Consider the following 115,343-nt stretch of genomic DNA (forward strand, 5'->3'; position numbering starts at 1 on the left):
CCAGCGTGGCGCTGTCATTGACGGTCACTTGAGATGCCAACGAACCGTTGACCGACAGCAGACCGCCATTAACCGTGGTCGGCCCGCGATAAGTGCTGTTGCCGGTCAGCATCAGGCGTCCGGCACCAGACTTGATCAGGCTGCCTTCGTAGACTCGAGTGGAGGCTGCGAGATCGCGTGCCGAGCCCACCGCATAGTCGGTCTGATCCTGCTGGCTGGCACCGACCGGTACACCGTTCTCCCAACCTTTGGTCTTCAGTGTCTGTTGCCAGGCGCTGTGTTCCGTCGCGTCTTCGCTCTGACGCTGGACCAACGCCTTGTCGGTGATGTTGTTGCTCCAGACATCGCTCTGCCCTGCCCCCAGATTGGCGTCGAAACGTCCAAGTAATTGCCCCGGCCCGTGCATCGCCCGTTCGAGGCTGGCCACGCCCCAGCCGACGCGGGTATTGGGCGCCTCGGTGATCGAACCGTCGAGTTGGGTGGCGGTGGTCAGCAGGGTTTCCAGCGCCTGCTGGTTGTTCATGTACGGATAGCGTTCCATCACCAGCGCCAAGGCACCGGTGGCATGCGGCGCGGACATGGAAGTACCGGACTTGATCGCATAGCCTGCGCCGGGAATGGTGCTGTCGATCTTCGCGCCGGGGGTGGTGATGCACCAATACTTGGCGATCCCGCACTGGTTGTATTTCTGTTGGTTGCCTTGATCCAGCCCCGACACCGCCAGCCAGTGGCCTTCCAGGTCCGGCTCAAAATACGGCAAGGCTGAACGCACGCTGGCGTTGGGGTAACCGCTGTTACCGGCGCTGAACACGTTGATCACGCCGCGTCGGGAAACGTCTGCGGCCTCATCGAGCCAGGTGCCGTTGTTCCAGTGCTGGGCGTAGGCCGCATGCAGATCGTCGAGGGTCCGATAGCTGACATCCGGTGGCTGACTGCCCCAGCTGTTGTTGATCGCTCGCACACCGGCATCCGCCAACGCGTTATAGACCGCTTTGAAGTAGCGTGGATCAGGGTTGGGGCCGAACAGGAAGCTGTCGTTCTTGTTGGTGTTGCCGACGTAGACCTGCGCGTTGTAGGCCACGCCGTGCATGCCGGTGCCGTCGCGGGAAGCGCCGATGGTGCCGGCGACGTGCGTGCCGTGGGAGTCGTTGTTGGCGTTGAGTGTGCCGTCGACATTGAACCGGGAGCCGTCAACGTAACTGCCGCTGGCGGTCACCCCGTGGTAACGGTCGGTGGCGAATTCGGGATGGGCAGCATCGAAGCCTGAATCGAGTTCGCCGATTTTCACGCCTTTGCCAGTGATGCCGGCGGCGTAGGCTTGATCGGCTTGCATGCGGGCAAGTCCCCAGTCGCGCTGGAACTCCGCCGAGCGCCAACTGGCGGCATCGCCGGGTGTGCCGGTTTCCAGGTAAGCGGCTTGCACCGAAACGGGCATTGCTGACACCAGGAGTAATAGCGTGCCGACCGATATCGGCTTGATCTTTACGTCCGTGTTCATGACTTCTCGCTTTTTTTTTTGTTTTTTGTAGGAGCTGTCGAGTGAAACGAGGCTGCGATCTTTTAACGTTCTTGAAAGCGTTGAAGATCAAAAGATCGCAGCCTCGTTTCACTCGACAGCTCCTACAGGGGGGGCATCTATTGGGTTCTTGGGCCTTGGCCGAACGCCTCGTCAACCTTGGCCAAATCCTGCTCATTCAACGTCCCGGCGTAGTAGTGCAACTTGGTCCAGGCCATCAAGTAGTCGTAGCGTGCCTGTGCCAAATCCCGGCGGGTGGTAAATAGTTGTTGTTCGGCGTTCAGCGCATCGAGGTTGACGCGCTCACCGCCCAAGATGCTTTGCTTGGTCGAAACCACCAGCGCTTCGGCAGACTTCAGGGCTTTCTGATAAGCGCGCAGTTTGTTCACACCGGACAAGCAGGCGCTGAACTGCCGACGCAGCTCGATCAGGGTTTCCCGGGTCTTGCCGTCCAGTTCGTATTCGGCCTGCTCCATGGTGCGGCTGGCCTGACGGGTCGATGCGGAAACCCCGCCGCCGGCATACAGCGGTACGTTGACTTCGATGCCGATGGTGTTGGTGTCGTAACGCTGGTTGTAGGTGTTGCCGCTTTCCGACTCGTTCTGGCGCACCGAGGCGTAGGCACTGACTTTGGGCAGGTGTCCGGCGCGGTTGCGTTCGACTTCATAACGCGCGACTTCCACGGCATGGCGCTGCGAAGCCAGGTTCGGGTTGTTGGCCACGGCCATCTCGTGCCAGGTATCGAAGTTGGCCGGCTGCAGGGTGAACGTCTGGAAACTCTGATCCAGCGGCGCCAAATCCCCGATGTTGATCGCCGGCACACCAATCAGCGCGCCCAGCTCTCGTAACGACGCGTCCTGCTCATCACGGGCTTCGATTTCCTCGGCCGTGGCCAGTTCATAGCGGGACTCGGCCTCAAGGATGTCGGTGCGCGTGCCCTCGCCCTGACGGAACATCTGTTCGTTCTGCTGGAACTGTTGCTCGAAAGCCTTTTTCTTAGCCTGCGCGATGTCGATCTGATCCTGAGCGAACAGCGCCTGGGTGTAATTCTCCAGCACCCGAACGAGCAATTCCTGGCTCTTGCCGCGAAAGGCTTCGTCGGCAAACAGCGATTGCGCCACGCCTTTGCGGTACGACGCGTAAGCCTCGTAGTCGAGCAGCGGTTGTTGCAGGGTCAGGGTCGAGCCGTAACTGCTGTAGTTGCGGTCATCGGTGCGGTTCTGCCCGCGCTCATTGAGGGCGGTGGCCTTGGAAGAGTTGCGCCCCTTGTTGTAGTTGTAACCGATCCTGGGCAACAGCCCGGCGCGGCCAATGACGCGGTTTTCGAGGCCGGCATCGCGTTCCTTGATGGCGCCGAGGAACACCGGATCATTGCGCAATGCTTGTTCGTAGATGTCGAACGGTCCCATCGCCAGCACACTGTTGCAAGTCAGCAACGCCAGGGTCGCTGCGAGCATGGAAAGCTTATTCATACAGCGGAACATCCTTATTCCTCAGTCAACGCGGAACCTGCCCGGTCGAGCAGCGGTTTGAACAAATAGTTGAGGAGTGAACGCTCACCGGTGCGCACGAACATTTCCGCCGGCATGCCAGGCTTGATCACCAGACCGTTGAGTTTTTCCATGGCCTGATCGCTGACGCTGCTGCGCAGCACGTAATACGGCGCACCGGTTTTCTCGTCGATCATCTGGTCGGCGGAGATCAGGCTGACTTCACCGGGCACGCGAGGCGTGCGGCTCTGGTTGAACGCCGTGAACAAGATGTCCACCGGCAAGTGCGTGCCGACCTTGTCGACCAGGTTGACCGGCAGGTGCCCTTCCACCTCAAGACTCGTCCCCTGAGGCACGATCTCCAGCAGGGTTTCGCCCTGACGCACCACCGCGCCCACGGTGTGAACCCCGAGGTTGACCGCAATGCCGTCGGCGGTGGCGATGATCTCGCTGTGTTGCAGATCGAACCCGGCGGAGGTCAGTTGCTCTTCCAGCGTCACGCTTTTCAATTGCGCATCGGCCAGTTGGGTGCGGACTTCTTTCTGGTATTCCTCGATGTGCTGTTGCAGTTTCAGCCGCGATTCGAGGATGCCCTGCTCCACACGGCCGCTGTCGCCGGTGTTTTCTGCCAGTTGTTGCTGAACCTGCGACAGCTGACGCTGGTACTCCATCAACCGATTGCGCGGGATGTAGCCGTTATCCGCCAGAGGCTGAAGGTTGCTCAGCTGTTGTTGCAGAGAGCTGGCCTGGGCAGTCAAGTCCGTGCGGGCGCGGCGCATGCCGGCCAGTTGCGCGCTGGCGCCTTCGATGCTGGCGCGCAAGGCAGCCTGCTCGCGGGAAAACGCTTCACGGCGGCTGCTGAACAACTGCCGTTGACCTTCCAGCACCAAGGCCAGACGCGGATCAGGATTGTTGCTCAGTTCGGCGGGGAAACTCACTTGCTTGAGGTTGTCCCGTTCACTCTGCCACCGCGCCAGACTGGCCCAGGCCATGCGGTATTGCGCTTGCAGCGATTGCACGTCCGCGGCGATTTGCGTCTGGTCGAGCTGGAACAATGGCTGGCCCTGCTTCACCACTTGCCCCTCACGCACCAAAATCTGGCTGACCACGCCACTGCTCATCGATTGCACGGCTTTGCGTTTGCCCGACACCACGACCGTGCCTTGCACGGGAATGCCTTGGTCGAGAGGCGCGAGACTGGCCCAGGTGAAGAAACTGCCGGCGCCGACGATCGCCAGAATCCAGCCCATGCGGACGAAGAAACGCGCGTCGCGCTCAGGGCGCTCTGCGATGTAGTCGTGTTCCATGGTGGCTTCGCTGATGTTGCTCATACGCCCGAATTCCTTGTCGAGGGCTGATACTGCCGGCTCATACTGAGCCCGCCCGGTGCTTGCGCGGTTTTCTCCCGCTGCTGCTCCTGATTGGCTGCGAGTGCCTTGAGCACGTCCTGGCTCGCACCGAAGGCTTGCAAGCGCCCTTCGTTGAGCACCAGCAATTTGTCGGCCTGGGCCAGTGCCGAGGAGCGATGGGTCACCAGAATCACGCTGGTGCCTTGGGCTTTCATTTGCGCAATGGCGCTGGCCAATGCGGCTTCGCCCACGGTGTCGAGGTTGGAATTGGGTTCATCCAGCACCACCAGGCGCGGGTTGCCGTATAACGCGCGGGCCAGTGCCACACGCTGCTTCTGCCCCCCGGACAAGCCGCTGCCGTCCTCGCCGAGTACGGTGTCGTAGCCTTGCGGCATGCGCAGAATCAGTTCGTGAACGCCGGCCTGTTGCGCGGCTTCAACGACTTTTTGCGGGTCCGCCTCGCTGAACCGGGCGATGTTTTCGGCGATGCTGCCGCTGAACAGCTCGATGTCCTGTGGCAGATAGCCGATGTAGGGGCCAAGATCGTCGCGGTTCCAGCGATGAATGTCCGCGCCGTCGAGCCGCACCGTACCGCCCAGCGTCGGCCAGACGCCAACGAGCACCCGGGCCAATGTCGATTTGCCGGAACCGGATGCCCCGAGTACGCCCAGCACTTCCCCGGCACCGAGGCTGAAATTGACCAAATGCAGCGTGGCGGCCCGTTGCCCCGGCGGCGCGGCGCTGACCTGTTCGAAGCTGATCTGGCCTTTCGGCGCCGGCAGCGCCATGGCTTCGTCACTCGGTGGAAAGGCTTGCAGCAACGAATCAAGACGACGGTAAGCGAGCTTGGCGCCGCTCCACTGCTTCCACACGGCGATCAACTGATCGATGGGGCTCAGGACGCGGCCCATCAGAATGGAGCCGGCGATCATCATCCCGGCCGTCATATCACCCTTGATCACCAGCAATGCACCAAGGCCCAGCACCAGCGATTGCAGGCACAGGCGCAGGGTTTTACTCAGAGAGCTGATGACGGCACCGGTGTCGCTGGCCTGGTTCTGCAAGCCGAGGAAACGTGAATGGACCTGGAACCAACGTGTACGCAACGCCCCGAGCATGCCCATGGCCTGAATGGTTTCGGCGTTGTGCAGGTGACTGGTGGCCAGTTGGCTGGATTTCTGGGAAAACCCTGCGGCTTCGCCCAAGGGCTTTTTGGTCATTGTTTCGTTGAGGCAAGCAAGGCCGATCAACAGCACCGTGCCCACCGTCGCAAACACGCCGAGCCAGACATTGAACAGGTAGATCACGAACAGATAGACCGGAAACCACGGTGCATCGAAGAAGGCAAACAGCGCAGGACCGGTGACGAATTGGCGAATTTGCGTCAGGTCCCCCAAGGCTTGCCCGGCGTTGCCCTCGCCCCGAAACAGGTTGCGCTCGAATGCGGCCTGATAGACCCGAAGGTTGAAGCGGCGCTCCAGTTGGCTGCCGATGCGGATGACGATGAAGCTGCGCACGATCTCAAGCAGACCGATGAAGGCAAAGAACCCGACCACCATCAACGACAGCATCGCCAGGGTGGTTTCATTTTGCGAGGACAATACGCGGTCATAGACCTGGAGCATGTAAATCGACGGGACCAGCATCAGCACGTTAATTAACGCGGTAAAACAACCGACGCTGATCAGGATGCTCTTGTAGTCGCCCAGCGCTTTGAATAATGGTGCGGTGGCCGGGCTATTTGCCATCTTCATGGGTTATTCCTGAGGTGTTATTCCTCGCCCTGGCTGGCGAAGTTTCCATTAACTGTCCGCGCAGGGGCGGATATAGGCTTTGCGGAAGCGCTTACAAACTAATAACAACTTTTCGTGGGCGACAGAGCGTTTCCACTAGTTGTGTTGTGCTTATGTCGGCAATGACGAGCGTTATATTCGAATCGTGTTATTGCACCTGGCGCACAAGTGTTATGACCAGATCGGACTTCAATGTGGCTTTATACGATCCGTCGCGTTGGCGGCTGAGAAATAGAACCTTCGAACCTTCTTTGCCGGTGATCGCCAGGCCATCCGGCTCAGGGAACCAACCAATCGCAGATTCACCGCCCAGCCAGGCGCTGAGACAATCGGCGCCCTCACCCAGCGTCTGTTTCGGTTGAAAGTCGATGACGCAGACGTTGGACGGTTTGTCCTGCAACGCCTGGGATTCTGGCGAGTCATCTTTGGCGATCAGGGTCGCCTGCCATTTGCCGGCCAGTTCCGAGGGGTCTGCTAATTTCAGGCTGCTCGCCATGGCTACATCTCCAAAAAACATCATGAACGTCGCCAATAGCCACGCGGTTGTTCTGTAGGTGAAGCTGTTATGGATCATAAGGCGCTTTACTCATTTCAAGGGGCAGAGAGCAGCGCGTCTGCGCCGCCCTCCTTGTCACCTCACATTACGCAGCGATGTCGGAGTAAGCCGCCTGGCCCACGGTGCTGACCAGGAAATCAGCCACGCCATGCCCGGAGAAGTCCACCGACAACAGGCTGTTGCCACCCGAAGAGGTCAACACCGCATCGCCTGCCGCACCGGTGAACGAGTTCACGAAATGCAGGCCTGCGCCGTTGGTGATACCAGTCAGGTCAATCTTGTCCAGGCCGCTGACAAAATCGAGGATCTGGTCGACAGCACCGGGTTTGGAATCGCTGCTGGCCGCGAACACGAAGGTATCCGAACCGGCGCCACCCCACAGTTTGTCCGCACCGCCCGCGCCGAAGAGGATGTCGTTGCCGGCACCGCCCTTCAGTTCGTTGGACACGCTGTTGCCGATCAGCAGGTCGCTGCCCGAACCACCGATAGCGTTCTCGACAGTGACGCCCTTGGCGATGGACACGTTACCCACCAGGCCGCCAACGTCGGAGAACGAGGCCTCATTGAGGTTGATCTTCTGGTTTTGGGTAAAACCGGAGAAGTCCAGGGTGTCCTTGCCGCCCGCATCCCATACCGAAAACACAACCTTGTCCGACGACGAAGTCGCGCTCAGGAAGTCGCGCCCGGCGTTGGAGTTGAAGCCGTAAGTGGTGTCGCCGGTTCGGGTAGTGGTGTTGGCGCCGTAGAGCTTTTGTATGGCTGCGATATCGTCCATCAGCGGACCGGACGAATAGGCTTCGACGCCGGCCTTGCTGAAGTCCTGGCTGGTATTGCTTTCACTCCAGTAGCTCATGACGCTGTAACCGCGGGTGTCTTGCCCGTAGGAAGCGTCGTTGTAGGTCGGAGCGCCCTCGCCGGCGTTGTAGTCGCCAGGGTGGGCCAGGCCCAGGGAGTGACCGATTTCGTGGGTCAGGGTTTGCCGGCCGTAATTGTTCAGGTCCGGTGTCTTGTTTACGTTATAGCCACTGCCCGTCAGATACCACGAAGTACCGTCATAACCAGCGCCGGTGCCCGGCAGATAAGCGAATGCCGCTGCGCCATCCTGGCCACCGCTGTAGTTGCCGAAGGTCATATGAGCGTCGCCGCCCGTGGCCTTGTCGGTGAACGTGACATTGGCCACATCGGCCCAGGATTGCATGGCAAGCACGGCCTGGCCTTTCTGCTGAGCGCTGAACTGGCTGAACCCGGTGATCCCGTGTTTGTTCATGGTGCTCGACGACGCCGAGGTCAGGAACGTGTAGGTGAGTTCGATTTTGCCGCTGCCGTCCTTGTCCTGGTAGGCAGCGCCATCGCGCAGCAATTGGGTAGCTGCCTGGTCGACGGAAAAGGAGGGTTTGCCATTGACCATGAGGTTACCGCCCCGATCATACTGATGGCTGAAGCTATTGATCTGGTTGAACGCAGAACTGGATGCAGCCAATGCTTGCAGTGGCTGGAACGCCTGTACGGCGGTATCAATAGCGTTGTCTTTTACTTTCGACATAAACACACTTCCTTGTTTAGCTATGGAACAGTTTTTTGTCAGACAGCGACAATCTCTGGCGAGATCGTCCTATCACTCGCCCAATGAAGGCGAAAGAAAACTGACACAATTTGAAATCAACCGTCTACATTTTTTTTGACGTCAAATTGAGTTGTTCCTGCAAGTACCCGGAAACAATGCCTGTGCTGTCGAAATATTGTTTGTTAGATGGCCGTTTGCGCAAGTTGTCTGACGATTGGCTATTTAATTATTAAATATCCGTAAGTTGGTTTTTGTCGATGGGGTCTCACTTTGAGTGAGTTATTAATATGAGTGCCAGCGTATTGATATCAGTTGGAGATTTGTTGGGTTTTAGATTTTTACGACTGCTGCGCAGCCGAACGCAGCCTTCGGCAGCTGCTACAAGGATTGCGGTGTACGCGAAACCTGTAGCAGCTGGCGCAGCCTGCGTTCGGCTGCGAAGCAGCCGCCAAACCATCACAACCAACACGCATCCCAAAGTGGGTAGTCATGAACGCGTGTCACTAGTCCCGCTCGAACCGGGTTGGCCACGACATAGCGAGCAAGCTCCTTCACGTCCTCCTCCCGCCGAACCGCACGATCGTGGTAACCCTTCTGCCACAACCGCCCTCGCCGGCCCAAAGCTTGATTAACCGCCAAACCGCTCCGGGATTTGATACGGCACATCAGCTGCACCAGCGTCTTGTCATGCAGCTGCACCAGGCAATGCATATGATCCGGCATCACAACCCACGTCAGAAAGTCGCCCCAACCCTCCTCCTGCGCCTGACGCAACTCCTGAACGACCAGCCTCCCCAGTCGCCAATCAACAAAAAACGGCTGCCGTTGGTCAACGACAGCCGTTATCAAATAAATACGTCCTGGCTCAGAGAAGCGACCAATACGCAGATGACCAGCATTCAAGCAGACAGGCATTCCATTGCCTCCTAACCATTGAAAAGAGGCCAGGAATCTACCTCAACTCCCGGTACGAATCTTGTTCCACACACGCGTCCGAACCCGATCGATGTTCAGCGGCATCGCCTCCAGCGCAAACAATTTCCCCATCATGTCCGGGCTCGGGTAGACCTTAGTGTCATTTTTGATCGCCGGGTCGATCAGGCTGTCGGCCTGTTCGTTACCGTTGGCGTAGTGCACGTAGTTGCTGATGCTGGCCATGACGTCCGGGCGCAGCAGGTAGTTCATGAAGGCGTAGCCGGCCTTTTCATCCGGGGCGTCTACCGGCATGGCGACCATGTCGAACCAGATGGCGGCGCCTTCCTTGGGAATCGCATAGCCGATGTCGACGCCGTTCTTGGCTTCTTTCGCGCGGTTTTCGGCTTGCAGAATGTCACCGGAGAAGCCGACGGCCACACAGATGTCGCCGTTGGCCAGGTCGCTGGTGTACTTGGACGAGTGGAAATAGCTGACATACGGGCGCACTTTCATCAGCAGCGCTTCAGCCTTTTTGTAGTCTTCCGGGTTCTTGCTGTGATGCGGCAGACCCAGGTAGTTCAGTGCCGCTGGCAACAGTTCGGGGCCGTTGTCGAGGATGGCCACGCCGCACTTCTGCAACTTTTGCATGTTTTCGGGTTTGAAGATCAGGTCCCAGGAGTCCACTGGCGCGTTATCACCCAACACGGCCTTGACCTTGGCGATGTTGTAACCGATGCCGGTGCTGCCCCAGAGGTACGGGAAGCCGTGTTCGTTGCCCGGATCGTTGGTTTGCAAGGCCTTGAGCAGCGCCGGGTTGAGGTTTTTCCAATTCGGCAGTTGGCTCTTGTCGAGTTTCTTCAGCGCCACGCCTTGAATCTGCCGCGCCATGAAGTGGTTGGACGGGAAGACCACATCGTAACCGGATTTGCCGGTCATCAATTTGCCGTCGAGGGTTTCATTGCTGTCGAAGACGTCGTAGCTGAACGCGATGCCGGTTTCTTTCTGGAAGTTTTTGGTGGTGTCCGGGGCGATGTATTCCGACCAGTTGTAGATCTTGACGGTCTCGGCCGCGTGGCCGAGGGACGCGAAGAGCGCAAGTGGAGCCAGAGTCAGTGTCTTTCGGATCATGAGTCGATTCCTGTTTGGTTTTTTTATTGGAGAGCTGGCAGGCAATCAGAGGATCAAAAAATCAGAACGTAGGTCTTGCGCACGGTTTCCTGGATATCCCAGATACCGAGGCTGTTGGCTGGCAACATCAGTGCATCGCCGGCTTCTATGTGCAGGGTTTCACCGTCATCCGGGGTAAACGTGCAGCGCCCCTGGATGAAGTGACAGAACTCCTGGGCAACGATCTGCCGCCGCCAGCGGCCGGGCGTGCATTCCCAGACGCCAGTTTCGACGCCATCGTCGCGTTCAACGCTGGTGGTCGAGGCCACTGCCACGGGCATGCCCAGTGGTACGGCGACCGGATTCGACTCTTCCAGCTTCAGGGTTGCGGTGTTCTTGAATTGCGTGATGCTCATGGGAGTACCTGTCGATTGAGCCTGTAGATGAAGAGCGCGCCGTTTACTGCATGAAACCTTCCATGAAGCCGGCAATACCAGTGGCCAGTTTGCGACGCCAGGGTGCGGTGGCCGGGTTGGCCAGGGTCTGGTCTTCGTGGGCGAAGCTGCGGATGATCGCGTTGTATCCAAGCCAGCGGCAGGGCTCCGGTTCCCAGGCCCTGAGTGCCTCGAGCCCGCCATGAATGACCCACGGCTGGCGAACCAGCTCGGTGTCGCGCTGCAGAATCAGGTCGGCCAGGGTCCGGCCGCCCAGGTTGCTGGCACCGACACCCTCCCCGCCATAGCCACCCGACAAGGCGATGCCACTGGCCTGATCGCACAGCATGTGCGGCTTGAAACGCCGGGACATCCCCAGGTTGCCGCCCCAGGCATGGGTAATCCGCACGTTCTTGAGCTGCGGGAAGAGTTCGCCAAACAGATAACGCCGCAGCTCCACTTCGCTGTTGGTCAAGTCGAAGTCATGGCGCAACTTGGCAGCAAACTGATAACCGCCCCGCGCGCCAAACACCAACCGGTTATCAGCCGTGCGCTGACCGTAAGTGACCTGGCGACTGTTTTCGCTGAAGGCCTGGCCGCGACTCAGGCCGATTTCATCCCACGTGGCAGCGGATAGCGGCTCGGTGGCCACGATCAAGCTTTGCACCGGCAGCTGATAACGCCCCAACGGGGGCAAGGTGACCGAGTAACCTTCGACCGCCGGCACGATCCAACGGCTGCGGACTGAGGCTTTCGCCGTGCGCAGGCCACCCGATTGCCATTGAGTGACCGGGCTGTTCTCGTAAATCCTGACGCCCATTTTCTCCACCGTCCGAGCCAGACCTCGCACCAACTTTGCCGGGTGAATGGTCGCGACGTGCGGTGCATAGATACCGCCATAAGGTTTGGCGACTCTGATCTGTTGCGCCAACTGCTCGGGGCTGAGCCAGCGGTAATCGCTTTCGGTCAATCCCTGGCGATAGAGCGTGTCGAGATAGTGCCGAAGACTGGCTTCCTGTTCCGGATAGCGGGCAGCGCAATACAGCGCCCCGCCTTTGCGGTAATCGCAGTCGATGTCTTCACGTTCAAGGACAATCCCGACTTCATCCGGAATACCGTGCAGCAAATCGAAAGAAGCTCGGCGCTGTTCGGGCGGCAAGTCGGCGAGCAAGCGGTCTTCGCCCAGCACATTGCCCATCAGCCAACCGCCGTTACGCCCCGAGGCGCCAAAACCGGCGGTTTGCGCTTCAAGGATGGCGATGCTCAGGTCAGGCGCCTGGCGCTTGAGGTAGTAAGCGGTCCAAAGCCCGGTGTACCCCGCGCCAATGATGGCGACGTCGACATCCAGGTCCTGTTCCAGCGAGGGACGCGCCAATAATGGCTCGTCGAGTTGATCCATCCACAAACTGATAGTGCGCCACGCCGGCATGCAAGACTCCGCCACTCAAACTTCGATAGCGTCGATCCTAGTGCGTGTACTTAGAGGCTGTCTTGCGCGCGTGCACGCAAAGAAATTTGTTTTACGTAGGCCTTGGGCGACTGACCGGTGTGCTGACGGAAGCAGCTATAAAACGCCGACAGCGAATTGAACCCGGCGGCGAACGCCAGTTCGTCGATACGCAGTGGCGGCGTGGCGGTATCCAGGGCTGCGAACAAATGCTGCAGGCGCGCCTGGTTGACGTATCGGTAGAAGCTCTGGCCAAGCACCTGATTCAGCAGATAGGAAATCTGATTGCGGCTGTACCCGCATTCCTTCGCCACCCGTTGCAGGTCGAGTTCGGGATCGAGGTAAGGTTGTTGGCGCTGAAAATACTGCTGTAAATCTTCAGCCATGAAGCTCAGCTGGCGTGCAGACAGCCCGAGTCGACTGACCGCCGGGCGTTGGCTGCTGGCGGCTTTACTGACGGGCTGCTCATGCACCAGCGAGGCATATTCGTTGACCCGCCAGATCAGTCCGTCACGGACAGTAATCGCCTCACTGGCCCGGAATGACACCAGACCGTCACCGCCGCGAAGGGTTATACGGTACTGAATGAACGCCGTGTTGCCATCCAGACGAATACGGTCCGAGTGTTCCAGGGCTTCATCGGGATCGCGGGGCATGCTGCTGCGCACGTATTCGCGTAATTCGGACAGCCCCATCACACGATTCTGGAAAAAATCGCTGTACTGAATCTCCGGGTGATAGAGCGCCATCACCCCGTCCAGGTCCCGGTGTTTCCAGCGCAAGTGATAACGCATCACCGTGTCGCCCGTGGCCTGGGTTTGCAGCGGACCATCATCATCGGCGTGCATAAAGGACTCGGCGAGAAAAAGCCGAGCTTGCCGAAATTCCGTCTCGGCATCAATGACCAACCAGTGGTGGCCAACTGCCGAACACTGACCGTTCCCGTGACCTGCATCAAAAAAACTGAACCAATCGCTAAACGGCCTGAAAAATCCACATTAATTTCACATCTGGATGCTACTTTTAAAGGCAGTCACCGGTTGAGCCATTGAAGGCTCTTCCCTCCTAACATGAGCTAAAGGAAGCGCTCGATGAATAAGGCGGGCAACATATGAATAAAGGGTTCAGTAAAGTCACCTTTCCAAACGCCTGCCAGCTGATGCGCTGGCATTTTCATCCCATGGGTTTCGAGGCGAGCATGGATGCGCCGGGCAGCATGATTGCCCGTCTATTTGACCGTGCCAGTGGCGAGACCATGATCGCCATCGCCGGCATTCCTTGCGCGACGGTAATGAATGCTGCGGATGTAGAACGAATAATCGAAGCGGTGGAGGACGAGCTTGAGGCTTTCATTCCACCCGCCGCCTTCAGGAGCTATGCCTGAAGGCTGAACACTCAACAACAAGCCCACGTTATGTGGGCTTTTTTGTGGGCAGGATCAAAAGATCGCAGCCTTCGGCAGCTCCTACAGGTATATGGATTCCCATGTAGGAGCTGCCGAAGGCTGCGATCTTTTAAGGTTCACGCCGATGTCTTGCCCTGTCGGTGATCGGCAAAGAACGCCTTGCCTTTGCCGATCCGATCGGAAGCTTTAGGCAGGTTGGCCGCTTGGGTGTCTTGCCCATCGACATACCAGTAGCAATGACTCACCGCCCGTGTGATGCCGACATAAGCCAGTCGCAAGATCTCGTCTTTCTGTGCGCTGTCGTACGCTTCGCTGTCGCCAGCCTTACCCAGACCGGCCATGCGGTAGACCTGGTTCTTGTACGGTGAACTGGTCAGGTGCTGACAATCACCCAGCAGGAACACCGCATCAGCCTGAAGTCCCTTGGCGCTGTGATACGTCAGTTGCTTGAGCCTTCGCGCTTCGTACGGCAAGCTAGAATCCACATTAACTACAGACTGAATATGCTCTTCTATCAATAACTTATCGCTGCTTTTTCGATAAAGCATCAAGATTGAATCGCCCTTTCTATAGTGCTCCATCAGGCGCTTGGCCATGCCTTGATCGTCGCGATCGAGAACGTTAACCGGCAGCAATGCCTTCGGCTCGCCACTGGCCTTGGCCTTCTTGCCTGCGATCGCTGGCGCCGCACGAACGATATGTTCGGCGGCATCGATGATGTGCTGATGGCTGCGATAGTTGTCGCTCAGCATCACCTTGGTCGTGCTCGGCGAAGGGAATTCCTTGTTGAATTCCATGAAGTACGTCGGTGAACTGCCCCGCCAGCCATAAATGGACTGCCAGTCATCACCGACACAGAGCAAGGACGAACGTTGTGCGCCGCGCCCCACGTGCATGGCCGGGCCGCGACTGCGGATTTCCGTCAGGCTCGCGCGGATCCAGGAAACGATCTGTGGCGATACGTCCTGAAATTCGTCGATCATCAAGTGCGACATCGGCCTGAGCAGCTCATCGCTCAGCAGCTTCAGGTTTTCCGGCGAATGTTCGCTGAACAAGGCGAACATCCGGTTGTAGGTCATCACCGGTGGTTTCTGATCGAGCAGGTGATCTTCCAGTGCTCGCCAGTACAGGCTCAAGGCCTCGAAGAAAAACCGGTCAGGGTCGTCCTTGGCAAAACTCATCTGGCCCACGGCATTGGGAACATCCAGGCCGAGGTTCTCGATAAATCCGGCGGCAGCGACAAAACAGTCCAGTAACGGCGCAGAGCTGAGCTCGCCCTTGACCTTGTAATCGAAGCCTGGCCCGGCACTGGCATCGCCTCCAAGGGACGCCAATACACGCTTTGATGACTCGTAACTATCCAGCCATATCAATGACTTACGACAGAAAGCTTGAAACAGGGTGCGCTTGACCGCCCATTCCGCGCGCACGCTCAATTTGGCATTGGGGCGGCTGACCTGCGGGTTTTCCCGGGGATCGAACCCCAGCACCACCCAAGCGTCCAGGCTTGGAATATAGCCATGACAATGAAATGTAGAGCCGTTGATATCGAACGTCTGGCGCTTCGGCTCGATGCCTTTGATCGGCCAGGCACCCGCGCGAAACCACAAATCTTCGATAGCGTCGCAGAGCTCTTCGTCGCGCTTGGCGGCCAGTTCGGTCACGGCCATGCGCTTTTGCACGTCCGGGTGATCGCGCTCCAGCTCCTTGAGTTGCAGCGCGTGACGGGACAATGGCTGGATCAATTCGCGAAAGCGCTCATTGCGAGTGTGCAGGCTGTGATAACAAGCGTTGAGTTGCTGGCGCTGGGCGTCGTTGATGCGCAGGTCGAAAGGATTGCTGTCGACCTCCTCATCGCCGTTTTGCGCACGGTGACTGAGGTTTTCGAACGCTTGCAGCCGCTCAAACCCCGGCAGGCTGCGAACCATCGGCAGGATTCGCGAATGAAAGGTGCGCACCAGATCACGCGCCTCTTTGAAACTGAGCGACCGGCCCCAGAGTGCAAACAGCTCGATCAGTTTGTTGATGAAATCTTTGCGCGATTCACGGGTAAAGGTCACCACCGTCATCGAACTCAGCTCGAACCCCAGATAATGGGTCAGCAGCAAAATTCGCAACACCAACGTGGTCGACTTGCCCGCACCCGCGCCGGCAATCACCGAGGTCGAGGGTGTGTCACTGAAGATCATTTTCCACTGCGCGGCGCTGGGCTGGGCGTGCGGTGGCAGCAGTCGAGCGACATCCGTCTTCATGCGCTTCTTCAACTCGGCGTTCAACGGCAGACGCCAATCGTCGAACAGATTCTCGTCAACGTTGGGCGGCCGGTGTTCGGTCGAGCGCGAGTCGCGGATCAGCAATACCTGCCGGCCTTCTTCCAACCCTTCAAGTTTGCCTTCCTTATAGCCGTAATCCACCCCGGCACTGTGCCCACTGCGAAAGCCGTCAGCCTGGCCGTGCAGCCAGGATGCCCGGTGTTGTGCGCGCAGACGCGTCAGGCCGTGACCAAAGAAGCGGGCGGCAAGACGCTTGAGCAGCGGCATCTCGGCCAAGGGACGAAGTTCAGGAGGAAGATCGGGGGTGTGTTGCGGCACGCGGGCTGACTCCAGGGTGTGAGGCTGTTGAGGGCTATGGTGTCTGCATTTGCCGTTCAGTTCTAGTGAAATGCTTACAGGTCATTGGCTTATGCGATGAAGTGAAGGTTGGGTGAGAATCTTTCGAGGTGATTTGATATCAAATTATTCGATTGTATTGAGGCATTTTTTACGCTTTTTATCGATTGGTGCTTGATAGATGATGCTCGCCATCAACCACCGGTTCGCGTTTCGTGGCTCAGGCGCTCTGCCCCATGACGAACCTTTTCAGGAGACGATCATGCTTGAACTCAGACCCTTCAAATCCCTGGGCGGCGCCAACCATGGCTGGTTGGATGCTCATCACCACTTTTCGTTCGCCGAATACCATGACCCAAAACGCATGAACTGGGGCAACCTGCGGGTGTGGAACGACGACGTGATTGCCTCTGGCACCGGGTTCCCGAAACACCCGCACCGGGACATGGAAATCATCACTTATGTCCGTGAAGGCGCAATCACTCACGAAGACAACCTGGGCAACAAGGGTCGTACCGAAGCGGGCGACGTTCAGGTCATGAGCGCCGGCACCGGGATCGCCCACAGTGAATACAACCTGGAAGCGACCGCGACCAAGATCTTCCAGATCTGGATCATCCCGAACGAAACCGGTTTGGCACCGTCCTGGGGCGCCAAGCCCTTCCCCAAAGGTCAGCGCGAAGGTTTCGTGACACTGGCAAGCGGCAAGGCCGGCGACGATCAAAGCCTGCGGATTCGAGCCGATGCCCGATTGGTGGCCGCGAACCTGAAGGCCGGTGAATCCGCCGAGTATCGCCTGGACAATGGCCGTCGTGCCTATCTGGTTCCGGCTACCGGTGTCATTGAAGTCAATGGCTTGCGTGCACAAGCTCGAGACGGTATTGCGGTTGCCGATGAGCAAGTGTTGCGGGTGACCGCCATCGAAGACAGTGAAATCGTCCTGGTGGACCTGGCTTAATCGTCAAACGCAAGGCAAAAAAAGGGGCGACCATCATGGCCGCCCCTTTTTACATTCTGGGTTACTTCGCAGAGATCGCGCCGTCCACCAGTGTTTGCGCTTCTGCCACCAATTGCTTGAGGTGTTCGTCACTGACGAAGCTTTCAGCGTAGATCTTGTAGATGTCTTCAGTGCCCGACGGACGCGCCGCGAACCAGCCGTTCTCGGTCATGACTTTCAGACCACCGATCGCCTGGTCGTTACCCGGTGCGTGACTGAGGATGCTCTGGATCGCTTCGCCCGCCAGTTGGGTCGAGGTGACCTGATCCGGCGACAACTTGCTCAGCAGGGCCTTCTGCTCAGGATTGGCCTTGGCATCGACGCGCACCGAGAACGGTTCGCCCAGCTCATCGGTCAAGGCGCGATAGGCCTGACTTGGGTCGCGGCCGGTGCGGGCGGTCATTTCTGCCGCCAGCAATGCCGGGATCAAGCCGTCCTTGTCGGTGCACCAGACGCTGCCATCCTTGCGCAGGAACGAAGCACCGGCACTTTCTTCGCCGCCAAAGCCCAGAGAGCCGTCGAACAGCCCGTCAGCAAACCACTTGAAGCCGACCGGCACTTCGTACAGGCGACGCCCCAGACGTTTTGCCACGCGATCGATCAAGCCGCTGCTGACCACGGTTTTACCCACGGCCGCATCGGCGCGCCATTGCGGACGATTCTGGAACAGATAGTCGATCGTTACGGCGAGGTAGCTGTTCGGCGCGAGCAAACCACCGGACGGGGTCACGATGCCATGGCGGTCGTGGTCCGGGTCGCACGCGAATGCTACGTCGAAACGCTCTTTCAGACCGATAAGGCCCTGCATGGCGTGAGTGGACGATGGGTCCATGCGGATCTGACCATCCCAGTCGACCGTCATGAAGCGGAAGGTCGGATCGACCTGTTTGTTGACCACTTCCAGATCCAGACGGTAATGCTCGGCAATTGCCGACCAGTAGCGCACCCCTGCTCCGCCCAGCGGATCGACACCCAGATGCAGCTTGGCATCACGGATGGCGTCGAAGTCGATCACGTTGATCAGGTCGGCGACGTAGGTATTGAGATAATCGTGACGATGGGTCGTGCTGGCCTTCAGCGCCTGCTCGTAGCTGATGCGCTTGACGCCGGCGAGCTTGTTGCTCAGCAGTTCGTTGGCCTTGGCTTCGATCCACTTGGTGATGTGGGTATCGGCCGGGCCACCGTTGGTAGGGTTGTATTTGTAGCCACCGCTTTGCGGCGGATTGTGCGACGGCGTGATGACGATGCCGTCCGCCAGGCCCGACGTACGTCCACGGTTGTAGCAGAGAATGGCGTGGGAAATGGCCGGTGTCGGGGTGTATTCGTCACCCTCGGCGATCATTACCGTCACGCCGTTGGCGGCCAGCACTTCAAGGGCACTGGCGCCGGCCGGGGTGGACAGCGCGTGGGTGTCGATGCCGACGAACAGCGGGCCGTCGATGCCTTGGGCTTCGCGGTACAGGCAGATCGCCTGGCTGATCGCCAGGACGTGCCATTCGTTGAAACTCAAGTCGAACGAGCTGCCTCGGTGCCCGGACGTGCCAAAAGCTACGCGCTGGGTCGAGATGGCGGCATCGGGCTGGCCGGTGTAATAGGCCGTTACCAGTCGCGGGATGTCGACCAACAGTTCTACCGGTGCCGGTTTGCCCGCAAAAGGACTGAGTGTCATGCAAAACCTCTGAAGTCGAGTGGTTCAGGAATAGGAACGCAGTTTACTGGCAGTTTGACCGCAACGCGATGGGATCGATCCATGAGTGTCACGCAGCGTGTGTGGCCCCGTTCAATCGATCGATTCCAGACGCAAAGCGTCCCCTAACAAGCCCATCGCCGCGGCAAGGTCGTGATCACCGCCGAAGGTGTGACTCAGGCGCAAGTGTTGCGCGTGCAAGCCCTGGAGACTGAACAGCTCTCCCGGTGCGATCACCACCTGGTGCTTGAGCAGGCGGTGGAACACCCGACGTACATCGACCTGGCGCAGCGAACGAACCCAGATGGTTGCACCACCCTGGGGTTCGACAAAGTGCAAGGCATCGCCCAGACGCTCCTGCAACAGCTGCGTCATCTGCACCTTGCGGTCCTTGAGCATCCGCCGTAATACCTGAAGATGCTGATCGACACGTCCGTTGCCGTACAAGCGAGCGATGGCTTTCTGGCGAATCGGTGACAAGCGGAACGAACGCAGCAGAACGTACCGTTGCAGTTCAGCACTGAAATGCCGCGACAGCAGATAGCCGTATGGCGCCTCCGGCCCGATGATTTTCTCAAAGGTGGAAAACACGATCAGCCGATCGGGGTCCAGCAAGTCGCGAAACCGCTGGCCGTCCGGTTCGAATCCGAGTTCGCCGTAACAGTCGTTTTCCAACACCCAACTGCCATGTCGCTCCAGCAACTGCGCGACGACTTGTCGATTGTCGTCGGGTGCCAGGCTGCCTCGCGGCATGTTCAGCCCGGATGAAACCATCACCAGCCGCACCGGCTCGGTCTCCAGCAGCTCCTCGAGCCATTCGACGTCCAGGCCACCGCTGGATTGCACCGCCAGCTCGATCACTCGCACCTGCGCAGCCTGCAGCAACCGCAGAATCACCCAGTCGCACGGCGACTCGACCAACACCGTGGCGTCCTTGAGATTCAACACCGCGATCAGTATTTCCAGCACACCACGCAGGTCGGCGCCAATATAGACATCGTCGGCATGCCAGCAGCGCAGCGGCGAGGTGGTGTAGCGCGCTGCCAGGGCAATGCGCAATTCCAGCTCGCCGCAAGGTTGCGATGTCGGTTGCGGCTGACGCGGATACTGGCGCAGCAGTTCTCGCTCCAGCAGTAACAACGGACTGTCGAGGGGCTGCAACAACGCCGGCTCATCGGCGCTCAAAACCAGCATTCCGGGACGTCTGGCATTGACATAAACGGTTTCGAGCAGGTCTTTGCCACTGCTGAGCGTGCTGATGGAGGACACCGGTAACGCGTAATAGCCGGACTTGGCCACCGAATAAACGCGCCCTTCCTTCTCCAGAAGCGAATAAGCGTACTGAATAGTCGAGATCGATACGTTCAGGCGCTCCGCCAGCTGTCGCAACGAAGGCAGACGGACTCGCGTGTCACTGACCGGTTCGTTGATCAGGTTAGTCAGATATCGGTACACCGCCTGATATGCGAAGTCAGTTTCTCGTGGCCCTTTCATGGGCGAGGGCCGAATGCCATGTGAACGTCATCACACATCGTCAAGAAGTCCGTCAAACCAGACACTTTCAGCGCCCCGCTGACCATTCATCCGCCACCGCCGTGTCGTCGTCATAGTCGGCTGCTTCGGCTTGCAAACCCGCGCCGCCGAATTCCGGAGCGCCTGCCCTACCCTCATCCGCAAACACCGGGGCCATGCGGTAAAGCTTGCCGATCAAGCTGACAGGCAACCCGCTGACGTCAGTCATCCATTGCAGAACCTGCTCCGGCACCGGATTGCCCTGCATTGCCCGGTGCAAATCAGGCATCGCCACGAGCATGCCGGGGTGACACTGGCGCAGAAAACGCTCAAGCGCCGCGCCATGCTCGACGAAAGGCGAAAAGAGCAGACACACCAGTTGAGCCTCGCTCAGGCCAAGGTTTTTTTGAGCCTCGGCCGCTGCCAGCACGCGCTGCTCGGCCAACGTTGCCGGATTGCCGAACGCCTCTACCGCTTGTTCGCACAACCTTTCCGCCAGTTGTTTGCGCCGCATCATCACCAACGCCCGTTGCAGGTATTCGGCGACACCCGTCTCGTAGCCGCGCTCGTGCACGAAGCACGACTGCAAACCCCGCATGTGTGCAGAGATAGAAAGGCTGACGTACTCGTTGTCGCTGAGCTGAGCCACCAGTTCGTCAGGTTGAAAACCGAGAAACTCTGTGAGCAGCGGCCAACGCTCTTCCAGGTTGCTGACCAGCATGTCGTGAATGTCGATGTACGTTGCGCGACGACAGGCCTCAAATCGTTCGGCCGGACGCCACGCAACCTGACCATGCTCAGCATAAAAAGCGCGGTAGCAGTCGCTGCCCAGTTCATCGAGCAGCGCAAATAGCTCCTCATAGCCGGTTTCGTGGTGATTCGAGGTCTTGAGCCCGGCCTTGGCGGCAGCACGTTTCAACCCGTCGAGAAACTGCTTCTGCTGACGAGGTGAATCGCTGCTGATCAATGCATCGACACCGCTGTCCCAACGAGCTATTTGCCCATAGAACTCGCCGGTGGCCAGATACCCGTCGTCCCACAAATCAAGCGGCCCATTCCAGGCGCGACGATGGCCCACCATCAAAAAATTGAGCCGATTCGACTCACGGCCGCCTTCGGAAATCGGCGTCATGTGGCTGAACGGCAGGACTTCCCGGTTATCAACCATCAACACTTCAACCCGAGGATCGTCGTAGAGGAACAAGGCGCTGTAGCTGCGATGAATGTTTTCCAGGGCCGTCGGGCTTGCGCCGTTCAAGCGCAAGGATGCCACTCGCAACTGGAATGTCGCTGGTGCCCGGCCGGCGATACTCAGCTGTGCAGCGCGCAGCAGCGCCAGGGTGTAGCAACTGTCACGGGACCCGGACTGAATCGCCAAGACCTTGTAATCGCCAATACGCTCCATGCCCCCGGCGGCCACCACCAGTCGCTGAATCATCAGCTGCAATGCCGTGCGTTCGGCGCGCGAGAAGAAACTCAGCAATCGCTGCAGCACTTGCTGATAGACATAGTTCATCGCTTGGTCATGGATATTGGTCATCTTTATTTACCTGATGCTTGTAAGTTCGATATCGCGCCAACAACGACACGCATTGCGCAATGGGTTGCTTGCCACGATTGAAGTACTGGACGCTATTGTCAAATGCTAGCACTTAAGCTTTTAGTAATTATTTGAAATACCTAGAAGTCTCCCCTGCCCCCTCCAGAGACAGGTGGCCGCGAACCCCCGTAGAACCGGCCTCTTGCAGTTGCGAGCGACATCCTAGGAAATGTCCGACAGCGTCCCACAGACAATTAGCACAAGAAATAGAGAAAGAAGTCACCCATGTTTTTTTGGCAACTGCGCAACGACGAACTATTGGTCGGATATCTATTAACAGTGTGTATTGAAAAGTATCAACCTGATACCCAGCCATGACTCATTCCTTGAGATGAAAGTAATCATTCAATTATCAAGGCTTATATGATGATTAGAAGATACAGATTGAGAGCAAAAACCAGTTCAGTTGCTGAACTGACCCATTGATGGGGCAATGGGACGTCTCATTTTGGCAGGTGCTGAAAACAGAAGAGTCCGTGGGCACGGACTCTTGCAGAGGGGGTTTATTTGAAGGGCTTATGCAGGTTCGACCTGGAGGGCGACCCGTTCGCGGCATGGGCATTCGTCCATGTAGCGGTGTGCTTCGACAAACTCGGCAAACGGGAAGACCCGAGTCTTGAGCGGCAGCAGCACGCGGTCGGCGGTCATCTGGTTGATGTCGCGCAAGGCACGTTGCAGTGCGACCTGGTCCTGGATGATGCCCAGTTCAGGCTTGCCGGTGAAGTTGCCGATGCAGTGCACAAAGAACTGGATGTTCTTCTGGAACGCTGCGCAGGCCGGGAATGGCGTCTGGTTGCCACCTTGCAACCCGTACAGCACCAGGCTGCCACGAGGTGCAAGCACATCGCCAAGCAACGACATCTGTGGACCGCCGAGACCGTCGAACACAACGTCCACGCCACGGTTGTCGGTGATCTTGTTGATCTGCATCAGCAGATCCTGTTCTTCGGTGACGATGACTTTCTCGGCACCCAGGGACAGCAGATTCTCACGCTCTTCCGCCGTTTTGGTCGCGGCAATGACCCGGATACCCAGAGCCTTGCCCAGTTGTACAAAGGACGGACCGGCACAGTGACTGGCGTCGGTCACCAAGGCGAATTGACCGGGTTTGACCCGTGCCAGATCGACATAAGCGAAGTAAGCGATCAGCAGCGGCGTGTAATGCACGCTGGCTTCGATCGGGCTGAGCACGTCCGGGTAACGGGTAAGTGCCGAGCGCGGCAGAACGATCTGTTCGCCGTAGACCGGATAATCGTTGGGGCTTTCAGCCGGGAAGCTGGCGACCTTGTCGCCGACTGCCAGATCATCGACGCCCTCGCCGACCGCCGTCACGACGCCGGACATTTCATGGCCAAGGCCTGAAGGCAGACGAGCGTGGGACGAGGCCAGGTTCTGGCGCCAGAGAATATCGTACCAGCTGATGCCAATCGCCTCGACGCGCACCTGCACTTCGCCCGGCGCAGGGAGAGCGGCCGCATGCTCTTCGCATTTGAGCACCTCGGCTGGACCAAACTTGTGAAAACGGATCGTGCGGGACATCGCAAACCTCGTCAAAGAAACCTCTAATGCCCTGAACTCTATCTGGGCTTTCTACCCAAGACTATCAGTGGCTATTAATAGTCGACATGCCTGTCATTGATTCCGCAGCGCCGGTGACATCATCAAATGCCGTGAAAACCGAAGCAGCCATTTCAGGAAAACTGAATTACTCGGTGCAGAGTAGCAGCCTTTCCCCTTAATATTCATGCCGGCCATTGTTCTCATATGGCCGCTCTCGTCAAGCTTGATGACTCTGCCAGGACTCCAGATGAATCGTAATGACCTGCGTCGTGTCGACCTGAACCTGTTGATCGTTTTCGAAACATTGATGCATGAACGCAGTGTGACCCGCGCTGCGGAGAAATTGTTCCTCGGTCAGCCGGCCATCAGCGCGGCACTCTCGCGCCTGCGCGGGCTGTTCGATGATCCGTTGTTCGTGCGTACCGGCCGCAGCATGGAACCGTCCGCCCGGGCGGTGGAAATCTTCGCCCTGCTCTCGCCTGCATTGGACTCGATTTCCACCGCGGTCAGTCGTGCGGCGGAATTCGACCCGGCCACCAGCACCGCGGTGTTTCGCATCGGGCTGTCGGACGATGTCGAGTTCGCGCTGCTGCCGATGCTGCTCAAGCGCCTGCGCGCCGAATCACCGGGGATCGTGCTGGTGGTGCGTCGGGCCAACTACATCCTGATGCCGAGCCTGTTGGCCTCGGGCGAAATTTCCATCGGCGTCAGCTACACCGCCGACCTGCCGGCCAACGCCAAGCGCAAAGTACTGCGTCGCAGCATGCCGAAGCTGTTGCGGGCCGACACGGTGCCGGGGCCGTTGAGCCTGGATGATTTCTGTGCACGGCCTCATGCGCTGGTGTCGTTCGCCGGCGACCTGAGCGGCTTTATAGATGAAGAGCTGGAAAAGCTCGGACGCAAACGACATGTGGTGCTCGCAGTGCCGCAGTTCAATGGACTCAGCACACTCATCAGCGGGACCGATATCGTCGCGACCGTGCCGGATTACACGGCTGAAGCGTTGACGGCGGCCGGTGGTGTGCGGGCTGAAGATCCGCCGTTGCCGGTGCGCAGTTTTGAATTGCACATGGCCTGGCGCGGGTCGCAGGATAATGATCCGGGCGAGCGTTGGTTAAGGTCGCGGATTCAAATGTTCTTTGGCGACCCTGAAAGCCTTTGAAAGGGGCTGGCACATCTCTCGTCCATGATTTACCACCTTGAGACATTACAAGACGAAAGCTTCGGTGATGCTCGAGTCGGCTGCTTGGCGATCTCACGGTCAGCGAAAGATCGCCATTCGCAGCTGTAACCTATCTACTGCAAGCGCATTCGTTTTATGTCCCGCTGCGGCGGCTCTCCGAACAGACGGCTATACTCGCGACTGAACTGCGACGAGCTCTCATACCCCACCAACCCTCCCGCACTGCTTGCGTCGACATTCTGACTTAGCATCAACTGTCGAGCCGCTTGCAGCCGCAATTGTTTCTGATACTGCAGCGGACTCATGCCCGTTACGGTGCGGAAATGCTGGCGAAAGGTAGACGGACTCATGTGTGCATTCGCCGCCAAGTCGTCCATGCGTAGTGCAAGGCGAAAGTTAAGTTTCAGCCAGGCAAGCGTCTTGGCGATGTGTTGGCTCGGCGAGCCCGCGGCGACGACATGTAGCAACTGCGAACCATGAGCACCGCTTAACAGGCGAGCTATGATCTCTTCCTTGATCAGCGGCGCGAGTGTTTCAAGCAGTTCAGGCTCGCTGAGTAGTCCGACCAAACGCTCCAGTGCATCAAGCACCGCGGCGTCCAGCGCCTGTACCGTGATTGGCCGGAACCCTTCATCCTTCATGCGCTGTGACAACCGCATGCGCTCGGCGAGCTGTATCACCGTGGCGCTGTCAAACGTAAGCATCATGCCCAGAAACGGTTGTGCGACGCTCGCTTGGGTCACATGTGAAATGACCGGTAGGTCAACGCTGGTAACCATGGACTGACCGGGCGCGTAACTCAGCACTTCCTCCCCCACCATGACCTGCTTGCAGCCTTGCAAAGTCACCCCAATCCCCAGTCCGTAAATACAGTGCACAGGCGCAGTGGAAGACTTGCGTCGATGCAGGCTCAGACCGGGAACGGCGGTGAGCAGGTCGCAATCACTGCGCACAATCTGGCTGACGACGCCGGCGAGACGACTTGTGTTGGTGGCAATTTGGTGACTTTTGGTAGCAGGCTGCACAGTGCTCTCCTTGAAAACATGAAGTCTATAGCTGCTCACGAACGATGCCGTTGCTCACACGAACAATGTCTGCCATGACCGCCAGGGCAATCTCCGCCGGGGTCTTGCTCCCCAGCCTCAAGCCGATAGGTGCATGAATCCGCTCAAGTGCCCGATCTTTCGGCATACCGATGCGTTTGATCCGCTCCAGGCGCCTTGCGCTGGTGCGCTGGGAGCCCATGGCGCCGATGTAGAATGCTGGGGTTCTGAGCGCTTCAAGCAAGGTTAGATCGTCCAGGCGGGGATCATGGGTCAAGGCCACGATGGCCGTCGCCGCGTGGCAACCGACTTGGGAAATGTATTTAGCTGGCAACATCTCGACCAACGTCACCCCTGCCATGCTGAACCCCGAGGTCAGTTCTGTGCGCGGATCACAGACGATCACCTCATAACCCAGTGCAACCGCGAAACCGGCGCAAAACTCTGCCACCGGCGACAGCCCAGCCACCAGTAACCGATGAGCGGCCCCCACGCGAATGCGCACCTGATCGACTTCCACGCAGACGGCTGCGCTAACCGCCGTCTCGATTTCAATGCATCGAGTTTCGGACCTCAATGAAACCCGGCGTTCCACCCGATCCTGGCCCTGCAACGCACGTAGTAACACGGCGAAGTGCTCCCGCGCCTGGGAATTCGGCTCAAAACGCTCTACCAGCACATCAAGCACACCGCCACAGGGCAACTCCAGCGAGGGTGCAAGTCCACCCTCGCCATAGCGCACAATCTGGTTGTGGCCGGCGAATTCGTCACGGCCCAATCGGTCCAGGAAATCCTCCTCTACACAACCTCCCGACAGCGAGCCGCAGAAGCGTCCCGTCGGCAAGGCTACCAGCATCGATCCAGGCCCCCGTGGCGCGGAGCCGAATGTCGCAAGAACCGTGCACAGCCACACGCAATGGCGCTGATCGAGCCAACTCAGGGCTTGCTGAATGACCTGAAGATCAAGGTTTTTCATAGGCGTCTACGTGAGCCATCAGGCTGTCGGTTGAAACACGCACTTCAGCCACTGCGTGATACGTACTGAACAACAGAGCGCTGGCATGATGTTGGCGAGCCAGATGTAACAAATCCGGTTCTACCGTTTGCGCCAATTCAAGTGCGTGCTCGCCGTCGGCTCTGGAGGACCACAGAAACTTCATGAGCACCCGTTCGCCCTCATCACTGACATGTACTTGCGCACTGATGAAGCCAGGATAGAAGCAAGTAAATTGCTTCGAGCGAGTGATCAATGCCGTCACCAGCCCCTGCACATGGAACGGATCGACGGTGAATTCAACGAACTGGCTAAACCCGGAATCGCGGGCTGATTCATTCATGAGCACTCTCCAAAAAACAGGTTCAGGTCGTGGGCCTTGCTCAGCAGCCCGATCATGGCGAAACAGGCATTCATGGAGCAGCGCCTGCCAGCAGGGGCGAACTCAACTCGCCCAGTTCTGCAGCCAATATGCATAAGGGGTTGGCAGCACCCCCGAAGGGTTCTGAATGTTCAGGGCTCGTGCCGCCTGAAACGGCCAATGCGGATTCGCCAGTAAACTACGAGCGAAACACACCAGGTCGAGTTGCCCATTACGCACGAAATCATCCGCTCGCCTGGCATCGGTGATCATCCAACTGGTGCCCACCGGCAGGCCTGTTTCAGCGCGAACCTTCTCGGCATAAGGCACCATGAAGTTCGCTGTCCAAGGCACGGGTTCACCTGCGGTAGAGAGCGCCAAGGAGACGTCGACAAAGTCGACCCCTACCCCTTTAAGCCAATCCAGCACCTGAATCGACTCGTACAAAGACCGCTCAGCCTCCTGACCAAACTCCACCACGCCCAGGCGCACGGCCAGAGGTAAATGAGCCGGCCAGACTCGCTTGACCGCGGCCACAGTTTCAATCAGGAACCGTGCCCGGTTCTCCAGGTCTCCCCCGTAGCGGTCAGTGCGAAGGTTAGCGTGCCGAGACAAAAAGCTCTGACCGAGAAAGCCGTGCGCGAAATGCAGCTCCAGCCATTCAAACCCCGCCTCCAACGCCCGGACTGCAGCCCTGGCGAAATCGTGTTGCGTGCGCTGAATGTCTTCGTGTGTCATCTCCCCGGGGATATGCGGGGTACCGGGTATAAAGGGCAATGCGCTAGGTGCGATCGGCTGCCAGGCCTGAGGATCGGATTCCGGCAGCGGCGCCCCGCCTTGCCAAGGCGCTGTGCAACCGGCTTTACGTCCAGCATGCCCCAGCTGAATACCTGCCACTGCCCCAGCCGCCTTGATGACATGGCAAAAACAGGTATTTGTGAATCACTCCAGAGCCCGGCATCACCCAAGGTTATCCGCCCCCTCGGTGAGACGGCCGTGGCCTCGACCACCACCAGACCAACTCCACCCTTGGCCAGGGTTTCATAGTGGGTCTGGTGCCATTCATTCAACAGCCCGTCACGTGCCTGGTACTGACACATCGGCGAAGCAACGATACGGTTGCGCAGAGTGACGTCTTTCAGGGTATAGGGCGTGAAAAGAGAGGTCATCGTGCGGTCCTACCTCGTTGATCAGGATGGCCACAGTATGATGCGGTCCCGGCATCGGCCGATTGCCTGATTAGCGCAGTTGTTTGCACGATTCAACGGAGTTTTATAACGTCGACTTGCCATACCCATATATTACAAACTATTTCAAACCGTCTTAATGCCTAATCCAATGATGCCGCTCTACAATCGATGAAAGATGTAGTCGACGTGCGGCCGATCATCCAGAGCAACACCCGCCGCCTGCAGTTGCTGCTGTAACTCAGGGGTATCGACTCGTATCTTCCAGTCTTGGCTTGTCGGTGCCCTCATCCCGATGTCGTAATGATGAATGGCCTCAAGTAGATACGTTCGATCAGGTAAATACACCGCAAGGGCATTGCTCTTCCAGGCGGCAACGCTTAGCCCCATGGCTTCACACACGACAATCTTGGCCTGTGCATCGTCCCTGTCGGCCTGACGGGAGCGTTCGACTTGATCGGCCAGTACCGGGTCGACGATCCGGTCGGAGAACAAGACCTCGCCCTGCTCCCAGACCTCTGCCGGGCAGGCCTTGTTTTCCGGGTTCAGGGCAATAAACGGATTGATTTCCATCGGATAGATGCGGCAAACCAGCGGCCGCTCTTCATAGATACCGCAGCGATTGTCTTCGCCCAGGCTTGGGCATTGCTGCAGCGCATTACCTGCGAGCACCGCGACCACCCGAATCCGTGCATCACCGCTCGCGACCTCCACCGCCCGTTGCGCGCTGTGGGCATACTGCCGAGGATCCGACTGCCAGGTCGATTCATCGAATGCCTCCAATATCACCGCCACCTCATGCCCGCGTTGCAGCCACTGCCTCGTCTCGTTCAATGTCAGTGGGATCAGACGCCCTTTGCAACAAACCCCGCAGCCATTGCAGGCAAACCGGATTGCGTTGTTTTCCATATCGAGCACTCACAGCAGTTTTCGAATGCCCATGGAGTGCTTGCCACGCCGTTAGCTGCGTGCCAGGTCTCGATGGCTCACGCGGAGTATGTGAAGCCCCGTGTGGATCGGGTTGCCGGATCCGGGTACTTGCTTACCTGATTCAAGCAGATTGCTGAGCGACCAACGCCCAGCACAGGTGCCAGGCGCTGGAAGTGTGCCAGACATCCGCCAGGTGATTGCCGGTGCGTGGCGTCGGATTACTGCGGTGCAGGCACATAGCCTTCGGTAATCACAACGGAGCCTTCGGTAGCGGCTATTCGAAGTTTTTTAGCTACGGTGTATTCGGGCGAGTTGTAGAACCGCTGTGCGTCGGCAAGGCTTGGAAACTCGGCAATGGCCATGACCGACTTGGGCTTTCCTTCAATAGCTGTGGCATTGAGATTGAAAACAATCACCTTGCCACCGTACTTCGGTGCCAGCGGCCCTGCGGCTTCCATGTAGCATTGGAAGGTTGCCTGATCGTTGATCTGGTAGTTGGCGATCATGTAGCCGTGCGGCGTTGAATCCTGCGCCAGACAGATACCGGCAAACGCGAACGTGATTGCAGCGACAGCAGCTGTGACCAATCTTTTCATCGTATGAACTCCCATGAATTTGAATAACAGACAGAACGAAACCCCAGATGAGCCGGATCGGTCATCGATGGGCCATCATGGTTTTCAAAATATGTGAGGGTGTGCCTGGAGGGAGTTGCCGGTTCTGCTGCTTCTACTGCCTGATCCAGTGAATTGACGCTCAAGGTTAAAACAGGTGACCGTTTACGGATGCATGGACACCTGAGGCCGCCGTCCTGCATGGGCCACGGGTGCCAATTACCCATGGCGACCATGCACTGAGTCCGACCGTGGACCTATAGCGGTACCGCACCGATCTGCTGAAGTAGACCCAGCAGGTCAGGCTGACCATGCTCTTCAACTATTTGACCATCGGCGAACCGATAGAAATTTACCGCCTTGACCTCGATTGTCTTTCCGGAGGGTGGAACACCCAGGAAGCTTCCATGATGCGTACCGCGCATCGTGAAACGCGCGGCCACCCTGTCGCCCTCAATAATCAGTTCCTCAAGCGTCCACTGAATATCTGGAAAGCCTGCGCGCATCATCGCAATGATCTCCTGATAGCCGTCCGGCCCCTGCAAAGGCTCAGAACGGCCCGGGACGAAAAATATCGCCTGCGGAGAGATCAGCTCCCCGGCCAACTCATCGCTCGCGGTGTTTATGAAATCAGTGAAGCGCTTCATCAGAAGCTTTTTTGATCCCGTTTCCATGATGGTTTCTCTTTCTATGTGAGTCGCTTGTAAAACAACGCCTCGACCTCGTTAGAGGGGCTGCTCATTGAGATCCCCCTCGCTGAAGAACCCTTAAACCTGGTCAGTGGGCATGATCCACAGTTCGCTGATGGCGGCATGGCGTGGCCGGGTGACCATGTAAACCACGCCATCGGCGATGTCCTCGGCCTGCAGCACCTCGGTGCTCTCGTAGAAAGCATCGATGCTGTCGCGCATCGTTCCGCTGTTATGCGAGCCCAACTCCGTGTCGACACCGCCAGGCTCCAGCACACCCACGCGGACATGCTTCTTGGTGATTTCCTGACGCAGGGATTCGGTGAATCCGTTCACGCCAAATTTGGTCATGTTGTAGACGCCATAGTTGGCCCAGGCTACACGGCCAGCGATCGATGAGATGTTGACGATATCGGCGACCCGGCGAGGCCCGTCTTCGGCTGCAGCCAGCAAGTGCGGCAAAGCCGCATTGGTCATGTACAACAGGCCTTTCTGGTTGATCGCAATCATCCGCTCCCATTCCTCGGGATCGGCGCCGACGATAGGGCCAAGCAGCATCAGCCCTGCGTTGTTGACCAGAATGTCCAGCCGCCCGAACCGTTCGACGACCGCTTGAACAGCCGCCTCGGATTGGGCGCGGTCGGTAATATCGGCAAGCACCGCGAGGGCGCTGCCGCCCGCCTCCTGGATTTGCGCCGCGAGAGCATCCAATCGGTCCTGGCGGCGAGCAATCAGGGCGACGCTGGCGCCCCGTGCAGCGAGCCCCAGCGCCGTGGCGCGGCCAATTCCGCTACTGGCTCCGGTGACAATGGCGACGGCGCCCGAGAGTGTTGATGTCATGAATGTGTCCTTTGCGAACCAAGGAGAAAACTGAGCGTCAGGCGTCATCGTGTGCAAGAGAGGACGACAGCTGACGGTAGGCGTCGGCCTGTGCCAGTAGCGCATTGGCCTTGGCCTCGAAGGTCTGCACCGCATCGGAGCCCGCGGCGAAACGAACCGGCGGCTCGTCGAGCCCTGCCAGCTGCACAATCGCATCGGCGAGCTTGGCAGGGTCACCGCCCTGTTTGCCGTCCATGCCATTCCAGACCGTGACGGTCTCTCGCGTCCGCTGGGCATAGTCGTCGATGGAGGGTAGCGCGTAGGTGGTGGAATCGACCGTCAGCAGTTCTGTGCGGAAGAAACCGGGCTCGACCAACATCGTGCGAATACCGAAGGGTTCGATCTCTGGCGCGAGCGACTCGATCCATCCTTCGAGGCCAAATTTCGCTGCCGCATAGGCCGTACAGAACATGCCGCCAGCGATGCCCGCCGTAGAGGAAATGGTCAGCAACAGACCAGAGCGGTGCTTACGCATCACCGGCAGTGCTGCACGAGCGACGTTCATCGGACCGAACAGCAGCGTCTCGATCTGGCTGCGAACCTGTTCCGGACTTAGCTCTTCGAAGAAGCCCGCATAGAAGTTACCCGCGTTGTTCACCAGTACATCAATCCGTCCGAACTTGCCGATAGCGGCCTCGACGGCGTCTTGGGCGTCATCGGGACGGGTGACATCAAGCTTGATGGCCAGCAAGTCTTCATGCTCACCGATTGCCGCCAGCACTTTCCCTGCATCACGGCCGGTGGCAACGACGGCATGACCGGCAGCGAGTGCCGCTTTGGCGATGTCTACACCCAGTCCACGGCCAGCACCGGTGATGAACCAGACTTTTTTCTCAGTCATGTGATTGTTCCTTTTCTAACGAGTGCCTATTGTGTCGAGGATCTCCTTTTGGTTGCTGCATCAATCGGCGTATTCATTGCCTAAAATGACGAATATTGCGCCAGCTCAACCCTCTTCGCTCTGACCTCTCGCAACAGCTCTTCACGGCGCGTGAAGGGGTTCAGGCGATAAGCTTTCATGGCACCGTTCACTCCGCCTCATCGACAACGCGCATCTGCATTTCATTCATTCGACCGCCGTGCACCTTGAGCCTGGATAGCGCCGTTTGGATCTCACTCAGGTCTGCGGACGTCAATTGAACGCTGACGGATGCCAGGTTCTCTTCCAGGTGATCCAGTCTGCGCGTACCTGGAATCGGAACAATCCAGGGCTTCTGGGCCAGCAGCCATGCCAGCGAGATCTGCGCGGGAGTGGCGCCCTTGCGTTTCGCAAACGCCTTGAGGAAATCAATGATAGGGGTGTTGGCTGTCAGGTTCTCAGGGCTGAAACGGTCGAATCCAGCTCGCAGGTCCGTCTTCGGATCGAGCCGGGTTCGACCATTCAGGGTGCCAGGCAAATAGCCCATTCCTAGCGGCCCCCATGGCACGAAACCGATCCCGAGCTGCTCGCACGCTGCAAGCACGCCGTTTCGTTCCACGTCTCGTTCCATTAGCGAGTACTCGGTTTGAACAGCCGTCACCGGCTGGACTGCGTGCGCCCGACGAATCGTGCTGGCGCTCGCTTCGGATAGGCCGAAATGCAACACCTTGCCCTCCTTGATCAGATCCCGGATCACACCCGCGACCTCTTCGATCGGGACTGACGGGTCGACTCGGTGCTGGTAGTAGAGATCAATGTGATCCGTGCGCAGGCGTTTGAGCGAACCTTCAATCACTGCCCTGATATGTTCAGGACGGCTATTGAGACCGCCAGCTTCGATATCGAAACCAAACTTGGTGGCGATGACCACTTGATCACGAAAAGGGGCAAGCGCCTCGCCGACCAGATCTTCGTTGGTATACGGGCCATAGACTTCAGCCGTATCAAAGAAGGTGACACCCTTTTCATGGGCGCTGCGAATCAGCTTGATGCCTTCAGCTCTGTCTGCCGGCGGGCCATAATTGGCGCTGATGCTCATGCATCCCGAGCCCAACTCAGAGACAACCAGGTTGCCAAGTTTGCGCTGCTGCATGACATGTCCTCCATCAAAGGTGCCATTGATGCTATGGCTGCGGTCCGATGAGGTTGCCCACGACAAGGGACTGACGGCCAATCCAGTGCCAACGATGGCCGAGTTGATCAGCACGTCACGACGACTGAGGGTTCGTAGATCCTGGGAGCTGGATCCATGAATCTTTCTATCCTTTTCCATGGTGGGTCCTATTCGGTAGATCCAATGTTTGAAGTATGCGTCGACCAATAGCTCAAAGAGTTGCCCGATCTACCTCTTTCATTGCCTGATTCAATCACCGCTTCAGGAATTTCAAGCGTCGTGAGTCGCGCGCTTTGAACGCTCAGTTCATTCATCAAATTGGGCAATCATTGAAGCAGATCGCGCAATCGATCCAGGCAGTACGGCGCTACAGTTGGCGAATGCCCGGAACACTGATTCCACTCATTCATGGAGAGCTGTCCCACTATGAGCGCCCTCAACATCAATGGCCGTGACTACACGGTTGACGTAGACCCTGGCACCCCGATCCTCTGGACTTTGCGCGACGCGCTGGGCATGACCGGCACCAAGTTTGGCTGCGGGGCAGCACTTTGCGGCGCTTGTACTGTTCACCTTGATGGACAGGCCATTCGTTCCTGTGTCACGCCTGTCGCGGCCGCCGAGGGCAGGAAGATCACCACCATCGAAGCAGCAACCAATGGCAGTGACCCAGTTGGCACAGCCGTGCACGAGGCATGGGTCAAACATGACGTTGCGCAATGCGGCTATTGCCAGAGTGGCCAGATCATGAGCGCAACGGCTTTCCTCAAGGCTCAACCCAAGGGCAAGCAGCCCACAGCGGCCGAGATCGACTCGGCCATGGCGGGCAACATCTGCCGCTGCGGCACTTACGCTCGTATCCGTGCGGCGGTGGCCGACGCCGCCAAAGCCCTCGCCTGACTGGAGCTTGCCATGTTCAACGACATCTACCCGGACGAGCTCCCCCGCGCGTTGCAACACATGCTCGAACGCAACCAGATCGACGGCCCCACCACGCTCCCCCGCCGCAGTTTCCTGAAAATCCTTGGTGTCGGTGGCCTGGCGTTGGGGGCATTTCCTCACCTGGCCCTGGCGCAACAGCCTGGCGACAACCGCGCAGAAACTCTCAAGCCGCATCAGCAACCCTCGGCATTCGTACAGATAGCGCCGAATGGGGAAGTAACAGTAACCATCAACCGATTGGAGTTCGGTCAGGGCGTGCAGACTGGCCTACCGATGATCCTTGCAGAAGAGCTTGATGCTGATTGGAGCCTCGTGCGCAGTCGCAATGGTACAAGCGACATCGCCTACCAGGATCCACTCTTTGGCATGCACCTTACTGGCGGTTCCAATTCGATCAAGAACAGCTATACCCAGTACCGCGAACTGGGTGCCCGCGCTCGCGCCATGCTGCTCGCCGCGGCGGCCACGCGCTGGAATGTGGATGTGGCCAGCCTAAGCACGCAATCTGGAATGGTGCTCGGCCCCGCGGGCCGCAAAGCGAGCTATGGCGAACTGTCGGAGGCCGCGATGGCGCTGCCCGTGCCCGATACGATCACGCTCAAGGATCCCAAAGACTTCCGAATCATTGGCCATGCCACCACCCGCATCGATGCCAAAGCCAAGAGCAGTGGCCAGCAGGATTTCGGCATCGACATGAAACTGCCGGGGCAGCTAACTGCCGTGGTGGCCCGACCACCGGTATTCGGCGCCAAAATTTCCTCTTTAGATGACAGCGATGCACGCGCCATCACCGGCGTGAAGGCAGTGCTGCGCGTCCCACTTGATGGGGGGGCCGAAGGAGTGACCGTCGTCGCTGACGGTTACTGGCAAGCCAAACAAGGGCGTGATGCACTGAAACTGCAATGGGATACGACGACTGTCGAAAAGGTCGATAGCGACAAGCAGTTGGCCGACTACCGAGAGCTGGCGGGTCGTCCTGGTCCCCGGCTCTTCGAGGCGGACATGGCGCCACTGGAAACAGCACCGCATCGGTTGGAAGCCGAGTTCGTGTTTCCTTATCTGGCTCATGCGCCAATGGAACCGTTGAATTGCACAGTCAAACTGTCAGAAGAACGCTGCGAGTTATGGGTAGGCACCCAGTTTGCCGGGGCCGACAGCGCCGCGGCCGCACGTGTGCTGAACCTCAAGCCCGAGCAAGTTCAAATTAATGTGCAGGCGGCTGGAGGCGGCTTTGGTCGGCGTGGCATAGCCACCAGCGACATTGTGGTGCTGGCATGCGAGGTGGCCAAGGCCGCGCGAATGGCCGGTTTGAATGTACCGGTGCGCACGCTTTGGAGCCGTGAGGACGATATCAAAGGCGGCTACTACCGCCCCATGCACCTGCACCGTGCTCGTATCGGTTTTGACGATACCGGCAAGGTGCTGGCCTGGGACCACGTTGTGGTAGGACAGTCCATCATCAGTGGCACCATGTTCGGGGGGCGGGTGAAAAACGGCATAGACCCCACGGCAACAGAAGGTATGCGCGATCCCTATCCTCTGCCGATGCGTCTGACGGTGCATCACCCAAAACTCAATGTACCGGTGTTGTGGTGGCGTAGTGTGGGCTCCACCCACACAGCCTTTGTGATGGAGACGGTGATCGATGAGATCGCCCGAACAACCAAACAAGATCCAGTGGCTTACAGGATGAAACTTTTTGCCGATCAAAGTCCGCGCCATCGCGCTGCATTGCAACTGGCGGTGGATAAGAGCGAGTACGGCAAACGCGAGCTGCCTGCTGGTCGAGCCTGGGGCGTTGCGGTACATGAGTCGTTCAGTTCGGTAGTGGCTTACGTCGTGGAAGCTTCGGTGCAGAACGGCCGTCCGGTACTGCACCATGTGACCGCCGGCGTCCACTGCAACCTGGTCGTCAACCCGCGCAGCGTTGAGGCCCAAGTACAAGGTGCCGCCCTTATGGGGCTGTCAATGTGCTTGCCGGGCGGCGCCATCACCTTGAAAGACGGCGTCGTACAACAGAGTAATTTTGCAGACTTCAGCGTTCCACGCATCACCGATATGCCGGAATTTTCCATACATGTCGTGCCAAGCGCCGAGCCTCCCACAGGGATGGGTGAACCCGGCCTTCCACCGTTGGCCCCCGCCTTTGCAAACGCGGTCGCACGTCTCACGGGTAAGTCGGTACGTGAGCTGCCCTTCAAGCTGACGTGACAGAGCCGGGGGGAGCAACGAGTCCGGACATACGGACTCGTGGTCCTCTCGGCTAACAAGAATCTAGGTGCGAGCGGGGGCAATATTGGGGGCAACACCAGGCTTTTTGCCTTGAGAGCGCTGACCTAGAGCCAAGTCAAAATGTTTTTCGGGGATCCGGACAGTCTGGCTTGATCCTGATTTTGCATGAGGGCTGCTGGCCCTATCGCGAGCAAGCTCGCTCCCACATTGGAATGCATTACCCTGTGGGAGCGAGCTTGCTCGCGATGGCAGCGACTCGATCCAACGCCTTATCTTTGCATTCCCCGCAACACTGAATTGTCATCAATCTAATTGATAGCCGCCTAACGAAAGGTGCACGCTAGAGAGCTTGCATCGAACTTATATCATTCCGAATGATAGTTACCTTTGCCTCATTCGATTCGTGCGATACATCCTCGCCGAGCATCATCCGTCCATTCTCAATACATTGGCGGATGCATCCATGGAACAATCACTCAAACATTTACGCTTCCCGTTGGCCCTGTTGGCCGTACTGGTGATGAGCGCCTGCGGCAAGACTCCGGACACGGCCGCCACTATGCCCGCAGCCAAGGTCAGCGTGGCCAAGGTGCTGGAACAACCGGTTAATGAGTGGGACGAATTCACCGGGCGCCTCGAAGCGCCGGAAACCGTAGAAATTCGTCCACGGGTCTCTGGTCAGATCGATGAAGTGGCCTTCACTGAAGGCGCGTTGGTCAAGAAAGGCGACCTGTTGTTCCAGATCGATCCGCGTCCATTCCAGGCCGAGGTTCGCCGCCTCGAAGCCCTGGTTGCCCAGTCCCGCGCCAACGCCACCCGCAGCGAAAACGAATCCCAGCGTGGTGAACGTCTGCGCACCAGCAACGCGATCTCCGCCGAGCTGGCCGATTCGCGCACCAGCGCTGCTCAAGAAGCCCGCGCCGCCGTCGGCGCCCTCCAGGCGCAACTGGACCTGGCCAAACTGAACCTGAGCTTCACCCGTGTCACTGCACCGATCAGTGGCCGCGTCAGCCGCGCGGAAATCACCGCCGGCAACCTGGTGACCGCCGATACCACCGCGCTGACCAGTGTGGTTTCCACTGACAAGGTCTACGCCTACTTCGACGCCGACGAGCGTGTGTTCCTCAAATACACCCAGCTCGCTCGCCAGGGCAAACGCGGTGCAACCACGCCGGTTTACCTCGGACTCTCCAACGAAGACGGCAACCCACACCAGGGCGTGATGAACTTCGTCGACAACCAGGTCAACCCGAAAACCGGCACCATCCGCGGTCGTGCCGTGTTCGACAACAGCGACGGCGCCTACACCCCAGGCCTGTATGCCCGTCTGAAACTGGTCGGCAGCGGCACCTATTCCGCCGTGCTGATCAACGACGAAGCGGTCGGTACCGATCTGGGTAAAAAGTTCGTGCTGGTGATGGATGCCGACAACAAGACGGTTTACCGCTCGGTCGAGCTGGGTCCGAAGATCGAAGGTTTGCGCATCGTGCGCAGCGGCCTGAACAAGGACGACACCGTCATCGTCAAGGGTCTGCAACGAGTTCGCCCTGGTTCGCCGGTCACCCCTGAAGTGATCCCGATGGCCAGTGAACAAACCCTCGCGGCACTCGCACAACAACGACAAGCGCTGGAAGCCAGCAACCTGCCCCAAGTCGCACCTGCCAAGGTCGCGCCGGGTTCGGTTGTGAAACTGGCTGCTGCGACACCACGCGGTTAAGGGATCTCTACGATGAATTTTTCCCAATTCTTCATTTCACGGCCGATCTTTGCAGCGGTACTTTCGCTGCTGATCCTGATCGCCGGCGCCATCTCGCTGTTCCAGCTGCCGATCAGTGAATACCCGGAAGTGGTTCCGCCGACCGTTGTGGTCCGCGCCAACTTCCCGGGTGCCAACCCAAAAGTCATCGGTGAAACCGTGGCCGCGCCACTGGAGCAAGCCATCACCGGCGTCGAGAACATGCTGTACATGTCCTCGCAGTCCACCGCTGACGGCAAGATCACCCTGACCATCACCTTTGCGCTGGGCACTGACCTGGACAACGCACAGGTACAGGTGCAGAACCGCGTGACCCGGACCGAGCCGAAGCTTCCCGAGGAAGTGACCCGTATTGGTATCACCGTGGACAAGGCTTCGCCCGACCTGACCATGGTTGTGCACTTGACCTCGCCGGACAAACGCTACGACATGCTCTACCTGTCCAACTACGCCTTACTCAATATCAAGGATGAGCTGGCGCGTCTGGGCGGTGTCGGTGACGTGCAGCTGTTCGGTATGGGCGATTACTCGCTGCGTGTGTGGCTCGATCCGAACAAGACTGCTTCGCGTAACCTGACCGCCACCGACGTCGTGACCGCAATCCGTGAACAAAACCGTCAGGTGGCTGCCGGTGCACTGGGTGCGCCACCCGCGCCGAATGCCACGGCGTTCCAGCTGTCGGTCAACACCCAAGGTCGTCTGGTTTCTGAAGAAGAGTTCGAGAACATCATCATTCGCTCCGGCGAAAACGGTGAAATCACTCGCCTGAAAGACATCGCTCGCATTGAGTTGGGTTCCAGCCAATACGCGTTGCGTTCGTTGCTGAACAACCAGCCGGCGGTAGCGATCCCGATCTTCCAGCGTCCTGGTTCCAACGCGATCGAAATCTCCAACGAAGTACGCGACAAGATGGCGGAGCTGAAAAAGAGCTTTCCGGAAGGCATGGACTTCAGCATCGTCTATGACCCGACGATCTTCGTGCGCGGCTCCATCGAGGCGGTGGTTCACACCCTCTTCGAAGCGCTGATCCTCGTTGTATTGGTGGTGATCCTGTTCCTGCAAACCTGGCGCGCCTCGATCATTCCGTTGGTGGCGGTGCCGGTTTCGCTGATTGGTACGTTTGCCGTGATGCACCTGTTCGGCTTCTCGCTGAACGCCCTGTCACTGTTCGGCCTGGTACTGGCCATCGGTATCGTGGTGGACGACGCCATCGTGGTGGTGGAGAACGTCGAGCGAAACATCGGACTGGGATTGACGCCGGTCGAAGCAACCAAACGGGCAATGCGTGAAGTGACCGGCCCGATCATCGCAACGGCACTGGTGCTGTGTGCGGTGTTTATCCCGGCGGCCTTCATCTCCGGGCTCACCGGGCAGTTCTACAAGCAGTTCGCCCTGACCATTGCGATCTCGACTGTGATCTCGGCGTTCAACTCGCTGACCCTGTCGCCTGCACTGGCCGCAGTGTTGCTCAAAAGCCATGACGCGCCGAAGGACGGTTTCTCCAAGGTCCTCGACAAGATTTTTGGTGGCTGGCTGTTCCGTCCGTTCAACCGCTTCTTCGACAAGGCCAGCCATGGTTATGTCGGCACCGTGGGCCGGGTTATCCGCAGCAGCGGTATCGCCCTGCTGCTGTACGCAGGTCTGATGGTGCTGACCTTCTTCGGTTTCGCCAACACCCCGACCGGTTTCGTCCCCGGCCAGGACAAGCAATACCTGGTGGCCTTCGCGCAACTGCCGGATGCCTCGAGCCTGGACCGTACCGAAGATGTGATCAAACGCATGTCCGACCTCGCCCTGAAACAGCCTGGCGTGGAAAGTGCGGTGGCCTTCCCTGGCCTGTCGATCAACGGTTTCACCAACAGCCCTAACGCCGGCATCGTGTTCGTGACCCTGAAACCGTTCGACGAGCGTAAAGACCCGAGCATGTCCGCCGGTGCGATTGCCGGTGCATTGAACGGCCAGTTCGCCGGAATTCAGGAAGCCTACATGGCGATCTTCCCGCCGCCGCCGGTACAAGGCCTGGGCACCATCGGTGGTTTCCGCCTGCAGATCGAAGACCGGGGCAACCTGGGTTATGACGAGCTGTACAAAGAAACCATGAACATCATCAACAAAAGCCACAACGTCCCGGAACTGGCCGCCCTGTTCACCAGCTACACCGTGAACGTGCCACAGGTCGATGCGGCTATCGACCGGGAAAAAGCCAAGACCCACGGCGTGGCTGTCAGCGACATCTTCGACACCCTGCAGATCTATCTGGGATCGCTGTATGCCAACGACTTCAACCGTTTTGGTCGTACCTATCAGGTCAACGTTCAGGCTGAACAGCAGTTCCGTCTCGAACCGGACCAGATCGGTCAGCTGAAAGTGCGTAACAACAAAGGCGAGATGATCCCGCTGGCGACCTTCATCAAGGTCAGCGACACCTCGGGCCCGGATCGCGTGATGCACTACAACGGCTTCATCACCGCTGAAATCAACGGTGCAGCAGCCCCCGGCTACAGCTCTGGCCAGGCGGAAAAAGCCATCGAGAAACTGCTCAAGGAAGAACTTCCGAACGGCATGACCTACGAATGGACCGACCTGACCTACCAGCAGATTCTGTCCGGTAACACCGCACTGTTCGTCTTCCCGCTCTGCGTACTGCTGGCGTTCCTGGTACTCGCGGCACAGTACGAAAGCTGGAGCCTGCCACTGGCGGTGATCCTGATCGTACCGATGACCTTGCTGTCGGCCATCACCGGTGTGATTGCTTCGGGAGGCGACAACAACATCTTCACCCAGATCGGCTTGATCGTACTGGTGGGGCTTGCCTGTAAGAACGCGATTCTGATCGTCGAGTTCGCCAAGGACAAACAGCAGGACGAAGGCCTCAGCCCGCTCGCCGCGGTACTGGAAGCTTGCCGTCTGCGTCTGCGGCCGATCCTGATGACTTCCTTCGCGTTCATCATGGGTGTTGTTCCTCTGGTGTTCTCCAGCGGTGCCGGTGCCGAAATGCGTCATGCCATGGGTGTGGCGGTGTTCTCCGGGATGCTCGGGGTGACCTTCTTCGGTCTGTTGCTGACGCCAGTGTTCTACGTACTGATTCGTAACTTTGTGGAGCGCGGTGAAAAACGCAAAGCGGCCAAGGCCCTGAAACTGGAGGCGCAACAATGAGCCTGAAAGCCTTCCTGCCGAGCCTTCTGGTACTGGCCCTGAGTGCCTGTGCCGTCGGCCCGGACTACAAGACCCCAGCCACTGAGCCGGCCAACATCACCACCGCCACCGATGGCAGCGCCGGTCAGAAGAACTACGACCGCTCGCGTTTCGAAGGCATCTGGTGGCAGCAGTTCGAAGATCCGACCCTCAACCAGTTGGTGACTCAATCGCTGCAAGGCAACCGTGATTTGCGCGTAGCCTTCGCTCGCTGGAAAGCAGCCCGGGCAATTCGCGATGACGTCAGCAATGACGCCATGCCAACCATCACCAGCCGGGTCAGCAGTGACCTGGCCAAGGGTCAAATCCCGGGCCAGACCACCAAGCGGGTCAGTAGCGAACGCTACGACCTGGGCCTGGACATGGCGTGGGAGATCGACCTGTTTGGCCGTATCCAGCGCAACCTGGAATCTGCCGACGCCGAACAGCAAGCGCTCGAAGCCGATCTGTACCAACTGCAAGTCTCGATGATTGCCGAACTGGTGGATGCCTACGGACAACTGCGCGGTGCGCAGCTGCGGGAAAAGATCGCCCTGGCCAACCTGAACAACCAGCAGGAATCGAGCAAGATCACCGTCAGTCTGCGTGATGCCGGCGTCGGCGATCAGCTCGATGTGGTTCGCGCCGATGCGCGCCTGGCGTCCGTCGAAGCCAGCGTTCCGCAATTGCAGGCCGAACAGGTTCGGCAGAAAAACCGCATCGCTACCCTGTTGGGTGAGCGGCCGGACAAGCTGACCGTCGACCTGAGTCCAAAAGACTTGCCGGCGATCGCCAAGGCCCTGCCGATCGGTGATCCGGGTGAACTGCTGCAACGTCGCCCGGACATTCTCAGCGCTGAGCGCAAACTGGCTTCCGCTACCGCCCGTATCGGCGTGGCCAAGGCTGATTTGTTCCCTCGGGTCAGCCTCAGCGGTTTCCTTGGCTTCACCGCCGGGCGCGGTTCGCAAATCGGTTCCTCGGCGGCCAACGCCTGGGCACTGGGCCCAAGCATTACCTGGGCGGCGTTCGACCTTGGCAGCGTGCGCGCCCGTCTACGTGGCGCCGATGCTGATGCCGAAGGCGCCCTGGCGACCTACGAGCAGCAAGTACTGTTGGCGTTGGAAGAATCGGAAAACGCCTTTAGCGACTACGGCAAACGTCAACAGCGCTTGATCTCACTGATTCGTCAGAGTGAATCCAGCCGCGCCGCGGCTGACCTGGCCGAAATTCGCTACCGCGAAGGCACTGCGGACTTCCTCGTCCTGCTCGACGCCCAGCGTGAGCGCCTGGCAGCTGAAGACACTCAGGCCCAGGCCGAAGTCGATCTGTATCGCGGCATTGTCGCGATTTACAAAGCGCTGGGCGGTGGCTGGCAACCAGAGACGGTCGCCAGCAAGTAATGTTTTAACAAGCTCCTTTGGTTGGCCGCAACCAACCAATTCCTTTGCCCCGCGCCTCATTCGGTCGCGGGGCTTTTTTTTGCCTGAGGAAAACACCTTACCCCTGTAGGAGCCGAGCTTGCTCGCGATGGCGGCTTAACATTCAACATTGATGTCGACTGACACGCCGCCATCGCGAGCAAGCTCGGCTCCTACATGGTCAAGGTGTGGATTGGTGATCGTGGTTTTCCATGATGGTTACGGTGGCCGTGGTCCCGGCACGCAGTCGGTTTTTGGCCGCGTAATCGGGGTCGATCTGTATCCGCACCGGCACCCGTTGCGCCAGTTTGACCCAGGTGTAACTGGGGTTGATGTTGGCCAGCAATCGACCGCCGGGCAGGTTCTCCCGGTCGGAAATGGCGAAGGCAATGCTTTGCACAGTGCCGCCGAAGGTTTCGCCGCTCATCAATTCAATCCTGACCCGGTCGCCCTCCTCGATTCGTGGCAGCTTGGTTTCTTCAAAATAGCCACTGACATAAAACGAGTCGCTGTCCACCAGCGCCAACAACGCGCCACCGGCCGCGGCATAGTCACCCTGACGGGTCAGCAGGTTGGTGACGTAACCCGTCACGGGCGCTTCGACCCGGGTGCGCTGCAAGTCCAGTTCGGCCTGGGTCAATGCGGCGATGGCCAATTGCACGTTAGCGTGAGCCAGACCGAGGTTGGCCTGGTTACGCAGCAATTCGGCCTGCGCCACCGCCACTTCCGTGCTGGACTTTTCCCATTCTTCGCCAGAAATTGCCAACCGCTGCTTGAGCGTGCGCCGTCGGCGCTCTTCACTCTGACGCTGGCGGAGCAACGCTTCACTGGCGACAATCGTTGCCTCGGACTGACCAAGGGTGGCTTTCGCCACTTCCACCGAGCGCTTGGCATGCTCAACCGCCAGGACATAGCGTGCCGGGTCGATCTCCAGCAGCAACTGGCCTTTCTCCACATGCTGGTTGTCCTGCACGCCCAGGCCAACGATGCGCCCCGAGACATCGGCGGACAACGTCACCACATCGGCACGCACCCGTGCATCGCGGGTCCAGGGGGCGCGGGTGTAATGTTCCCAGGCAAACCAGCCGAGAACAAAGGCCAGCAACACCACCGCCACCGTAACGAGTCGGGCAAGGATCTTCTTCAACGCATCAAGCTCCCATCACCAGAATCAGCGTTGCGCAAACGCAGGCGTACAGCGCACCTTCGAACAAGGCTTCATGCCAGACGAACCGCAGCACGCCAAGGCGGCGCAAGATCCAGTCCAGCACCAGGTAAATCGGTAGCGCCAGCAGTAATGCCTGGGCAATCGGCGGCAAGTAGACGCCACCCAATTCAAAATCAATGGGCAAGGGCTGGCACTCCTTCGGTTTGTGCGGGTTGAAAGTATTTACGATGTCGCTCCAGAAACGACACCACGATCAACAACGCCACGCGCATCCTGAAGACCGACCACAGGTGTTCATGAACGTCTAAATGCAAGTCGTCCATTTCATCGCCCAAGACACGCAAGTTGCCGAGTAGCTGCTCAAGATCAATTCCGGGCCGCCCGGCGATCAATCGTCCTGTCTCACGGACCGCAGCGAGCAAACGGTTTTGCTGTTCAGTACTGAGCAACGTGTTGCTCTGTCCCTGTTGCCTGAGCTGGTTCAAGGCAACACCCAGCGCCATGCACCCGAGACTGACTTCGAACAGCTCGCTGGATTGCTTGTCGTTGGTAGCCGGCAATAATCCCAACATCATGGTCAGGCGATCGACCATGCGGCTTTCAAACGCGAATTGCTGCTCATCGGTGGCCGGCGTCTTCAGCAAAGCGTAGACCTGCTCACAGTTCTCATTGAACAGCCGGCGAATCCGCAAAACGGGCCTGAACGGGAAGATCAAGGCGTAGACACTGAGCGCCAGTGCGGCTGCGCAGATATAGGAACCGGCGAACTCGAACCACTGAATGGCACTGTTTTGGCCGATTTCTGTGTTTTGCGGGCCCAGCAACAGCATTGTCGTGAGCCCAAGACCAATGCCTGTGCCCGTGGTTGGCGGGCTCGACAACCCCACCGCGACGGCATACAGCAAGGGGGTGAGCAACAAGGCGAGTAACTCGAAGTCACTGATCATTGGTATCAGCAGGAACAGATACAGCGCCGACACCACCAAGGCCAGACCCAACCCCCTGGCAAAGCTTTGGCTGGCCAGCAACGGCCGGGGGAAAGTCGCCATCAGAGAACAGAGAATTCCGGCCACGATCATCCCGCCACGTGCCCCGTCCCAACCGGTCTCGATCCAGATCAGACCGGCCACCACCAATGCGGTAAATGCCCGGATCGCGTTCATCGCCGCCAGGGTGAAGTCCAGATGCAAGGGGTTGTCCTGGCCGCGGAACATGCTACTGGCCGCACGCCCGTCCTGGATCGCGTCGCTCAGTTCGAGAATCTGGCCGAGCTGCTCCAGCATCCGCGCCTGTTCCCAGCGCAGTGCCCAGGCCAGTGAACGCAGGGTGGCTGGCATCGTCTCGGTGAGTTGTTCGGCCTTGTAGGCCTGGTCATCGAAACGCTGTTGCAGTGCCGAGAAGCGCTGCCGGGCCTTGGTCGACAATGATCGCCCCTGCAAGGCCAGTTCATCGAGAAAGACCAGTTCTTCGGCGCGCAAACGCTGTATCTCCTCCGGCAACGCGCCTTTCCAGCGCTCGGCAAGTAGCTCCCGCTGGTGACGCAAAGCTGTCAGCCGCGACGTCAACAACACCAGCTGATTGCCCAGCAACTGCACCAACTCATTGGAGCTGCGCAACCGTGGCGCATCGAAATACAAATGCCGACGTACCCCCTCCAGGGCGCTGATCGCGCCGAGCAGCTGCATCTGCCGTCGATGGAAATCGGCTTCGCTTTCCTCGGTTCGAATGACCGCAGCGGCGTGGGTCGCAAGCAGCTTGATGACCTGATCGATTTTGGCGAAGTAATCCCGGGCCACAGCTTCCGGTCGCGCCGTGAGCAGGCTGACCACGCACACGCAAGCCACCGCCAATAGCGTCTCGGTCACGCGGGTGACGGCGAGAAGGAATGTACCGTCCTGATCGGGCACCGCCAGCAGTGCCACGACCACCGCCGTGTACCCGCTCAAAACAAACGCCTGGGAACTGGTGTAGCGCAACAAGGTGCCGCCGGCGGTACACAGCGCCAGCCACAAGGCCAGGGTGAGGATGAAAGGCAGGGGCGCCTGGGGAAAGATCGCCATGATCAACACCGCCACGACCGCCCCGAACGTGGTGCCGATGACCTGGCCGAAACTCCGGGCCAGGGCCATGCCGCCCAATGGCTGGCTGACGATGACCACCGCCATGATTGACCACTTGGGCTGCTCAAGGTCGAACAGGAACGCCAGATACAACGTCAGCAGCCCGGCCGCGATGGTCCGCAGGGCGAACAGCGCCACTCCGGGCCCGGGGTTGAGTATCGCTTTGAAGTACTGAAGCAGCGGTTGCATGGGAACGCTCATCGAGTCATCTCCAGCAAGCGTAGTCACTGCCAAGGCGCCTCGACGGGTTTCAATGTCGACGCAACCTGTAGGCAAAATCATTGAAAAGCCAGACTGCCTTGAATCGACTGACTAACGTAATGAACCAAGTCTGGGTTTGACTCACAGCCTTGCCTGACCGAAGCTGGCATCTTTGCAACAGCTTGCCAGCTCCCGGATTCCTGCATGCCCCAGTCCCGCCGCTACTTGCTCATCAGCCTCTGCGTCCTGTTTGCCATCGGCCTTGCCTGGTTTTTCCTGCGCAGCACAACCCCCGCCGTGCCGGAGGCGATCAAGCGTGGCTACAGCGAGGCGCTGAACCAGGCGCGCGCAGGCCAGCCGGGCGCAGCGCGGGTGCTCTACCAGCAATTGGCCCGCTCTGATATATCGCCCAAACGCCGCGTCTGGTTGCATGCCGAACTGCCCAACTACCCCAGCTCCGTGGCCCTGAAACTGGCGGATGCGGACTTGCAGCATGAATCGCCAGACGTGCGCATCGCGGCGATCAAAAGCATCAGCGGTCTGGTGCCCAGCGGTCAGCGCAGCCTGCTGCTGGGCCCGTTACTCGATGACAGCGAACAGCGCGTCCGCTATGCCGCCGTGAATGCCTTGCTGGGGCTGTCGCCGGACGATCTCGGTTTGTACTTCGGGCCGCTGGAGCAAGCCATCGATGCCTGGGAACAGGACCTGAAGAGTCAACCGGAAAGCGCCGACAACCAATATCAACTGGCTCGGCTGCATCTGCACAATGCCGAATGGAAAGAGGCGCAGCAGGCGCTGCAGAACACCTTGCGTCTTGCGCCCGGCAACCTGCCCGCGCTGGTGATGCAAATCGACGTGCTGGATCGCCTGGGCCAAAACGATGCTGCCCGGCAACTGTTGGCCAAGCAGCTGAAGGCTCAGCCCGACTCGGCCTACCTGCAACATGCCCTGGGGCTCTGGCTGCTGCATCACGGGCAAAGTGAGTTCGCCCTGCTCGGCCTTTCCAAAGCCGTGGAGCTGGAGCCGGACAACAAGGATTACCGCTACGACCTGGCCACCACACTTCACGATGAACAGGAACTGGAAGCGGCGCAGAAACAGTTGCAGGAGATCGTCCAGCGGCACCCGGCCGACCGGAGAGCCCGGGTATTGTTGATCAACTACTGGAAAGAAAGCGGCCAGCTGCAGAACGTGCAGATTCTGTTGGCGCAACTTGAACAACTCAATCCCGACGACCCGGCCTTGCAGCAAGGGCTTTAACAACAGCAAAAATTTCGTTGAACTCGTCGTCTCGGCCAAGGGTCAAGAGAACAGGCAGTCCATTCAGGCACTTACGGCCTGCTGCCTCGTTTCCCCTAGTCATGAGAGGGCATTTTTTGTCTACATCAAACGAGTTGATCAGTGCAAAAGCCGCCACCGGCATCGAAGGTCTGGATGACATCCTGGCCGGTGGTTTGTCCCGCGGGCATGTGTTTTTACTGGAGGGTGAACCCGGTACCGGCAAAACCACCGTCGCTTTGCATTTCCTGTTGGCCGGCGCTCGTGCCGGTGAACGCTCGTTGTACATCACGTTGTCGGAAACCGAGCGAGAACTGCGACAGGGAGCGTTGTCCCACGGCTGGGAGTTGGATGAGAACATCCACATTTTCGAGCTGACGCCCCCTGAAAGCCTGCTCAATGCCGAGCATCAGCAGAGCTTGTTGTATTCCTCGGATCTTGAACTGGGCGAAGCCACCAAGCAGATTTTCGAAGTGGTCGAACGGGTCAAACCGACCCGCGTGGTGCTCGACAGCCTTTCCGAGATCCGTCTGCTGGCCCAAAGCTCATTACGCTACCGTCGCCAGATCCTTGCGATCAAACATTACTTCGTGCGCTATGACGCCACAGTGGTGTTGCTGGACGACCTGACCACCGAATCCCTCGATAAAACCGTGCACAGTGTGGCCCACGGAGTTGTACGCCTTGAAGAACTGACCCCCAACTATGGCGCCGAGCGTCGACGCATCCGCGTGGTGAAATATCGCGGTCAGAAGTACCGTGGCGGTTATCACGACTTCACCATCATGGGCGACGGCGTGCATGTTTTTCCGCGCCTGGTGGCCGCCGAGCACCGCGGTCGCTATGTCCGCCAGCAATTGTCCAGCGGCATCAAGGCCATGGACGCTCTGCTCGGCGGCGGTATCGAGACCGGCTCCAGCACGCTGATCCTCGGCCCGGCCGGTACTGGCAAATCGCTGATCTCGATGATCTTCGCCGCTGCCGCCGTGGCTCGGGGCGAAAAAGCCGCACTGTTTATTTTCGACGAAGAGCTCGGGTTGCTGCTCGAACGCATGAAGAACATCGGCATCGACCTCAAGGCACTGCAAGACACTGGCAACCTGCTGATCGAGCAAGTGGACGCGGCCGAGTTGTCCCCCGGAGAGTTTTCCTACCGGGTTCGTCGCTGCGTCGATGAGGGCAATATCAAGACCGTGGTGATCGACAGCATCAATGGCTATCAGGCGGCAATGCCAGAGGAAAACGCGCTGGTACTGCACATGCACGAGTTGCTGCTGTACCTCAACCGCCAGGGTGCCGCGACCTTCATGACCGTCGCCCAGCATGGACTGGTCGGTGACATGCAGGCCCCCGTGGACATCACCTATCTGGCCGATACGGTCATCCTGCTGCGTTACTTCGAGGCAGTGGGCAAGGTTCGCCGGGCGATCTCGATCATCAAGAAACGCACGGGCAGCCATGAGTCAACCATTCGGGAATACCGCATCAGCGACCAAGGGATGACCATTGGTGAACCGCTGGATGCATTTCAAGGGGTATTGCGCGGCGTCCCCACTTATCTGGGAGCCAGCAAACCCTTGCTTGAGGAAGGCAGCCCGTGATTGCCCAGGAAGCGATGTCCGAGCGCGCGATCATTCTCGCGCCGCTGGGTCGCGACAGCCAGATTGCGCTGATGATGCTCAATGAGGCGGGTTACGACGGGATAATTACTCGGGACCTGGTGGCGTTGTGCAGCGAGCTGGAGCAAGGGGCAGGTTTGCTGCTGATCTCTTCCGAGGCCTTGTTGGGCGGTGATCTTGAACCGTTGCTCGGTCTGATTGAGCAACAACCGGCCTGGTCGGACCTTCCGATTGTATTGATGACCTACCATGGCGGCCCGGAACAAAACCCGGCGTCGCGCTACGGCCCACAACTGGGGAACGTGACCTTTCTTGAGCGCCCTTTTCACCCGGTCACGTTGATCAGCCTGGTGACCACCGCATTGCGCGGACGTCGACGACAGTACGAAGCCAGGGACCGGCTGATCGATCTGAGTCAAAGCGAACTGCGGTTGCAAAACACCCTCGAAACGCTTGAACAGCAGGTCGAGGAACGCACCGCCCAGCTGCGACACAATGAAGAAGCCCTGCGCCAATCGCAGAAGATGGAAGCGGTCGGCCAGCTCACCGGCGGCATTGCCCACGACTTCAATAACATGCTGACCGGCATCATCGGCAGCCTGGAACTGCTGCGCCGACGTCTGGCCCGTGGGCGCACCGACGATCTGGACAGTCTTATCGACCTGGGCGTGACCTCAGCCAACCGCGCGGCAGGCCTGACCCACCGTCTGCTGGCGTTCTCCCGGCGTCAGTCGCTGGACTCCAAACCCGTGGAGATGAACACCCTGGTGGTGTCCATGGGCGAGCTGCTTCAGCGCAGCATCAACGAAACCATTCAGCTGGACATGCAGCTGGACGAGCAACTCTGGGTGGCCGAAGCCGATCCGAACCAATTGGAAAGCGCCCTGCTCAATCTGGTGATCAATGCGCGGGATGCGATGCCCGATGGCGGCAAACTGGTGGTGAAAACCAGCAATCAGCATCTGGACATTGGCTTCACCGAGACCCAGAGCAACCTGCAACCGGGTGATTACGTGGTGCTGAGCGTCACGGACACTGGGTGCGGCATGCCGCAAAGCACCATCAACCGGGCCTTTGATCCGTTTTTTACCACCAAGCCAATCGGTCAGGGCACAGGCCTTGGATTGTCGATGATCTATGGCTTCAGCAAGCAATCACGCGGCCACGTCGCCATTCACAGTGAAGTGGGCGAAGGCACCACGGTGAGTCTGTTTCTCCCGCGATTCGGCGGTGACGTGCCTCAGGACAGCCCGGTGGAGGTCCAGCACGCTCCGTTCGCACAGAATGGCGAAACGGTGCTGATCGTCGAGGACGATCCGGCGGTGCGGGTGTTGGTCAGTACGGTGTTGAGCGATCTGGGTTATGCCTTCGTCGAGGCTGACGATGCCGACAGCGCGGTGCCGATTCTCGATTCCGGGCAGCGTATCGATCTGTTGATCAGCGACGTTGGATTGCCCGGCATGAATGGCCGGCAACTGGCGGAAATCGGCCGGCAATACCGGCCTGACCTCAAGGTATTGTTCATCACCGGCTACGCCGAACACGCAGCGGTGCGCGGTGGCTTCCTTGATCCCGGCATGCAGATGATCACCAAACCGTTCACCTTCGACCTATTGACGGCGAAGGTGCGGGAGATGATCCGGATTTGACGCATCCCCTGTAGGAGCTGCCGAAGGCTGCGATCTTTTGATCTTGCTTTTATAAGATCAAAAGATCGCAGCCTTCGGCAGCTCCTACGATAGTACGTGGGCTCTCAGGAAAGCATTTCCTGCATAAGCTCTTGCAGTACATCCAGATCGAACGGCTTGGCCAGGATCGGTGCTTTACGGGTAATCGGGCTGTCCGTCTCGCGGATCTCCTGCGGGTAACCGCTGATAAAGATCACCTTGAGTTCCGGTCGCAGCTTCACCGCAGGTTCGGCAATCTGGACGCCAGAGATTCCGCCCGGCAGGCGGAAATCGGTGATCATCATGTCCAGGTGCGGTTTGCTCGACAGAATTTCGAAGGCTTGCTCGCCGTTTTCGGCCTGCAACACCCGGTAGCCCTCACCCGACAGATAGGCCGAGAGCACCATCAGAATCGAGGGGTCATCTTCGACGATCAATACGACGTCTTGTGCATCTTCACTCATGGGAAGCCTTTGTTCGGTCAATAGCTGCTGATACGACCGTGAGGTCGATCAGAGGTTGCGTTTTTCTGGCTGTTTTCCTACAGCGGCAGACAAACGCGAAACAAGGCGCCTTCGCCAATCCGGCTTTCGACGGTAATGGAACCGCCATGGGCGGCCACAATCTGTTCGGAAATAAACAACCCCAGGCCCAACCCCGCGACAGCGTGTTTGGCCGTGACGCGTTCGAACTGCTGGAAAATACGCTTCTGGTTCTCTTCGCCGATTCCGATCCCGAGATCGCGCACTTCCACCCGAGCCTGACCGCTCTCACTGTACACCTTAACGGTGATCGGACTCTTGGCGCCGTAGCGCAAAGCATTGGTCAGCAGGTTGGAAATCACCTGTTCAACACGAAATTCGTCCCAGCTGCCCACCACCGGTTGCTCGGCCTCCAGGGTGACCGAGGACTCGGCAGCATCGATCTGCGGTGCAAAGTTCTGCAACAAGCCGCGAACCAGCGCCGACAGATCGAAGCGCGTCGGTCGGATCGACAACTTGCCGGTGCGAATTCGCGACACATCAAGCATGTCTTCGATCAGGCGGATCAGGCTTTTGATCTGCCGCTCGTCGCGATCGACCATCGCGTGCATCTTATCCATGGTGAACGCCGCGGCGTTATCCCGGGCCAGATGCATCTTGCGCAACTGGGTTTCGAGGATCAGACCATTGAGCGGCGTGCGGACTTCGTGCGCAACGATGGACATGAAGTCATCACGCATGCGCACCGCTTGCTCCAGTTCCAGCTGGGCACTCTGTAACTGCTTGAGCAGCGCTTCCTGCTCGCGGCGGCTTTGCTCCAGCTCTTCGACCTGCTGTTTCATCGCCTTGCTTTGGCGATACAGTTCGACGAACACGTTGACCTTGCTCTTGACCGCATGAATATCCAGCGGCTTATAGAGAAAATCCACGGCGCCGCTTTCGTAGCCCTTGAACGCGTAGTTCAGCTCACGACCGGCGGCACTGACGAACACGATCGGGATGTTCTTGGTCTTTTCCGTCCCGCGCATCAGTTCGGCCAATTCGAAGCCGTTCATGCCGGGCATCTGCACGTCGAGAATGGCCATGGCGAACTCGTGTTGCAGCAACAGCGACAAGGCCTCGTCGGCGGACAAGGCTTTATAGACGATACGGTCTTCGCGCCTGATCAACGCTTCGAGCGCCAACAAGTTCTCCGGCAGATCGTCGACGATCAGCAGTTTGGCCTGGATAGTACTTAGCATGCGATTCGTTCCAGCTCGACAAGCAGACGGCCGATGCCGCGTATAGGGAGGATGTGGTCTGGCTGGTGTAAATCAAGTGCAGCCTGAGGCATGGTCGCGACCTGGGCTTCGTCCGGGTCCTGAACGACGGTCATGCCGCCACGGCGTTTGACCTGGGCCAGGCCGCGAGCGCCATCGCGGTTGGCGCCGGTCAACAACACGGCGGCCAAGGCTGAACCGTAGGCATCGGCGGCCGACTCGAACAGGTAGTCGATGGCCGGTCGCGAATAATGCACGCGGGCTTCCAGGCTCAAGGAAAAACTGCGGTCCTGCTCCACCGACAAGTGATAACCCGGTGTCGCGAAATACAGCGTTCCGGCTTCGACCAGCGTCTTGTCGCGGGCTTCCAGCACAGGCATGGCTACTCGCCGTGCGAACACCTCGGCCAAATGGCTGCGACGGTCGTCCGGCAGGTGCAAAACCACGATGATCGGCAGCTTGAAGCCTTCTCGCAATGGGCTGAGGATGTTCAGCAACGCCTCCACACCGCCGGCCGAGGCGCCGATCACGATAGCTTCAATAGAAGGAAAATCCGCTGCACTGTTCATGATTTGCGGTAAATCCGTTCTTGTTTGACCAACGGTTCGAACTGGTTACTGTAGGCCGAAAAATCCAGGGTTTCCTTGCTGCCCAGCACCAAAAATCCTCGATGGCAAAGGGATTCATGGAACAAGCCGAACGCACGATCCTGAAGCTTTTTATTGAAATAAATCAAAACATTACGACACGAAATTAATTGAGTTTCTGAAAAGACACTGTCGGTCGCCAGGCTGTGATCGGCGAAGGTCACGTTCTCACACAGCGTCTTGTCGAAAATGGCGTAACCGTAGGCCGCCGTGTAGTAGTCGGCGAACGAACGCTGGCCACCTGCCTGCTGGTAGTTATGAGTGTAGGCGCGGACATTCTCCATGGAGAAAATCCCTTGCTTGGCTTTGTCCAGCGAGCGCGGATTGATGTCGGTGGCGTAGATGATGGTGCGATCGAGCAAGCCTTCTTCGCGCAGCAGAATGGCCATCGAATAGACCTCTTCTCCCGTGCTGCAACCAGCGATCCAGATCTTGATCGAGGGGTAGGTCTTGAGCAGCGGCACCACTTCCTGCCGGATCGCGAGGAAGTGCGAAGGGTCGCGGAACATTTCGCTGACCGGAATCGTCAGCAGTTGCAGCAACTGCATGAACGCCGTCGGGTCGTGCAAGACCTTTTCCTGCAGCGCTGAAATGGTCGTGCACTCGAACTGGCTCAAGGCGTGATTGACCCGGCGCTTGATCGAAGCGCCGGAGTAGTCACGAAAGTCATAGCTGTATTTGAGATAGATCGCTTCGATCAACAAGCGAATTTCGATTTCGCTATTTCGCTCCACTGAAAAATTGCGTTCCACTAAATGCGTTCCATTTTTGGTAACCACACGCGAATCAGCGAGAACAGGCGATCCAGGTCAATGGGCTTGGCCAGGTAATCATTGGAGCCCGCTTGCAAGCAGCGCTCCTGATCGTCCTTCATGGCCTTGGCCGTCACCGCAATGATCGGCAGCTTGCGCCAGCGCGGGTCCTTGCGGATCTCGATGGTGGCTTCGTAGCCATCCATCTCCGGCATCATCACGTCCATCAACACCAGATCGATGTCCTCGACTTCATTCAGCCTTTCAATCGCTTCACGGCCGTTCCGGCCGATGACCACGACTGCCCCCTTTTGCTCCAGAGCACTGGTGAGGGCGAAGATGTTGCGTACATCGTCGTCCACCAACAGCACCTTGCGACCCTCGAAAACCTTGTCGCGGCTGCGCGCGGTCTTGAGCATCCTCTGGCGTTCATGGGACAACCTGGATTCGACTTTGTGCAAAAAGAGTGTGACCTCATCGAGCAAACGCTCTGGCGAGCGCGCGCCCTTGATGATGATCGAGCGCGAATACTTGCGCAGCTCGGCCTCTTCGTCCCGGGTCAGGTTGCGCCCGGTGTAGACGATCACTGGCGGGAACGAGCAGATATCTTCCGTGGACATGCGCTTGAGCAGGTCATTGCCGAGCATGTCCGGCAACTTCAGGTCGATGATCATGCAATCGAAAACCGTCGTGCGCAGCAGGTTCAGCGCGTCCTGCGCCAGGCCAACGGCAGTGATCTCGATGTCATCGTCGCCGATCAGTCGGGCAATGCTGTCGCGCTGCAAATCATCGTCTTCGACCAACAGGACCCGTTTGACCTTTTGGGTCAGCTTGGCCTCAAGGCGGGCAAACACGTCCTTGAGTTCTTCGCGGGTAGTCGGTTTGACCGCATAACCGATAGCGCCCATGTGCATCGCGGCTTCGACCCGGTCTTCCACGGAAATCACATGCACCGGAATGTGCCGGGTTTCAGCGTGCTCCTTCAGGCGTTGCAACACAGTCAACCCGGAATGATCCGGCAGACGCATGTCCAGCAGAATGGCGTCCGGGATGAACTCCCTGGCCAGGTCGTACCCCTCGTCCGCCCCGTGCGCCACCAGGCACTGATAACCCAGCTCATGCGCCAGGTCGTAAAGGATATTGGCAAAGTTCGGCTCGTCTTCCACCACCAGAATGCAACGAGTGGCGAATGGCGCCTTGGTACGATCGTCGTCGAAACGCGGAATATCGACATCAGCAATCAACGGCACCAGCGCGGCGGGCGTCACTCTCGGTGTAATGGCCACCGGCGTGGCTCTCATCGGTTCGACAAGATCCTCGCCCTGTTCAACGTATTGCTGCGGCAAAACCAGCGTGAACACACTGCCCTGCCCCGGCTCGCTGGTGACACTGATGGAACCGCCGAGCAAGGCGGCCAGATCGCGGGAAATCGACAAGCCCAGGCCGGTGCCGCCGTAACGGCGATTGGTGGTGCCATCGGCCTGGCGGAAGGCTTCGAAAATGCTGTCCTGCTGATCCGCGGCAATGCCAATCCCCGAGTCGCGAATAATAAAGGCGATACCGTCGCTGGGCTGGCTGGCGACCGTCAGGCTGACCGTGCCTTTTTCGGTGAATTTCACCGCGTTGGACAGCAGGTTCTTGATGACCTGCTCCAGACGTTGGCGGTCGGTGAAGATCATCATCGGCGCACCGGCCTGCACCTCGACGTGGAAATCCAGCTTCTTGTCTGCAGCCAATGGCTCAAACATCCCGCGCAAGCCATCCACCAGACGGGCGACACTGGTGTTCTCCGGTCGCATCTCAAGCTTGCCGGCCTCGACCTTGGAAATGTCGAGAATGTCGTTGATCAAGTTGAGCAAATCATTGCCGGCGGAGTAGATCGACTCGGCGAACTTGACCTGCTCGGCGCTGAGGTTTTCCTGAGGGTTTTCCGCCAGCAACTTGGCCAGGATCAACGAGCTGTTCAGCGGCGTGCGCAACTCGTGGGACATGTTGGCGAGGAATTCAGACTTGTACTTGCTCGAGCGCTGCAACTCTTCGGCGCGTTCTTCGAGCTGGGCCTGGGCCTGATTGAGCTCGGTGTTCTTCAGGTCCATGGCGTCGCGCTGCTCGGCCAGAATCTGCGCTTGCTCGGCGAGTTGCTCATTGGTTTGTTCAAGCTCGACCTGCTGGGTTTCCAGATGCGCCTGGGACTCCTTGAGAATCCGCGACTGCTCTTCCAGTTCTTCGTTGGCGGTCTTGAGTTCTTCTTGCTGAACCTGCAGCTCTTCGTTGAGCTGTTGAGTTTCGGCCAGCACTTCCTGCAAGCGCTGGCGATAGCGAGCGGCCTCGATGGACGTGCCGATGTTGCCGGCAATCAACTCAAGCAATTCGACATCGCGGTCCGTCAGCGGGCGCAGGAAGCCCAGTTCGATCACACCGTTGACGCGTTCGTCGTCACTGGTCGGCACCACCAGCACGCTATGGGGCAGACCTTCGCCCAGACCGGAGCTGACCTTGAAGTAATCGCTCGGTACGTCCTCAAGACGAATCAAGCGAGCCTGGTTCGCTACCTGGCCGACAATGCCTTCATCGCTGTAAATATGCTGTTCGCGCGCTTCCTGCTCGCGGGAGAAACCGTAAGAAGCAATGCGCTTGAGACCGCCGTGCTCTTCACGAACATAAATAGCCGCCACTGCAGTGCCCAGGTACTGCGCGCAGAACTGCAGAATGTTGCGGCCCAGCAAATTAAGCGACAGTTGCCCCAGCACTTGTTCGGCCAGTTCGGTCTGGCCATTGCGCAACCAGGCCTGTTGTTCCAGACGCTGGGCGCTGGCCTGTTGCGAGGCGAGGTTGGCGCTGTAGTTTTGTGAAAGGTTGAGCAAATCCCGACGGCCAACGTAGGCCAGCAATCCGCTGATACCGGCGATGAACAACAGGTAAAGGCTGATGCTCCAGATCGTGGTACGGCGCACTTGCTCGTTGCGCGTGGTGCGCAACTGTTGCTCCATGTCGATCACGTCTTCGAATTGCTTGCGGATCTCATCGGTCAGCCGCTTGCCGCGCCCTGCCTTGACCACGCTGCGGTAATCGCCGCTCGCGCGCTGCAAATCGATCATTGTCTGTGCGTAAGTGGCCCACTCATTCTGCATGGCCTGGAGCCGGTGCAGGCGGTCGGTCTGCACCGGGTTGTCCGCAGTCAGTTCGAGCAAGGTATTGAGGGCGACAGTGATTCGTGGCTTGGCCGTTTCGTAGGGTTCAAGGAAGTGCTCGTCGCCAGTGAGCAGGAAGCCGCGCATACCGGTTTCCAGATCGACGGTCAGCTTGATCGATTCATTGGCGTTATTGATCACCCGGTCGGTGTGCTCGACCCATTGGATCACCGACAGCAGATAAGTAATCAGCGAAACAAAGAACACTGCACTGAGCACGCCGACACCCAACGGCAGGCTGACGTTGCGGCTCAGGAGTTTACGGAATCGTTGCTCATCAACCGAAGACGCGGATGTCATGGGGGAAACCTTGTCGAACTGTTGAAAACCAAGGAGTTTGCCCCAAAAGCGCCGGTTTGATCCAATTTTCTGACACCTTTTCGCGGAAAATCCCACATTCCACTGCTCCATCGTAAAGGAGCGGTTATCCTTGCCAGCACTTGTGCGGCTATTCTTTTTTCTACCGCGTGGGAACTTGTCGGGTTCCGTCACTTACTCAAGCAAGAGCCCGGCGATTTCGATCGACCGACAACCGCGAATTCAACCTCTGAGACCCCCACTATGTCCGCCAACGCGTCCATCATCCTTGTAGTCGAAGACGACGCCATCGTGCGCATGCTGATTGTCGATGTGCTGGAGGAGCTCGAGTTCAAGGTGCTCGAGGCGGATGGCAGTGAAAAGGCGCTGGAGTTTCTCAACGATGAAGATCAGTACATCGATTTGATGATGACCGACGTTGGCTTGCCGGTGATGGACGGCCGTGAACTGGCCACCCAGGCTCGGATGCTGCGCCCTGAGTTGCCGATCCTGTTTGCCAGCGGCTATGCCGAAAGCATTGATGTGCCCGCAGGCATGTCAGTGATTGGCAAGCCGTTTTCTATTGACCAGTTGCGCGACAAGGTCAAAGGCATTCTCGCGAACGCCTGATATCGACCAGGGCGGGCATCGGGATCGCCTTCGCCTGTGGTTTAATTGCGCCCCGCTTTTGTCCCCTGCCTTCTGCTCGCATCAAGGAATGTCCGTTCATGACTCAGCCCCACGCAACCAAAGTCCTGGTCATTGGTTACGTCTGGCCCGAGCCCCGTTCTTCGGCGGCCGGCGGGCACATGATGCAAATTCTCGAGACCTTCTTGCAGCAAGGCTGGGACATTACGTTCAGTAGCCCGGCCGGCACCGGTGAACACCGGGCAGACCTTACGGTCTTGGGCATTCGCGAAGTCCCGATCGAATTGAACAACAGCAGCTTCGACACGTTCATCAGCGAACTGGCCCCGGATATCGTTCTGTTCGATCGGTTCATGATGGAAGAACAGTTCGGCTGGCGAGTTGAGAAGCACTGCCCCGATGCCTTGCGCGTGCTTGAGACCTCCGACTTGCAAAGTCTGCGGGATGCCCGCCATCAACGCCTCAAGGAGCGTTTGAAGGCCAGTGACGACGCCAATGACTTCAATGAACTGTTCGCGCCGGCGTTACGTGAAGAGTTTGAGCTCATGGCCGAGACCGATCTGGCCAAAAGGGAAATCGCTGCGATTTATCGTTGCGACTTGAATCTGATGATTTCCGAAGTAGAGATCGAGTTGCTGGTCGAGCAATTCAAGCTGCCGCGCCACTTGCTGCACTGGTGCCCACTGATGGTCGATCTACCGAGCGAGCCACCGGTTTCTTTTGAAGACCGTGCGCACTTTCTCAGTATCGGCAACTTCCGTCATGCGCCCAACTGGGATGCGGTGCTCTGGATGAAAACCACTATCTGGCCGCTGATCCGCGAACAACTGCCAAAGGCTCAATTGCACATTTACGGTGCTTACACACCGCCCAAAGCGACTGCGCTGCACAACCCCGGCCAGGGTTTTCATGTAATGAACTGGGCGGAAGATGCGTTAAAAGTCATGTCTGGCGCACGGATTTGTCTGGCCCCCCTACGCTTCGGTGCCGGAATCAAAGGCAAAATTGTCGACGCCATGTTGTGTGGCACGCCTACGATCACAACGCCAATCGGCGCAGAAGCGATGCATGGCGAACATCTTTGGCCGGGGGCCGTGACCCGCACAGCACAGGCGTTCGCCGATTGCGCAGTTCAGCTGTACAAGGACGAGGCTCTGTGGACGGACGCCCAATCCCAAGGGAAGACATTGCTGGCCGATCGTTATCGACAATCGGAACATGGCCCGGCATTGATCGAAAAATTATTGTATTGCCAACAACACTTGGCACAACTTAGAATCGATAACTTTACGGGAAGTATGTTGCGTCACCACCACCATAAAAGTACGCAATACATGGCGCAATGGATTGAAGCGAAGAATCGAAATCCATTATAGAACTCACACTAACAACAAACATCTTGCATAACCACTGCCATTGACCAAACTCAATCCTTTCCTTATAAATAATCAACCGAACTTACACTTTACCATTTAAGTTCGGCGTTATTAACTTTCCTTATAAACCAATGCATGGATGCATTAAATGAGTAACTACACCAATAATAACTGGATGGCCGCCACGCCGGCCATTGACACTTTATCGCTCTGCGAACTGACTCTGCCTGGCACTCATAATGCTGGCTGCGACTGGCAAGCGCCCTGGCCGCGTTTTGGCCCTCCTGCCCACTGGGTGGCCTGTCAGCATAAGTCGTTCTACAGCCAACTGTGTCATGGGTCTCGAGCACTTGATGTTCGATTGATCTATGACGGCACTGCCCCAGGGTTAGGAAAATTCATATTTGTACATGACCGTCACCGTTCTAACCGCACGTTGGGACACCTGGTAACCGATCTAAATAGATTCCTTATGGAAAACCCTGATGAATTTGTCATTCTGGATTTTCACCAACTCAATGACGGCAAGCAACCATTTGACTTCAGATACTTCAACGACATGATGTTGAGGTTTATCGGCGATCGAATGATTCCTGCCCAAAACCAGGGCCTGAGCCTTAATAGACTCAAGCAAATCAGTCCACTGCAAAGGATAGTGGTCGCGACCCCATGGCACAGTGCTCTTGATCGAAACGTATTTCACGAGCAGATCGAGCACAAATGGTCTGGCAGCGGTATCACCAATGCCGCGGATTTGGAAAAGCACATTATTAATGTGCTGAAAAACCCGCCAGGCACATGGGCACCGTGGTCGCTTTCCGCCACCAGTTACAGCGCTCTCGGTGGCCCCGTAGATATTCATGACGAGCTTGATTCCTGGTTCGATCCGAAGAAAAGCAACTGGGCGTCAAAGTGCAACATCATCAATGTCGATTTTATTGAAGAGTCCAACATTGTCTCTTATTGCCGAACTGTAAACCTGACGAAAGCGAGCAAGCGAAACTAACAGTTTTCGCGCCATCAAATAGCTATTCTTGTGTAAGTGTTTCCGACACTGGTAATACTGCCACGCACCTCTATGCTGGGTCATGAAAGCCTTTTGTCTCAGGCGAGTGATACGGATGTGGCACTCAGTCGTATCCGACACATGAACTTCTTCTCCCCACGGATGGGGCGAATCAACGACAAGGAACTGTCATGACCCGCAATACAGCAACCACACTCGACAAACAGAAATGGATGAGCAACGTACTGGATATCGGCCAGTTGAAGCTGACTGATATTGTCTGGCCCGGCACGCACAACGCTGGCATGGACAAAAAAGCACCCAACTATGAGGTGATAGTCGGCAACTGGACGACGTGCCAGAACGACTCATTTGCCTGGCAACTGGCTAACGGCGCACGGGCGTTCGATATCCGGCTTGGCTGTACCGCCGGCCCGGTAGTACCGGTGTTCTACTTCCATCACAACAGCTATCAATCCCACCGCATTCTCGATGAACTGATCGACGCGGTGACGACATTCCTCGACCGAAACCCGGACGAATTCATCGTCCTCGACTTCCACCAGTTAGGGGATGCAGCGAAGCCTTTCGACTACCAACAATTCAATGATTTTCTGATGCGCCGCCTGGGCTCGCGCTTGATCCGTCCTTCGGACGCGCTCAGTACCGTGGAACAGCTCAAGCACGCCAGTTCGCAGCGCCGCATTGTCATGGCCGCACGGGCGAAACCCGGACTCGACAGTGAGTATTTCTGGCCGCAAATACCTCACAAATGGAACGGCAAGGTATTCACCGACACCATCGATCTGCAATCGCATATCCAGACCACCCTTGTGGGGGCGCCTTACGAAAAATTTCTCTGGTCTTTGCCGGCGACGAGCTATTCGCTGCTGGGTGGCCCGCAGCACATCAAAAACGAAATCAACGACTGGTTCCACAGCACCCGCGACTGGGGGACGCGTTGCAGCATCATCAGTACTGATTTCTTTGATGAGGCGGATATTGTCCGTTACTGCTGGGTCGCCAGCAGCATGAAGGCGGTTTACGGACACAGGTTGCATGAGCGGGCATAAGCGAAAGTCGCGGCAGGCTGGCACAGCAGGCGCCGAAAGAGGCATGATCCGATAGCGATAACAAGAAAAGCACCCTGACATGACCCGAACAGCCCGCGTGACAGACCCCTCCTACGAACTGATGGACGACCACAACGGGTTGTCCATCATTTACCGCCAGCACGGTTTTCCTTGCCCGTTGGTGCGTTGGCATTTTCACAAGGAATACGAACTGCACCTGATCGTCGCCAGCTCCGGCAAAGTGTTCATCGGTGACTACATCGGTAACTTCTATCCTGAATCGCTGTTCCTCACCGGCCCCAACCTGCCCCACAACTGGATCAGCCAGGTGGCCGAAGACGAAGTGGTGCCCAAGCGCGACATGCTGGTCAACTTCACGGATGAGTTGTTCGACAGCGGCCACTTGGTGTTTGCCGAGCTCAAGGCGCTGGCGCCGCTGTTGGAGCGAGCGCAGTACGGCATCGAGTTTCGCTGCAAGCGCACCATCCGCCAGGCCATGACTTTGATGCAGCGCATCGCCGACACCAAAGGCGTGACGCGCCTCGGGCACTTTTTGATTCTGCTGGAGTTGCTGGCGACCTCTGACGACTATCAGTTGCTGTCCGGGGCCACGACGCCGCAATTGGCCGACGAGCACAATATTGATCGCACCAACCGGGCGGTGGATTACATCTTCGCGCATTACGCCCGTGAACTGCCGCTGGAGGAAGTCGCCGAGCACTTGGGCATGAAGCCGACTTATTTCAGTCGAGTGTTCAAGCAAGCCACCGGCCGCTGCTTCATCGAATTCGTCAATCGACTGCGCATCAGCAAATCCTGTGAGCTGCTGGCCGACGGTGACAAACCGGTAACCGATGTGTGTTTCGAATCGGGCTTCAACAATATTTCCAATTTCAATCGGCGCTTTCAGCAACTCAAGGGCATGACGCCGTCGCATTACCGGCGATTGGCGGTGCAGCGGTTAACTGAGCAAAATCTCGGGTAAAGAAAGATCAAAAGATCGCAGGCTGCGCCAGCTCCTACAGGGGATCGCATTCCAATGTAGGAGCTGGCGCAGCCTGCGATCTTTTGATCTTGGGGCCTGAAAACCTGTACGGAATCCATAGGGTCTAACCGCTAAAAAGCCGTTCCCTGCACCTCTCCCTCCAAACCTCAGTGCAAAATAGTATCGATTCAAGTGCGATGGATGATTTGTCACGCCATCAATTGAAGGCTGTAATCAGTGCACATTCTTCCTGCCGTCGGAAGACACAAAAACAATAACTGTCCTTCTGTACCCCGCCGGGTGCAGAAAAGGAGTGCACGATGCAACCTTCTGTAAAAGCTCTGCTTGCCCTCACCTGCATGACCCTCAGCAGCGTCAGCCTCGGCGCCCAGACCCTGACCATCGCCACCGTCAACAACAGCGACATGATCCGCATGCAAAAACTCTCGAAAACCTTCGAGGCCGAGCATCCGGACATCAAGCTCAATTGGGTGGTGCTGGAAGAAAATGTCCTGCGCCAACGCCTGACCACCGACATCGCCACTCAGGGCGGACAGTTCGATGTACTGACCATTGGCATGTACGAAGCCGCACTCTGGGGTGCCAAGGGTTGGCTGGAGCCGATGAAGGACTTGCCGGCCAGCTACGCCCTCGACGACGTTTTCCCATCGGTGCGTGAAGGTCTGTCGGTCAAGGGTTCGCTGTATGCCTTGCCGTTCTACGCCGAAAGCTCCATCACCTATTACCGTACCGATCTGTTCAAGGAAGCCGGGCTGACCATGCCCGAGCACCCGACCTGGACCCAGATCAGCGAATTCGCCAGCAAACTCACCAATAAGGATAAAGAACAGTACGGCATTTGCCTGCGCGGCAAGGCCGGTTGGGGCGAGAACATGGCGCTGATCACCACCGTCGCCAATGCCTATGGTGCGCGCTGGTTCGATGAGCAGTGGAAGCCGGAATTCACCGGCCCCGAGTGGAAAAACGCGCTGAACTTCTACGTCGACACCATGAAGAAATCCGGCCCGCCGGGTGCATCGAGCAACGGTTTCAACGAAAACCTGGCGCTGTTCAACAGCGGCAAATGCGCGATCTGGGTCGATGCCAGCGTCGCCGGCTCCTTCGTCACCGACAAGACCCAAAGCAAGGTCAGCGACCACGTCGGCTTCACCTACGCACCGCACGAGACCACCGACAAGGGCTCGGCCTGGTTGTATTCCTGGGCGCTGGCAATCCCAACCAGTTCCAAGGCCAAGGACGCGGCGAAAACCTTCAGCGCCTGGGCCACTTCCAAGGAATACGGCGCGTTGGTTGCCGAGAAAGACGGTATTGCCAACGTGCCGCCAGGTACTCGCGCGTCGACGTACAGCGATGAGTACATGAAGGCTGCGCCGTTCGCCAAAGTGACCCTTGAATCGCTGAAAGCCGCGGACCCGAGCAAGCCGACCCTCAAGCCCGTGCCATATATCGGCATCCAGTTGGTGACCATTCCTGAATTCCAGGCTGTGGGCACCCAGGTCGGCAAATTGTTCTCGGCAGCACTGATCGGCCAGACCACGGTCGACCAGGCCCTGACCGCTGCCCAGTCAACCACCGAACGTGAAATGAAGCGCGCCGGTTATCCGAAGTAACACGCAGCCAATGTGGGAACTGCCTGTGTGGCGAGGGAGCTTGCTCCCGCTGGGTCGCGAAGCGGCCCCAAAAGCTTTGCGACTGCTGCGCAGTCGAGCGGGAGCAAGCTCCCTCGCCACACAAGCTCGCTCCCACATTGGATCTTCATAGGTCACCATGAATCGGTTTAACGCCATGAATATTTCAACTGCCAAAGCTCACATGGACATTCCCCAACCAGTGCGTAAAAGCCGGTTGGCCAACCCCGGCTGGTTCCTGGTCAGCCCCTCGGTGGCATTGTTGCTGCTGTGGATGATCGTGCCGCTGGGCATGACCGTTTACTTCTCGCTGATTCGCTACAACCTGCTCTACCCCGGTGAGAACGAGTTCGTCGGGCTGGAGAACTTCAGCTACTTCCTCAGCGACTCGGGTTTCCTGCCCGGCGCCACCAATACCCTGTTGCTGGTCGGCAGCGTGCTGCTGATCAGCGTGGTGTTCGGCGTGTTGATCAGTGCGCTGCTGGAGGCCAGTGAGTTTCTCGGTCGCGGCATCGTACGGGTGATGCTGATCTCGCCGTTCTTCATCATGCCCACCGTCGGTGCGCTGATCTGGAAGAACCTGATTTTCCATCCGGTGTCGGGGATTCTCGCCTACGTCTGGAAGCTGTTCGGCGCGCAGCCGGTGGACTGGCTGGCGCACTACCCGCTGCTGTCGATCATCATCATTGTGTCCTGGCAATGGCTGCCATTCGCGATCCTGATCCTGATGACCGCCATGCAGTCCCTCGACCAGGAGCAGAAGGAAGCCGCGCGCCTCGACGGTGCCGGGCCGATCGCGATCTTCTGGCACCTGACCCTGCCGCACCTGGCACGGCCGATTGCCGTCGTGGTGATGATCGAAACCATCTTCCTGCTCTCGGTATTCGCCGAAATCTTCACCACCACCAACGGCGGCCCCGGCTACGCCTCGACCAACCTCGCCTACCTGATCTACAACCAGGCGCTGGTGCAGTTCGACGTCGGCATGGCGTCCGCCGGCGGCTTGATCGCGGTGGTGATCGCCAACATCGCGGCCATCGTGCTGGTGCGCATGATCGGCAAAAACCTGACAGACAAAGCCTGAGGCCTGCGCCATGACCCTTCAACAATCCCGCCGTCTGCAAAGCCTGCTGCTCGGCACCCTGGCCTGGGCCATCGCGATCCTGATCTTCTTCCCGATCTTCTGGATGGTGATGACCAGTTTCAAAACCGAAATCGACGCGTTCGCCACGCCGCCGCAGTTCCTCTTCACGCCCACGCTGGAGAACTACCTGCACATCAACGAGCGCAGCGATTACTTCAGCTTCGCCTGGAACTCGGTGGTGATTTCCTTCAGCGCTACGGCGCTGTGCCTGCTGATCGCGGTGCCGGCGGCCTACTCGATGGCGTTCTACGAAACCCAACGTACCAAAGGCACGCTGCTGTGGATGCTCTCCACCAAGATGCTGCCACCGGTGGGCGTGCTGATGCCGATCTACCTGCTGGCCAAGAGCTTCGGCCTGCTCGATACGCGCATCGCGCTGATCGTGATCTACACGCTGATCAACCTGCCGATCGTGGTCTGGATGATTTACACCTACTTCAAAGACATCCCCAAGGACATCCTCGAAGCCGCGCGCCTCGACGGTGCCACGCTGTGGCAGGAAATGGTCCGGGTGCTGCTGCCGATCGCCAAGGGTGGCCTGGCGTCCACGGTGCTGCTGTCGCTGATCCTGTGCTGGAACGAAGCGTTCTGGTCCTTGAACCTGACCTCGTCGAAAGCCGCGCCGTTGACCGCATTGATCGCCTCCTACTCAAGTCCCGAAGGTCTGTTCTGGGCCAAGTTGTCGGCGGTGTCGACGCTGGCCTGCGCGCCGATCCTGATCTTCGGATGGATCAGCCAGAAACAATTGGTCCGCGGCCTGTCGTTCGGCGCCGTGAAATGAATCAAAAGCAAAAGATCGCAGCCTGCGGCAGCTCCTACAGGGACACCGCATCGGCCGGACGTTCCGTGTAGGAGCTGCCGAAGGCTGCGATCTTTTGATCTTAAAAAACAACAAACGGAGGCCCATCATCATGGCCAACCTGAAAATCAAGAATCTGCAAAAAGGCTTCGAAGGCTTTTCCATCATCAAAGGCATCGATCTGGAAGTGAACGACCGCGAGTTCGTGGTGTTCGTCGGCCCGTCGGGCTGCGGCAAATCCACCCTGCTGCGCCTGATTGCCGGCCTGGAAGAAGTCAGCGGCGGCACCATCGAACTCGATGGCCGCGACATCACCGAAGTCAGCCCGGCCAAGCGCGACCTGGCGATGGTGTTCCAGACCTACGCCCTGTACCCACACATGAGCGTGCGCAAAAACATGTCGTTTGCACTCGACCTGGCCGGCGTCCCGAAAGCCGAAGTCGAGAAGAAAGTTGGCGAAGCGGCGTGCATCCTTGAACTCGGGCCGATGCTCGAACGTAAACCGAAACAGTTGTCCGGCGGCCAGCGTCAGCGCGTGGCCATCGGCCGGGCCATCGTCCGTAATCCGAAGATCTTCCTGTTCGACGAACCACTGTCCAACCTCGACGCCGCCCTGCGCGTACAGATGCGACTGGAATTGCTGCGCCTGCACAAAGAACTCAAAGCCACGATGATCTACGTGACCCACGACCAGGTCGAAGCCATGACCATGGCCGACAAGGTTGTCGTACTCAATGGCGGCAAGGTTGAACAAGTGGGCTCGCCACTGGACCTGTATCACCAGCCGGCCAACCTGTTTGTCGCCGGATTCCTGGGCACGCCGAAAATGGGTTTCCTCAAGGGCAAAGTCACCCGCGTTGAAAGCCAGAGCTGTGAAGTGCTGCTGGACGCCGGCACCCGGATTACCTTGCCATTGAGCGGTGCCAACCTGAGCGTCGGTGGCGCGGTCACCCTGGGCATTCGCCCGGAGCATCTGAATCTCGCGCAAGCCGGCGACTGCACCTTGCAGGTCACCGCGGACGTCAGCGAACGCCTGGGCAGCGACACTTTCTGCCACGTGGTGACCTCGTCCGGCGAAGCGCTGACCATGCGCGTTCGCGGCGACCTGGCCAGCCGTTATGGCGAGTCCCTGAGCCTGCATCTGGACGCCGAGCACTGCCATTTATTCGATGCCGACGGTGTGGCGCTGACCCGCCCGTTGCGCGCTGCCGCCTGATTGTGCGCGGCCTGATTTTAGAGAGCATGTGATGAAACTCAATAAACAGAACCTCAACCGCCTCGCCCCCGAGGTGGTCCTGCCCGCCTATACCCTGAGCGACACCCGCCAAGGCATCGCGCATATCGGCGTCGGCGGTTTCCACCGGGCGCATCAGGCGTATTACACCGATGCGTTGATGAATACCGGCGAAGGCCTGGATTGGGCGATTTGCGGCGTCGGTCTGCGCGCCGAAGACCGCCGCGCCCGGGACGATCTCAAAGAGCAGGATTACCTGTTCACCCTGTTCGAGCTCGGCGATACCGACGATACCGAAGTTCGTGTGATCGGCGCGATTCGCGACATGCTGCTGGCCGAAGACGGCGCGCAAGCGCTGATCGACAAACTCGCCAGCCCCGAGATCCGTATCGTTTCGCTGACCATTACCGAAGGCGGCTACTGCATCGACGACAGCACCGGCGAGTTCATGGCCCAGCTGCCGCAAATCCAGCACGACCTGGCACACCCGAACGCACCGAAAACCGTGTTCGGTTTTCTCTGCGCCGTGCTGGCCAAACGTCGTGCAGCCGGCACGCCTGCGTTCACCTTGATGTCCTGCGATAACCTGCCGCACAACGGCGCGGTCACTCGCAAAGCGTTACTGGCTTTCGCCGCCCTTCGCGATGCCGAGCTAGGGGACTGGATCGCCACCAACGTGAGTTTCCCCAACGCGATGGTCGACCGCATCACCCCGATGACCAGCACCGAACACAAGCTGCAACTGCACGATAAACACGCTATCGACGACGCGTGGCCGGTGGTCTGCGAACCGTTTGTGCAGTGGGTGCTGGAAGACAAGTTCGTCAACGGTCGGCCGGCCTGGGAAAAGGTCGGCGTGCAGTTCACCGACGACGTCACGCCCTATGAAGAGATGAAGATCAAACTGCTCAACGGCAGTCACCTGGCGCTCACTTATCTGGGTTTTTTGAAGGGTTACCGCTTCGTTCACGAAACCATGAACGACCCGCTGTTCGTGCGCTACATGCGTGCCTACATGGACCTGGACGTGACCCCGCAACTGTCACCCGTGCCGGGGATTGACCTGACCGAGTACAAAAACACCCTGGAGGCGCGCTTCTCCAACCAGGCGATTGCCGATCAGCTGGAGCGCGTGTGTTCGGACGGTTCGTCGAAGTTTCCGAAGTTCACTGTGCCGACAATCAATCGATTGATTGCTGATGGGCAGGAGACCAAACGAGCAGCATTGGTGGTGGCGGCTTGGGCGTTGTATTTGAAGGGCGTGGACGAGAATGGGGATACCTACAGCATTCCTGATCCGCGGGCGGCGTTTTGTCAGGCGTTGGTGGCGGATGATGCGTTGATCACGCAGCGGTTGCTGGCGGTTGAGGAGATTTTTGGTACGGCGATTCCGCATTCGCCCGAGTTTGTGGCGGCGTTTGAGTGGTGCTGTAACAGCTTGCGGGATGTAGGGGTGACGCGGACGCTGGAGCGGGTGCTTGCGGATGTTAGTTGAGTGTCAGTGGGAACCACCCCTCACCCTAACCCTCTCCCCAGGGGGTAGAGGGGACTGACCGAGTTGCTCTTGGAGCTACATCGACCTGAAAAATCGAGTCGAACTCAGGTTTGAAAAGCACAAAGATCGGCCCCCTTTCCCCCTCTCCCCTCTGGGGAGAGGGGTGGTTTTCAGATTAACGTTACAAACCAGCAGGACCGCTCATGTCAAACCAACAACTATTCCTCGGCATCGACTGCGGCACCCAAGGCACCAAAGCCATCATCCTCGACGCCGTCAGCGGTCAGGTGCTGGGCCAGGGAGCCGCCGCGCACAGCCTGATCAGTGGCGCCAATGGCCGCCGCGAGCAAGACACCGCCCAATGGCTGGAAGCCTTCGCGCTTGCCACGCGCCGTGCATTGCTCGCAGCGAAGGTCGACGGCCAGGACATCCTCGGCATCGGCGTTTCCGGCCAGCAACATGGGTTGGTGCTGCTCGACGATCAAGGTCAGGCGCTGCGTCCGGCCAAACTCTGGTGTGACACCGAATCCACCCCGGAGAACGACCGCCTGCTTGCCCATCTGGGTGGCGAAAAAGGCTCCCTGGAACGCCTCGGCGTCGTGATCGCGCCAGGCTACACCGTCTCCAAACTGCTCTGGACCAAAGAACAACACCCGGAGATTTTCACTCGCATCGCCCGCATCCTGCTGCCCCATGACTACCTCAACTATTGGCTCACCGGCCGCAGTTGCAGCGAGTACGGCGACGCCTCGGGCACCGGCTATTTCAATGTGCGAACTCGTCAGTGGGATTTGCAGCTGCTGCGTGACATCGATGCCACCGGGCGACTGCAAGCCGCGCTGCCGGAGCTGATCGACGCTCATCAAGCGGTCGGCACGATCCTGCCGAGCATCGCCGAACACCTGGGCATCAACCCGCAGGTGCTGGTCTCCAGCGGCGGTGGCGACAACATGATGGGCGCCATCGGCACCGGCAATATCAAGCCCGGCGCTATCACCATGAGCCTCGGTTCATCGGGGACGGTGTACGCCTATGCGGATCAACCGAAGGTCAGTCCGGACGCTTCAGTCGCAACGTTCTGCTCCTCCAGTGGTGGCTGGATGCCGCTGATCTGCACCATGAACCTGACCAATGCCACCGGGGTGATTCGCGAGTTGTTCGAGCTGGATATCGAACAGTTCAACGACCTCGTCGCGCAAGCACCCATCGGTGCCGAAGGCGTGTGCATGTTGCCGTTCCTCAACGGCGAGCGCGTCCCCGCCCTGCCCCATGCCACCGGCAGCTTGCTGGGGTTGACGATGACTAACCTGACTCAGGCCAACCTGTGCCGCGCGGTGGTCGAAGGCACGACCTTCGGTTTGCGTTATGGGCTGGACCTGCTGCGCCAGAATGGCTTACAAAGCCGCAGCATTTGCCTGATCGGCGGCGGATCTAAAAGCCCGGTGTGGCGGCAGATGGTCGCCGACATCATGAACACCCCGGTGATCTGCACCGAACAAAGTGAAGCCGCGGCCCTTGGCGCCGCGATTCAGGCGGCGTGGTGCAAGTCCTGGGCAAACGGGCATGAAGACAGCCTGGCGGACCTTTGCGAGCGTTGCGTGAAGCTCGATCCGGCCAGCGAAACCTTGCCGATCGCAGACAATGTGGCGGCCTGTCAGCAAGCATACGAACGCTATCAACAGCATGTCGTAACCCTTTAAAGAGTGAACAACTATGTACCTGGTGTGTGGCGAAGCGCTGTTCGATTTCTTCAGTGAAGACGATGCCAGCGGCCTGGCTTCAAAAGTGAATTTCAAGGCGATTGCCGGTGGCTCGCCGTTCAACGTCGCGGTGGGTTTGCGTCGTTTGGGGGTGGATGCCGCACTATTTGCCGGCCTGTCCACCGACTACCTCGGCCGACGCTTGCAGCAGGTCCTGCAGGATGAAGGTGTGCGCTCGGATTACCTGGTGGATTTCGCCGCGCCTACGACCCTGGCGATGGTGGCCGTCGGTGCCAATGGTTCGCCGCATTACAGCTTCCGGGGTGAAGGCTGCGCGGATCGTCAGCTGAAAACCGAGCATCTGCCGGAACTGGGCCCTGAGGTACGCGGCCTGCACATCGGCTCGTTCTCGCTGGTGGTGCAGCCGATTGCCGACACGCTGTTGGCATTGGTGCAACGGGAAAGCGGTAAACGCTTGATCAGCCTTGATCCGAACGTGCGGCTCAATCCTGAGCCGAATATCGACCTGTGGCGTTCGCGGATTGCGACCTTGGTTGAGCTGGCCGACCTGATCAAAGTCAGCGATGAGGATTTGAGCCTGTTGTACCCCGAGCAGGATCCGCAACGGGAGATTGAAGGCTGGCTGCAGCATCGCTGTCAGTTGGTGTTTCTGACCCGTGGTGGCGAGGGGGCGACGGTGTTCAGTCGTGCCCATGGTTCATGGTCGGTGCCGGCGAGCTCAGTGAGAATTGCCGACACCGTGGGCGCTGGCGATACGTTCCAGGCAGCGCTGATTACCTGGCTGACGGAGCAGCAGCTGGATTCGGTTGAGGGTGTGCAATCGCTCGACCGCGAGCAGATCGACGGGATGCTCAAATTTGCAGTGCAAGCCGCGGCGCTGACGTGCAGCAAGACCGGGCCGGACTTGCCATATCGCCAGCAACTCACCTGACACATCTCCTGTAGGAGCTGCCGCAGGCTGCGATCTTTTGATTTTGGCCATTAAAAGCAAGATCAAAAGATCGCAGCCTTCGGCAGCTCCTACCGGTCACAACACCGAAAAGTTGTAACTCACAATCAACCGGGTCTCATCGACATCCCGGGCAAACTTCTCGTAGTTCGTCCGGTACGTCGCATTGCGCAACCGCAGGCTGACATCTTTGAACGTCCCGCTCTGCACCACGTACTTGAGCTCGCTGTCGCGCTCCCACTCCTTCCCTTCCTGATCACTGCCCAGCACCTTGATGTGATCGCCGTTCACATAACGGGTCAGGAAGCTAAGGCCATTGATGCCGATCGCCTTGAAGTCATAGTCATAACGCAGCTGCCACGAGCGCTCCTGCGCAGCCGCGAAGTCGTTGACCTGTACATAGTTGACCAGGTACGGATTGGTTCCATCCAGATACGGCATCGAATTGTCGCCGTTCATCCGCTGCCAACCGGCACTGAAAGTGTGACCGCTGATGGCGTAAGCGAGCATGCCGTTCAGGGCGCGGTTGTCGATGGAACCTGCACGAGCGGCGCCGCTGTCGGCACTCTTGAGCAATCGAAGGTCAGCCTTGAGCACGCCGTCGCCCAGCGGTTGGTTGGCCAGCAAACCTACGAAGTGCTGACGGTAGATGTCTTCCAGCTCGGCGTAGTGATACTGGCCGGTCAGACGCTCGCTGATCTTGTAGTCGAAGCCGTACATGTCGAAATGATCGGCGGTGACGTTGCAGGCATAACGCTTGTTCTTGCAGTGCACGCGGATGTCCTGGGAGTCGGTGGAGTCCCGGGCGGTGTACTTGTCCAGCCGCGCCGCCATAAAGGTCAGGTCCTTGACCTCTTTGGAGGTGAGCATTGCGCCATTGAACATCGTCGGCAGCAAACGACCATCGTTGTACTTGAGCAGCGGCACGTCCGGCAGCAGTGCGCCGTACTTCAATACACTTTGCGAGAATCGCACTTTGGCGGTCAGGCCCAGTTTCGCGTATTCGTCTTTCGACCCACGCGGATCCTGCCCCGTGGACGGCAGCAAACCACTGTTGCTGCTGTCGGCGCTGGAGTCGAGTTTGAGTCCCAGCATGCCCAAGGCATCGATCCCGAAACCGACGGTGCCTTCGGTGTAACCCGATTGCAGGTTGAGAATAAAACCTTGAGCCGACTCTTCACGCTTCGAAGCGCCCTGCTCGGTGGACGTGTGCCCATCACGAAAGTCGCGATTGAAATACACCGTGCGCGACTCGATTTTCGCCGTGGTGTCGTCGATAAAACCGCTCGCAAAAGCCGACCCGGTAAAACCGGCGCACAGGACTAAAGCGCCGAAGCCGAGTGATTGGCGCGCGGTGATGAGAGTAAAGGGGGGACGCATGAAAAAAAGCTCCAACAGTGCAGCGTTTGCGCAAGGCGCAATAAGCCAAAAAAATAGCCTTCGCCCCGGACAAGTAACTTGCCAGGATGAAGTGGACACACAGAAGTGAGCGGCGATGATGGCAGAAGGCTGTGACGGGCTACAGACGACTTTAGTCGGTAAATGACTATTCGTTTCCTTGAACGAGGCGCTTTAATCCTGCACCATCCGCCCAGCTTATTCAAAGGACGGAATTAAAGGCATGCTGGACGCGAACGCAACCCATATTTCCCTGACGCTGGAAGGCGTTTCCGTTGACCTTCAGGTACTCAGCTTCGTCGGTCGCGAAACCCTCAACCAGCCGTTCTGTTTCGACATCGAACTGGTCAGCGCGCGCCCCGACCTGAAACTCGAAGAGTTGCTGCACAAGCCCGGCTGCCTGACCTTCGGCGCCACCGGCAAAGGCATCATCCACGGTCTGGTGTACCGCATCGAGCAAGGCGACTCCGGCAAAAGCCTGACCCGTTACAGCATCAGCCTGGTGCCGCAACTCGCCTACCTGCGCCACAACCATGACCAGCAGATTTTCCAGCATTTAAGTGTGCCGAAAATCATCGCTCAGGTCCTCGAAGCCCGCGGTATCCTGGCCGATGCCTACTGCTTCCAGCTCGGCGCGATCTACCCGGAACGCGATTACTGCGTGCAGTACGACGAGTCCGACCTGCATTTCATCCAGCGCCTGTGCGAAGAAGAAGGCATTCACTTCCACTTCCAGCACTCGTCCAGCGGTCACAAACTGGTGTTCGGCGATGACCAGACCGTGTTCCGCAAACTCGCGCCCGTGGCCTATCAGCAAGACTCCGGCATGGCCGCCGAGAAACCGGTGATCAAGCGCTTCAACCTGCGCCTGGAAACCCGCACCACCCGCGTCAGCCGCCGCGATTACGACTTCGAGAAACCGCGCATCCTTCCCGAAGGCGCCGCCAAAAGCGATTTCGCCCCGGACCTGGAAGACTACGACTACCCCGGCCGCTTCACCGACCGCGAACGCGGCAAGCAACTGGCGACCCGCGCCCTGGAACGTCATCGCAGCGACTACAAACTTGCCGAAGGCAAAGGCGACGAGCCAACCCTGGTCAGCGGCCACTTCATGGCCCTGAGCGAACACCCGCGCGCCGAGTGGAACGACCTCTGGCTGCTGCTGGAAGTGGTGCACGAAGGCAAACAGCCGCAAGTGCTCGGCGCAAACGTCACCAGCGACGTCACCCAGAACAAAGACGATTTTCATCAGGGCTACCGCAACCGCTTCCTCGCCACCCCGTGGGACGCACACTTCCGCCCTGCCCTCGAACACCCGAAACCCAAAGTCCTCGGCAGCCAGACCGCCATCGTCACCGGCCCCAAGGGCGAAGAAATCCACTGCGATGAATACGGTCGCGTCAAAGTCCAGTTCCACTGGGACCGCGAAGGCCAGGCCGACGACAACACCAGCTGCTGGCTGCGCGTCGCCACCGGCTGGGCCGGAAGCGCCTACGGCGGCATCGCCATCCCGCGCATCGGTATGGAAGTGCTGGTGTCGTTTATGGAAGGCGACCCAGACCAACCGCTGATCACCGGCTGCCTGTACCACAAGGAAAACGTCGTCCCCTACGACCTGCCGGCGAACAAGACCCGCAGTACGTTCAAAACGCTCAGCTCACCGGGCGGTAATGGTTACAACGAGTTTCGGATTGAAGACAAGAAAGGCGCAGAACAGATCTACCTGCACGCCCAGCGCGATTGGGATGAAAACATTGAGCATGACCAGAAGATTCGCGTCGGCAACGAGCGACACGACACGGTCGAGGCCAATGTTTTAAGCGAATTCAAGGTTGAAGAGCATCGCATCACCCACCTCGACCGCAAGACTGAAACCCGGGCGGATGATCACCTCACCGTTGGCGTGACTCAGCATGTAAAGGTGGGGACGGCGCAGTTTGTCGAGGCCGGTCAGGAGATTCACTACAACGCCGGGCAAAAGGTTGTGGTTGAAGGCGGCATGGAGCTGACGGCCAAGGCTGGCGGGGGCTTTGTGAAGGTGGATGCGGGGGGGGTGACGATTAGTGGCGCCAATGTGAAGGTTAACTCGGGGGGTGGACCGGGAGCAGGGACTGGTATTCAGATATTAGGGCCTCTTTTGCCTGGTCTGGCGGACAAGGATAAATTTGGTAAGTTGCTTGAAAGTGCTCCGCGCAGTCATAAGGCTCGCTATATCCTACTGAACGAGAAAACCGGTGAACCTTTGATCGGAGCTCCTTACACACTCAAGCGTGCCGACGGAATCCAGATCGCGGGTTATACAAATGAAGAAGGTAAAACCTTTCTTGTTCATAGTACTGACCCTGCAGAGGTTGAACTCTTAACGCAGACTCGCAAGCCTGAACCGTTGGAGCCGCTATTAAGAGCTGGTGAAAGTGCGCCACAACAAATGAATATGGACTATCGAAACGTTTAGTCGGAGAGTAATCAACATGGCCGTTGCGCAACCGAAAACAACCCAGGCTTGCACAGTTACCAGCATTGAAGGTAAAGAAACAAGAAAGCCGCTACCCCACCCGGAGAACAAGCCGTATTTGATGGAAAAAGCACAATATGGTGCTCGATTTCCACGACTGACGACTAAATCAACGAAGGATGGGAAAACTACCGTTATCGAGCTAAAACAGCTCGTTATGAGTGGCTTGATTAAAGCCGATGAGTTCCGACACGACTTTCGTTGGAACTATAAGGCCGAGGTCAGTTTCGACATGACTTTTCTGCCTCCGAAGCCATTTTTAAGTACGTCATTCTCGCTTAATGGCCAGACTCCTGACCCAGACAGACGTCATACAATGACGTTTTTTCCACAGGGAAGAACAAAAAATCTATTGCGTCGCCCAGACGTGATTATCGTAAAAAATCGCGCCATACGTTGGCCTGCACTCGCAGGACCTGATCACGAAGGGGTCATGCATCCAGACAATCTGGAACGACTGGTTGAGGTAAAGTTTCCAGGAGATAAACTTCTTCCCGAGCAAGAACAGGCATACCTGGATATTTCTGGAGGTCAAGAGCGATTTTCAGTATTGGAAATCACCGACTGCCGCGATGAAGACGATCGCAAGCGTGACGAAGAATACAATAAAGAATACAAACCAACTCGTTCACGTGAGTCATCCGAATGGGACCCACTATTACCGCCCAGCTATCCCCCCAGGCCAGCCCCTGTACCGGTTCCAGCCTATGGACCTGAAGCAACGCCCAGACCTGCTCATGTGGAAAGTTGGACCCAACAGGTACAAGGTGCCGTGGACAGTCTCTTGGAACAAGGGGGTCAGGGTATCCGCCAACTTTCACAAGAAATTCAAAAACACCTTGAGGAAGCTTCTACCTGGATTGGCACCAAGGGTGAGTGGGTACGACGCGAGTCACAAAAAGCCTGGGAATGGGTCGGTGAAACCGGCGGTAAAGTACTGAGATGGACAGATGATCAGTTGCGAGCGATGTGGCATGAGGTTCAGCGGTACACTGACTTGACACTCGACGCGCTCAAGAATATCGACTGGGTACAACTTCTGCTCGATTTGGGTAAAGCTGTTGCGACGGCTGTTGTGATTATAGTAATCGGCGAGCTGATTGTCGCAGCTGCAATTCCCGCAACTGTTATGGCGGCCTTGCTCGTACTTGTTCGTTTGGCCCAAGTCGCTTGGGCATTGTTAGCTACCGTCTTGACAACGCTCGCTAACAGCCCGCTTCTCTTGAATCGTTGATTGAGATACCCATGAATAAGATCTTGAAAAAGCTAGATGAAAAGGCTCCCGACCTTGAGTTTGAACTGCCGGACGGAACTTCCGTAGTAAAATTGGGGCTAATCATAACTTTATACTTTAAGCACGGGTACACCTTCGAATTAAAGAAAAAAATAGACGAGTGCTTCACTAGATTTTATGAAGAGTTCAAGCCTCATCTAAAAACAATGATCTATCGTCGACAGAAAAAGCTTAACGATGGAAACTTCAACAAAGCAAGAGAAGCAATATTAAAAACCGACTCAAACGATCAATTTAGCTGGTTTTTAGGTAGTGCCAGCAACGCGGCCGAAGCCGATAGCTTCAGCCTCTCGATGTTGAATTCGTTCGAAGCACATGGCGACAAAAAACGATCTTACATAAAGTTGGTGCTGCCTTGGTCTTTTCTAAAAGAACCGGGCGGACTTGATCGCTACCAAGGCTGGATAATCTATCTGTGCAACCAGATTAATGCAGAGCATGGTTATGGCGGACTTTCAAGTATATTACCTTACGACTACCACAGCTATATGCCCACTGAATACGAGCTAGCGTTACAATATTCGGGCCTGGAAGTCGATTCAATGCCTCACTCTTCTTCACGAGAATTACTAGGCTATATCAAGGGAGTGAATTGGTACACAATCATCAACCAAAGCATCATAGAGAGCCTTGGTGGTGAGTCTGCATTACGTCACTCCTTTAGCGGGCGTGGGGATGTAGAAATCTTCAATTACAATGAAGGCCTGATTATCCGCGCAGGAGATTATCCAGAGTTAGGTGCCTTGATGGATGGGCACCCAGCAGCGTACGTCGCTGTAAATAATGTTCTAAAGCCCGCAAGAATTCATAACCCAGACCAACTCCATAGTTATTCACCGCACGGCAACTGCTTCGAAAAAGAGAGCACTTATCAATGGTATACACGCTTTGACCAAAATGATAAGAAATCGAGCAGTCCCTCTCGACTTGAATCAGGCCAAGCGTGTAGCAAAGCAGGTTATTGGTTCACCCCGGCTCAGTCGGATTCACGCCGCCATTTCGAGCAAGGGGAAATCATGCCGAGTTTCAGTGGCTCCAACTGGGGCGATACACTATGGTATTGGTCTGGAGAGGAATGATAACGGTAACAGATCAATTTTGATTAAAGTCGATCATCTCTCCGATGGGCGAACAATCGCCCATCGTTTCATTGTTGAGTGCCAGTCAACTAGAACAAAAGAACCACATGAAAGTAAGACAGAAATTCCTGAGTGACACTCGCCTCGATAATTTCTTCATCAATTACGAAGAAAGCATTAGTTTTTTCGATAAACATACATTCCAAGCGGACTGTGAGAATCAAGAAAAAGCTGTCAGGGCTAGACACTTTCAGAAGCTGATACTCAAAGAGATACTGATACGTTACACCGCCGGAAATAAAATCGAAAATCTGATTCCGTTATTGGAAAAGCTGGTCGATAGCTACGAGCTTCTTCAAGAGCGGTTAGCGAATTACGAAAAGATTCCAAACATCACACCGCTAACGATTGATGACTGGCCTGACCAGTACGAAGAATGTGTTCAAGTGTTCAGTCTGTGCATTCTTTTACACCGCAGCGACCTGCTAAAACGCTTCGCGGCCTTAATAGATCAAGCAGGTTACGCAGGCGATGACACTCTATACGAAGATCTGCTTTGCAAACTTCTGCCTGATCGATACGACGTAGATCGCTGGTATCACGATGTTTACTCGGATCTGGTATACGCAACGTATGAGGAGGATAAGGAAAAGACTTCCAAGCTATTGCAGAAATACTGCAATGGTTGGTATCCGGCGTTTAAACAGGCTCCATGGCACGATTCTCATAAACAAGGAGATGAAGGAAGCTACTGTGGATATTGGGCGCTGGAGGCTGGTGCCATTGCTTTCCTGTACGGAATAGACGATAGCAACGTCGACCATATGGTTTACCCAAAAGACTTGGTTGAATACGCCAGAAACTGCCGGTCGACAGACATTACAAATATCGCCTGCGTAGACGCAGGGCAACCTTGTAGTAAAACAGGGTATTGGTTTACACCTGTACAAGCCGAATCTCGTCGCTATTTCGAACGGGGTGAAGTCATGCCGATTTCAAACGATTCAAATTGGGGCAACACGATCTGGTATTGGGCGAGCGAATAATAAAATCACCCCTGATAAAAATACGACACGTTGCCCCCCAGGATCCCGATTTGATGCCTATGAACGTACGACAACACCCTTTCAGTAAAAAACACTATGAAAACTTCCTTAGAGAACATGATGAACTCATAGAGTTTTTTAAGATAAATAAATTCAAATCTGACTCTGCATTAGAGGAAGCCTCTCAACGTGCAAAATACTTCCAGACTCTATCTCTAGACAAACTGCTCGCAACTTACACCGCCGGGGAGAACATCGAGTCCCTTATTCCCCTGCTTGAAGACTTGATAGAAAAATACGATATTCGTCAGAAAGCCCTAGCAGCGTACCAAGGTTTCCCGAATATCTCACCCCTCGCAATAGATGACTGGCCAAATCAATACGAGGAAGCCGTTCAAGTGATCAGCTTGTGTGTCCTATTGCACCGCACCGATTTGCTTTCGCGTTTCGTCAAGCTCATAGACGAGGCGGGTTATGCGGGTGACGACACTCTTTACGAAGACTTACTGAAGAAAGTATTGCCTGACCGGCATGATATCGATCAGTGGTATCACGATGTATATACACCACTCATTCAAGCGATCTATAGCGACAGTGAAGAAGAGGCGTCAACGCTACTAAATAAATATTGCCAACAATGGTATCCAGCGTTCGAGCAGGCTCCGTGGCATGACACCCACCTTCAAGGAGAGGACGGAACCTACGTTGGTTATTGGGCCTTTGAGGCCGGTGCGATTGCCTTTCTATACGGTATAGACGACAACAACCTCGATCATTTGGTTTATCCAAAGGCCTTAGTCGAATACGCTAGAGGAATCAAACCTTGATTAAAAGACAAGAATTTTTTAGTGAAAACCACTACAGAAACTTTCTGAGAGGACACGACGAAGCCATAGAGTTCTCTAAGACAAACACGTTCCAATCAGACTCGCCCAATGACGAAGCGACAATTCGCTCAAGATTTTTTCAGCGCTTAGCACTTCGCAAGCTTACGGCGGCATACACAGCGGGAGAAGAAATACCGTCTCTCGCCCCTCTGCTTGAAGACCTGGTTGGCAAGTATGAAATCAGACAGGCAAAACTAGCAGAGTCTGAACAATCTCCTGGAATATCACCACTCTCGATAGACGACTGGCCACACGAATATGAAGAGTGCGCACAAGTTATTGGTTTTTGTATCCTATTACATCGCACAGACCTCCTTAAACGATTCGTAAGATTAATCGACAACGCAGGATATGCTGGCGACGACACGCTTTATGAAGACTTATTGAAGAAGGTTCTGCCAGGCCGGCACGATGTCGACCAGTGGTATCACGACGTCTATACGCCCCTCATTCAGGCGATCTACATCGAGAATCAAGATGAGAAGTCAACGTTGCTCCAACAGTATTGTGAGGGGTGGTATTCAGCTTTCGAGCAAGCTCCGTGGCACGATACCCACCATCAAGGAGAGGATGGTAACTACGTGGGTTATTGGGCAATCGAAGCTGGCGCAATCGCATTTTTATACGGCATGGACGACAGTAAAATCGATCATATGGTGTACCCGAAAGATTTGGTTGAATACGCTAGAAACCATACGGCAGTTATTGGTTCCAGGGTTGGATCGTAATGAATAAGCGACAAAAATTCCTAAGCGATACCCGATACGCGAATTTCCTGGCTTACAGCGAAGAGACCAGGATTTTCTGGAAGACCAACACATTTGAGTCAGACTCTCCGGAACAAGAAGCGTCCCTAAGGGCAGCTCATTTTAAAGATCTAGCGCTGAAAAAATTATTTATTACTTATACAGCTGGAATGGAAATCAATTTGCTGGTTCCATTGCTTGAAGAACTGATATCAGCCTACGAAGAGTGCCAAAGAAAACTTTCGCTCTCCGAGAAAATAATCGACATTTCGCCCCTTGCTATTGATTACTGGCCAGATGAATATGAAGAATGCGTACAAGTCTTTAGCCTGTGTATCCTGCTTAACAGAACAGACTTGCTCAAACGATTTACCAAGCTTATTGACGATGCAAATTATCAAGGTGAAGACACGCTCTATGAAGACTTGTTGCGCAAACGTCTACCCGGGCGAGAAGATGTCGATGAGTGGTACCACGATGTCTACACACCTTTAATTCACGCTATCTATGCAGATGACAAAGCCGAGGCTTCTCAGTTGCTAGACGATTATTGTGAACAATGGTACGCGGCATTTAGCCAAGCCCCTTGGCACGATTCACACTTGAACGGGGACGAAGGAAGCTATGTAGGGTATTGGGCATTCGAGGCGGGTGCTATTGCGTTTCTGTATGGAATCGATGACAGCAAAATCACCCATAGTGTCTACCCAAGGGACTTGGTCGAATATGCGAGAGCACATGAAGATTAGACAGACCCTCTACAGTGAAGCCAACTATAAAAGGTTTCTGAAGGAATACGATGAAGTTATTGAATTCTGCAAGACCAATACCTTCGAATCCGACTCCCTGGAACAGGAAGCTTCCCTCAGAGCACATCAGTTTCAAGAGTTGCTGCTTGACAGAATCCTGGCCTGTTATACGGCAGGCGAAGAGATTGCGACGCTTATACCACTGCTTGAAACGCTCATAGAGAAATACGAAATATCGCAGAAAGCACTGGCGGTCTATGAACAGCTCGCAAACATCTCCCCGCTCGCCATAGATGATTGGGTGGACCAGTATGAAGAATGCGTACAAGTCATAAGTTTATGCATCCTGTTGCATCGCATCGATCTATTGAAGCGGTTCGTGATTCTAATAGACCAGGCGGGATACGTTGGCGATGACACCCTGTATGAGGACCTGTTGTGCAAAGTACTGCCGGACAGGCATGACGTTGATCGATGGTACCATGACGTATATACCCCGCTAATCCAAGCCATCTATGCCAAGACCAAAGCACAATCCAGCAAGCTTCTCGGCGATTATTGTGAACAGTGGTATCCCGCATTCCCGCATGCGCCTTGGCATGATACGCACCTACAGGGAGACAGCGGAAGTTACGTTGGCTATTGGGCTATTGAAGCCGCTGCCATTGCATTTCTATACGACATTGATGATAGCAACGTCGATCACACGGTATACCCGAAGGCTTTAGTCGAATACGCCAGAAATAACGTTCCCGCCATTGATCGAAGCATAGACAAATGATCAAAAGACAAAAACACCTTACCGAGAAGAGACACGAAAACTTTATAATCCATTATAAAAAATCGTTTATATTCTGGGAGGACAAGCTATTCCAAGCCGATTCTTCCGAGCAAGAGAAGTCTATAAGGGCTAGGCATTTTCAAACGCTCCACTTGAAGAACATTCTGATGCGCTATACCGCAGGGGAGGAAGTTCACAATCTGACAATACTTCTGGAGACTTTAGTAGAGAGCTATGAAAATCTGCAACAAAAGCTGGCTCAATATGAACAGATTGAAAACATAACTCCCCTGACAATTGATGACTGGGTCGACGAGTATCAGGAGTGTTTGCAGGTGATCAGTCTCTGTATCCTTCTGCATCGTCGGGACTTGTTAAAACGGTTCGTTTTGCTGATAGACAACGCCGGTTATGCAGGCACGGATACGCTTTATGAAGATCTGCTCATAAAGGTTCTTCCCGACCGTGAAGATGTAGATCAGTGGTATCACGACGCTTATACCCTGCTGATTCAAGCCATTTACGCCGAAGATAAAAATAACGCACCTGAGCTATTGGGGAAATACTGTGCAAATTGGTATTCGCACTTTGATCAAGCCCCTTGGCATGATTCGCACAAGGATGGCGACGAAGGCAGTTACGTTGGATACTGGGCGCTGGAGGCGGGAGCCATAGCGTTTCTGTACGATATTGACGACAGCAACATTGACCACATGGTCTACCCAAAAGATCTGGTCAAATACGCTAGAGGCATAAAACGTTGATTAAAAGACAAGAGTTTTACAGTGAAACCCACTATAAAATCTTCCTGACAGAACACGACGAAGCCATAGATTTTTTTAAAGCGCGCACATTCAAATCCGACTCTACCGAAGAGGAAGCGGCGCTTCGCTCAAGATTTTTTCAACGCTTGGCGCTCCATAAACTTCTGGCCGCATACACCGCTGGAGAAGAGATCAGCGCCCTCCTCCCTCTGCTTGAAGACCTAATTGATAAATATGAGATTAGACAAGCCAAACTAGCAGAATTCGAACAATGCCCTGATATCTCCCCACTCGCGATAGATGCCTACCCGTATCAGTATGAAGAATGCATTCAAGTTATAGGATTTTGTATCCTGCTACATCGCACAGATCTTCTTGGCCGATTTGTACAGTTGATAGATAATGCCGGCTATGCAGATAATGACACGTTGTATGAGGATTTACTTTGCAAAGTACTACCTGATCGACATGATGTAGATCAATGGTATCACGACGTCTATTCGCCGTTAGTGCAGGCCATCTATGCAAAGACGAAAGAAGATGCCACCAACCTTCTCAAACAATATTGCAGCGAATGGTACGACGCATTTACAGAGGCGCCATGGCATGACACCCATTTACAGGGCGAAGGTGGCAACTATTTTGGATATTGGGCTATAGAAGCCGCAGCAATCGTGTTTTTATACGGTATCGACGACAGCAATATCGATCATTTGGTTTATCCAAAAGACCTCGTCGAATATGCTCGAGCAGTAACCGCCAGGTAGAAAATACGACTATGAATGCATTGGAAAAATTACCTGACCTGGCTCCAAACCTGGCATTTGAACTGCCTGATAGTACGCCAGTCATCAGACTGGGGCTGATTGCCACAGTTTATTTTAAAAAAGGCTATTTACTGGAAAGCAAGAAAAAAGTCATAGAGTGTTTTGATCGCTTCAATGAAGAATTTGGCCAACATCTAAAGGGTCAATTTGATGGTCAATACAAGAAACTGATAAACGACAGTTTCAAAAAAACGACTCTGGACATTCTTCGAACTGATTCGAACGAACAATATGAATGGCACCTCAGCAGTGCTCGAACTGCAGGTGAGGCCGCGGAGTACAGTCTTTCGGCTTTGAACTCTTTTGAAGTCCATGGCGATCACAAGCGCTCGTACCTGAAGATCACTTTGCCTTGGGCTTTTTTGCTGGAAGCTGACGGCGCCGCTCGATATCAGAACTGGCTGGTTTACCTTTGTAATCAGGTGAAGGCTGAACATGGTTATGGCGGTCTTTCCAGTGTTCTGCCTTATGACTTCGATAGCTACATGCCAATGGAATTTCAGTTGGCTCAGCAGTTCCCCGGACTTGAAGTGGACACCATGGTGCACAACTTTAAGCGAGAACTGCTTGATCACATCAAGGGTGTGAACTGGTACACCATTCTTGGGGCGACGTTTGTAGAACGTCTAGGCGGCGAAGCCCTGCTACGCCATGCTTTCAGCGGTCGTGGCGATGTAGAGATATTAAGTTACTTCAACGGACTGATTATTCGTGCGGGAGACCTCCCTCAGTTGGGTGCCGAAGACGAACCACTTCCTCCTGCCTATGTGGCGATCAATAAAGTCGTAAAACCTCTGCGCATTCCAAATCCAGATCAACTGCACACTTATTCCCCATATGGAAACTGCTTCGAAGAAGACAGTACCGCTCGCTGGTATGCACGCTTCGACCAAGATAATAGTGAATCAACAAACCCTGCACGCCTTGAAGCCGGCCAACCATGCAGCATGGCGGGGTACTGGTTCAGTCCAGCTCAATTCAACTCCCGACGTTACTTCAATCAGGGCGAAACTATGCCGAGCTTTAGTGGCTCCAATTGGGGTGACACGCTTTGGTATTGGTCGGGTGAAAAATAATACCCTCGTGATGTTTCAAAGCCTGCCTCGCAGGAGGCAGGCTTGTTCCAGCAGGCTGTCAGGGGAAAGGCTTCGTAAACAAACGCAAGAAATCCCTAGCCAAAAAGTACGGCGCATTGAGTTCTCTGAAAATTGAGGCATGACCAAAATGAAAAAAAGACAAAAATTTTTTAGTGAAACTCATTACAAAAACTTTCAAAGAGAGCATGACGAAGTACTCGAATTTTTAAAGACAAATACCTTTCAATCCGATTCTCCCGAAGAAGAAGCAGCTCTTCGCTCAAGGCATTTACAAACGCTTGCACTGGACAGGCTTTTGGCAGCTTATACGGCAGGAGAAGAAATAGCGTTTTTAATACCTCTCCTTTGCGACCTGATTGACAAGTACGAAGTAAGACAGGCCAAGCTGGAGGAGCACGAAAAACTCCCTAATATATCTCCACTAGCAATTGATGACTGGCCTTATCAATATGAAGAATGCGTGCAAGTCATAGGTTTTTGTATACTACTACATCGCACGGACCTCCTTAAACGGTTTGTAACGTTAATAGATAACGCAAACTATGCTGGCGCCGACACTCTATATGAAGATTTACTTACCAAGTTACTGCCAAATAGGCACGATGTAGATTATTGGTTTCACGGTGTCTACTCACCTTTAATTCAAGCTATCTATGCAGACAGCAAAGAAGAAGCAACCAAGTATCTTAAAAAATACTGCAGCCAATGGTATGCCGCATTTAAACAAGCGCCGTGGCACGACTTGCATTTACAGGGAGAAGATGGAAATTACGTCGGATACTGGGCTATTGAAGCGGGAGCAATCGCATTTTTGTATGGTATAGACGACAGCAAAATCGATCACATGGTGTACCCAAAGGACTTGGTCGAATACGCGAGAAATTACCAACCGACCAATGGGTCCCAGGTTGCTCGTGTCGATGCAGGACAACCTCCCCTTTGCTGATACCTATGAAAAAACGACAAAAATTCTTTAATGAAAAACACTATGAAAATTTCCTTAGGGAACATGATGAAGTCATAGAGTTCTTCAAAACCAACAAATTCAAATCTGACTCTGCCGAAGAAGAGGCGTCTCTTCGGTCTGTTTTTTTCCAGACTTTGGCGCTTGACAGACTTCTTGCCAGCTATACCGCGGGAGAGAACATAGAGTCTCTTATTCCTCTCCTTGAAGACTTGATTGAAAAGTACGAAATCCGTCAGAAAACTCTAGAGGTGTATGAAAATTCACCAAAGATGTCGCCATTGGCATTGGATGACTGGCTCGATCAATACGAAGAAGCCGTTCAAGTTATCGGCCTGTGCATTCTACTGCACCGTACTGACCTGCTACCGCGCTTCGTCAAGCTTATAGACGAGGCTGGCTATGCCGGTGACGATACTCTTTATGAAGACTTACTGAAGACAGTCCTTCCACATCGGCACGATGTCGACCGGTGGTATCACGACGTGTACACGCCACTCATCCAAGCTGTCTACACCGATAGTAAAGAAGAGGCTTCAAAGCTACTTCAAAAATATTGTCAAAAATGGTATCCAGCCTTCAAGCAAGCTCCTTGGCACGATACTCATCTTCAAGGAGAGGAAGGTAACTACGTAGGCTATTGGGCTATCGAGGCAGGAGCAATTGCTTTCTTATACGGCATAGACGACAGCAAAATCGACCATAGGGTGTATCCGAAAGCTTTGGTTGAATACGCCAGAAACCATAAGACAGTGATAGGCAACTGATTCGCCCCGGCTGAAAACGTTTTTTCGAGATTCTCGGTCAATGGAAGACTCAATGAACACACTGGAAAACCTAATCGCAACCGCCCCAAATCTGGCCTTCGAATTGCCAAATGGGATGTCTGTCGTAAAGCTTGGCGTCATCGCCACGATCTACTTCAAGCAAAGCTACACCACTGCGAAAAAGCTCAAAGTCATGGAATGCTATCGAGCATTCTATGAAGAGTTCGGCACGCTATTGAAAGGCCACATACAGGACGGCTACCAGAAACTGACACCTGCCAATTTTGAAAAAACCGTGGCCCGAATTGCGAAAAGCGGAGGCCATGATCAATACGAATGGCAGCTCACCAGTGCAGGCAGCCTCGAAGAAGCCGAGGCCTACGGTTTATCCACCCTTAACAGCCAGGAACTGCATGGGGACACAGGCATTTCCTACTTGAAGATCGTCTTGCCTTGGGACTTTCTGCAAACAGACGCGGGACTTGAACGGTACAACGCCTGGATAGCATATCTTTGCAACCAGGTTGATGCAGACCACGGTTATGGCGGCCTGTCGACGATACTTCCGTTCGATTATGACACCTACGTATCAACCGAATTTGCATTGGCTCAGCAATATCTCGGGCTGGAAGTAGACTCGGCTCCGCATAGTCTGTGCCTTCACCTGATTGACGTTATCAAAGGTGTGAACTGGCAGACGGTTCTAGGAGAGGCCTTTGTCCAGCGCCTTGGTGGTGAAACCGTACTGCGACAGGCTCTTGGCGGAAGGAGCGATATTCACATCCAGAACTTTAACGCTGGCTTGATCATCCGTGCCAGCGACTATCCCCAACTCGGTGCACGGGATCAGGCACCGCCCGCGGCCTACGTTGCCGTCAATGAAGTCGTCAAAACCTTACGCATCCCTGAGCCAGTACAACTCCAGTCCCATTCGCCCTATGGCCCGACCTTCGGAGAAGACACCACCGCGCAGTGGTTTAAGCGATTCGACAAGGAATAGCCCCCCTAATGGAAGAGAGCCAGACAAACGTAATGAACAGACGACAGCATTTCATCGTTGACTCGTACTACCGAAAGTCCATCCACCTATACGATTCAACTGAGTCGCGGTGGTCTGGCAGGACGATGCAGGCAGATTCTCCAGACCAGGAGAAGGCATTACGAATGGGGTACTTCAAGGAGGCGGCGTTTAATGCCTTGCTGATCAGTTACACGGCGGGCGAGCCGTTTGACAGCCTCATTCCCCGGTTGGAGAAGCTGATCAGTAGCTACGAGATTTACCAACAAGCACTGGCTGCCGAGGAACGCGAACCTGACATTTCACCTTTGGCCATCGACGACTGGCCCGAACACTATGAAGAGTGTGTTCAAGTCATCAGCCTTTGCATTTTGTTGCATCGCACCGACCTGCTGATTCGCTTCGCCGTCTTGATAGATCGCGCTGGATACGCCAACGAAGACACACTCTACGAAGACCTTCTGCGAAAGTATTTACCTGATCGCGCTGATCTGGACGAGTGGTTCCACGACCTCTACACACCGCTGATCAGAGCGATATACGCCACCGAACCTGAAGAATCCAGCAACCTGCTTAAGCAATATTGCGAAGCGTGGTATCCCGCTTTCGCCACGCTACAAACCAACTGGCATGACAGTCATTTGGACATGGAAAGCGACGATGGCAGCTACGTCGGTTATTGGGCTTTCGAAGCAGGCGCTATCGCCTTTTTATACGGCATCGACGACAGTAAAATCGATCAGATGGTTTACCCCAAAGACCTGGTGGCATATGCCAGGAACACAGCAAACACGTAAACTCCAGCCTCATCAGAAAACGGACTTCGGATTCAACGCTATGGAATTGCAATTCACCATTACCCCCGCGCACACCCAAATCAGGATCGGCGAATTGCTGGAGCGCGAAATGCTCAAGCATGATCAACAGCAGGCCCGATTGTTGAGTTATGTCGCACGCTGGCAGGACCGTCTGCTCGCCCCTCTGTTGTTTGTCCTTTGCCTGGTCGGCGGCATGCTGGCGATCTATTTCCCCGAGCGCCAGTTCACCCCCCAGAAGATTATCTCGATGGTGCTGTCTGGAGTGATCCTCATGGTGGTCTGGTGGTTCTTCTCCGGTCGACTGCTACGCCGCCTGCGAGCACGGATCGCCGCCAGCCATGCCAAGCCGCGCGCGCCTTTGCGCGGTGCGAACCAGCGCCTTATCGAAGCCAAACTGCGTATTAACCTCAAGGCCGCTGAGGGCGCGTATCGCCTGCTGTTCGACGACCAGGGTTTCAGCCTGATTAATGCAAAGGGCGCGAAAGGCGGGTTGGCTTGGGGGAAGATCGTGCGCTTCAAGGAAACGCCCGACTTTTACTCGGTGGCCTGCGCCGAACTGGATCGCAAGGACAAGGCCTATCACATCCCCAGGCACAGCGATGTCATGGACGCCGAACAGTATCAGCAAGGCTTGGCGTTGTTTTTAAGCCGGGTACCCGACTCGGTCATTTGACGGCTGGCAGATCTTGCAACGTTGATCGAAACAATAAATCTCTGCCCTTTAAAAGCCGCCGCCATGAACAAACGACAAAAATACTTTAGTGAATATCAGTACAACAAGTTTCTGAGAGAGCATGACGAGGTGATTGAGTTTTTCCAGACCAACACCTTTCAGTCTGACTCGCCCGAAGAAGAGGCGACAATTCGTTCAACGCACTTCAAGCAGTTGGCACTGGACAAGCTTTTAGCCGCTTACACAGCAGGTGAGGAAATCGTTTCTCTCATACCTTTGCTTGAAGTTCTCATAGAAAAATACGAAACCAGACAAGCCAGGCTGGCGGAGTACCAGAACAGTCCCGACATATCGCCGCTCGCGATATGCGACTGGCCTTCCCAATATGAAGAATGCGTGCAAGTGATAGGCTTCTGCGTTCTGCTGCATCGCATTGATTTACTTCAACGGTTTGTCCTGCTGATAGACCGTGCAGGCTTTGCTGGCGACGATACGCTCTATGAAGATCTGCTGATCAAGGTGCTGCCGAACAGACACGATGTGGACCAATGGTTTCACGACGTCTATTCACATTTGATTCGGGCCATTTATGCAGAGAGCAAAGAGGAAGCTACCCAATTTCTTAAAAAATACTGCAAGCAATGGTATTCCGCCTTCAAACAAGCGCCTTGGCATGACAGTCATTTACAGGGAAAGGATGGGAATTACGTCGGTTACTGGGCGGTAGAAGCAGGCGCTATCGCCTTTTTATACGACATCGACGACAGCGAAATCGATCACCGGGTTTACCCCAAAGATCTTGTTGAATATGCCCGAACCCAAAAAAAGCCTTGAATGCATCGACCTTGGGCATTTAGCTTCAAAACCTGCCCCCACAGGAGGCAGGCGTGTTCCAGCGAACGTCAGGCCGGCGCTTTCCAGCCCAACATCTGCTGCTGCGCAACCTGCAATAGATCGCAGCCGTCCTGCGTCAGCAGATACAGCGCGTGGGTAATGTGCGGAATGTCCTGGACATCACCGTTCTTGAAACACTGGCAATGGAGCGTTTCAAGCAACTGGCTGGAGGCTCGGATGCGCTGTAGAGCGGCTTCGAGAATGTCCTGGGGATTGGCCGCGGTGTCGATGACCATGGGGTTTGAGTCGGTGACGCTGCTTTTGATTGAGCGATAGCGCTCGGGAAACGGGTTGAACGTTGGCATAAGAATTACTCATACGTAAGTTAAGTAACCGTCAGCACCGTGACCAAACGATGGAGGCGGACTGTGTACAGGCTTGGTCAACCGATAACCCGCACAACTCGGCTCGCCCGAAGGCGTCCAGCACACAGCCGCCATAACAACGCACAACGAAGACAAAGATGTCCGCTGGGCGAATGATGGCACATATGTGTGCGGGATATCAGGTGACCAAACCTGCTCGCTGATTTTGCAGCGAGGCCAAACAGTACCCGCTGGAAGCCTCCCGGCGAAAGACGACAAAGCGCCCGAGACTGTAGGAACGGGACGAACATTTCTCGGGATTTATTACGCCTCACGGGCAGTTATGTAGGACCCTACCACCGAAGGGATTCACCCCGAATGCGAACACCATGGAAGTACGTCATCGCGGCGCTGCTAGCCGCCCCGGCCTATGCACAACCGCTCCAGACAATCCTCACCTGCCCTTTAGCCGACAGCACACACGTCTCGCTGCTGGCCGAACCGGATGTGGACGGACAACGTTTGTTCATAAAACTCGACGGAAAAACCCAAATCGCTTTTACCGACATGCCCCAATCCGACTTTGTCGGCCGGATTGTCCTGGCAAAGTGCGCTGCCTCCAGTTTGATTTTCGCCCTCGAATACGGCTCGCCGTATATGAAAGGCGTGGTTCTGCGCAAGAATCCTGTCAGTCACACGGTCGAGCGAATCGATTTTGCCGAGAAGGCCCTGCCCCGTTGGCTTTATCTGGGACGAGAGCAGATGCGGCTGGTCATCCCTAATATCGGGTATGAAATGTCGACGAAGTTTCTGGTCTATGACTACGTCGCTGGAAAGGGTCAACTGGAAGGACCCTCTGGTATAGAGGCGCCTTCAGATCGACGTGGGTTCAAGGTTGTGCGCGTCAAATAGCAGCAACCATTAGCCCGCTACTTAACCTTCGATTAATCCTGCGGTCCAAAACTTTACTGGACCGCACGCCCTCAGAGTTCTCTGACGCCCAGTGCGGCAGGTTCGACGCCTAAACGTCGAGCTGACTTTAAGCCTGCATCGGAGATCGTTCATGAACATGCGCACCTTGCTGATCACCACCGCCCTCGCCTGCACCGCGTTTGCCGGTCTGGCCCAGGCCAATGACACTTCGAGCTCCCAGGCAGTGCCGTACCATTACGGTATGCCGCTGCACGTGGGCAAGGTCATTACCTTGACCGAACCGTCGACGCTGGACTGCAAAGTGGTCACAGCCGACATGAAGTACATCGATAGCACCTCGGGCAAACCGGCGGAAATCTCCTACCGCAAACTTTCCGACGCTTGCAGTTATCAAAACTGACGGAAAGGTCTGATTCAATACTTTGCGGTATTCCTGTGAGGGGTTCTGGCGCTTTGCTCAGCGCCTCCCCCCACTGCCGCAAGGATTCGCCATGCAGTTATCGTTTCGTGCCTTGTCGACCTTCACTTCCATCCTGTGTTTTGTGCTGGCCTTGGTCTAGGGTTTGAATGCGTTGACCAATGGTTTCATGGTCGGCTGCTGGGGGCTGGCAGGACTGGGCTTCGGCGAATGGCTCAATGGCCATGGCGGTCCGGGCATTTTGCTGGCGGTGGTGGTCGAACTGGCGCTGGGCCTGGCGTTTCTCCAGACCAAGCGCGTGTCGATGGAACTCGAAACCGTGGGTTAAAGCGCTTTCCGGTCTGGATGCAGAGTCTGGGCGATGGTTTGGTGCTGCATGTCAGAGCGCAGTCCAGCTATCAAGTCGCTGATTTCTCGGCAACCATTTAAGTGCTTGGCATTTATTCCGGTCACCATGAGATCAAGGTGATCGGTTTCACGATCGGAATACACCTTAACGGTCATCGACAGGTCCGGCGACAGCGTGCATTGACAACGTTTCGGCAGAAAACTGCTTTCAATGATGTTGCGAAGTTCCAAGGCAGAAAGAAACATGGCGACCCTCTCCTTAATATGAGACTGCCAATCAACTATCGATACTGACGCAATGAAATCCCCGGTCAGCTTAAGACCAGCTACAGCATAAAACATGCCTAGGATTTCGCCCTGCAGCTCATCGGTAAATCAACGATTTAGCGAAACAGCGCGTAAATAGCCCATGCAATATGCAAGAAAGGCGTTGTGGTGCCCCTGCAATCTGCATACATCCAGCGACAAGTTTGCATTGGCCGACCACGCCAGTAAGAATGCGGCCAATCAATTCAGTATCCGCTGACCCCACTCGCAAGCAAGGAGGCATCATGGGTTCTTTGACCTGTATCACTACCGTCGGGCTGATTCTTGCCGAGCTGTCGACCATCGCTCACGCCGCGAAACTCGAAGAAGTCGCGCCGTTCCCCAAAGCTGAAAGCGGTTTCACCCGCCAGGTCATTCACCTTGCCCCACAGACTCAGGAAGACAGCTTCCAGGTCGAAGTCCTCGCCGGCAAAACCCTGACCGTCGACTGCAATCGCCAACGCCTGGGCGGCATTCTCGAGGAGAAAAACCTCGAAGGCTGGGGCTACCCGTTCTACCGACTGGAAAAAGTCATCGGCCCGATGAGTACGCTGATGGCCTGCCCGGACGGCAAAAGTAAAAAGGACTTTGTGCCGGTGGTCGGTGACGGTTTCATGCTGCGCTACAACAGCAAACTGCCGATCGTGCTCTACGTGCCCAAAGACGTCGAAGTCCGCTACCGGATCTGGTCGGCGTCGAGCAAGGTCGAGAAAGCCGTCCAGGAATAACCGTTCTATCCCGTAACAGGAGCGCCATTTTGATTACCTGCCACGTCAAATATGTGATCGATCCGTATCAACTCAGCGAATTCGAAGCCTACGCCAAGGCCTGGCTCGGCATCGTCGAGCGTTTGGGCGGTACGCACCACGGGTACTTCCTGCCTTCCGAGGGCGCGAGCAATATCGCCTACTGCCTGTTCAGCTTTCCTTCGCTAGCGGACTACGAAAGTTACCGGCATATCGCGATGACTGACGCCGAGAGCACCGCACTCGTAGCTTCGCTGGTCGAGAAGAAGTTTATCGTCAGTTATGAGCGGACCTTCCTGCGCCCGCTGCTGGCCTGATACTGCTCACGCCGGGGCGCCGCTCAACGCGGCGCGTTCGGCCACATGGCGCAAACTGTCAAAATTGATATTGGCGCCTGAGTCGATCGCTACCAGTGTCTGACCACGGGCACCGGTTTGCGCTACGTATTTCTTGATTCCGGCCACGGCCAAGGCACCGGAAGGTTCGGTGATCGAGCGGGTATCATCGTAGATATTCTTGATGGCGGCGCAGAGTTCGTCATTGCTGACCGTCAACACATCATCGACACAAAACTGGCAGACCTCGAAACCATAAGCACCGATCTGGGCGACGGCCACACCGTCGGCGAAAGTGCCTACGTTCGGCAGGACAACTCGCTCGCCGGCCTGTAATGCCGCATATAAACAGGCGGAATGCTCCGACTCGACGCCGATGATGCGGACTTCTGGCCGCAGGTATTTGACGTACGCCGCGATGCCAGCGATCAGGCCGCCACCACCCACCGGGACAAAGATCGCGTCCAGCGGACCTTGATGCTGGCGCAGGATTTCCATGGCGACGGTGCCCTGCCCGGCGATCACGTCTGGGTCGTCGAAGGGCGAGACAAAGGTGCGACCGGTTTGCCGCGCCAGGTTCAATGCATATTCCAGCGCAAACGGAAAACTCTCACCGTGCAGCACGGCATCGGCGCCCCGACTGCGTACGCCCACCACTTTCAATTCCGGCGTCGAACGCGGCATTACGATGGTCGCCGCAATTCCCAGTTCACGGGCCGCTAATGCCACGCCTTGAGCATGATTACCTGCGGAAGCGGTGATTACCCCGCGCACCTTTTGCTCATCGCTCAGTTGCACCAGTTTGTTGTAGGCACCGCGGATCTTGAAGGAAAAGGTCGGCTGCAGGTCTTCGCGTTTGAGCAGAATCTGGTTACCCAAAAACTCGGAAAGTGCCGGTGCTACCTGCAACGGCGTACGCACCGCGAGCTCATACACTGGCGCGGCGAGGATCTTTTTCACGTAGTGCTCAAGCAAGGTCTGCTGGGCGGTGGTGCTCATGGTCGTCTCCTGTCGTACACCGACTGTGTGTAGGAGCTGCCGAAGGCTGCGATCTTTTGATCTATCTTGCGGACGCCAAGATCAAAAGATCGCAGCCTTCGGCAGCTCCTACGCCGGTCGGCGTTGGTTCAAGACCCAGGAGACAGAAAGTAAAAACCCGCCTCTAGGGCGGGTTGGGTGCTGCAGTCGTGAGCTAGCCCGCCAAATAAGGAATGGCGGTAATAATGCTTGGCTGGCAGCGCAATACAGTGGAAGTCATGTCCGGAAATTAGCCGGACGCTGATGGCAAGTCAATGGCCAATTTTACGCGGCCTCTGTAGGCTGACGACTCTGCTCATTGTCCCCAAGGAAGGAAACCATGAAGTCTGTCACCCTGCCGCTCATTGCGCTGATCGCGTTCGCCGCCTACACCGTTTCGGTGATGCTTCAGGCCGAACAGTCATTGATCGACTTCGGCATCAGCCTGATGTCGCGCCCCGACACGGCGCAGGTGGTCATTGATTTGTACCTGCTGGCGACGCTCGCAGGCATCTGGATGTACACAGATGCGCGCAAGCGGGGGCAGTCGGGATGGTCCGTGGTCCCCTACCTTTTGATCACCGCTATTTTCGTCTCCATCGGGCCATTGTTGTATTTGGTTGTGCGGGGATTTCAAAGCCGCAGGAAATCTGTCGCTGCGACTCAACAGATCTGATTTCGGACATCATGGCGATTTTGATATAGCTATCGCGAGCAAGCTCGCACACATTGGACCTGAGTGGTCCAAGATTTAGTGCCTATCGCAGAACCCCTGTGGGAGCGAGCTTGCTCGCCATAGCGTTCTGACAGCCATCGGAGTTATTTCGCCAACCGCCTGAGCCCGAGCACCATCCCTCCAGCCCCCATTATCATCGCGGTCAGCAACAGCGGATACGAAACCCACCACGGCACGCCCGCCGTCATCATGCTGAACTCGGACATGCCGCCGATACTTGCAATCAGGTTCAGCGGCAGAAACACCACATTGATCAACGTCAGTTTGCGCAGCAGGTTGTTCATGCTGTTGTTCATCAGGTTGCCCCGGGCGTCGATCAGCCCGGAGAACACCGTGGAGTAGATTTCCGCCTGTTTGTAGCACTGGTTGTTTTCGATGATCAGGTCGTCGATCAGGCCAATGGCTTCGGCGCTGAAATGTTCCTTTGCCGCGTGATTGCGCAAGCGGGTCAGGACTGCGCCGTTGCTGTGAATCGCGTTGATGTAATAGATCAGGCTTTCGCTGAGGTTGAACATCTGGATCAGGTGCTGGTTCTGCATCGACGCGTTGAATTTCTGCTGCAACTCCCGGGCAACCATCTTGATCACCTTCAAGTGGCCCAAGTAGTGATGGATGTTGTTGAACAACAGGTCGAGCAACACATCCAGCGGCGTGTTCAGAGGTTGGCGCATACCGAGGCCACTGAGCGGCGAGTCGTCGGTGGCGATCACCAGCAAACGATGCTCGGAAAACAGCAAACCGCAGGACGACACTTCGAAGGCCAGGCTGCCGGCACCGGAATAGTTTTCCGGGCGTTTCCAGATCAGGAACAGGTTGTCGGGGTGAAACTCGATGCGTGACACCTCGTCGGGGTCCAGGGCCGAGGCCAGGGCGTGTTCATCGACTTTGAAATGGCTGTGCAGCAGATCCCGTTCGGCCGCGTCGGGGTTGCTGAACAGCATGACTTCGGCGTCCAGCCGTTCGACCTTGTGCAGGGCGCCGTGGATCAGTTGAAAACTCTTGATCATCCGCCGTTCACCAGGCCTGGCCGCGGCGCTTGAGTTCCAGGCGACGAACGAACTCTTCCAGCACCAGTGAATACAGATCGTCCTGCAAGTAAGCGTCTTCGATGCCGGCGTCCATGTTGGGATTGTCGTTGACCTCGATCACCACCACTTTGTCGCCGGACTGCTTGAGGTCGACACCGTAGAGGCCATCGCCGATCAGGTTCGCGGTCTTCACCGCCAGTTCCACCACTGCCCGCGGTGCTTCGTGAACCGCCAGGGTGCGGCATTCGCCATTGATGTCCTGGCCCTTGGCCTTGTGGTTGTAGATCTGCCAATGGCCCTTGGACATGAAGTACTGGCAGGCAAAGATCGGTTTGCGGTTGAGCACGCCGATGCGCCAGTCGTATTCGGTGTAGAAGAATTCCTGAGCCAGCAACAGCACCGAATGCTCGAACAGTTCGGCCGTGGCTTCGAGCAAGGCCTGCTGGCTTTCGACCTTGATCACGCCCCGAGAGAAACAGCCGTCGGGGATTTTCAACACCAACGGAAAACCGAGGCGCTCGCCAACCCGCTCAAAATCTTCCGGTCGCTCTTTATAGAGAATCTCGGTGGCGGGCATGCCCAGTTGATGACTCTTGAGCAGATCGGTCAGGTACACCTTGTTGGTGCAACGCAGAATCGACGTCGGGTCGTCCATCACCACCAGCCCTTCGCTCTCGGCTTTCTTGGCAAAACGGTAGGTGTGGTTGTCGACGCTTGTCGTCTCGCGGATCAGCAGCCCGTCGTATTCGGCAATACGTGCGTAGTCCTTGCGCTCGATCAGCTCGACGTCGATGCCCAACGTCTTGCCAACCCTGACGAAGTTGTCCAGCGCCTTGGCATTCGACGGCGGCAACGCTTCCTGGGGATCGTGCAGGATGGCCAGGTCATAGCGGGCTAAACGCCGGGAACGCGGCACGCGCCAGATCTTGCGACTGAAACTGTCGAGTGAGTGGGCGAACTGATCTTCCTGATCTTCGCGTAACTTATGTAAGGCGCCGGACTTTATCCCTTCAATGTGCCAGCCGTTAGTTCGACGAAACTCAACTAACAATATCGGGCACGGAAAGACTTCAAACAACTGTCGCGCCAGATCCTGCAACGGCTCGATATGAGTCTTGCCAAAGTACAGTGTCAGGGTAAAGCCTTCGGTATCGCTGTAAAGGTGATGACTGAGAGCTTTTTCCAGGGTTTTATCCAGATCATCCAGGGCCAGGCCGTACAGGGATTTTCGGGTCAGTTCGCTGATGGTCCTCACCGACGGAATTACCTTGTGTCCACGGGCTTCGGCCAGCAGCGAGCAATAGTAGCCGTGCCCCAGGTACTTGTAGCTGCGGCACAGATTGATCACCTGGACCCGCTTGCCCTGCTCGTTGGCCCGGGGTTTCTCGAGGTATTCCTGGGCGCTGACGATGTCTTCACTGGGGAAGTAGGAGGTCCAGTCTTCCTTGCGTTCGACGATGATAATCAACTGGCTGGAAGTTCTAACACCGTCATTTAAATAAGTTGCTGCCGGCAAAGTTTGCTCGGATACTTCGCGCCAATGACCCTGTACCGCTGACATAGTGATTGATCCGTTGGAGAACAAGACCTTTCCTATTAAGCACGAACTTTTTAGAAAGTCCCGTTTCGTTACGCAACTTTTACGGTGGTCATATGAACCTGGTTTTTCGCTTTGCGGTGGTTGAAGATTTACCGGCACTGCTGGAACTCGAACAACACTGTTTCACCACGGATCGGCTTAACCGTCGCAGTTTTCAATGGATGATCACGCGGGCCCACGGGCAACTGCTGGTGGCCCAGCGTGGCGAGCACCTGGTCGGTTACGCCGTGGTGCTGTTTCACCGGGGTACTTCGCTGGCGCGTCTTTACTCGATTGCGATCGCCACCGAAGCTCGCGGCAGCGGTCTGGGCAAGCAATTGCTCCAACGCATCGAAGCCTGCGCCCTTGAACACGACTGCGCCTACCTGCGGCTGGAAGTTCGCATCGACAACCCGTCGGCGATTGCCCTGTACGAGCGCAACGGTTACCGACGCTTTGCCCTGATTCACGACTATTACCAGGACCATGCCGACGCGCTGCGACTGGAGAAGCGTATTTCGGGCGTGGAAAATTGCGGGCGGCGGTAATCCTGTACGCCCGCTCATGAACCTCACAATCCCTGTAGCAGCTTCGCCAGCTGCTACAGGTGTCGGTTACTTCAGTCCGATCTTGTACAGGGCCCCATCGTTCTCATCGGTCAGCACATACAAGTACCCGTCCGGGCCTTGTCGCACATCGCGAATGCGCTTGTTGAGTTCGCCCAGCAATCGCTCTTCGTGAACGACCTTGTCGCCATCGAACTGCAAGCGGATCAACTCCTGGCTCACTAACGCGCCGATAAACACGTTGTGCTGCCAGGCCTTGAAGCGATCAGCGTCGTAGAAAGCCATGCCGCTGAGGCCGGGGGATTTCTCCCAGACGTGGTGCGGGGCGACGGTGCCTTCGGCGGTCTTGCCCTTGGCTTCCGGGATCGGCTGGCCGGAATAGTTGATGCCATGGGTTGCCATCGGCCAGCCGTAGTTCTTGCCACGTTCGATGATGTTGATTTCATCGCCACCCTGAGGGCCGTGTTCGTTTTCCCAAAGGGTGCCGGTCCAGGGATTGAGCGCCGCGCCTTGCGGATTGCGCTGGCCGTAGGACCAGATTTCCGGGCGTACGCCGGCCTGACCGACAAAGGGGTTGTCATCCGGCACCTTGCCGTCCGGGTAGATACGCACGATCTTGCCTTGCAGCTTGTCGAGGTCCTGAGCAGTCGGCCGGTCGTTGTTCTCGCCAAGGGTGATGAACAGATAGCCGTCGCGGTCGAACACCAGGCGCGAACCAAAGTGGTTGCCTACCGAAAGCTTGGGCTCCTGGCGAAAGATCACTTTGAAATCCTTTATGGCTGTCAGGTCGTCAGACAAACGTCCGCGACCAACCGCCGTTCCGGCCTTGTCGCCCTGACCGCCACCTTCGGCATAAGACAAGTAGACCGTGCGGTCTTGCTTGAAGTCGGGCGACAACGCTACATCCAGCAAGCCGCCCTGCCCCTTGGCCCAAACCTTTGGCACGCCACTGAGCGGTGCGGAAAGTTTACCGTCGGCGCTGACCACACGCAGGTTGCCGGGCCGTTCGGTCACCAGCATCCCTTGGCGATCGGGAAGAAACGCCAAGGCCCAGGGATGTTCGAGCCCTTTGGTCACTGTCGTCACCTCAAGGGTGCCCTGTTCGCTCTTCAAATTCTGGGTCGGCGCCGCGAAAACGGGCGCCGTGACGGTGATCAGTGCGCTGGCACACAGTGTGGCCAGAAGGGTTTTACGCAACATGCACGATTCCTTTTGTCGTTCGAATGGCTGGCAAGAACGCTGTCGTGCCGTTCAACGGTTGCTGCTGTCTGCGTCTCGATGAGGTGGATTAGGAATGAATTTCGGTGGGGTGGCGGGAGGCGAGCGATCCTGGGGATAGCGGTTGCCGATGCCACCATTATCAAGCGTCGGTGGGCGCGGCACGGGCACTGTGTTCGGCCCACGAATGGCCGGCGCGCTGGGTTGTGTGCCTTGCATGCTGTTGGGGTTGGCCCGGCGAATCGGGCTGTTGTAAGGATTGCTGGTTTGGCCCGTCGGGCTCTGGGCCAACAGCATTGAAGAAGGTGGCGATGCGGTGTCAGCCTGGGCCAGATTGCTCAGCACGCCACTCAATGCCAACGCGGTGCAGCCGAGCACAAATCTGTTCATGGGGAGCCTCTCGACATCAGCGTGGATAGGAACTTCGATATCACGCTACGCCCGGGGTTCGGTTTTGTTAACTAAAACCTCCTTCACAAGATGTAACACGAGTTGACCCGACCGCCGATACGCCCGCAGGACCGGGTCGCAGCCCGCTGAAACTTTTGCACAACGTCACAGGTCACCTGAACATCACTCGCGAGAAGACGACCATGGCACGGGCAATCTGGAAAGGCGCGATCAGTTTCGGTCTGGTGCATATCCCTGTCGCACTGGTCTCGGCGACGTCCTCGCAAGGGGTGGATTTCGACTGGCTCGACAGCCGCAGCATGGACCCGGTGGGCTACAAGCGTGTCAACAAGGTCACCGGCAAGGAAGTGACCAAGGAACACATCGTCAAAGGTGTGCAGTATGAAAAGGGTCGGTATGTGGTCCTCAGCGAAGAGGAAATCAAGTCGGCGCACCCGCTGTCCACTCAGACCATCGACATCTTTTCCTTTGTCGACAGCGAGCAGATTCCCCTGCAAAACATCGATACGCCCTACTACCTCGCGCCGGATAAACGCGGTGGCAAGGTCTATGCGCTGTTGCGCGAAACGTTAAGCAAGACCAATAAAGTCGCCTTGGCTCATGTTGTGCTGCACACGCGTCAACACCTCGCCGCGCTGATGCCTCTGGAATCGGCGATGGTATTGGTGATGCTGCGCTGGCCCGCCGAAGTGCGAAGTCTGGATACGCTGGAGTTGGGCAGTGAAGTCACCAAGCCCGAACTGGCCAAAGGTGAACTCGATATGGCCAAACGTCTGGTTCAAGACATGAGTGCCGACTGGAAACCCGAGGATTATCGCGACAGTTTTGAAGACAAGATCATGGCGTTGGTTGAGAGGAAGGCTAATGAAGGCAAGATCGAGGATGTGGAAACAGCGACGGGTGAAGAGGAGCGTAAATCCGCTGATGTTATTGATTTGACCGAGCTGCTTAAACGCAGCTTAGGCGGCAAGAGTGCTGGTAAGGCCAAACCTGCTGCACAGAAAAAAGCCACGAAGACTTCTCGTGGCTGATTGATGATTTTGCGGTGATTGTTATGGCCCCATCGCGAGCAAGCTCGCTCCCACAGGGGATCGCGGTTAACTGTGGGAGCGAGCTTGCTCGCGATGGCGTCTTCCGCCGCGATACTACATTTAGATCAGAACGAAAAACGCCAGCAAGCCACCAAAAATCGCCCACTTTTCGATGTAATAGAGCTTGCGGTTACGCTTCTTCAGCGCTTTGCCGCGCAGGCGAATCTTGTAGATTTTGGCGAACAAGCGGTTGATACCGCCGGTCTTGTCACTCGCATCGTTCGGTGCGCCCGCCGCCGACATCACATTGCGGCTGAACCAGCCATTGAACGCCGCCGCCCAGCGATACTTCATCGGCCGCTCCACGTCGCAGAACAAAATGATGCGGTTCTGTTGGGTGGTGTTTTCGGCGTAATGAATGAAAGTCTCGTCGAACATGACCGCTTCACCGTCGCGCCAGTGGTAGTTCTCGCCATCGACGTTGATGTAGCAACCGGCATCGTTCGGTGTTTCCAGGCCCAGGTGATAGCGGTAGGAACCGGCATACGGATCGCGGTGACGCACCAGTTTCGAACCCGGTGGCAACTCGGCGAACATCGCAGCCTTGATCGAGCCGATGCTTTGCACCAGTTCGGTGGTGCGCGGACAGAGTTTCATGGCCGAAGGATGGCTGTCGCCGTACCATTTCAGGTAGAAACGTTTCCAGCCCGTCTTGAAGAACGAATTGAAGCCGACGTCGTCGTATTGATTCGAGCGCTTGATCTCCCCGGCCCTGAGCAGGTTCTGGCCCTCGGCGCGAATTTCTTCCCAATGCTCCTGCAACGGACTCAGGTCAGGAAAGTCGGCCGGGTTGAGATAAGGCTTGTTGGGGATTTTCGAGAACATATAAAGGAAGCAATTGATCGGCGCCAGAAACGTCGAGTGGTCGCTCAGTTGGCGGCCCAGCTTGTGGCGCACGCGTCCGCGCAAGTGGACGTACGCAATGGATACAACGTAAACAGCGGCAATGATCAATTTCACAAAAAATCGTCACACGTCAGAAGTGAACAAACTGCGTCCCTTGTCGGCCCACCGGCCCGAGGGTCTTGTGCAGCGTCTGAATACTAAATAGCGGTCCCGAATGGCGCGTCCTTGAGCCCATGCCGCCTGTCGGCATCAGGTGATAGATGGCATTTTAGCCACAGTTTGTAACCAATAGTTAACCTTCAGATGTGAAAATCTGTCCACTGATGCTGCCAAAGTGGCCGTGCGGCCTTAACGCCCTATCGTTTAAAGAGCCAGACCAGTACAATCGCCGCCAAACATTACGCGCCCCCCTTGGTTGATGACGGGAATGAACCCCGTCTCAGCGCACTTCGACTCGGGCCAAGCGCTCCATATGCTGCTGTCCACTTATTGCCAGATGGACCTTCCGCTTCTGACCGGGATGCATTTCCTGTGGTTCGAAAAGCGGAAACGGGTACTGAATCGGTACTGCCGCACCCCTAGCTACTCTGAATGCTTCGCAGGAAAAACCTTTGATCTCTACAGCTAACATCACGATGCAGTTCGGCGCCAAGCCGCTATTCGAAAACGTTTCGGTCAAATTCGCCGCGGGCAACCGCTACGGCCTGATCGGCGCCAACGGTTGCGGCAAGTCGACTTTCATGAAAATCCTCGGCGACGACCTCGAGCCGTCCGGCGGCCAGGTAATGCTCGAGCCGAACGTGCGTCTGGGTAAATTGCGCCAGGACCAGTTCGCTTACGAAGAATTCACCGTGATCGATACCGTGATCATGGGCCACGAAGAGCTGTGGAAGGTTAAAGCCGAGCGCGACCGCATCTACTCGCTGCCGGAAATGACTGAAGAAGACGGCATGGCCGTGGCCGAGCTGGAAACCGAGTTCGCCGAAATGGACGGCTACACCGCCGAATCCCGCGCCGGCGAACTGTTGCTGGGCCTGGGTATCGGCATCGAGCAGCACTTCGGCCCGATGAGCGAAGTGTCCCCTGGCTGGAAACTGCGCGTATTGCTGGCTCAGGCGCTGTTCTCCGATCCTGAAGTGCTGTTGCTCGACGAACCGACCAACCACTTGGATATCAACACCATCCGCTGGCTGGAAAACATCCTGACCCAGCGCTCCAGCCTGATGATCATCATCTCTCACGACCGTCACTTCCTGAACAGCGTGTGCACCCACATGGCTGACCTGGATTACGGCGAGTTGCGCCTGTTCCCGGGCAACTACGACGAGTACATGACCGTGGCGACCCAGTCCCGCGAGCAACTGCTGTCGGATAACGCCAAGAAGAAAGCGCAGATCTCCGAGCTGCAATCGTTCGTCAGCCGCTTCTCGGCCAACGCCTCGAAAGCCAAGCAGGCCACTTCCCGCGCGAAGGCGATCGACAAGATCCAACTGGCCGAAGTCAAGCCTTCGAGCCGTGTGAGCCCGTTCATCCGTTTCGAACAAACCAAGAAGCTGCACCGTCAGGCGGTCATCGTCGAGCGCATGGCCAAAGGCTTCGACGGCAAGACACTGTTCAAGGACTTCAGCTTCCAGGTTGAAGCCGGCGAGCGCGTGGCGATCATCGGCCCGAACGGTATCGGCAAAACCACCCTGCTGCGCACCCTGGTCAACGAACTGACCCCGGATGCCGGTACCGTGAAGTGGACCGACGCCGCGGAACTGGGCTACTACGCCCAGGACCACGCGCACGACTTCGAAGACGACTGCAACCTGTTCGACTGGATGGGCCAATGGACTCAGGGCGGCGAGCAAATCGTTCGCGGCACCCTCGGCCGGATGCTGTTCTCCAACGACGAGATCCTCAAGTCGGTCAAGGTCATCTCCGGTGGTGAGCAAGGTCGCATGCTGTTCGGCAAGCTGATCCTGCAAAAACCGAACGTGCTGATCATGGACGAACCGACCAACCACTTGGACATGGAATCCATCGAGGCGCTGAACCTGGCGCTGGAGAACTACCCGGGCACGCTGATCTTCGTCAGCCACGACCGTGAGTTCGTATCGTCGTTGGCCACCCGCATTATCGAACTCAGCCCTAGCGGCGTGATCGACTTCAGCGGTACTTATGATGATTACCTGCGTAGCCAGGGCGTTGTGTTCTAAAAGCAGCTTTTAGTTTCAAGCTGCAAGTAAAAGCCCTGTCCTGGTGACGGGGCTTTTTATTGTCTGAAGATCAAAAGATCGCAGCCTTCGGCAGCTCCTACAGGGGGACGCATTCCAAAGTAGGAGCTGCCGAAGGCTGCGATCTTTTGATTTTCGTTAGCCTGCTTCCTTTTATTTGCAGCCCGCGCCATGATGCAGTTCTCCTACCGCCGCCCGCGAACGAGCCCTCATGTCTGTGCAGCAACTACCACCGCAAAGCTCCATGGCGATCACCCTGCAGATCGTCTCTATCGTCTTCTATACCTTTATTGCCTTCCTCTGCATCGGCCTGCCGATTGCGGTATTGCCGGGCTACGTCCACGAACAGCTGGGTTTCAGCGCGATCATCGCGGGGCTGACCATCGGCTCGCAGTACCTGGCCACCCTGCTCAGCCGGCCGATGGCCGGGCGCCTGTCGGACAGCATCGGCACCAAACGGGCGATTGTTTACGGGTTATCGGGGATTGTGCTGAGCGGCGTGCTGACGTTGATTTCAACGCTGCTGCAAAGTCTTCCGTTGCTGAGCCTGTTGATCCTGATCGCCGGCCGCTTGTTGCTGGGGATTGCCCAGGGCTTGATCGGGGTCGGCACCATCAGTTGGTGCATGGGTCAGGTGGGCGCTGAACATACCGCGCGATCGATCTCCTGGAACGGCATCGCCTCCTACGGCGCCATCGCCATTGGTGCGCCGCTGGGCGTGGTGATGGTCAGCGAACTGGGGTTCGCCAGTCTTGGGATCGCGCTGTCGGTGCTGTCGTTGGCGGCGCTGTTGCTGATCCGAAACAAACCCTCGGTGCCGGTGATTCGCGGCGAGCGTTTGCCGTTCTGGGCGGTATTCGGGCGCATTGCGCCGTTCGGTGCGAGCTTGAGCCTCGCTTCCATCGGTTACGGCACGCTGACCACTTTTATTACCCTGTATTACGTCAGCCGTGGCTGGGCCGGCGCGGCTTATTGCCTGACGGTGTTCGGCGTGTGTTTCATTCTGGCGCGACTGTTGTTCATCTCCAGCATCAGCCGTTTCGGTGGGTTCACCTCAGCGATTGCCTGTATGAGCATTGAAACGGTGGGCCTGGTATTGCTGTGGCTCGCGCCTTCGACCGGTTATGCGCTGATCGGCGCAGGCCTGACCGGATTCGGTCTGTCGCTGGTGTATCCGGCGCTGGGGGTCGAAGCGATCAAGCAAGTGCCCAACTCCAGTCGCGGGGCGGGATTGAGTGCTTACGCGGTGTTTTTCGATCTGGCGCTGGCGATTGCCGGGCCGTTGATGGGCGCGGTGGCGTTGAACTTGGGGTACACGTGGATTTTCTTCAGCGCGGGGTTGTTGTCGGTGACCGGCCTCGGTTTGACACTGTTACTGAAACGCCGCGCAATGGACTGACATCCACAATCCCTGTAGGAGCTGAGCTTGCTCGCGATGGCGGCCTGTCTGACGACTAATGTGTTGAATGTGACGCCGCCATCGCGAGCAAGCTCAGCTCCTACAGGGATTATCTTATTGATCGGCGGTCTGCATCCCGGCCCGGGTCGGTTTGCCAAGCGCATGAGAGAAGAAACGCCCGGCTTCGGAAATCATGTTGCGATGGATGTCTTTGCGATCGACGCCATCGGCATCAGTACACAGCGCCGGCATGGCGAGTATCTGCTCTTCATTGCAAGGCGCCAGGAACACGAAGTGCCCTGCCCCGGCCAGCAACTTGAAGTCCGGTGCGATTGGCAGTTTGCGCGCCAGGGCGGCGGCATTCTTGTCGAACGCCACCAGTTTGTCGCCGTCGCCGCTGTAGAGCAGCACCGGCACATGCACTTCGGCCAGGGTATGGCGGCCAAACTTCAGGCTCAGCGGCGCCATGAGCAACAAGGCGCGAACCCGAGGGTCAGCCACCGGTTGCAAGTCATCACGATCAGCAATCAATTCGCCTTGGGTGTTGCAGGCATCGCGGTCGTCCGGGCGTTCCTGACAATATCGGCGCAGACGATCCAGGTCTGGCGTCGCGCCGGACAGAATCAGCGCCGTCTCCCCGCCCGCCGAATAACCGATCACACCGACCTGATCGGCATTGACGAAGGGCGCGAGCATACGATCGCCCAGCGTCGCGGTAATGGCTTCGGAAATCTGGATGGGCCGACCGTAAAGGTTACTCAACGTACCGAGGCGGCTGTGGTCTTTGGAGTTGTCACCGGGATGGATCACCGCCACCACCACAAACCCTTTGCGTGCCAGCGACGTGGCGAGGTCGTGCAAGGCCAGCGGGGTTCCGGTGTTGCCGTGGGACAGCATCAGCATCGGGAAACTACCGATGGCGACTCGAGTGTCTTCGCCCGCTTCGACCGTGTAGCCCTCGAGGATGCTGGAGTGCTCCTTGTCACTGGAGGGATAGAAGGCGATGGCGCGCATCGGCTGCAAGTCCAGAGGGTCAAGAAAGCTCATCTCATGGAAGCCGACGCTCCAGTGAGGATGCGGCGCAGGCGCGGCGTGCACTGAATTCAGGCTGCTGAGCAGGCAAATCAGTAAGGTTGCACAAAGACGCACCATGGGATGCCCCACCTTGTTACTTGACCGGAGACGGTAACCCTCGACTGCATAACCCGGGCCACTATTTAATGAAATTCCGAAACAGCCAGACACAAAAAACTCCGTATCTGGCACTTGCGTGATCAGAATACAGAGTTTTTTGGGTATTGCCCGAGCTGTTTGATTTTCTTTACAGAAGCCTTACGCGGCGGCGAACAACTGCTCGCTAATTTGCGTGTGAGCGTCGCTCATGGCTTTGGTACGGACTTCGTCACCGTAGGCAAGACCATGGGCACGGACGAACTCGAGGTCAGTGATACCGATGAAGCCGAACAGCACCTTCAAGTACTCTTCGTGAGCAACGCCCGTTGCCTGACCGGCATGCAGACCGCCGGAAGTCGATACGATCACGACTTTCTTGCCACCGCACAGGCCTTCAGGGCCGGCTTCGGTGTAACGGAAGGTCTGACCGGCAACGGCGATGCGATCGATCCAGGCCTTGAGTTGGGTCGGGATGGTGAAGTTGTACATCGGAGCTGCAATCACCACGGCATCGGCGGCGAGGAATTCGGCCAGGGTGGTGGCGCTCAGCTCGGCTTCGTGTTGCTGGGCGGCGTTGCGCAACTCGGCGGTGGTGCCGGCGGCAACCAGGGTTGTGGCAGAAAAGTGGCTGATGGCATCAGCGGCCAGGTCACGGTAGGTCACCACCGCAGTCGGCTCGGCGGTTTGCCAGGCTTTAACGACTTCGCTGCTCAGCTGACGGGAAGCCGAGTTGTCACCAAGAATGCTCGAATCGATATGCAGCAGTTTCATGTGGGATCTCCAGGTGAGGATCGCTACGCGGCGATCTGATGGGGAGAATCCTACAGGCGAAACCAATGGATGATTAGACCGCAACAATGCGATAGTTCGTCCCACTGATAGGACAATTGAGCTCACACCATGCAAGACCTCAATGATCTTTACTACTTCGCCAAGGTGGTTGAAGCCGGTGGCTTCGCCGCGGCCGGGCGTTTGCTAGGAATTCCCAAGTCGAGGTTGTCGCGGCGCATCGCCGAGCTGGAAGAGCGTCTCGGCGCGCGCCTGCTGCAACGCACGACCCGACAACTGAAGCTGACCGCCGTGGGTGAACGTTACTTGCGGCACTGTCAGGCGATGCTGCTGGAAGCCGAGATGGCCGACGAAGCCGTCGCCAGCATGTCCAGTGAACCTCGCGGGCGTTTGCGGGTGTCCTGCCCCGTCGGGCTGGCCCACGAAATTCTGCCGACAGTGATCAGCGATTTCCTTGAGAAGTTTCCTCAGGTTCAACTGGAGGTCATGTTGCTCAACCGCCGCGTCGACCTGGTGACCGAGGGCGTCGATGTGGCGCTGCGAGTGCGTGAGTTGGGCGATGAGGATCCGCTGCTGGTCACCCGACGTTTGCGCCAGGCGCAGATGGCAATGGTCGCCAGCCCAGGTTTTTTGCACGGACGTGAAATCAACCACCCCGAAGACTTGAAAAACCTGCCCGTACTCGGTGCCCTTGAAGCCGACCGCCTGGTGCATATCCGAATGCTCGACCAACAGGGCAAAAGCTGCGATCTGACCCTCGAAGCGCGATTGGGCATCGATGACTTTATCGTGCGCAAGGCCTGCACCCTCGCCGGCCAGGGTTTTACCATGCTGCCGATGATGTATTGCGAGCAGGAGCTGGAAAACGGCTCGCTGGTGCAGTTGCTGCCCGATTGGTCGCTGCCTGGCGGCTGGCTGCAAGCGGTCTACCCTCATCGACGCGGGGTGATGCCGGCCGTACGTGCCTGGCTCGACCACTTGATTGAATCATTCAATGACTGTGGGGACCGACTGATATGAAGGCTGGACGTATGAGCGAAGAGGATGTCGCGCAATTCTGTCTCGCGCTGCCGGGTGCGCGGGAAGACTACAAATGGGGTGGCGTACGGGTGTTTTCGATTGCGGGGAACAAGATGTTCGCCTTGCAGAATCTGCGGGGCGAATCCTTGGCCTTCAAGGTCGACAAGGACTTGTTTCTCGGTCATTGCGACCGCCCGGGAATCCGCCCGGCGCCGTATCTGGCGCGGGCTCAGTGGATCATCATGGAAACGCCCTACCCGTTGGGCCCTGAAGAGCTGCAAGGCTTGTTGCAGCGTTCCCATCAATTGGTGGTGAGCAAGTTACCCAAGCGCACCCAGGTCGGACTGCTGCTTTAAAACAGCGCCAGCAGATTTGCACCCAGAAACAGCTGGTCGATCCAGAACACCTGATGCATCAGCACGATGATCCAGAACACCAACTGAAAGGAGAGCTTGCGCGTCTTGTGACGGAACAGCTGCTGCGCCAGTAAGGCGCCCGGCCAGCCGCCGGCGAGTTCCACCGCGTGCAACACGTTCTCCGGTGTGCGCCAATGGTCGGCGCGCGCCTTGCGTTTGTCGCTCCAGTACAGCAAGAACGCCAGCAGGCTGACGACCCCGTACGCAGCCAAGGGAATCACGGAAACCCCGCGCAGCCATAGCGACATCGACCCGTACAGCGGCAGCGCGCACAGGACTGCAAACACCACCAATTTCAGCTGGAGATTGCGAATTTCTCCTGCGGGTTTGCGTCCGGGGTTGTTGCGCGCGCTGCCATCATTCATGGCTTGACCGCTGTCCAGTCGACCCAGCCGAACTGCCAGGTGGCCAGGATGACCAGGCCGAACGCGATGCGATACCAGGCAAACGCCGCATAGCTGTGGCTGCCGATGAACACAAGCAAGGCTCTGACGGCAATCATCGCGAAGATGAACGCCGTGACGAAACCGATCGCGAACACCGGAAAATCAGACGGAACGAACAGGTCGCGATACTTGTAGCCCGAGTACACCGCCGCGCCGACCATGGTCGGCATCGCCAGGAAGAAAGAAAACTCGGTGGCGGTCTTGCGCGACAAGCCGAAGAGCAAACCGCCAATGATCGTCGAGCCAGAACGCGAGGTCCCGGGAATCATTGCCAGGCACTGGGCAAAGCCAACTTTCAGGGCGTCTTTCCAGGTGATTTCGTCGACGGTGTGAGCATGCACTTCATGCTGACGCTGCTCAGCCCACAGCATGACGATACCGCCCACGACCAACGCCGTGGCCACGGTGATCGGGTTGAACAGATACTCGTGGATCAGATCAGCGAAAATCACCCCCAATACCACGGCCGGCAGGAAGGCGATCAGCAGGTTCGCGGTAAAGCGTCGAGCGCTCGGCTGCGTCGGCAAACCGATGACCACATCGAATATCTTGCGGCGAAACTCCCACACCACCGCCAGGATCGCCCCCAACTGAATAATGATGTTGAAGGCCATGGCCCGCTCGCCACCGAAGTCGAGCAGGTCAGCCACAATGATCTGGTGCCCGGTACTGGAAATCGGCAAAAACTCCGTCAGCCCTTCTACAACCCCAAGAATCAATGCCGAAAAGGCAGTCCAAAGATCCATCAATCCCCCAAGAAGCGATGCGCCACGGCATGCCCCGTTAATATTTTTTCAGAACGTTTACTGCGATCAGCCTAGCTGAAGTCCCGCGCGCACAGGATCCAGACGGAACCATAAAAATTCCGTGAAAAATCAACTTGGATTCAGGTTTTTCCGCGCGGGGCCGAAATCCTATCAGACAAGTCTGATTAACGCTGCTGCGTTATTGGACTTGGGTCGGATATGACCGATCGGCAAAGTGTGGTTGGATGCTGGCGATCATTTATTACAAGAAAAAGAAACCGGAGTAACAGCGTTATGAACAGCTTGCGCAGTATGTCGATCAGCCGACGTTTGTGGCTCATCTTGATCGTGGCCGTGATGATGCTAATGACGTTGGGTGTCTTGATGCTCAAGCAGATTCACGATGACCTGTACCACGCCAAGGCTCAGAAAACCCAGCATGTGGTGCAAACCGCCAGCGGTATTCTGACCTATTACCACGACCTCGAAACCGCCGGCACGCTCACCCGTGATGCCGCGCAGAAGCAAGCACTGACGGCCGTTCGCGGTCTGCGCTATGACCAGAATGAATACTTCTGGATCAACGACCTGACGCCGGTGATGATCATGCACCCGGCCAACCCGAAACTTGACGGCCAGAACCTTTCGGCGATCCGCGACCCGGATGGTTTTGCCCTGTTTAACGAAATGGTCGCCGTCGCCAAGTCCAAGGGCGCAGGTACGATCGACTATCGCTGGCCAAAACCGGGCGCCAGCGCGCCGGTAGAAAAAACCTCCTACGTCAAATTGTTCGAACCCTGGGGCTGGATAATCGGTTCGGGCGTATACATCGATGACATGCAGGCCGAGTTCTATACCCAGGTCTGGAAGGCCTCGTTCGTGGGGCTGGTGATTGCCCTGATCATGGCGCTGCTGGTGATTCTGATTGCCCGCAGCATCGTGCGTCCACTGCAGGAAACCGTGAATGCCATGGCCAACATCGCCAGCGGCGAGAGCGATTTGACCCACAGCCTCGACACTCATGGCCAGGATGAAGTCACGCAACTGGCACGCCACTTCAACGCCTTTACCGCCAAGCTGCGACTGGTGATCAAAGAACTGCAAGTATCCGCCAGTGCCTTGGGCCAGTCTTCCAGCGAACTGGGCAACGACGCCGCCCAGGCCCAACAACGCAGTCAGCAACAGTCCCAGCAAATGGAACTGGTGGCTACGGCAATCAATGAAGTGACGTATGGCGTACACGACGTCGCGAAAAACGCCGAGCACGCCGCCAGCGAAATGCGCGATGCCGAGTCTCAGGCGCAGCAAGGCCAAGTCAATATCGATGGCAGCCTGCAACAGATCGACAAGCTGTCGTCGACCATCGATCAGGCGGTGGAAGTGATTCGTACCCTGGCCGCCGAAAGCACGCAGATCGGCACCGTCCTCGAAGTGATCCGCTCCATCGCCGAGCAAACCAACCTGCTGGCCCTCAACGCGGCCATCGAAGCCGCCCGGGCCGGCGAGCAAGGTCGGGGCTTTGCAGTGGTGGCCGATGAAGTGCGACTGCTGGCCCAGCGTACCCAGAAGTCCACAGCCGAAATCCAGTCGATGATCGAACGCCTGCAAAGCCACTCCGAAGCGGCGGTCAAAGTGATCGGCGACAGCAGCCGTGCATCGCAGTTGACCATCGAGCAGGCCGGCCTGGCCGGTGCAAGCCTGAATGCCATTGCCCAGGCGCTGCGCAACCTCAACGGATTGAACGCCTCCATCGCCAGCGCAACCTTGCAACAGGCGCATGTGGTCGAGGACATCAACCAGAACGTCACCCAGGCGGCCGGTTTGTCCCACAGCACGGCGCTGGCGGCCGAACAGTCGAGCGTGGCCAGCGTTCACCTGAAGGAATTGAGTGAGCAATTGAACGGGCTGCTCAAGCAGTTCCGGGTATAACCCGAAAAGATCGCAGCCTGCGGCAGCTCCTACAGGGAAATGCGTTCGGCGTAGGAGCTGCCGCAGGCTGCGATCTTTTGATCTTCAAACTTCGCTCCTTCCCGGTACAATCCGCCCCCTCTTCGACTTCCCCCAAGGAACCTCCATGTCCGGGCTTGAACTGTTCGCCGCTGCCCTCGGTGTCATTGCCGTCTGGTTGACGGTCAAACAGAACCCCTGGTGCTGGCCGATCGGTCTGGTCATGGTGCTGCTTTATAGCTGGATCTTTTTTGAGGTGAAGCTCTACTCGGACATGCTCTTGCAGGTGATCTACGCCGCATTGCAGCTCTATGGCTGGTGGCAGTGGACGCATGCGGGAGACGCGCGCCATGGTCGGCAGGTCAGCCTGCTCGACGGTAAATCGGTCGCTATCAGTCTGCTCATTGGAGCGGTCGGCAGTCTGTTGCTGGGCGCTGCAATGGCAAACTGGACCGATGCCGCACAACCCTGGCTCGATGCGGCACTCACTGGCTTCAGCCTGGTGGCGCAGTTATGGATGGCGCAAAAACGCGTTCAATGCTGGCCGCTGTGGTTCACCCTGGATGTGATCTTCGTCGGGCTGTTTATCTACAAAGACCTGTACCTGACCGCCGGGCTCTACGCGCTGTTCGCCCTGATTGCCGTGCAAGGCTGGCGGGAATGGCGGGCCGATCCGGCGTTGCGCACATGAAAGTTCTGGTACTCACAGGCCCCGAATCCAGCGGCAAAAGCTGGCTTTCGAGTGAGATTCACGCCAATTTTGGCGGCATATTGGTCGGTGAATACGTTCGGCACTTCATCGAAAGCGAAGCCCGGGAAACCTGCTACGATGACATTTCATCCATAGCACATGGCCAGCTGAGATGGGAAGATGAAGCACGCGCCAGACAACCATCCCTGTTGATTCTCGATACACACCTATTAAGCAATATCCTTTGGAGTCGCACATTATTTGGCGCTTGCCCGATGTGGATCGAGCAAGCATTGCTGGCACGGCACTACGACCTGCATTTGCTGCTGAGCCCTGAAACCGTGGCATGGCATGACGACGGGCAGCGTTGCCAACCGCAACTGGCAGAACGCCAGGCGTTTTTCCAGGCCAGTCGCCAATGGCTTGACCTGCACCAGCAGCCTTTACAGGTGCTGCAAGGGGATTGGCAACAGCGCAAGGACGCAGCATTCGAGGCGGTGACGCGCTTGCTCACGACCTGACAGGGGTATCCCGCCCCTGCCACTGATGTCCATTCCTGAAACACCCATCTCTGCGCAAACCCGCGAGCCAGAGCGGCCCGAGCGTTCCTGCAAGAAAATGTTAAGCCACTGATACAACCTGCCTTCAGCGCCCTTTAGCGAGCAATGACGCCAGCATGAACGGCACTTTTGCGTGGCTCTGTCTCAGTGGCGTTACAAAATTCTTTTGACAACTTCAACAATTAAAGCCAACCAACTGTTTTTAAAAGAAAACCGAAAACCGGCACACCTTCTGCTCTCTTCCTCGCAACGCTGATAAGGGCCAGCGTTCCACTTACAGAAGGAATTGCCGCCGTGGGGAAACTTGAAAACAACTTCTATACCCTCCTGCTGATCGGATGCGCACTGGGCTCAAGTGTCTGCCTGCCTGTACAAGCTGACAACGGCATCATCATTATCAAACGTGATGTCCAACCACGCATGGCAACGCGTGCGCCGATAATTCCCGACCCTAGCCCCACGACCGCCAATGCCAACCCGTCCAAACAAATCCTCAGTCAAACGAACGAGTTGAGCGACGGCGACTTTGCCGGTGTCGCCAGTGGTGCAGGCATCTCCCGCCTGGTCACTCAAAACACCAACAACCTTGGCGGCAATATCAGCAACCAGACCCAGCTTTCCAACCTCCCCGCGGGACGTTCGGGAAATGCCGGCAACGGTATTGCCAACATGGTCAATTCAAGCGTCCAGCAAGGCCTGGGTGCTCTGAAAGTCATAACGGGAGACCGTTAAGATGAATCGTACGCTGCTGATTATCGCCATGTTTTGCAGTGCATCGACCTTTGCCCAATCTCCCGTCATCAACAACGCCGAAATCGACGGTTCGGGCACGCAGTACCAAGGCAACCTCGGGGTCAACCAGGCTGCCGGCGATCTACAGCAACAGGCTAACGCCCGGGCCATCGCCGTTGGCCATGGAGCCAGCGCGAACACACAGATTCGCCAACGGCTGCGTACGGTGGTCGACCCCAGGATCGATGCTCGATCCAGCATTCAAGGCAACTCCTTCAGCAACGGCACCGGCGTACTGGGCGTCAACCAGAGCGCGGGCGCCAGCAACCAGCAAGCCAATGCCCTGCGGATAAGCGTCAGCACACAGCCGCAAAGCATCGACGACAGCGTCCTCAGGCAACAGAACGTGACGCTGATCATCAACTCCGATCCAACTGACTCTGCACCAGGCTATCGCCAAGTCGCTACCAGCGATCAGGCCTTCACCGGTAGCCGTGGGGTGATCCAGTTGAATCAGAGCGCCGGGGTGGGAAACCGAACGGCCAATACCCTGAGCGTACGGGTCACGGATTGACCCAAACAGGTAGGTACAACACTTAACCTAAAATAAGTACGGAGAACCACCATGAAACCTTCGATGGCAATAAAACCTCTGGTTTTTGCAATCGCTGCGGTCTTGGCTGTTGCTGCACAAGCTGGACAGAACGATCGGCGTGGCCACCATAACGGTAGCCACAATAATCACACCCCTCCTCCAACAAGGATCTATACCGACGCGACCGCCAATGCGAATGACCGGCAGTCCAGTACCGGCAACCGCATCTACAACGAAGGGACTGAGAACTCCGCCGAGATGAGCAGCTCTGCCTCAGGCGCGAGCGGCAACGTCGGCGTCAACGTGGCAGCAGGCGCCGGCAACCAACAAGACAACGCGGCCGCCATCGCAAACGCTGGTTCCACCTCCAGCCTCGATAACAGCTTCGTGTTCGGCAATGCCGACGCCAGCGCTCGAGTCACGCAATACAGCAACAACAACAAGGTCTGGAACTACGGCACCCAAAACTCTGCTGTGATGAGCGGATCGGCCGATGGCAGCAGCGGCAATATGGGGGTCAACATTGCTGGCGGCGACCTCAACCAACAGAAAAACACCATGGCAATCGCCAACTCCAACTCCCCGTTGGGTAACGCATCAGCCAGCGCTTCCGCCAATCAAAGCGGTCCTGGCCTGACAGTGAATAACAACGCTGATCGGACCTACCGCGTAGA

101 protein-coding genes and 4 pseudogenes (2 of these 105 cut by a window edge) are annotated in these 115,343 nt (G+C 56.8%); 58 read left to right on the top strand and 47 right to left on the bottom strand.

Annotated features, from left to right (window positions below; translation table 11 throughout):
- The 11 genes from eprS to ACA079_RS16755 all read right to left on the bottom strand — a co-directional run.
- On the bottom strand, positions 1-1,498 hold the 5' portion of the coding sequence (gene eprS / locus ACA079_RS16705; protein ID WP_497700121.1) for an autotransporter serine peptidase EprS. The gene continues 1,466 nt to the left of window position 1, outside the view; 1,498 of the gene's 2,964 nt are visible here — the first part of the coding sequence; its start codon is at positions 1,496-1,498; the stop codon falls past the left edge of the window.
- Between the two features lie 137 nt (positions 1,499-1,635).
- Positions 1,636-3,000 carry a TolC family outer membrane protein gene (locus ACA079_RS16710; RefSeq protein WP_497700122.1) on the bottom strand — a complete coding sequence of 455 codons (1,365 nt, stop codon included), beginning with the start codon at positions 2,998-3,000 and terminating at the stop codon, positions 1,636-1,638.
- Positions 3,001-3,002: 2 nt separating this feature from the next.
- The gene (locus ACA079_RS16715; RefSeq protein WP_497700123.1) at positions 3,003-4,337 is read right to left on the bottom strand and encodes an HlyD family type I secretion periplasmic adaptor subunit; all 1,335 of its coding nucleotides are present in this window, start codon (positions 4,335-4,337) and stop codon (positions 3,003-3,005) included.
- Positions 4,334-6,109 (bottom strand): type I secretion system permease/ATPase, encoded by a 1,776-nt coding sequence (locus tag ACA079_RS16720; RefSeq protein ID WP_497700124.1) that lies wholly within the window; start codon positions 6,107-6,109, stop codon positions 4,334-4,336. Before ACA079_RS16720 ends, ACA079_RS16715 begins: the two co-directional genes overlap by 4 nt.
- A gap of 187 nt (positions 6,110-6,296) precedes the next feature.
- Positions 6,297-6,722: an AprI/Inh family metalloprotease inhibitor gene (locus ACA079_RS16725; protein WP_497700125.1), complete on the bottom strand. Its 426-nt coding sequence runs from the start codon at positions 6,720-6,722 to the stop codon at positions 6,297-6,299.
- A 67-nt stretch (positions 6,723-6,789) separates the two neighbouring features.
- The gene (locus ACA079_RS16730) at positions 6,790-8,247 is read right to left on the bottom strand and encodes a serralysin family metalloprotease (RefSeq protein ID WP_497700126.1); all 1,458 of its coding nucleotides are present in this window, start codon (positions 8,245-8,247) and stop codon (positions 6,790-6,792) included.
- A gap of 477 nt (positions 8,248-8,724) precedes the next feature.
- Entirely contained in the window at positions 8,725-9,183 is a 459-nt protein-coding gene (locus tag ACA079_RS16735; protein WP_497700127.1) for an REP-associated tyrosine transposase, read from the bottom strand.
- Positions 9,184-9,225: 42 nt separating this feature from the next.
- Complete coding sequence (locus tag ACA079_RS16740; RefSeq protein ID WP_497700128.1) at positions 9,226-10,311, bottom strand: polyamine ABC transporter substrate-binding protein; 1,086 nt, start codon at positions 10,309-10,311, stop codon at positions 9,226-9,228.
- 53 nt (positions 10,312-10,364) lie between these two features.
- On the bottom strand, positions 10,365-10,706 hold the full coding sequence (locus ACA079_RS16745) for a cupin domain-containing protein (RefSeq protein WP_056743722.1): 342 nt from the start codon (positions 10,704-10,706) through the stop codon (positions 10,365-10,367).
- Between the two features lie 43 nt (positions 10,707-10,749).
- Entirely contained in the window at positions 10,750-12,153 is a 1,404-nt protein-coding gene (locus tag ACA079_RS16750; RefSeq protein ID WP_497700129.1) for an NAD(P)/FAD-dependent oxidoreductase, read from the bottom strand.
- A 50-nt stretch (positions 12,154-12,203) separates the two neighbouring features.
- Positions 12,204-13,019, bottom strand: coding sequence for a helix-turn-helix transcriptional regulator (locus ACA079_RS16755; RefSeq protein ID WP_497700130.1), 816 nt, complete (start codon positions 13,017-13,019; stop codon positions 12,204-12,206).
- 263 nt (positions 13,020-13,282) lie between these two features.
- Between ACA079_RS16755 and ACA079_RS16760 the strand changes: the two genes are divergently transcribed.
- Complete coding sequence (locus ACA079_RS16760; RefSeq protein ID WP_415769132.1) at positions 13,283-13,555, top strand: DUF1652 domain-containing protein; 273 nt, start codon at positions 13,283-13,285, stop codon at positions 13,553-13,555.
- Positions 13,556-13,692: 137 nt separating this feature from the next.
- On the opposite strand, the gene ACA079_RS16765 is transcribed toward ACA079_RS16760, so the two are convergent.
- Positions 13,693-16,167: a UvrD-helicase domain-containing protein gene (locus ACA079_RS16765; RefSeq protein WP_497700131.1), complete on the bottom strand. Its 2,475-nt coding sequence runs from the start codon at positions 16,165-16,167 to the stop codon at positions 13,693-13,695.
- Positions 16,168-16,447: 280 nt separating this feature from the next.
- Between ACA079_RS16765 and ACA079_RS16770 the strand changes: the two genes are divergently transcribed.
- Positions 16,448-17,143 carry a pirin family protein gene (locus tag ACA079_RS16770; protein ID WP_497700132.1) on the top strand — a complete coding sequence of 232 codons (696 nt, stop codon included), beginning with the start codon at positions 16,448-16,450 and terminating at the stop codon, positions 17,141-17,143.
- 61 nt (positions 17,144-17,204) lie between these two features.
- Here the strand turns inward: ACA079_RS16770 and pgm are convergent, their stop codons facing one another.
- The 4 genes from pgm to ACA079_RS16790 form a co-directional block, all read right to left on the bottom strand.
- Positions 17,205-18,851, bottom strand: coding sequence for a phosphoglucomutase (alpha-D-glucose-1,6-bisphosphate-dependent) (gene pgm / locus ACA079_RS16775; protein WP_497700133.1), 1,647 nt, complete (start codon positions 18,849-18,851; stop codon positions 17,205-17,207).
- Between the two features lie 111 nt (positions 18,852-18,962).
- The gene (locus tag ACA079_RS16780; RefSeq protein WP_497700134.1) at positions 18,963-20,363 is read right to left on the bottom strand and encodes an aminotransferase-like domain-containing protein; all 1,401 of its coding nucleotides are present in this window, start codon (positions 20,361-20,363) and stop codon (positions 18,963-18,965) included.
- Positions 20,364-20,430: 67 nt separating this feature from the next.
- Positions 20,431-21,921 carry a hypothetical protein gene (locus ACA079_RS16785; RefSeq protein ID WP_497700135.1) on the bottom strand — a complete coding sequence of 497 codons (1,491 nt, stop codon included), beginning with the start codon at positions 21,919-21,921 and terminating at the stop codon, positions 20,431-20,433.
- 576 nt (positions 21,922-22,497) lie between these two features.
- Entirely contained in the window at positions 22,498-23,520 is a 1,023-nt protein-coding gene (locus ACA079_RS16790; protein WP_056743735.1) for a zinc-dependent alcohol dehydrogenase family protein, read from the bottom strand.
- A gap of 268 nt (positions 23,521-23,788) precedes the next feature.
- Here ACA079_RS16790 and ACA079_RS16795 point away from each other — a divergent pair, with 268 nt between their 5' ends.
- A complete protein-coding gene (locus ACA079_RS16795; RefSeq protein WP_007896187.1) occupies positions 23,789-24,703 on the top strand; it encodes a LysR family transcriptional regulator in 915 nt (304 codons plus the stop codon).
- 134 nt (positions 24,704-24,837) lie between these two features.
- Here ACA079_RS16795 and ACA079_RS16800 read toward each other — a convergent pair whose 3' ends face one another.
- The 10 genes and pseudogenes from ACA079_RS16800 to ACA079_RS16845 form a co-directional block, all read right to left on the bottom strand.
- Entirely contained in the window at positions 24,838-25,749 is a 912-nt protein-coding gene (locus ACA079_RS16800; RefSeq protein ID WP_497700136.1) for an AraC family transcriptional regulator, read from the bottom strand.
- A 25-nt stretch (positions 25,750-25,774) separates the two neighbouring features.
- The gene (locus ACA079_RS16805; protein WP_497700137.1) at positions 25,775-26,743 is read right to left on the bottom strand and encodes an XdhC family protein; all 969 of its coding nucleotides are present in this window, start codon (positions 26,741-26,743) and stop codon (positions 25,775-25,777) included.
- A complete protein-coding gene (locus ACA079_RS16810) occupies positions 26,730-27,104 on the bottom strand; it encodes an antibiotic biosynthesis monooxygenase (RefSeq protein ID WP_497700138.1) in 375 nt (124 codons plus the stop codon). The genes ACA079_RS16805 and ACA079_RS16810 overlap by 14 nt, the downstream gene beginning before the upstream one ends.
- A gap of 102 nt (positions 27,105-27,206) precedes the next feature.
- A pseudogene (locus ACA079_RS16815) lies at positions 27,207-28,291 on the bottom strand (NADH:flavin oxidoreductase/NADH oxidase).
- A gap of 180 nt (positions 28,292-28,471) precedes the next feature.
- A complete protein-coding gene (locus ACA079_RS16820; RefSeq protein ID WP_497700139.1) occupies positions 28,472-29,218 on the bottom strand; it encodes a YkgJ family cysteine cluster protein in 747 nt (248 codons plus the stop codon).
- Positions 29,219-29,457: 239 nt separating this feature from the next.
- Positions 29,458-29,835, bottom strand: coding sequence for a DUF1330 domain-containing protein (locus tag ACA079_RS16825; protein ID WP_497700140.1), 378 nt, complete (start codon positions 29,833-29,835; stop codon positions 29,458-29,460).
- A 275-nt stretch (positions 29,836-30,110) separates the two neighbouring features.
- Entirely contained in the window at positions 30,111-30,527 is a 417-nt protein-coding gene (locus tag ACA079_RS16830) for an ester cyclase (protein WP_497700141.1), read from the bottom strand.
- Positions 30,528-30,620: 93 nt separating this feature from the next.
- Positions 30,621-31,382: an SDR family NAD(P)-dependent oxidoreductase gene (locus ACA079_RS16835; RefSeq protein ID WP_497700142.1), complete on the bottom strand. Its 762-nt coding sequence runs from the start codon at positions 31,380-31,382 to the stop codon at positions 30,621-30,623.
- Between the two features lie 37 nt (positions 31,383-31,419).
- Entirely contained in the window at positions 31,420-32,262 is an 843-nt protein-coding gene (locus tag ACA079_RS16840; RefSeq protein WP_497700143.1) for an SDR family oxidoreductase, read from the bottom strand.
- 187 nt (positions 32,263-32,449) lie between these two features.
- Positions 32,450-33,433, bottom strand: coding sequence for an aldo/keto reductase (locus tag ACA079_RS16845; RefSeq protein WP_497704335.1), 984 nt, complete (start codon positions 33,431-33,433; stop codon positions 32,450-32,452).
- A gap of 447 nt (positions 33,434-33,880) precedes the next feature.
- Between ACA079_RS16845 and ACA079_RS16850 the strand changes: the two genes are divergently transcribed.
- The 5 genes from ACA079_RS16850 (at position 33,881) to ACA079_RS16870 (ending at position 42,958) form a co-directional block, all read left to right on the top strand.
- Complete coding sequence (locus ACA079_RS16850; protein ID WP_150753628.1) at positions 33,881-34,354, top strand: (2Fe-2S)-binding protein; 474 nt, start codon at positions 33,881-33,883, stop codon at positions 34,352-34,354.
- 12 nt (positions 34,355-34,366) lie between these two features.
- Entirely contained in the window at positions 34,367-36,607 is a 2,241-nt protein-coding gene (locus ACA079_RS16855) for a xanthine dehydrogenase family protein molybdopterin-binding subunit (protein WP_497700144.1), read from the top strand.
- Positions 36,608-37,091: 484 nt separating this feature from the next.
- Positions 37,092-38,345 (top strand): multidrug efflux RND transporter periplasmic adaptor subunit MexE, encoded by a 1,254-nt coding sequence (gene mexE / locus ACA079_RS16860; RefSeq protein ID WP_008156373.1) that lies wholly within the window; start codon positions 37,092-37,094, stop codon positions 38,343-38,345.
- A gap of 12 nt (positions 38,346-38,357) precedes the next feature.
- On the top strand, positions 38,358-41,540 hold the full coding sequence (locus tag ACA079_RS16865; RefSeq protein WP_497700145.1) for an efflux RND transporter permease subunit: 3,183 nt from the start codon (positions 38,358-38,360) through the stop codon (positions 41,538-41,540).
- Positions 41,537-42,958, top strand: coding sequence for an efflux transporter outer membrane subunit (locus tag ACA079_RS16870; RefSeq protein WP_497700146.1), 1,422 nt, complete (start codon positions 41,537-41,539; stop codon positions 42,956-42,958). The genes ACA079_RS16865 and ACA079_RS16870 overlap by 4 nt, the downstream gene beginning before the upstream one ends.
- Positions 42,959-43,157: 199 nt before the next feature.
- Here ACA079_RS16870 and ACA079_RS16875 read toward each other — a convergent pair whose 3' ends face one another.
- The 3 genes from ACA079_RS16875 to ACA079_RS16885 are packed head-to-tail and all read right to left on the bottom strand — an operon-like array spanning position 43,158 to position 46,465.
- The gene (locus tag ACA079_RS16875) at positions 43,158-44,123 is read right to left on the bottom strand and encodes an HlyD family secretion protein (RefSeq protein ID WP_497700147.1); all 966 of its coding nucleotides are present in this window, start codon (positions 44,121-44,123) and stop codon (positions 43,158-43,160) included.
- A 4-nt stretch (positions 44,124-44,127) separates the two neighbouring features.
- Positions 44,128-44,328 (bottom strand): DUF1656 domain-containing protein, encoded by a 201-nt coding sequence (locus tag ACA079_RS16880; RefSeq protein ID WP_033054985.1) that lies wholly within the window; start codon positions 44,326-44,328, stop codon positions 44,128-44,130.
- A complete protein-coding gene (locus ACA079_RS16885) occupies positions 44,318-46,465 on the bottom strand; it encodes an FUSC family protein (RefSeq protein ID WP_497700148.1) in 2,148 nt (715 codons plus the stop codon). Before ACA079_RS16885 ends, ACA079_RS16880 begins: the two co-directional genes overlap by 11 nt.
- A gap of 204 nt (positions 46,466-46,669) precedes the next feature.
- Here ACA079_RS16885 and ACA079_RS16890 point away from each other — a divergent pair, with 204 nt between their 5' ends.
- The 3 genes from ACA079_RS16890 (at position 46,670) to ACA079_RS16900 (ending at position 51,011) form a co-directional block, all read left to right on the top strand.
- Positions 46,670-47,725: a tetratricopeptide repeat protein gene (locus ACA079_RS16890; RefSeq protein WP_497700149.1), complete on the top strand. Its 1,056-nt coding sequence runs from the start codon at positions 46,670-46,672 to the stop codon at positions 47,723-47,725.
- Positions 47,726-47,841: 116 nt separating this feature from the next.
- Positions 47,842-49,344: an ATPase domain-containing protein gene (locus ACA079_RS16895; protein WP_497700150.1), complete on the top strand. Its 1,503-nt coding sequence runs from the start codon at positions 47,842-47,844 to the stop codon at positions 49,342-49,344.
- Between the two features lie 14 nt (positions 49,345-49,358).
- Positions 49,359-51,011: an ATP-binding protein gene (locus ACA079_RS16900; protein ID WP_497704336.1), complete on the top strand. Its 1,653-nt coding sequence runs from the start codon at positions 49,359-49,361 to the stop codon at positions 51,009-51,011.
- A gap of 104 nt (positions 51,012-51,115) precedes the next feature.
- Here the strand turns inward: ACA079_RS16900 and ACA079_RS16905 are convergent, their stop codons facing one another.
- The 5 genes from ACA079_RS16905 to ACA079_RS16925 all read right to left on the bottom strand — a co-directional run bounded on the left by ACA079_RS16905 (position 51,116) and on the right by ACA079_RS16925 (position 57,660).
- The gene (locus ACA079_RS16905; protein ID WP_008146959.1) at positions 51,116-51,493 is read right to left on the bottom strand and encodes a response regulator; all 378 of its coding nucleotides are present in this window, start codon (positions 51,491-51,493) and stop codon (positions 51,116-51,118) included.
- Positions 51,494-51,570: 77 nt separating this feature from the next.
- On the bottom strand, positions 51,571-52,752 hold the full coding sequence (locus ACA079_RS16910; protein WP_497700151.1) for a hybrid sensor histidine kinase/response regulator: 1,182 nt from the start codon (positions 52,750-52,752) through the stop codon (positions 51,571-51,573).
- A complete protein-coding gene (locus tag ACA079_RS16915; RefSeq protein ID WP_497700152.1) occupies positions 52,746-53,339 on the bottom strand; it encodes a chemotaxis protein CheB in 594 nt (197 codons plus the stop codon). Before ACA079_RS16915 ends, ACA079_RS16910 begins: the two co-directional genes overlap by 7 nt.
- Positions 53,336-54,169 (bottom strand): CheR family methyltransferase, encoded by an 834-nt coding sequence (locus ACA079_RS16920; protein WP_497700153.1) that lies wholly within the window; start codon positions 54,167-54,169, stop codon positions 53,336-53,338. The genes ACA079_RS16915 and ACA079_RS16920 overlap by 4 nt, the downstream gene beginning before the upstream one ends.
- The gene (locus tag ACA079_RS16925; protein WP_497700154.1) at positions 54,169-57,660 is read right to left on the bottom strand and encodes a response regulator; all 3,492 of its coding nucleotides are present in this window, start codon (positions 57,658-57,660) and stop codon (positions 54,169-54,171) included. The genes ACA079_RS16920 and ACA079_RS16925 overlap by 1 nt, the downstream gene beginning before the upstream one ends.
- Positions 57,661-57,921: 261 nt before the next feature.
- Here ACA079_RS16925 and ACA079_RS16930 point away from each other — a divergent pair, with 261 nt between their 5' ends.
- The 12 genes from ACA079_RS16930 to ACA079_RS16985 all read left to right on the top strand — a co-directional run bounded on the left by ACA079_RS16930 (position 57,922) and on the right by ACA079_RS16985 (position 71,718).
- Entirely contained in the window at positions 57,922-58,287 is a 366-nt protein-coding gene (locus ACA079_RS16930) for a response regulator (RefSeq protein ID WP_497700155.1), read from the top strand.
- 98 nt (positions 58,288-58,385) lie between these two features.
- Complete coding sequence (locus tag ACA079_RS16935) at positions 58,386-59,681, top strand: glycosyltransferase (RefSeq protein ID WP_497700156.1); 1,296 nt, start codon at positions 58,386-58,388, stop codon at positions 59,679-59,681.
- 148 nt (positions 59,682-59,829) lie between these two features.
- Entirely contained in the window at positions 59,830-60,687 is an 858-nt protein-coding gene (locus ACA079_RS16940) for a phosphatidylinositol-specific phospholipase C domain-containing protein (protein WP_497700157.1), read from the top strand.
- A 191-nt stretch (positions 60,688-60,878) separates the two neighbouring features.
- Positions 60,879-61,760 carry a phosphatidylinositol-specific phospholipase C domain-containing protein gene (locus tag ACA079_RS16945; RefSeq protein WP_497700158.1) on the top strand — a complete coding sequence of 294 codons (882 nt, stop codon included), beginning with the start codon at positions 60,879-60,881 and terminating at the stop codon, positions 61,758-61,760.
- A 79-nt stretch (positions 61,761-61,839) separates the two neighbouring features.
- Positions 61,840-62,745, top strand: a complete 906-nt coding sequence (locus tag ACA079_RS16950) for a helix-turn-helix domain-containing protein (protein ID WP_497700159.1) — start codon at positions 61,840-61,842, stop codon at positions 62,743-62,745.
- A gap of 320 nt (positions 62,746-63,065) precedes the next feature.
- Complete coding sequence (locus tag ACA079_RS16955; RefSeq protein WP_095129876.1) at positions 63,066-64,376, top strand: ABC transporter substrate-binding protein; 1,311 nt, start codon at positions 63,066-63,068, stop codon at positions 64,374-64,376.
- Between the two features lie 175 nt (positions 64,377-64,551).
- Positions 64,552-65,478 (top strand): carbohydrate ABC transporter permease, encoded by a 927-nt coding sequence (locus tag ACA079_RS16960; protein WP_046055095.1) that lies wholly within the window; start codon positions 64,552-64,554, stop codon positions 65,476-65,478.
- A gap of 10 nt (positions 65,479-65,488) precedes the next feature.
- Entirely contained in the window at positions 65,489-66,319 is an 831-nt protein-coding gene (locus ACA079_RS16965) for a carbohydrate ABC transporter permease (RefSeq protein ID WP_024164536.1), read from the top strand.
- 130 nt (positions 66,320-66,449) lie between these two features.
- The gene (locus ACA079_RS16970; RefSeq protein WP_497700160.1) at positions 66,450-67,553 is read left to right on the top strand and encodes an ABC transporter ATP-binding protein; all 1,104 of its coding nucleotides are present in this window, start codon (positions 66,450-66,452) and stop codon (positions 67,551-67,553) included.
- A 31-nt stretch (positions 67,554-67,584) separates the two neighbouring features.
- Complete coding sequence (locus ACA079_RS16975) at positions 67,585-69,066, top strand: mannitol dehydrogenase family protein (RefSeq protein ID WP_497700161.1); 1,482 nt, start codon at positions 67,585-67,587, stop codon at positions 69,064-69,066.
- Between the two features lie 203 nt (positions 69,067-69,269).
- A complete protein-coding gene (xylB, locus tag ACA079_RS16980) occupies positions 69,270-70,766 on the top strand; it encodes a xylulokinase (RefSeq protein WP_497700162.1) in 1,497 nt (498 codons plus the stop codon).
- 13 nt (positions 70,767-70,779) lie between these two features.
- Entirely contained in the window at positions 70,780-71,718 is a 939-nt protein-coding gene (locus ACA079_RS16985) for a carbohydrate kinase family protein (RefSeq protein ID WP_497700163.1), read from the top strand.
- Positions 71,719-71,814: 96 nt separating this feature from the next.
- Here the strand turns inward: ACA079_RS16985 and ACA079_RS16990 are convergent, their stop codons facing one another.
- The gene (locus ACA079_RS16990; protein ID WP_497700164.1) at positions 71,815-73,116 is read right to left on the bottom strand and encodes an OprD family porin; all 1,302 of its coding nucleotides are present in this window, start codon (positions 73,114-73,116) and stop codon (positions 71,815-71,817) included.
- Between the two features lie 241 nt (positions 73,117-73,357).
- Between ACA079_RS16990 and ACA079_RS16995 the strand changes: the two genes are divergently transcribed.
- From ACA079_RS16995 to ACA079_RS17075, 17 genes are all read left to right on the top strand, one after another.
- Positions 73,358-75,589, top strand: coding sequence for a type VI secretion system Vgr family protein (locus ACA079_RS16995; protein ID WP_497700165.1), 2,232 nt, complete (start codon positions 73,358-73,360; stop codon positions 75,587-75,589).
- 16 nt (positions 75,590-75,605) lie between these two features.
- Positions 75,606-76,883: a VRR-NUC domain-containing protein gene (locus ACA079_RS17000; protein WP_497700166.1), complete on the top strand. Its 1,278-nt coding sequence runs from the start codon at positions 75,606-75,608 to the stop codon at positions 76,881-76,883.
- A gap of 11 nt (positions 76,884-76,894) precedes the next feature.
- Entirely contained in the window at positions 76,895-78,022 is a 1,128-nt protein-coding gene (locus ACA079_RS17005; RefSeq protein WP_497700167.1) for a type VI immunity family protein, read from the top strand.
- A gap of 107 nt (positions 78,023-78,129) precedes the next feature.
- Positions 78,130-79,068: a PoNe immunity protein domain-containing protein gene (locus tag ACA079_RS17010; RefSeq protein WP_497700168.1), complete on the top strand. Its 939-nt coding sequence runs from the start codon at positions 78,130-78,132 to the stop codon at positions 79,066-79,068.
- A gap of 53 nt (positions 79,069-79,121) precedes the next feature.
- Positions 79,122-79,895: a PoNe immunity protein domain-containing protein gene (locus ACA079_RS17015; protein ID WP_497700169.1), complete on the top strand. Its 774-nt coding sequence runs from the start codon at positions 79,122-79,124 to the stop codon at positions 79,893-79,895.
- Positions 79,892-80,683 (top strand): PoNe immunity protein domain-containing protein, encoded by a 792-nt coding sequence (locus tag ACA079_RS17020; RefSeq protein WP_497700170.1) that lies wholly within the window; start codon positions 79,892-79,894, stop codon positions 80,681-80,683. The genes ACA079_RS17015 and ACA079_RS17020 overlap by 4 nt, the downstream gene beginning before the upstream one ends.
- Positions 80,683-81,450, top strand: coding sequence for a PoNe immunity protein domain-containing protein (locus ACA079_RS17025; protein WP_497700171.1), 768 nt, complete (start codon positions 80,683-80,685; stop codon positions 81,448-81,450). The genes ACA079_RS17020 and ACA079_RS17025 overlap by 1 nt, the downstream gene beginning before the upstream one ends.
- Positions 81,440-82,231, top strand: coding sequence for a PoNe immunity protein domain-containing protein (locus ACA079_RS17030; protein WP_497700172.1), 792 nt, complete (start codon positions 81,440-81,442; stop codon positions 82,229-82,231). The genes ACA079_RS17025 and ACA079_RS17030 overlap by 11 nt, the downstream gene beginning before the upstream one ends.
- The gene (locus tag ACA079_RS17035; RefSeq protein ID WP_497700173.1) at positions 82,228-82,995 is read left to right on the top strand and encodes a PoNe immunity protein domain-containing protein; all 768 of its coding nucleotides are present in this window, start codon (positions 82,228-82,230) and stop codon (positions 82,993-82,995) included. Before ACA079_RS17030 ends, ACA079_RS17035 begins: the two co-directional genes overlap by 4 nt.
- Entirely contained in the window at positions 82,992-83,762 is a 771-nt protein-coding gene (locus ACA079_RS17040) for a PoNe immunity protein domain-containing protein (protein WP_497700174.1), read from the top strand. The genes ACA079_RS17035 and ACA079_RS17040 overlap by 4 nt, the downstream gene beginning before the upstream one ends.
- Before the next feature lie 11 nt (positions 83,763-83,773).
- Positions 83,774-84,898 carry a type VI immunity family protein gene (locus ACA079_RS17045; protein ID WP_497700175.1) on the top strand — a complete coding sequence of 375 codons (1,125 nt, stop codon included), beginning with the start codon at positions 83,774-83,776 and terminating at the stop codon, positions 84,896-84,898.
- Positions 84,899-85,046: 148 nt separating this feature from the next.
- Positions 85,047-85,865: a PoNe immunity protein domain-containing protein gene (locus ACA079_RS17050; protein WP_497704337.1), complete on the top strand. Its 819-nt coding sequence runs from the start codon at positions 85,047-85,049 to the stop codon at positions 85,863-85,865.
- Positions 85,866-85,870: 5 nt separating this feature from the next.
- Positions 85,871-86,650 carry a PoNe immunity protein domain-containing protein gene (locus ACA079_RS17055; RefSeq protein ID WP_497700176.1) on the top strand — a complete coding sequence of 260 codons (780 nt, stop codon included), beginning with the start codon at positions 85,871-85,873 and terminating at the stop codon, positions 86,648-86,650.
- A 52-nt stretch (positions 86,651-86,702) separates the two neighbouring features.
- Positions 86,703-87,650 (top strand): type VI immunity family protein, encoded by a 948-nt coding sequence (locus tag ACA079_RS17060; RefSeq protein WP_497700177.1) that lies wholly within the window; start codon positions 86,703-86,705, stop codon positions 87,648-87,650.
- A 164-nt stretch (positions 87,651-87,814) separates the two neighbouring features.
- Positions 87,815-88,465, top strand: a complete 651-nt coding sequence (locus tag ACA079_RS17065; protein WP_497700178.1) for a PoNe immunity protein domain-containing protein — start codon at positions 87,815-87,817, stop codon at positions 88,463-88,465.
- 40 nt (positions 88,466-88,505) lie between these two features.
- Positions 88,506-89,159, top strand: a complete 654-nt coding sequence (locus tag ACA079_RS17070; protein WP_497700179.1) for a hypothetical protein — start codon at positions 88,506-88,508, stop codon at positions 89,157-89,159.
- Between the two features lie 63 nt (positions 89,160-89,222).
- Positions 89,223-89,993, top strand: coding sequence for a PoNe immunity protein domain-containing protein (locus ACA079_RS17075; RefSeq protein WP_497700180.1), 771 nt, complete (start codon positions 89,223-89,225; stop codon positions 89,991-89,993).
- 68 nt (positions 89,994-90,061) lie between these two features.
- On the opposite strand, the gene ACA079_RS17080 is transcribed toward ACA079_RS17075, so the two are convergent.
- Entirely contained in the window at positions 90,062-90,358 is a 297-nt protein-coding gene (locus ACA079_RS17080) for a hypothetical protein (RefSeq protein WP_497700181.1), read from the bottom strand.
- 378 nt (positions 90,359-90,736) lie between these two features.
- On the opposite strand from ACA079_RS17080, the gene ACA079_RS17085 reads away from it, so the two are divergent.
- The 3 genes and pseudogenes from ACA079_RS17085 (at position 90,737) to ACA079_RS17095 (ending at position 92,037) form a co-directional block, all read left to right on the top strand.
- Positions 90,737-91,270 (top strand): hypothetical protein, encoded by a 534-nt coding sequence (locus ACA079_RS17085; protein WP_497700182.1) that lies wholly within the window; start codon positions 90,737-90,739, stop codon positions 91,268-91,270.
- Positions 91,271-91,421: 151 nt separating this feature from the next.
- Positions 91,422-91,691 (top strand): DUF2790 domain-containing protein, encoded by a 270-nt coding sequence (locus ACA079_RS17090; RefSeq protein ID WP_046047138.1) that lies wholly within the window; start codon positions 91,422-91,424, stop codon positions 91,689-91,691.
- A gap of 91 nt (positions 91,692-91,782) precedes the next feature.
- A pseudogene (locus ACA079_RS17095) lies at positions 91,783-92,037 on the top strand (hypothetical protein).
- Here the strand turns inward: ACA079_RS17095 and ACA079_RS17100 are convergent.
- Positions 92,034-92,303, bottom strand: a complete 270-nt coding sequence (locus ACA079_RS17100; protein WP_497700183.1) for a DUF1652 domain-containing protein — start codon at positions 92,301-92,303, stop codon at positions 92,034-92,036. The pseudogene ACA079_RS17095 and the gene ACA079_RS17100 overlap by 4 nt on opposite strands.
- A 305-nt stretch (positions 92,304-92,608) precedes the next feature.
- Between ACA079_RS17100 and eco the strand changes: the two genes are divergently transcribed.
- The gene (gene eco, locus ACA079_RS17105; protein ID WP_497700184.1) at positions 92,609-93,091 is read left to right on the top strand and encodes a serine protease inhibitor ecotin; all 483 of its coding nucleotides are present in this window, start codon (positions 92,609-92,611) and stop codon (positions 93,089-93,091) included.
- 29 nt (positions 93,092-93,120) lie between these two features.
- The gene (locus ACA079_RS17110; protein WP_033055038.1) at positions 93,121-93,426 is read left to right on the top strand and encodes an NIPSNAP family protein; all 306 of its coding nucleotides are present in this window, start codon (positions 93,121-93,123) and stop codon (positions 93,424-93,426) included.
- A 24-nt stretch (positions 93,427-93,450) separates the two neighbouring features.
- Here ACA079_RS17110 and ilvA read toward each other — a convergent pair.
- Positions 93,451-94,443 (bottom strand): annotated as a pseudogene (ilvA, locus tag ACA079_RS17115) (threonine ammonia-lyase, biosynthetic); the annotation flags it as partial.
- Positions 94,444-94,801: 358 nt separating this feature from the next.
- Here ilvA and ACA079_RS17120 point away from each other — a divergent pair.
- Entirely contained in the window at positions 94,802-95,137 is a 336-nt protein-coding gene (locus ACA079_RS17120) for a DUF2834 domain-containing protein (RefSeq protein ID WP_497700185.1), read from the top strand.
- A 143-nt stretch (positions 95,138-95,280) separates the two neighbouring features.
- On the opposite strand, the gene ACA079_RS17125 is transcribed toward ACA079_RS17120, so the two are convergent.
- Positions 95,281-96,204, bottom strand: coding sequence for a magnesium transporter CorA family protein (locus ACA079_RS17125; protein ID WP_497700186.1), 924 nt, complete (start codon positions 96,202-96,204; stop codon positions 95,281-95,283).
- 7 nt (positions 96,205-96,211) lie between these two features.
- The gene (locus ACA079_RS17130; RefSeq protein WP_497700187.1) at positions 96,212-97,786 is read right to left on the bottom strand and encodes a RimK family ATP-grasp domain-containing protein; all 1,575 of its coding nucleotides are present in this window, start codon (positions 97,784-97,786) and stop codon (positions 96,212-96,214) included.
- Positions 97,787-97,878: 92 nt separating this feature from the next.
- Between ACA079_RS17130 and rimI the strand changes: the two are divergent.
- Positions 97,879-98,322 (top strand): annotated as a pseudogene (gene rimI / locus ACA079_RS17135) (ribosomal protein S18-alanine N-acetyltransferase); the annotation flags it as partial.
- A gap of 96 nt (positions 98,323-98,418) precedes the next feature.
- Here the strand turns inward: rimI and ACA079_RS17140 are convergent.
- A complete protein-coding gene (locus ACA079_RS17140) occupies positions 98,419-99,570 on the bottom strand; it encodes a PQQ-dependent sugar dehydrogenase (RefSeq protein WP_497700188.1) in 1,152 nt (383 codons plus the stop codon).
- Positions 99,571-99,621: 51 nt separating this feature from the next.
- On the bottom strand, positions 99,622-99,978 hold the full coding sequence (locus ACA079_RS17145) for a hypothetical protein (protein WP_497700189.1): 357 nt from the start codon (positions 99,976-99,978) through the stop codon (positions 99,622-99,624).
- Positions 99,979-100,181: 203 nt separating this feature from the next.
- Here ACA079_RS17145 and ku point away from each other — a divergent pair, with 203 nt between their 5' ends.
- Positions 100,182-101,030: a non-homologous end joining protein Ku gene (ku, locus tag ACA079_RS17150; RefSeq protein ID WP_497700190.1), complete on the top strand. Its 849-nt coding sequence runs from the start codon at positions 100,182-100,184 to the stop codon at positions 101,028-101,030.
- Between the two features lie 120 nt (positions 101,031-101,150).
- On the opposite strand, the gene lpxO is transcribed toward ku, so the two are convergent.
- Positions 101,151-102,050, bottom strand: a complete 900-nt coding sequence (gene lpxO / locus ACA079_RS17155; protein WP_497700191.1) for a lipid A hydroxylase LpxO — start codon at positions 102,048-102,050, stop codon at positions 101,151-101,153.
- Between the two features lie 497 nt (positions 102,051-102,547).
- Between lpxO and ACA079_RS17160 the strand changes: the two genes are divergently transcribed.
- Positions 102,548-104,137: an ABC-F family ATPase gene (locus ACA079_RS17160; protein ID WP_008149954.1), complete on the top strand. Its 1,590-nt coding sequence runs from the start codon at positions 102,548-102,550 to the stop codon at positions 104,135-104,137.
- 229 nt (positions 104,138-104,366) lie between these two features.
- Positions 104,367-105,554, top strand: coding sequence for an MFS transporter (locus ACA079_RS17165; protein ID WP_497700192.1), 1,188 nt, complete (start codon positions 104,367-104,369; stop codon positions 105,552-105,554).
- Positions 105,555-105,668: 114 nt separating this feature from the next.
- Here ACA079_RS17165 and ACA079_RS17170 read toward each other — a convergent pair whose 3' ends face one another.
- Both ACA079_RS17170 and ACA079_RS17175 read right to left on the bottom strand, forming a co-directional pair.
- Positions 105,669-106,706, bottom strand: a complete 1,038-nt coding sequence (locus ACA079_RS17170) for an alpha/beta hydrolase family protein (protein WP_497700193.1) — start codon at positions 106,704-106,706, stop codon at positions 105,669-105,671.
- Positions 106,707-106,886: 180 nt separating this feature from the next.
- Positions 106,887-107,498 carry an FMN-dependent NADH-azoreductase gene (locus tag ACA079_RS17175; protein ID WP_056740026.1) on the bottom strand — a complete coding sequence of 204 codons (612 nt, stop codon included), beginning with the start codon at positions 107,496-107,498 and terminating at the stop codon, positions 106,887-106,889.
- 129 nt (positions 107,499-107,627) lie between these two features.
- Between ACA079_RS17175 and ACA079_RS17180 the strand changes: the two genes are divergently transcribed.
- The gene (locus ACA079_RS17180; protein ID WP_497700194.1) at positions 107,628-108,536 is read left to right on the top strand and encodes a LysR substrate-binding domain-containing protein; all 909 of its coding nucleotides are present in this window, start codon (positions 107,628-107,630) and stop codon (positions 108,534-108,536) included.
- Positions 108,533-108,892, top strand: a complete 360-nt coding sequence (locus ACA079_RS17185) for an MmcQ/YjbR family DNA-binding protein (protein WP_008149946.1) — start codon at positions 108,533-108,535, stop codon at positions 108,890-108,892. Before ACA079_RS17180 ends, ACA079_RS17185 begins: the two co-directional genes overlap by 4 nt.
- Here ACA079_RS17185 and ACA079_RS17190 read toward each other — a convergent pair.
- The gene (locus ACA079_RS17190) at positions 108,889-109,317 is read right to left on the bottom strand and encodes a DUF1294 domain-containing protein (protein WP_497700195.1); all 429 of its coding nucleotides are present in this window, start codon (positions 109,315-109,317) and stop codon (positions 108,889-108,891) included. The genes ACA079_RS17185 and ACA079_RS17190 overlap by 4 nt on opposite strands.
- Positions 109,314-110,144 carry an undecaprenyl-diphosphate phosphatase gene (locus ACA079_RS17195; RefSeq protein WP_415769177.1) on the bottom strand — a complete coding sequence of 277 codons (831 nt, stop codon included), beginning with the start codon at positions 110,142-110,144 and terminating at the stop codon, positions 109,314-109,316. Before ACA079_RS17195 ends, ACA079_RS17190 begins: the two co-directional genes overlap by 4 nt.
- A 294-nt stretch (positions 110,145-110,438) precedes the next feature.
- Here ACA079_RS17195 and ACA079_RS17200 point away from each other — a divergent pair, with 294 nt between their 5' ends.
- The 6 genes from ACA079_RS17200 to fapC all read left to right on the top strand — a co-directional run.
- Positions 110,439-112,073, top strand: coding sequence for a methyl-accepting chemotaxis protein (locus tag ACA079_RS17200; RefSeq protein WP_497700196.1), 1,635 nt, complete (start codon positions 110,439-110,441; stop codon positions 112,071-112,073).
- Between the two features lie 145 nt (positions 112,074-112,218).
- Complete coding sequence (gene pnuC / locus ACA079_RS17205) at positions 112,219-112,782, top strand: nicotinamide riboside transporter PnuC (RefSeq protein ID WP_497700197.1); 564 nt, start codon at positions 112,219-112,221, stop codon at positions 112,780-112,782.
- Positions 112,779-113,303, top strand: a complete 525-nt coding sequence (locus ACA079_RS17210) for an AAA family ATPase (protein WP_497700198.1) — start codon at positions 112,779-112,781, stop codon at positions 113,301-113,303. The genes pnuC and ACA079_RS17210 overlap by 4 nt, the downstream gene beginning before the upstream one ends.
- Positions 113,304-113,636: 333 nt before the next feature.
- Positions 113,637-114,074: a functional amyloid chaperone FapA gene (fapA, locus tag ACA079_RS17215; protein WP_497700199.1), complete on the top strand. Its 438-nt coding sequence runs from the start codon at positions 113,637-113,639 to the stop codon at positions 114,072-114,074.
- A gap of 1 nt (position 114,075) precedes the next feature.
- Positions 114,076-114,648, top strand: coding sequence for a fibril amyloid subunit FapB (gene fapB, locus ACA079_RS17220; protein WP_046055125.1), 573 nt, complete (start codon positions 114,076-114,078; stop codon positions 114,646-114,648).
- A 51-nt stretch (positions 114,649-114,699) separates the two neighbouring features.
- Positions 114,700-115,343, top strand: the beginning of a protein-coding gene (gene fapC, locus ACA079_RS17225) for an amyloid-like fimbrin subunit FapC (protein ID WP_497700200.1). The gene runs 871 nt beyond the window's last position; only the first 644 of its 1,515 coding nucleotides appear in the window; its start codon is at positions 114,700-114,702; the stop codon falls past the right edge of the window.

The sequence above is a fragment of the Pseudomonas sp. LBUM1645 genome, assembly GCF_059716185.1.

Excerpts from the sequence above, each read along its gene's own strand:
- ACA079_RS17195 (WP_415769177.1), bottom strand. The coding sequence starts at position 110,144 with ATGGATCTTTGGACTGCCTTTTCGGCATTGATTCTTGGGGTTGTAGAA.
- ACA079_RS16780 (WP_497700134.1), bottom strand. The coding sequence starts at position 20,363 with ATGAAAGGGCCACGAGAAACTGACTTCGCATATCAGGCGGTGTACCGA.
- ACA079_RS16945 (WP_497700158.1), top strand. The coding sequence starts at position 60,879 with ATGACCCGCAATACAGCAACCACACTCGACAAACAGAAATGGATGAGC.
- ACA079_RS16955 (WP_095129876.1), top strand. The coding sequence starts at position 63,066 with ATGCAACCTTCTGTAAAAGCTCTGCTTGCCCTCACCTGCATGACCCTC.
- ACA079_RS16865 (WP_497700145.1), top strand. The coding sequence starts at position 38,358 with ATGAATTTTTCCCAATTCTTCATTTCACGGCCGATCTTTGCAGCGGTA.
- ACA079_RS17165 (WP_497700192.1), top strand. The coding sequence starts at position 104,367 with ATGTCTGTGCAGCAACTACCACCGCAAAGCTCCATGGCGATCACCCTG.
- ACA079_RS17130 (WP_497700187.1), bottom strand. The coding sequence starts at position 97,786 with ATGTCAGCGGTACAGGGTCATTGGCGCGAAGTATCCGAGCAAACTTTG.
- ACA079_RS16910 (WP_497700151.1), bottom strand. The coding sequence starts at position 52,752 with ATGCTAAGTACTATCCAGGCCAAACTGCTGATCGTCGACGATCTGCCG.
- ACA079_RS16940 (WP_497700157.1), top strand. The coding sequence starts at position 59,830 with ATGAGTAACTACACCAATAATAACTGGATGGCCGCCACGCCGGCCATT.
- ACA079_RS16745 (WP_056743722.1), bottom strand. The coding sequence starts at position 10,706 with ATGAGCATCACGCAATTCAAGAACACCGCAACCCTGAAGCTGGAAGAG.
- ACA079_RS16720 (WP_497700124.1), bottom strand. The coding sequence starts at position 6,109 with ATGAAGATGGCAAATAGCCCGGCCACCGCACCATTATTCAAAGCGCTG.
- ACA079_RS17190 (WP_497700195.1), bottom strand. The coding sequence starts at position 109,317 with ATGAATGATGGCAGCGCGCGCAACAACCCCGGACGCAAACCCGCAGGA.
- ACA079_RS16900 (WP_497704336.1), top strand. The coding sequence starts at position 49,359 with ATGTCCGAGCGCGCGATCATTCTCGCGCCGCTGGGTCGCGACAGCCAG.
- ACA079_RS17005 (WP_497700167.1), top strand. The coding sequence starts at position 76,895 with ATGAATAAGATCTTGAAAAAGCTAGATGAAAAGGCTCCCGACCTTGAG.
- ACA079_RS16870 (WP_497700146.1), top strand. The coding sequence starts at position 41,537 with ATGAGCCTGAAAGCCTTCCTGCCGAGCCTTCTGGTACTGGCCCTGAGT.
- ACA079_RS16730 (WP_497700126.1), bottom strand. The coding sequence starts at position 8,247 with ATGTCGAAAGTAAAAGACAACGCTATTGATACCGCCGTACAGGCGTTC.
- ACA079_RS16820 (WP_497700139.1), bottom strand. The coding sequence starts at position 29,218 with ATGGAAAACAACGCAATCCGGTTTGCCTGCAATGGCTGCGGGGTTTGT.
- ACA079_RS17125 (WP_497700186.1), bottom strand. The coding sequence starts at position 96,204 with ATGATCAAGAGTTTTCAACTGATCCACGGCGCCCTGCACAAGGTCGAA.
- ACA079_RS17210 (WP_497700198.1), top strand. The coding sequence starts at position 112,779 with ATGAAAGTTCTGGTACTCACAGGCCCCGAATCCAGCGGCAAAAGCTGG.
- ACA079_RS16995 (WP_497700165.1), top strand. The coding sequence starts at position 73,358 with ATGCTGGACGCGAACGCAACCCATATTTCCCTGACGCTGGAAGGCGTT.
- ACA079_RS16845 (WP_497704335.1), bottom strand. The coding sequence starts at position 33,433 with ATGCAGCAGCGCAAACTTGGCAACCTGGTTGTCTCTGAGTTGGGCTCG.
- ACA079_RS16890 (WP_497700149.1), top strand. The coding sequence starts at position 46,670 with ATGCCCCAGTCCCGCCGCTACTTGCTCATCAGCCTCTGCGTCCTGTTT.
- ACA079_RS17180 (WP_497700194.1), top strand. The coding sequence starts at position 107,628 with ATGCAAGACCTCAATGATCTTTACTACTTCGCCAAGGTGGTTGAAGCC.
- ACA079_RS17050 (WP_497704337.1), top strand. The coding sequence starts at position 85,047 with ATGAAAAAAAGACAAAAATTTTTTAGTGAAACTCATTACAAAAACTTT.
- ACA079_RS17100 (WP_497700183.1), bottom strand. The coding sequence starts at position 92,303 with ATGTTTCTTTCTGCCTTGGAACTTCGCAACATCATTGAAAGCAGTTTT.
- ACA079_RS17030 (WP_497700172.1), top strand. The coding sequence starts at position 81,440 with ATGAAGATTAGACAGACCCTCTACAGTGAAGCCAACTATAAAAGGTTT.
- ACA079_RS17035 (WP_497700173.1), top strand. The coding sequence starts at position 82,228 with ATGATCAAAAGACAAAAACACCTTACCGAGAAGAGACACGAAAACTTT.
- ACA079_RS17075 (WP_497700180.1), top strand. The coding sequence starts at position 89,223 with ATGAACAAACGACAAAAATACTTTAGTGAATATCAGTACAACAAGTTT.
- ACA079_RS16950 (WP_497700159.1), top strand. The coding sequence starts at position 61,840 with ATGACCCGAACAGCCCGCGTGACAGACCCCTCCTACGAACTGATGGAC.
- ACA079_RS17055 (WP_497700176.1), top strand. The coding sequence starts at position 85,871 with ATGAAAAAACGACAAAAATTCTTTAATGAAAAACACTATGAAAATTTC.
- ACA079_RS16760 (WP_415769132.1), top strand. The coding sequence starts at position 13,283 with ATGAATAAAGGGTTCAGTAAAGTCACCTTTCCAAACGCCTGCCAGCTG.
- ACA079_RS17140 (WP_497700188.1), bottom strand. The coding sequence starts at position 99,570 with ATGTTGCGTAAAACCCTTCTGGCCACACTGTGTGCCAGCGCACTGATC.
- ACA079_RS16830 (WP_497700141.1), bottom strand. The coding sequence starts at position 30,527 with ATGGAAACGGGATCAAAAAAGCTTCTGATGAAGCGCTTCACTGATTTC.
- ACA079_RS16840 (WP_497700143.1), bottom strand. The coding sequence starts at position 32,262 with ATGACTGAGAAAAAAGTCTGGTTCATCACCGGTGCTGGCCGTGGACTG.
- ACA079_RS17080 (WP_497700181.1), bottom strand. The coding sequence starts at position 90,358 with ATGCCAACGTTCAACCCGTTTCCCGAGCGCTATCGCTCAATCAAAAGC.
- ACA079_RS17200 (WP_497700196.1), top strand. The coding sequence starts at position 110,439 with ATGAACAGCTTGCGCAGTATGTCGATCAGCCGACGTTTGTGGCTCATC.
- ACA079_RS16770 (WP_497700132.1), top strand. The coding sequence starts at position 16,448 with ATGCTTGAACTCAGACCCTTCAAATCCCTGGGCGGCGCCAACCATGGC.
- ACA079_RS16915 (WP_497700152.1), bottom strand. The coding sequence starts at position 53,339 with ATGAACAGTGCAGCGGATTTTCCTTCTATTGAAGCTATCGTGATCGGC.
- ACA079_RS16725 (WP_497700125.1), bottom strand. The coding sequence starts at position 6,722 with ATGATCCATAACAGCTTCACCTACAGAACAACCGCGTGGCTATTGGCG.
- ACA079_RS16715 (WP_497700123.1), bottom strand. The coding sequence starts at position 4,337 with ATGAGCAACATCAGCGAAGCCACCATGGAACACGACTACATCGCAGAG.
- ACA079_RS16810 (WP_497700138.1), bottom strand. The coding sequence starts at position 27,104 with ATGAATGAATCAGCCCGCGATTCCGGGTTTAGCCAGTTCGTTGAATTC.
- ACA079_RS16970 (WP_497700160.1), top strand. The coding sequence starts at position 66,450 with ATGGCCAACCTGAAAATCAAGAATCTGCAAAAAGGCTTCGAAGGCTTT.
- eco (WP_497700184.1), top strand. The coding sequence starts at position 92,609 with ATGGGTTCTTTGACCTGTATCACTACCGTCGGGCTGATTCTTGCCGAG.
- ACA079_RS17010 (WP_497700168.1), top strand. The coding sequence starts at position 78,130 with ATGAAAGTAAGACAGAAATTCCTGAGTGACACTCGCCTCGATAATTTC.
- ACA079_RS17060 (WP_497700177.1), top strand. The coding sequence starts at position 86,703 with ATGAACACACTGGAAAACCTAATCGCAACCGCCCCAAATCTGGCCTTC.
- ACA079_RS16850 (WP_150753628.1), top strand. The coding sequence starts at position 33,881 with ATGAGCGCCCTCAACATCAATGGCCGTGACTACACGGTTGACGTAGAC.
- pgm (WP_497700133.1), bottom strand. The coding sequence starts at position 18,851 with ATGACACTCAGTCCTTTTGCGGGCAAACCGGCACCGGTAGAACTGTTG.
- ACA079_RS16805 (WP_497700137.1), bottom strand. The coding sequence starts at position 26,743 with ATGAAAAACCTTGATCTTCAGGTCATTCAGCAAGCCCTGAGTTGGCTC.
- ACA079_RS16965 (WP_024164536.1), top strand. The coding sequence starts at position 65,489 with ATGACCCTTCAACAATCCCGCCGTCTGCAAAGCCTGCTGCTCGGCACC.
- ACA079_RS16710 (WP_497700122.1), bottom strand. The coding sequence starts at position 3,000 with ATGTTCCGCTGTATGAATAAGCTTTCCATGCTCGCAGCGACCCTGGCG.
- ACA079_RS16960 (WP_046055095.1), top strand. The coding sequence starts at position 64,552 with ATGAATATTTCAACTGCCAAAGCTCACATGGACATTCCCCAACCAGTG.
- xylB (WP_497700162.1), top strand. The coding sequence starts at position 69,270 with ATGTCAAACCAACAACTATTCCTCGGCATCGACTGCGGCACCCAAGGC.
- ACA079_RS16930 (WP_497700155.1), top strand. The coding sequence starts at position 57,922 with ATGTCCGCCAACGCGTCCATCATCCTTGTAGTCGAAGACGACGCCATC.
- ACA079_RS16990 (WP_497700164.1), bottom strand. The coding sequence starts at position 73,116 with ATGCGTCCCCCCTTTACTCTCATCACCGCGCGCCAATCACTCGGCTTC.
- ACA079_RS17090 (WP_046047138.1), top strand. The coding sequence starts at position 91,422 with ATGAACATGCGCACCTTGCTGATCACCACCGCCCTCGCCTGCACCGCG.
- ACA079_RS17185 (WP_008149946.1), top strand. The coding sequence starts at position 108,533 with ATGAAGGCTGGACGTATGAGCGAAGAGGATGTCGCGCAATTCTGTCTC.
- ACA079_RS17070 (WP_497700179.1), top strand. The coding sequence starts at position 88,506 with ATGGAATTGCAATTCACCATTACCCCCGCGCACACCCAAATCAGGATC.
- ACA079_RS16740 (WP_497700128.1), bottom strand. The coding sequence starts at position 10,311 with ATGATCCGAAAGACACTGACTCTGGCTCCACTTGCGCTCTTCGCGTCC.
- ACA079_RS16975 (WP_497700161.1), top strand. The coding sequence starts at position 67,585 with ATGAAACTCAATAAACAGAACCTCAACCGCCTCGCCCCCGAGGTGGTC.
- ACA079_RS17145 (WP_497700189.1), bottom strand. The coding sequence starts at position 99,978 with ATGAACAGATTTGTGCTCGGCTGCACCGCGTTGGCATTGAGTGGCGTG.
- ACA079_RS17175 (WP_056740026.1), bottom strand. The coding sequence starts at position 107,498 with ATGAAACTGCTGCATATCGATTCGAGCATTCTTGGTGACAACTCGGCT.
- ACA079_RS16735 (WP_497700127.1), bottom strand. The coding sequence starts at position 9,183 with ATGCCTGTCTGCTTGAATGCTGGTCATCTGCGTATTGGTCGCTTCTCT.
- ACA079_RS16795 (WP_007896187.1), top strand. The coding sequence starts at position 23,789 with ATGAATCGTAATGACCTGCGTCGTGTCGACCTGAACCTGTTGATCGTT.
- ku (WP_497700190.1), top strand. The coding sequence starts at position 100,182 with ATGGCACGGGCAATCTGGAAAGGCGCGATCAGTTTCGGTCTGGTGCAT.
- ACA079_RS17015 (WP_497700169.1), top strand. The coding sequence starts at position 79,122 with ATGCCTATGAACGTACGACAACACCCTTTCAGTAAAAAACACTATGAA.
- ACA079_RS16855 (WP_497700144.1), top strand. The coding sequence starts at position 34,367 with ATGTTCAACGACATCTACCCGGACGAGCTCCCCCGCGCGTTGCAACAC.
- ACA079_RS17000 (WP_497700166.1), top strand. The coding sequence starts at position 75,606 with ATGGCCGTTGCGCAACCGAAAACAACCCAGGCTTGCACAGTTACCAGC.
- ACA079_RS16935 (WP_497700156.1), top strand. The coding sequence starts at position 58,386 with ATGACTCAGCCCCACGCAACCAAAGTCCTGGTCATTGGTTACGTCTGG.
- ACA079_RS16755 (WP_497700130.1), bottom strand. The coding sequence starts at position 13,019 with ATGCACGCCGATGATGATGGTCCGCTGCAAACCCAGGCCACGGGCGAC.
- pnuC (WP_497700197.1), top strand. The coding sequence starts at position 112,219 with ATGTCCGGGCTTGAACTGTTCGCCGCTGCCCTCGGTGTCATTGCCGTC.
- ACA079_RS16925 (WP_497700154.1), bottom strand. The coding sequence starts at position 57,660 with ATGACATCCGCGTCTTCGGTTGATGAGCAACGATTCCGTAAACTCCTG.
- mexE (WP_008156373.1), top strand. The coding sequence starts at position 37,092 with ATGGAACAATCACTCAAACATTTACGCTTCCCGTTGGCCCTGTTGGCC.
- ACA079_RS17025 (WP_497700171.1), top strand. The coding sequence starts at position 80,683 with ATGAATAAGCGACAAAAATTCCTAAGCGATACCCGATACGCGAATTTC.
- ACA079_RS16790 (WP_056743735.1), bottom strand. The coding sequence starts at position 23,520 with ATGTCCCGCACGATCCGTTTTCACAAGTTTGGTCCAGCCGAGGTGCTC.
- ACA079_RS16985 (WP_497700163.1), top strand. The coding sequence starts at position 70,780 with ATGTACCTGGTGTGTGGCGAAGCGCTGTTCGATTTCTTCAGTGAAGAC.
- fapB (WP_046055125.1), top strand. The coding sequence starts at position 114,076 with ATGAATCGTACGCTGCTGATTATCGCCATGTTTTGCAGTGCATCGACC.
- ACA079_RS16785 (WP_497700135.1), bottom strand. The coding sequence starts at position 21,921 with ATGACCAATATCCATGACCAAGCGATGAACTATGTCTATCAGCAAGTG.
- ACA079_RS17065 (WP_497700178.1), top strand. The coding sequence starts at position 87,815 with ATGGGGTACTTCAAGGAGGCGGCGTTTAATGCCTTGCTGATCAGTTAC.
- ACA079_RS16835 (WP_497700142.1), bottom strand. The coding sequence starts at position 31,382 with ATGACATCAACACTCTCGGGCGCCGTCGCCATTGTCACCGGAGCCAGT.
- ACA079_RS17120 (WP_497700185.1), top strand. The coding sequence starts at position 94,802 with ATGAAGTCTGTCACCCTGCCGCTCATTGCGCTGATCGCGTTCGCCGCC.
- ACA079_RS16750 (WP_497700129.1), bottom strand. The coding sequence starts at position 12,153 with ATGCCGGCGTGGCGCACTATCAGTTTGTGGATGGATCAACTCGACGAG.
- ACA079_RS17085 (WP_497700182.1), top strand. The coding sequence starts at position 90,737 with ATGCGAACACCATGGAAGTACGTCATCGCGGCGCTGCTAGCCGCCCCG.
- ACA079_RS16905 (WP_008146959.1), bottom strand. The coding sequence starts at position 51,493 with ATGAGTGAAGATGCACAAGACGTCGTATTGATCGTCGAAGATGACCCC.
- ACA079_RS17170 (WP_497700193.1), bottom strand. The coding sequence starts at position 106,706 with ATGGTGCGTCTTTGTGCAACCTTACTGATTTGCCTGCTCAGCAGCCTG.
- ACA079_RS16885 (WP_497700148.1), bottom strand. The coding sequence starts at position 46,465 with ATGAGCGTTCCCATGCAACCGCTGCTTCAGTACTTCAAAGCGATACTC.
- ACA079_RS17045 (WP_497700175.1), top strand. The coding sequence starts at position 83,774 with ATGAATGCATTGGAAAAATTACCTGACCTGGCTCCAAACCTGGCATTT.
- ACA079_RS16825 (WP_497700140.1), bottom strand. The coding sequence starts at position 29,835 with ATGAAAAGATTGGTCACAGCTGCTGTCGCTGCAATCACGTTCGCGTTT.